Below are 115,343 nucleotides of genomic sequence, written 5' to 3'. Positions count from 1 at the left end.
CACCTGATGGTAACGCTGTTGGTGATCGCCGCCATCCTCGGTGATGCGGTGAACTACACGATTGGTCGTCTGTTCGGTGAGAAGCTGTTCAGCAACCCGAATTCGAAAATTTTCCGTCGCAGTTACCTGGATAAAACCCACGCGTTCTACGATCGCCACGGCGGCAAAACCATTATACTTGCGCGCTTTGTACCAATCGTGCGAACCTTTGCCCCCTTTGTGGCGGGGATGGGACACATGTCTTATCGCCACTTCGCGCTCTACAATGTGACGGGCGCACTGCTGTGGGTGCTGCTGTTCTCTTACGCTGGTTACCTGTTTGGCGACCTGCCGGTTGTGCAGGAGAACCTGAAGCTGCTGATCGTCGGCATCATCGTGGTTTCTATACTGCCAGGCGTAATTGAAGTGTGGCGTCATCGCCGCCAGCAGAAGTCGCAGTAAGCTCGTTACCAGATTTTTATCCACAGCGTGAACGGGTTGTGGTTTAATGAGCGACATTTACGGCCTGCTGAAGGTGATTTCAGCAGCAATGAGAAGACTGGACCAGGTCAGCATTAAATAGAAAGGTCATCAATGAGCTGGATTGAACGCATACTGAATAAAAGCACTGCCACGCCAACGCGCAAAGCCAGCATCCCGGAAGGGGTGTGGACCAAGTGCGATAGTTGTGGGCAGGTGCTGTACCGCGCCGAGCTGGAGCGTAACCTCGAGGTCTGCCCGAAGTGCGACCATCACATGCGCATGCACGCCCGTGAGCGTCTGCATAGCATGCTGGATGAAGGTTCGCTGGTTGAGCTGGGCAGCGAGCTGGAACCGAAAGATCTACTGAAGTTCCGCGACTCGAAGAAGTATAAAGACCGTTTGGTCGCCGCACAGAAAGACACCGGTGAGAAAGATGCGCTGGTGGCGATGAAAGGCACGCTGCACGGCATGCCAATTGTTGCTGTGGCCTTTGAGTTCTCCTTTATGGGCGGCTCAATGGGTTCAGTGGTTGGCGCGCGCTTTGTGCGTGGCGTTGAGCAGGCGTTGGAAGACAACTGCCCACTGATCTGCTTCTCCGCGTCAGGCGGTGCACGTATGCAGGAAGCGCTGCAGTCGCTGATGCAGATGGCGAAAACCAGTGCGGCACTGGCGAAAATGCAGGAGCGCGGCTTGCCGTATATCTCCGTGCTGACTGACCCAACCATGGGCGGCGTTTCAGCCAGCTTCGCGATGTTGGGCGATCTCAACGTGGCGGAACCGAAAGCACTGATTGGCTTTGCCGGTCCACGCGTTATCGAGCAGACCGTGCGTGAAAAACTGCCGCCGGGCTTCCAGCGCAGTGAGTTCCTGATCGAGAAAGGCGCAATCGACATGATCATCCGTCGTCCGGAAATGCGCTTTAAGCTGGCAAGCCTGCTGGCGAAAATGATGAACCTGCCAGCGCCGCAGCTGGATGGTGATCAGCCAAATGTGGCTGAGCCGGAGAGCAACGAAGCCTGACAGGCAACGGAAAGGCGCTTAACGTTCCTTTCCTCCAATGCACCGTCTACATTGAATACTTAAGGTTGCATCCAACGTGGTCCGCGACCTTAAGTTACTCGATGTATTGATTTTGAACGGGACACATGGATAATTCTCTTCCTCAAGCCACGTCGCCTTTGGCCACGTGGCTTCATTATCTTGAGCATCTGCATTCGCAGGCCATTGAACTGGGTCTGGATCGTATTCAACGCGTCGCCGAACGCCTCGACCTGCTCAAACCCGCTCCTTTTGTCTTCACCGTCGCCGGTACCAACGGCAAAGGCACCACCTGCCGCACGCTGGAAACGCTATTGATGGCCGCGGGCTATCGCGTGGGCGTTTACAGCTCGCCACATCTGGTGCGTTACACCGAACGTGTACGGGTGCAGGGCGCTGAACTGGATGAAGCGCAGCACAGCGCCAGTTTTGCCGCGATTGAAGCCGGGCGCGGTGATATTTCGCTCACCTATTTTGAGTTCGGCACCTTGTCGGCCTTCAATCTGTTTCGCGCGGCGAATCTCGACGTGGTGATCCTTGAAGTCGGCCTGGGCGGACGTCTTGATGCCACCAATATTGTCGATGCCGACGTGGCAGTGATCACCAGCATCGCGCTCGACCACACCGATTGGCTGGGTCCGGATCGTGAAAGTATCGGTCGGGAAAAAGCCGGCGTGTTCCGCGCAGGTAAACCAGCAATTGTCGGTGAAGCCGATATGCCGGGCACCATCGCCGACGTCGCAGCGGAGAAGGGCGCGGTGTTGCTGCAGCGCAATCGCGACTGGCAGTGGCAGCAAACGGGTACCAGCTGGACGTTGCAGGATGCGCACGGCGAGCTGCGCGATTTACCGCTGCCGCAGGTGCCGTTACCCAATGCCGCCACCGCGCTGACCGCACTGCGTGCGTCGGGTTTAACGGTAAGCGAAGCGATTATTCGTCAGCATCTGCCGCTGGCGATTTTGCCGGGGCGCTTCCAGACCGTCAGCGAAGCGCCGCGCGTCATTCTCGATGTGGCGCACAATCCGCATGCCGCTTATTATCTGGCTTCGCGTCTGGCTGAAGAGCCGCACAGCGGTGAAGTGCATGCGGTGGTCGGCATGCTGCACGACAAAGATATCGCGGGCACGCTGGCGGCGCTGGCACCACAGGTTGATCGCTGGTACTGCGCGCCGCTCGACGGTCCGCGCGGTGCCTCCGCCGATGAGCTGCTGGCTCATCTGGACGGCGGTGTGGCTTACAGCAACGTTGATGCAGCCTGGCAAGCGGCGCGTCAGCAGGCGCGTCCCGAAGATGTGATTCTGGTGTGTGGCTCTTTCCACACCGTAGCGCAGGTTATGGAATCGATGGCAGCGGAGAACGGCAGTGGCAAGTAAGTTCCAAAATCGCTTAGTCGGTACGGTCATTCTGGTGGCGATTGGTGTCATCGTCTTGCCCGGCCTACTGGACGGTAAGAAGAAACATTATAAAGAAGAGTTCGCCGCCATTCCGCTGGTGCCAAAACCGGACGATCAGCAGGATAGCGAAATGGTGCCGCCGGTGACGCAACCCTTGCCGGCGCAGCCGCCGGAAGGGGCGGGCGCGGCCCAGAATCAGAACGGTGGTAAGACCGCCACTTACGGCAGCGCGCAGCCCACGCAGAATAGCGAGCCCAGCGTGGTCACGCCGCCGCCGGTGCATCAGCAAGTGCAGCCGAAACCGGTGGAACAGTCGAAGCCAAAAGCGGTCGAGCAGCCGAAACCGAAGCCGGCTGAACAGCCGAAGCCAAAACCGGTGGAGCAACCGAAGCCGAAGCCCGTCGAGCAGCCGAAGCCGGTAGAGCAGCCGAAACCGGTGGAAACGCCGAAGCAGAGCGAACCCGCAGCGCCAGCTGGTCAGGCATTTGTGGTGCAGCTCGGAGCGCTGAAGAATGCGGCGAAAGTGAGCGAGATTGTGGCGCAGCTGCGTCTTTCCGGTTATCGCGCCTTTACCGTGCCGTCTACGCCGGTGCAGGGACAAATCACCCGCATTTACGTCGGTCCGGATGCCAATAAAGCGAAGCTGCAAGGCTCGCTGAGTGAGTTGCAAAGCATCTCCGGCCTCGGTGGCGTGGTGAAACCGTATAGCGCGCGATAACGCGCTGATAAGCCGCGCCAATAGCAGAAAAAGGCGCGGCTTTACAAAATTTTTGTAGCGAAGCGCGACAAGAAAATCATTGAATATCAGTGGATTAAATCACTGATAATACACAGGGCGAGGAAAGTTTTTTTCATCGCCCTTTTTGCGGAAACAGAACCGGAAAACCCTACGCAAACGTTTTCTTTTTCTGTTAGAATGCGCCCCGAACTGGATGCAGGGGTGCGATAGCACTGGGCTGGAAGAGTTCATGATCTGGATTGATTACGTCATTATTGCGGTAGTTGGTTTTTCGGCTCTGGTCAGCCTGATTCGCGGGTTTGTCCGGGAAGCCTTATCTCTCGTTACCTGGGGATGCGCGTTTTTTGTCGCCAGTCATTATTACGCCTACCTTGCAGTCTGGTTTACAGGTTTTGACGACGAACTGGTTCGCAACGGCATCGCTATCGCGGTGTTGTTTGTTGCCACCCTGATTGTGGGTGCCATCGTGAACTATGTGATCGGCTCGCTGGTTGAAAAAACCGGCTTGTCGGGAACCGACAGGGTGTTGGGTGTCTGTTTCGGGGCGTTGCGCGGTGTGCTGATCGTGTCTGCTATGCTGTTCTTTCTCGATACATTCACCGGCTTTTCTAAAAGCCCGGACTGGCAACAGTCGCAACTCATTCCCCAGTTCAGTTACATCATCAGGTGGTTTTTCGATTACCTGAAAAGCACGTCGAGTTTTTTACCCCGGTGACACCATCGGGAGTGCGGCTAATGAGGAAATGACAATATGTGCGGTATTGTTGGTATCACCGGTTTCATGCCAGTAAACCAGTCAATCTATGACGCGTTAACGGTGCTTCAGCACCGCGGGCAGGATGCCGCCGGCATTTGTACCATCGATGCTATTAACTGCTTCCGTTTGCGTAAAGCCAACGGCCTGGTCAGCGATGTGTTCGAAGCGCGCCATATGCAGCGTCTGCAGGGCAACATCGGGATTGGTCATGTGCGCTACCCAACGGCAGGCAGCTCCAGCGCCTCTGAAGCGCAACCTTTCTACGTGAACTCTCCTTACGGCATCACGTTGGCGCATAACGGCAACCTGACCAACGCCCACGAACTGCGTAAACAGCTGTTCGAAACGGGTCGCCGTCACGTTAATACCACCTCAGATTCCGAAATCCTGCTGAACATCTTCGCGCAGGAGCTGGACCGTTTTCAGCACTATCCGCTGGAAGCTGACAACATTTTTGCTGCGGTGGCGGCTGTGCATCAGCAGGTGCGCGGCGCTTACGCAGTGGTTTCAATGATTATCGGACACGGAATGGTCGCCTTCCGCGATCCCAACGGTATTCGTCCGCTGGTGCTGGGCAAGCGCGTTATCGCCGATGGCCGCACCGAATACATGGTGGCGTCAGAGAGCGTCGCGCTTGATACGCTGGGCTTCGAGTTCATTCGTGACGTAGCGCCTGGCGAAGCCGTATACATCACCGAGCAGGGCCAGCTCTCTACGCGTCAATGCGCTGAGAATCCGAAAACCAATCCGTGCCTGTTTGAATACGTCTACTTTGCGCGCCCGGACTCGTTCCTCGACAAAATCTCGGTGTACAGCGCACGCGTGCGTATGGGCACCAAGTTGGGTAACAAAATTGCCCGCGAGTGGGAAGATCTGGATATCGATGTGGTGATTCCGATTCCGGAAACCTCAACCGATATCGCGCTGGAAATCGCACGTATCCTCGACAAGCCATATCGTCAGGGCTTCGTGAAGAACCGCTACGTTGGCCGTACCTTTATCATGCCCGGCCAGCAGCAGCGCCGCAGCGCCGTTCGCCGCAAGCTGAACGCCAACCGTGCTGAGTTCCGTGATAAGAATGTGTTGCTGGTGGATGACTCCATCGTTCGCGGCACCACATCCGAGCAGATCATTGAGATGGCACGTGAAGCGGGCGCGAAAAAAGTCTATCTCGCCTCGGCGGCACCGGAAATCCGTTTCCCGAACGTCTATGGCATTGATATGCCAAGCGCTACCGAACTGATTGCGCATGGCCGTGAAGTGAATGAGATCTGCCAGCTGATTAAAGCGGATGCGTTAATTTTCCAGGATCTCAACGACCTGATTGAAGCGGTGCGTGAAGAGAACCCTGATATCGCCAACTTTGAGTGCTCGGTATTCAACGGCATCTACGTCACCAAAGATGTCGATCAACAGTACCTTGAGTATCTGCAGTCGCTGCGTAATGACGATTCCAAAGCCATCGCGCGTCAGACAGAAGTGGAAGGTCTGGAGCTGCACAACGAAGGCTAAGCCAGAGGTTATGGCAGAGTAAAAGCAGGGCGGGCGCAATCCCGCCCTGTTTGTTTTTGTATTTTTGTTCAGTGAGCCGCTATCATTGCCGCAATCTGAACCTGCAAGGCTGAATTATGAAACGACTGATCATTGGTATTTCCGGCGCCAGCGGCGCGATCTACGGCGTACGCATGTTGCAAGTGCTGCAACCGCTGGCGGAGGTGGAAACCCATTTGGTGATCAGCCCCGCCGCGCGGCAAACGCTGGCGCTGGAGACCGATTTCAGCCTGCGCGAGGTGCAAGCGATGGCCGATGTGGTGCATGACGTGCGCGACATCGCCGCCAGCATCTCATCCGGATCTTACAAGACTCTCGGCATGGCGATCGCGCCGTGCTCGATGAAAACGCTGTCAGGGATCGTGCACAGCTACAGCGATAGCCTGCTGACCCGCGCCGCCGATGTGGTGCTAAAAGAGCAGCGTAAGCTGGTGCTGTGTGTACGTGAAACGCCGCTGCATTTGGGACATCTGCGCATGATGACCACTGCCGCAGAGTTGGGCGCGCTGATCATGCCGCCGGTGCCAGCGTTCTATCATCGTCCGCAATCCATCGGCGATTTAGTCGATCAAACGGTGAATCGTGTGCTCGATCAGTTCGATATTGAGCTGCCAGAAGATCTTTTCACTCGCTGGAGTGGCGCATAATGGTGCATTAATGCACTGCTCGTGTGCAAATTCGCGTGTGCGATCACTCTTCGTGCATCTTGTGCACCAAAAGTTAACAATGTCGCTTTTTCTTCCTCACACCGCTGTTATATTTCCCTCACAAACTAAGTGCTTGCGCCGCTAACCGGCGCAGTATTTAGCGCGCTTGCGCAGCGTTTAGCCAATTCGCACAACTGGCATGAAACGTGCACATCTTACAGCGCAAACCAACACATCACGCACCACATAACAATAAGCACTTCACTTGAGGGTTACCTATGAAAAAGCGAGTTCTGGCTCTTTCTCTGATGCTGACAATGGTAAGTAGCGCGAGCGTCTTCGCCGCTGTGCCGCAGTCGCTGCGCATCGGAACTGACCCGACTTATCCGCCATTCGAATCCAAGAACGCGCAAGGTCAGCTGGTGGGCTTTGATATCGATCTGGCGAACGAAATTTGTAAACGTATCAAGACAAAATGTACTTATGTGGAAAGTGATTTCGATGCGCTGATCCCGTCGCTGAAAGCGAAGAAAATCGACGCCATCATCTCTTCTCTCTCAATTACCGAAAAGCGTCAGGAAGAGATCAACTTCTCTGAAAAACTGTATGCGGCGAACGCGCGCTTAGTGGCACCGAAAGGTTCCACGCTGCAACCGACCATTGAATCCCTGAAAGGGAAAAACATCGGTCTGCTGCAGGGCACCACTCAGGAAACCTATGCAAAAGAGTACTGGCAGCCAAAAGGTGTCACCGTTACGCCTTACGCTAACCAGGATCTGGTGTATCAGGATCTGAATGCCGGTCGTATTGATGCCGCGTTCCAGGACGAAGTGCAGGCGAGCGAAGGTTTCCTGAAGCAGCCTGTTGGCGCTAAATATGCGTTTGCCGGCCCGGCAGTGAAAGACGACAAGATCTTTGGCGTCGGTACCGGTATGGGCTTGCGTAAAGATGACGCCGATCTGAAGGCCGCGATCGATAAAGCTTTTGTTGAGATGCGTAAAGACGGCACTTACGACAAGATTGCTAAGAAGTACTTTGATTTCAACGTGTACGGCGATTAATTATCCTGTTTCCTAATCCTGGTCTGTGAAAGGCAGGAAGGTTGCACATAAGTATTCACTCCGGGCGCTTACCTATGTAAACTGCCCGGCTTCATACGCTTGCCGCCATCCATCCTGCGATTCAAATTTCCTGGTTAGGACTGTCCGTCAGTTGGGCAGCGTTTGTAATTTACCCTCACGACAGGATTGAACCCATGTTGTATGGCTATTCCGAAGTAATCCTCAAGGGCACCCTTGTGACGCTGGAGCTGGCGCTCAGTTCCGTGTTGCTGGCGGTGGTGCTCGGCTTGATTGGCGCTGGCGCCAAACTTTCCCGCAGTCGCCCGCTGGCGATGTTGTTTGAAGGCTACACCACCTTAATCCGCGGTGTGCCTGATTTGGTGTTGATGCTGCTGATCTTCTACGGTCTGCAGATCGCCTTGAATACCCTCACTGATGCGCTGGGACTGGCGCAATTTGATATCGACCCGATGGTCGCCGGTATCATCACGCTCGGCTTTATCTACGGCGCCTACTTCACTGAAACCTTCCGTGGTGCGTTTCTCGCGGTGCCAAAAGGGCAGATCGAAGCGGCAACCGCCTTCGGTTTCACCGGCTCGCAAACCTTCCGTCGCATTCTGTTCCCGGCCATGATGCGCTTTGCGCTGCCGGGCATCGGCAACAACTGGCAGGTTATTCTCAAGGCCACGGCGCTGGTTTCGCTGCTGGGGCTGGAAGATGTGGTGAAAGCCACGCAGCTGGCAGGTAAAAGTACCTGGCAGCCGTTCTACTTCGCCATTGTGGCAGGTGTGATTTATCTGGTGTTTACCACGCTGTCGAATGGCGTGCTGTGGTGGCTTGAACGTCGCTACACGGTGGGTGTGAAAAGGGCAGAGCTATGATTGAGATTATTCAGGAGTATTGGAAACAGCTGCTCTGGACCGATGGTTACCGTTTTACCGGCATCGCGATTACGCTGTGGTTATTGATCATCTCGGTGGTGATTGGCGGTTCGCTCGCGGTGCTGCTGGCGATTGCGCGCGTCTCCTCTAACCGCTTTATCTCCACGCCGGTTTGGCTGTTCACCTATGTGTTTCGCGGCACGCCGCTGTATGTGCAGCTGCTGGTGTTCTACTCCGGCATGTACACGCTGGAAGTGGTGAAGGGCACCGAGCTGCTGAACGCCTTCTTCCGCAGTGGATTGAACTGTACGCTGCTGGCGTTCACGCTGAATACCTGTGCCTATACCACCGAAATCTTTGCCGGTGCGATTCGTTCGGTGCCGCACGGTGAAATTGAAGCGGCGCGTGCCTATGGCTTCTCACCGTTTAAATTGTATCGCTGCATCATTCTGCCGTCGGCACTGCGCACCGCGCTGCCGGCGTACAGCAATGAAGTGATCCTGATGCTGCACTCCACCGCGCTGGCGTTTACCGCGACGGTGCCGGATCTGTTAAAAATCGCGCGCGATATCAACTCGGCCACCTATCAGCCGTTTACCGCGTTTGGCATCGCTGCGGTGCTGTATCTGATTATCTCTTACGGGCTGATTAGCTTGTTCCGCAAAGCTGAACAACGCTTCCTGGCGCACGTAAAACCTTCTTCATCGCATTGAGTATCACTATGGCTGACAATAAATTAAGCGTTACCGAACTGCACAAACGTTACGGTGAACATGAAGTTCTGAAAGGCGTATCGCTGCAGGCAAATGCCGGCGATGTGATCAGCATTATTGGCTCGTCCGGTTCCGGGAAAAGTACCTTTTTACGCTGCATTAACTTCCTCGAGAAACCGAGCGAAGGCACCATTGCGGTCAACAACCAGCAGATCAATCTGGTGCGCGACACCGACGGTCAACTGAAAGTCGCGAACAAAGAGCAGCTGCGTATGCTGCGCACGCGCCTGACCATGGTGTTTCAGCACTTCAACCTGTGGAGCCACATGACGGTGCTGGACAACGTCACCGAAGCGCCGATTCAGGTGCTGGGGCTGAGCAAGGCGGAAGCGCGTGAGCGTGCGATCAAGTATCTGGATAAAGTCGGCATTGATGCGCGTGCGCGTGCCAAATATCCGGTGCACCTTTCCGGTGGTCAGCAGCAGCGCGTGTCGATTGCGCGGGCATTGGCGATGGAGCCCGAAGTGTTACTGTTTGACGAACCCACTTCTGCGCTCGATCCGGAACTGGTCGGCGAAGTACTGCGCATTATGCAGAAACTGGCGGAAGAGGGCAAAACCATGGTGGTGGTGACGCATGAGATGGAGTTTGCTCGTCACGTCTCTAATCATGTGATCTTCCTGCATCAAGGCAAAATTGAAGAGCAGGGCACGCCGGATGAGCTGTTCGGCAATCCCAAAAGCCCACGTTTGCAGCAGTTTTTGAAGGGATCGTTGAAGTAGATTTTGTGCTCGCTGTCCCCCATCCTGGCCAGTGCTCGCTGTCCCCCATCCTGGCCAGCGCTCGCTGTCCCCCTCCTCGGTCCTCCCCCATAAATGGGGGAGGAAGATGCTGCAGTATGTGGGTGTTGAAGTGGCATTTGGCAGCGTCTCCTTCCCCCGCGGGCGGGGGAAGGCCGGGATGGGGGACAGCGAGCACCCTCTACCCCCGCAACAACTTCAGCGCCGTATCCTCATCGGTCACCAGACCTGACACCCAGCCGCCCTGCAACGCCGCGCGAATCGCCGGATATTTACGCTCGCTGCCGGCAAAGCCAATAATCTGGCGTTGCGTCTGGCTCTCCAGCAACACGCTGGTGAGCAGTTCATCGGTTTCACCCCACACGCGTTCACCTTGCTGATTGAAAAAGTGCCCCAGCATTTCGCCCACCACGCCGCGCGCGTTGAGCGCAGCAACTTGCGCATCGGTGATAAAGCCTTCGGCATGCAGCGGGCAGCCGGGCTGCACTTCGCCGATGCCAACGAAGGCCACATTCGCCTGCAAGGCGCGTAACGTCACGCGCTGATAAACCTGATGCTGAATCCACATCTCTTTATCTTCGGGCGTATCCGCATACAGCGGCGCAGGAATGAAGAAATACTTGCCCTGCATCTTCTCCGCCATCTTCAGCGGCACGTCGTAGCGCGTACCCGAGTCGTCCCGCGCAATCGCGCCAATCATCGAAACGCACTGATGCTGCGGTCGCTCAACCCAGGGCAGCGCATCAATCATCGAGCGCAGCGTCTTACCGGAACCAATGCCAAACACCTGCGGTTGCTCCTCGCTGATGTATTGCGCCATCACCGCCGCGCCTTCCACTGCCAGCATCTGCTGAATAGCGTCATTATCCAGATTGGCGGATGGCACCACACGGCACAGTTGCAGGCCAAATTTATCCTGAACGTCGCGCGCCAGATGCAAGCAATGGGTAACCGGATGATCAATCTTTACGCTCACCATGCCCATTTCACGCGCGCTGGAGACCAAACGCTGCGCCACCTGACGTGACAATCCTAACGCGCGTGCAATTTCCTGTTGTGTCACGCCCGCCACGTAATACATCCAGGCCGCACGTGCTGCCAGTTCTTGTTTTTTCTCTTCTCTGCTCATCGCGCTGTTCCGTCAAAACCGGTGCGCCATGTTAACGCGAGATGCCGATGAAGTGTTAACTGGGCAAAAGCCCTAAAAAAGAGCAAAAGTATTAATTGTGATTGAGCTCGCAGAACAAGGCTGCTCGCTCGCACTATGCTACGCCTCATCGGGCAAATGCCCTTAATCGTGGCAAATGTTTATTTTGAGGCGACTATGACCAATCAATCAGTGTGGATGCATATCGGCGCAGGATCTTTTCACCGCGCGCATCAGGCGTGGTATCTGCATAAACTACGCGAGCAGGGCGATGAAAGCTGGAGCATTGCCCTCGGCAATATCCGCAATGATGCCGCGCCGTTGCTAAAGCAACTTGCTGCGCAAGAGGGCGAATATGTGCTGGAAACCGTTACACCCGATGGCGAACGCGCCTATGAAACCATCACGTCATTGCGCAAAATCCTGCCGTGGGATAGCGACATCAGCGCGCTGGTGGAGCAGGGAGCGAAAAGTGAAACCCGCGTGATAGGTTTTACCGTCACCGAAGCCGGTTACTATTTGACACCGGAATTCGAACTGGACCTGACGCAGCCGGATGTGCAGGCCGATGTGAAAGGCGACATCTGCACGATTTATGGCGCGCTGGCACGCATCCTCACGCAGCGCGTGGCCAACGGTGGCGCGTCCGTTACGCTGCTCAACTGCGATAACCTGCGCCACAACGGCGAACGTTTCCGTCACGGCTTCCTCGCGTTTCTTACCGCCAAAGGTGACAACGCCTTAGCGAATTGGGTGCGCGAAAATACCACCTCGCCTAACACCATGGTGGATCGCATTACGCCGCGTCCAACGCCGGATGTGGCTGAGCGCGTTAAAGCCGCTACGGGTAAAGAGGATGGTGCATCGGTGATGGCCGAATCCTTTATTCAATGGGTGATTGAAGATGACTTCATTGCCGGTCGGCCGGCGCTGGAGAAGGTTGGCGTTGAGCTGGTGGAATCGGTATTGCCGTGGGAAGAGGCGAAAATCCGCATCCTTAACGCCACGCATGCGGCGATTGCCTGGGCAGGCACGCTGATTGGCCTCAATTACATTGATGACAGCACGCGTCAGCCGGCGATTTACCAACTGGCCTATGACTACGTGACCCAGGATGTGATGCCATCGCTGTCGCCGAGCCCGCTGGATTTAGCCGATTATCGCGATGTGGTACTGGCGCGTTTTAGCAATCCCTACATTAAAGACACCAATCAACGTGTTGGCGCGGACGGTTTGTCGAAAATCCCCGGCATGGTGACACCAACACTGCGCGAATGCTATCAGCGTGGCGCAGAACCGGCGGCCACCGCCGTGCTGCCTGCACTGTTCTTCCTGTTCCTGCAACGCTGGGCCTGTGATGATTTGCCTTACACCTATCAGGATGGTGTGCTGCAAGCCGATGCGCTGCGCCAGCAGTTTAGCCGCTCCGATGCACTGAACGCTTTCCTCAGCGATAGCGCGCTATTTGGCGAACTGGCACAGGACAAGGCGTTTCATGCGCTGGTGACGCGCAGCGTGGCGGATCTGCAACTGTGGCTGAAACAGCCAGAACGCATGCTGGCTGCGGTGTAAGGAGCGCGTTATGTATCTTGGGATTGATATTGGCACCTCCGAGCTCAAAGCGCTGATCATCAATGCGCAGGGTGAGATCATTGCCTCGAATCACGCCACGCTCAACGTGCAGCGCCCGCATGCGCACTGGGCAGAACAGGATCCCGAGCGCTGGTGGCAAGCGTGCGGTGATGTCCTTGCTGGATTGCGCCAGCAGGACGCGCTGGCCTGGAGCGAGATTCGCGCGATGGGTTTGTCCGGGCAGATGCACGGCGCGGTGCTGCTGGATGCGCAGGGCAAGGTGCTGCGCCCGTGCATTCTGTGGAATGACACGCGCAGCGCGCCGCAATGTGCCGCGCTCAGTGCCCAACATCCGGAAATGATGCAGCTCAGCGGCAATATGATTATGCCGGGCTTCACCGCACCTAAACTGCGTTGGGTGGCAGAACATGAGCCTGAGATTTTCCGTCGCATCGATAAAGTGCTGCTGCCGAAAGATTACCTACGCTGGCGTTTAACCGGACAATTTATCAGTGAACCTTCAGACGCGGCAGGCACGTTGTGGCTCGATGTAGCTCAGCGCGACTGGTGCGACGAACTGTTAGCCATCACCGGTCTCACGCGCGCCAATATGCCGGCGCTGGTGGAAGGCAGCGCGGTGAGCGCCCCATTGAAAGCCGATCTGGCAAGTGAATGGGGCTTGTCGGCCGCGGTCTGCGTGGCGGGCGGCGGTGGCGACAATGCCGCATCGGCGGTTGGTGTCGGCGCGGTTAATCCGGGTGATGCTTTTATCTCGCTGGGTACCTCCGGCGTGATTTTTGTCGTCAACGATCGTTTGCTGGCCGATCCGCAATCGGGCGTGCACGCCTTCTGTCACGCCTTGCCCGGACGCTGGCACCAGATGAGCGTGATGCTCAGCGCCGCCAGCTGCCTGCGCTGGCTGTGTAATTTGCTCTCCGTTACCGAAAGCCAACTGATGGAAGAGATGGCACAGCTCAGCGAAGAGCAGCGGCGTCATGCCCCGGTTTTCCTGCCCTATCTTTCTGGTGAACGCACGCCACACAACGATCCTGACGCCTCCGGCTCTTTCTTCAATCTGCGCCACGAAACGCCGCGTGCGCTGCTCGGCTACGCAGTAATTGAAGGCGTAGCGTTTGGTTTGGCCGACGGGTTCGCGGTACTTGGTGATGCGCAGCGCCAGATTCAGCAGTGCAGCCTGACCGGTGGTGGGGCGCGCAGCACGTTGTGGGCGCAGTTGATCGCCGATGTGCTGCAACTGCCGATCGTCACGCATCCCGCCAGCGCGTCCGGCGCTTTGGGGGCTGCGCGTCTGGCATGGCTGGCCGCGGGTGGTGTGGAGAGCGAAGTTTGCCTAAAACCGCCGGTGCAGGCGCGATATCAACCAGATGCTGCGCGCGGCAAGGTGCTGCAGCAGCGATTGCAGCTGTTCCGCACGCTCTATGCACAACAGCAGCAGGCGCGAGTGTTGTTGCCTGAATAATTCCAGACAGAGGATGAATGAGATGCAATCGAATGATTACTGGTTTGGCTTACCGAAAAAGATGTTCTGGGGCTTCCTCGCCATCGCTATTTTTATGGCGGGTGACGGCTTTGAAATGGCATTTCTGTCGCGTCACATCACCGATATGGGCTTCACGCCAGCGCAGTCGGCGGTAGTATTTACTTTTTACGGACTGGCGGCAGCGCTAGCGGCGTGGGCATCGGGCGTGGTAGCGGAACTGATTACGCCCCAGCGTGCCATGATGATTGGCTTCGTGCTGTGGATTGTCATGCACACGCTGTTTATGTCGCTGGGACTTGGCATGCGCAACTATCCGCTGATGGTGCTATTTTACGGCATTCGCGGTCTGGCGTATCCGCTATTCATTTACTCATTCATGATGATGCTGGTGCAGGTGCTGCCGCGTGAAAAACTGGCGGCAGCCACCGGTTGGTTCTGGGCAATGTATTCCGTCGGTATCGGTGTGGTCGGCAGCTATTTACCGAGTCTGACCATCCCGATGCTCGGCGAAACCGGTACGCTGTGGCTGGCGATTATTTGGGTTGCCTGTGGTGGCGTGCTGGCCTATTTCAGCTTGCGCCATGTGCCGGTTGATCGTTCGCGCGTCAATTTGCCGATGCGCGATAAAATGACCGAAATGTCGCGGGCAGTAACTATTCTGTTTACCAACCAGCACGTGTTTTATGCTTGCCTGATTCGCATCATTAATACGCTGTCACTGTTTGGTTTCGCCATTATCATGCCGCTGCTGTTCGTTGATCGTCTAGGTTTTACCATTTCCGAATGGCTGCAAATCTGGGCGGTGTTCTTCTTCGTTACCATTTTTACCAACATCTTCTGGGGCATTACCGGCGAGAAGCTGGGTTGGATCCGTCAGGTGCGCTGGTTTGGCTGTCTCGGTATGGCCATCTCCAGTCTGGCGTTTTACTACCTGCCGCTGTATGCCGGACATAACTTCTGGGTGGCGCTGATTCCGGCGGTGATGTTAGGAATTTTTGTCGCCGCCTTCGTGCCGATGACCGCTGTGTTTCCGACACTGGAGCCGCATCACAAAGGCGCCGCCGTGTCGATTTATAACCTGTCGGCCGGACTGAGTAATTTTGTCGCGCCCGCGATTGCGTCGGTGTTGCTGCCGTTTTTCGATATCGTCGGCGTGGTGTGGGCGTATACCGCGCTGTACGTGTTTGCTGGCGTGCTGACCTTTATCATCCGCGTGCCGCAGCCGGGACATACGCATGAACCGGCGGCAGTGAAATCACGCGTGGCGCAGCAAAGGAGTTAATCTGTGATAGGCGGGCGCCATTAATGGCGCCCCTACACGACATCCCGCAACGCTTCCTCCAAATCGTACCAGCGAAAACCAAAGCCTGACTCTTCCAGGCGCTTCGGCAACACATGTTGGCCGCCGAGCACCAGTACCGCTGATTCGCCCATCATCAGCTTGATGGCGCTGGCGGGCGTGCGCATAAAGGCTGGGCGATGCATCACATGGCCGAGCGTGGCGGCGAACTGCTCATTGCGCACCGCATAGGGCGCAACCATGTTGAACGGGCCGCGCAGTTCAGAGTGATCGATCAACCACAGCAGCGCGTTAACCAAATCGTCGATGTGAATCCACGGTAAATACTGTTTGCCGCTACCAATCGGACCGCCTACGCCAAGCTTAAACGGCAGTTTCATCTTCGATAACGCGCCGCCTTCTTTCGCCAGCACCACGCCGGTGCGCAGCAAACAGACGCGCGTGCGATCGCTCTGTGCAGTTAACGCCAATTGTTCCCAACGTGCGCACAGCGTATGAGTAAATTCATCCTAACCTGGATCCTCTTCGGTCAGCACCAGGTCGCCGGTATCGCCATAAAAGCCGGTAGCCGAGCCGGAAATCAAAAATTGCGGGGGATTGCTGCTGGCGTGAATCAGCGAGACCAGCTGCTCGGTGATCTGCCAGCGGCTTTCGCACAGCCGCTGCTTCTGCTGTTCGGTCCAGCGTTTATCGGCGATCGGTTCGCCCGCAAGATTAATCACACCATCAATACCGTTTAAATCGGTTTGCTGATTGATGCCGGACCACAGCGCCACGCTGGCGTCGAGTTTCTCGCGTGCGGCGGCGACATCGCGCGTGACGACGCTCACCTGATGGCCAAGCTGCAACAGACGCGGAATCAGATGGCGGCCAATCAGGCCGGTGCCGCCGGTGATCAGTAAATGCATGTTGAGCCTCCTTGTCATTTTTTATCTGCTCAGATTGAGCATAGAAGAGAAGCGTGCGCGCGGCGTGACTCGGCTTACGCTTATGAAGAAAAAGGAAAAGTCAGCGCTGGTCTTAGCCGCTAAAGATCCGACCAGCGCACCATTGCCTTAATAAATAAAAATCGGTAAACATGATGCACACCTGACGCTTTTCTGAGGCAGCCAATGAATTATCCAACCATTACTTTGTGGTCAGATTCTTGCTTTTTCAGCCCTTACGCCATGTCGGTTTATGTTGCGCTCACCGAGAAGGGCATTCCCTTCACCCTTAAGCGCGTCGATTTATCGCAGAATGCGCAGTGGGATGAGGAATACCGCGCGCTGTCGCTGACCTGCCGTGTGCCGACGCTGCAAATCGATGATGTGCTGCTGACGGAATCTTCAGCGATTGCTGAGTACCTGGAAGAGCGTTTTCCGGCGCCAGAGTTCGAGCGGCTCTATCCGCGCGATCGTGAGAAACGGGCGCATGCGCGCGAAGTGCAGGCATGGCTGCGCAGCGACTTAATGGCGCTGCGCTCTGAGCGTCCAACCGAAGTGCTGTTCGCTGGCGAACGCTTTGCGCCGCTTACGCCGGCAGGTGAGCAAGCTGCCAACAAACTCATTGCTGCGGTGCAGCGCCTTTTGCCTGATGGACAGCAAAATCTGTTTGGCGAATGGTCGATTGCGGATACCGATTTAGCCGTGATGATTAATCGCCTGGTGCTGCACGGCGATGCGCTGCCGGTGAAGCTGCAACACTATGCGGAGTTCCAGTGGCAGCGTGCTTCGGTGCAACTCTGGTTAGCGGAATCGGGTAAAACACGCTGAGCACGATGCGCCTTGCGATGGCGAAAAGAACGCTTTACCTTACCGCTCATTCTAATAAAGCATGGCAAACAGGCGCGTGCTGGGCACGCCGAAAACAGAAAAGGGTTACGGATGGTGGATCAAACGGCAGGTGACGGTATCGAGTGGGTTGATATCGTTAACGAAGAGAACGAAGTCATTGCGCAGGCCAGCCGTGCGCAGATGCGTGCGCAGTGTCTGCGTCATCGCGCTACTTATATTGTGGTGCATGATGGCATGGGCAAAATTCTGGTGCAGCGTCGTACTGAAATCAAAGACTTCATGCCGGGTATGCTGGACGCCACTGCCGGTGGCGTGGTGCAGAGTGGGGAAGACCTGCTAGAATCGGCGCGTCGTGAAGCGGAAGAGGAATTGGGTATCGCGGCCGTTCCATTCGCCGAACACGGCCAGTTCTATTTTGAAGATCAGCATTGCCGCGTATGGGGCGGGCTGTTCAGCTGCGTTTCCCATGGCCCGTTTGCCATGCAGGAAGAGGAAGTGGATGAGATCTTCTGGATGACGCCGGAAGAGATCACCGCGCGCTGTGACGAGTTCACCGATGATTCGCTTAAGGCGCTGTCGCTGTGGCTGAGCCGAAACAGTGATGCTGCACGCCGTAAACAGAGCAGCGAAGCGTAATCTTGCCGTAAGGTCGCCATTTTTGGCGACCTTATACACACCATTGTTAATGTTCCCGCAGAATCCCCGCCAACAGTGCCAACGCATCCTCGAACTGCGCATCGGGAATAGTCAGCGGATAGAGGAAGCGGATCACGTTGCCGTACACGCCACAGGTTAGCAGAATCAAACCTTTTTCCAGCGCCTGCTGCTGAATAGCTTTGGCAATCTCCGCCGACGGCTTGCCCGCCGCATCATTGAATTCCGCCGCCATCATTGAGCCATAACCACGAATTTCCGCCAGCGCTTTACAATCTGCTTGCTGCAACGTCTGTTTTAATCGGCTACCAAGCTGGTTGGCGCGGCTGCACAGCGCCTCTTCTTCGATAATGTCTAACACCGCCAGCGCCGCCGCAATCGCCGGTGGACTGCCAGCATAGGTTCCGCCCAGGCCGCCGGGTTCTGGCGCATCCATGACTTCTGCGCGTCCCGATACCGCCGAGAGCGGGAAACCGCCAGCCAGACTTTTCGCCATGGTGATGAGATCGGGCTGCACGGTGTAATAGTCGCTGGCGAACAGTTTACCGGTGCGCGCAAAACCGCTCTGGATCTCATCGGCGATCAGCAGTATGCCGTGGCGATCGCACAATTCTCGCAGCGCAACGACAAACTCTGGCGGCGCACTGTAGAAACCGCCTTCGCCCTGAACCGGTTCAAAGATAATGGCTGCCACCTGCTGTGGGCTGATATCGCTGCGGAAAATCGCTTCCAGACTGTCGAGCGCATCGCTCACGCTGACTTTGTGCAGCGCGTTGGGATAGCGCGCGTGAAACACCGGGCTGGCGAAGGGGCCGAAGCCGGTTTTATACGGCACCACTTTGCCGGTTAGCGACATTGTCATATTGGTACGGCCATGAAACGCGCCGGTGAAGGCGATGATGCCGGGACGACCGGTGGCCGCACGCGCGATTTTGACCGCGTTTTCGACCGCTTCTGCACCGGTTGAGAAAAAGGTGGTTTTCACCGCGCCGTTAATCGGCACCAACGCATTCAGCCGCTCGGCGAGATGAATGTAGTTCTCATAAGGGATGATTTGAAAGGCGGTGTGGGTAAAGCATTCAAGCTGCTGTTGCACCGCAGCCATCACTTTCGGGTGACGATGCCCGGTGTTAAGCACCGCGATGCCTGCGGCAAAATCGGTGTATTCGCGGCCATGCTGATCCCATACCGTGGCATTCTCGGCTTTCACCGCAAAGAAATCACACATCACACCCACGCCGCGCGGCGTGGCTTGTAAACGACGGCGGTGCACTTCACTGTTGCTCATTATTCACCTCGCAATTAGCGGCAGACTTCAATCAGTGTTAGCGCAGCGTGAGGTTTATGCCAGTGAAGTGCGGAGCAAAAAAAAGCACGCACCGAAGTGCGTGCTTTTTTGGCGGGCGGGAAAGGGGATTAGCCTTCGGCCTGCTGCGATTGAATCGCCGTCAATGCGATGGTGTAGACGATGTCATCCACCAGTGCGCCGCGCGAGAGGTCGTTCACCGGCTTACGCATGCCTTGCAGCATCGGTCCGATGGAGATCAGATCGGCAGAACGCTGTACCGCTTTGTAAGTGGTGTTACCGGTGTTCAGATCCGGGAAGATGAACACGGTAGCGCGGCCGGCAACCGCAGAGTTTGGCGCTTTGGATTTGGCGACGTCTTCCATAATCGCGGCGTCGTACTGCAGCGGACCATCGATCACCAGATCCGGGCGTTTTTCCTGCGCGATGCGCGTGGCTTCACGTACTTTCTCTACGTCGCTACCGGCACCGGAGTTACCGGTTGAGTAGGAGATCATCGCGACGCGTGGATCGATACCGAAGGCTTTAGCTGAGTCGGCAGACTGAATCGCGATCTCTGCCAGCTGTTCTGGATTGGGATCCGGGTTGATGGCGCAGTCGCCATACACCAGAACCTGCTCCGGCAGCAGCATGAAGAACACCGACGACACCAGCGAGCTGTTTGGCGCGGTTTTGATCAGCTGCAGCGGTGGACGAATGGTATTCGCAGTGGTGTGAACCGCGCCGGAGACCAGACCGTCAACTTCGCCGCTCTCCAGCATCATGGTGCCGAGCACCACGTTGTCTTCCAGCTGCTCCTGCGCCACCACTTCGGTCATGCCTTTGCTCTTACGCAGCTCAACCAAACGTGGCACGTAATTTTCACGTACTACTTCTGGATCCACGATCACAATGCCTGTGCCGAGTTCAACACCCTGCGCCGCCGCAACACGCTGAATCTCTTCCGGATTGCCGAGCAGCACACAGGTAGCGATGCCGCGTTCGGCGCAAATTGCTGCCGCTTTGACGGTACGCGGCTCGTCGCCTTCTGGCAGCACGATGCGTTTGCCGGCTTTGCGCGCCAGCTCGGTGAGTTGGTAGCGGAATGCCGGTGGAGACAGGCGACGGCTGCGCTCGGACGTGGCGGTCAGCGATTCCACCCAATCTTCATTAATGAAGCTAGCTACGTACTCCTGCACTTTCTCGATGCGCTGCGTATCGTCAGTCGGGACTTCAAGGTTGAAGCTTTGCAGGCTAAGCGACGTCTGCCAGGTGTTTGTTTTCACCATAAACACCGGCAAGCCGGTCTGAAACGCGCGTTCGCACAGGCGTGCGATGGGCGCTTCAATCTGATAGCCACCGGTCAACAGCACTGCACCGATTTCTACGCCGTTCATCGCGGCCAAACAGGCGGCAACCAGTACATCAGGACGATCGGCGGAGGTTACCAGCAGTGAACCCGGACGGAAGTGCTCCAGCATATGTGGAATGCTACGCGCACAGAAGGTGACAGATTTCACACGGCGCGTCTGGATTTCACCTTCGTTGATGATATCGGCGTTCAGGTGACGGCACATATCGATGGCGCGAGTGGCGATCAGATCAAAGCTCCACGGTACACAACCCAGCACCGGCAGCGGACTGTTGGCAAACAGCTGCTTTGGATCGATGTTGGCGATGCTGGCTTTAGAGGAGTCATCAAAAATTTCTGACAGATCCGGGCGCGTACGACCTTGCTCATCCACCGGCGCATTCAGTTTGTTGATGATCACGCCAGTGATGTTTTTGTTTTTGCTGCCGCCAAAGCTGCTTTGCGTCAGTTCGATACGCTCTTTGAGCTGCGCCGGAGAATCGTTGCCCAGCGCCATGACGAAGACGATTTCGGCGTTCAGGGTTTTAGCGATCTCATAGTTCAGAGCAGATGCAAACTGATGTTTACGCGTGGGGACCAGACCTTCAACCAGCACTACTTCCGCGTCTTTAGCGTTTGCGTGATAGTTGGCAATGATCTCTTCCATCAACACGTCTTGCTGGTTAGATCCAAGCAGCGACTCAACGCGTGACATCTGCAGCGGTTCTGCGGCAGGAATCGCGGAGCTTTTACGGATAATGCTGGTGGTTTGGTCTGGCGCATCGCCACCCGCACGTGGCTGGGCAATTGGCTTGAATACGCTCAGGCGCACGCCTTTGCGCTCCATGGCACGGATCACGCCGAGGCTGACGCTGGTCAGACCGACGCTGGTGCCGGTAGGAATGAGCATAATTGTACGTGACACGATAGAAACCTCTCAGGTGTTGCAGACTGTCTAAAACAACTCCGTCAGCCTAAGCTGACGGAGAGAAGTGTTTTTAAGCGGTGAGACGCGCGGCGTCTTGAGCAATCACCAACTCTTCGTTGGTTGGGATCACCACGGCTGGGCGCGTGCCTTCTTTGTTGATGAAACCCGATTTGCCGAAGCGTGCTGCAAGGTTGCGCTCGTGATCGACTTCGAAGCCGAGCAGACCCAGTTTCTGCAGCGCCAGCTCGCGCACCATCGCCGCGTTTTCACCGATACCACCGGTGAAGACCACGGCGTCCAGACGGCCTTCCATCAGCGCAGTGTAGCTGCCGATGTATTTCGCCAGGCGGTGGCAGAACACATCCATCGCACGCTTAGCATCTTCTTTGGTGCTGTAGTTGTCTTCCACATAGCGGCAGTCGCTGGTGACTTCGGTCAGACCTAACAGGCCAGACTCTTTGGTCAGCAACTTATTGATGGCATCAACGCTCATGCCCAGGGCATCATGCAGGAAGAAGATAATCGCAGGATCGATGTCGCCACTGCGCGTGCCCATCACCAAACCTTCCAATGGCGTCAGGCCCATGGAAGTATCAACACACTGACCATTGCGAATAGCAGAAACGGAACCGCCATTACCCAAGTGGCAGGTGATGACGTTCAGTTCGCTAACGGGTTTGTTCAGCATTTTCGCGGCTTCCTGCGTCACATAGTAGTGGCTGGTGCCGTGTGCGCCGTAGCGACGAACGCCGTGCTCTTTATACAATTTGTACGGCAGAGCATAGAGATAGGACTCTTCCGGCATTGTCTGATGGAATGCGGTGTCAAAAACCGCGACATTTTTATCAGAAAGATGTGGGAAGTTTTTCAGCGCTTCATCTATACCGATCAGATGCGCAGGATTGTGCAGCGGCGCAAAAGAAGAGGCGTCTTTGATGCCCTGAATAACAGATTCGTCGATGATGACTGATTTGGTCAGCTGCTCGCCGCCGTGAACAATACGATGGCCGATTGCAGCGATTTGTGCCGAAAGCTCTGGTTTTTGTGCCAGAATAGTTTTGACCATGAAATTCAGTGCTTCGCTGTGTGCCGCACCCGCGCCAAGCTGAGCTTCTTGTTTGCTGCCGTCCAGTTTCCACTTAATACGTGCTTCCGGTAAATGGAAACATTCAGCCAAACCGGAGAGGTATTCGTCGCCGGTAACAGGGTTAAGGATGGCAAACTTAAGTGAAGAACTGCCGCAGTTCAGAACCAGAACTAACTTCGTCGACATGGAAGTACCTATTTTTGTTAAATAGTGGCTAAAAAAAACGCAATCAGACTAACAGCGTAGCCCATGAAAGCTGGTAGGTTAATGATAAACATCATGTGCTAGTCAAAAATTCAGTGACATGCAAAAAATTTTGGTGATTTTACGCTTATTTTTGATAAGCACTTAGCGAAACATGGCTCTGGCCGCTCTTTTATTGAGCTAAAGCTTCCGGTAATGTTACTCAAACGGCGTCAGAATACTCACTGTCACCCGCAAAGACAAAAACTTTTGAAGGATGTCACGTAAAGTTGTGTAGTTATCGGTTTATTTTAAATATTGCAGATTTAGTTGAGGTCTATCATGGCGAATGAGACAGACAAACCCGGCTGGTTCGGCTTGTTCCAGCGCGGACAGCGATACATGAAGACCTGGCCTGCAGACAAGCGCCTGGCGCCGGTATTTCCTGAAAATCGCGTGGTGAATGCAACGCGTTTTGCCATTCGCTTTATGCCGCCGCTGGCGATTTTCACCTTGACATGGCAAATCGCGATGGGGGGACAACTTGGTCCAGCAATTGCCACCGCGCTGTTTGCCTGCAGCCTGCCGATGCAAGGATTATGGTGGTTAGGTAAACGTTCGGTAACGCCGTTGCCGCCGACGCTGCTGCAGTGGTTCCATGAAGTGCGTACCAAACTGCAAGAAGCGGGGCAGGCGATTGCACCCGTTGACGGTAAGCCGACATATCAGTCGCTCGCCGATGTGCTGAAGCGCGCGTTTAAACAGCTTGATCGCACTTTCCTCGACGATCTTTGATCCGCGGACGCTTTTACCTGCCAGAGAATTTGAGCCAAATCCCGGTTCAAATCAAAGAAAAGTGGTGCGGACATACACGCATCACTCTCCTTGTGTAATCATTTCTTCATTGTTTAAATCTTAAGCGGCCGCCTGGCCCGGGAGCAAACCATGGAAATGACCCACGCACAACGATTGATCCTCTCCAATCAATACAAAATGATGGCCATGCTGGAACCCGATAACGCCGAGCGCTATCGTCGTTATCAAACCATTATTGAACGCGGCTATGGCTTGCAGTTACGCGAGCTCGATAAGGAATTCGGCGAGCTAACCGAAGCGACCTGTCGCTTACTGATCGATATTATGGAAATGCATCATGCGCTGCATGTTTCGTGGTCGAACCTCAAAGATGGCAGCGCGATTGATGAGCGTCGCCTGGCGTTTCTCGGCTTTGATGCGGCCACCGAAGCGCGTTATCTCGGCTACGTGCGTTTTATGGTGAACGTAGAAGGGCGCTATACCCATTTTGATTCCGGCACACACGGCTTCAATGCCCAAACGCCGATGTGGGAAAAATACCAACGCATGCTTACGGTGTGGCACACTTGTCCGCGTCAATATCATCTCAGCGCGAATGAGATCGCGCAGATTATCAATGCCTGAATAAGGAGCGACGCGTGAAGTACAGGGGTTTTCTGTTTGATTTAGACGGCACGCTGGTGGATTCACTGCCTGCTGTGATTCGCGCATGGTCATTGTGGGGCGAGCGCCATGGTTTGTCTGCGGAAGAGGTCCTGAGCTATATCCACGGGAAGCCTGCCATCAATTCGCTGCGCCATTTCATGGCGGGACAATCTGAAGAGGCGATTCAGGCGGAGTTCCTCTGGCTTGAACGTCTCGAAGCTGAAGACACGCAAGGCGTACAGGCGATTCCGGGCGCATTAGCGTTACTATCAACGTTGAACGAGTTGCAGATCCCATGGGCGATTGTCACATCGGGTTCGATTCCTGTTGCCCACGCGCGCCATAAAGCCGCCAATCTACCCATGCCAGAGGTGTTCATCACCGCGGAGAACATCAAGCACGGTAAGCCGAATCCCGAACCTTATTTGCTGGGCGCCGAGCGTTTGGGGCTTTCAGCGACGCAATGCGTGGTGGTTGAGGATGCGCCAGCGGGCATCATTTCAGGATTGGATGCGGGCAGTGCGGTGATCGCTATAAATGCGCCAGCCGATGCGCCGCGCATTGATGAAGTCACCTTCCGCGTCGCTTCGCTTGAACCGTTAAATGTCACTAAAGAAGATAGCGGTGAATTTACCCTTTCTATCACCGCATAAAAAAACGGGCCGCTGCGGCCCGTTTTTTTACAGCGGCGTATCCTGTGAGATTTCATCCAGCGACAGGCTAAAGCTGGGAATAAACACCTCAACAAAATAATCCATTTCCGGCGAGCGCCGCTGCGTCAGGGTTTTCTCCAGGCGCGCTTTGGCCAGCAAAAACTCGTTATTACCCGCCGACAACTCTTCCAGACACTTCACATAGGCGCAAAGTGCATCCGCTTGCTTTACCACGGATTGTTCACTTTCGCTATGCATGTGTTCATCTATCAGCGGCCGATAAGCGTCCTGCAGTTCGGGCGGCAGCATATCGATGAGTTTCTGTTGGGCAATTTTCTCGATCTTTTTATATTCGTGCGCAATTTGCGCGTTGTAGTACTTCACCGGCGTCGGTAAATCCCCGGTCAGTACTTCGCTGGCATCGTGATACAGCGCTAGCATGGCAATGCGCTCGGCGTTGAGGTTGCCGTTAAACTTTTTGTTTTTGATGATGGCGAGCGCGTGAGCAACCATCGCCACCTGCAGACTATGCTCGGAAACGTTTTCAGTGCGCACATTGCGCATTAAGGGCCAGCGGTTAATCAGTTTGAGACGGGAGAGGTGGGCGAAAAAATGGCTACGAGTCATGGACGGTTCCTGTTCGCACGGCGGGGAAGATATCTTTTCCCCGAAATGCGAACAGTATACGCGTCACAATTTACTGGCGATACCCTTGTAAGAAACGACCAAACTTGCTGACGGCCATTTCCAAATCGTCCACGCGCGGCAGCGTAACGATGCGTACGTGATCCGGCCACGGCCAGTTGAAAGCGGTGCCCTGAACCAGCAGCACTTTTTCCTGCAACAGGAAATCCAGCACCATCTTCTGATCGTCGAAGATGTTGAATTTCTTGGCGTCAATACGCGGGAACATATAGAGCGCACCTTGCGGCTTCACACAGCTGACGCCAGGAATATCATTAATCAATTCCCACGCACGCTGGCGCTGTTCATACAAACGTCCGCCGGGCGCGATAAATTCACTAATGCTTTGGTAGCCACCCAATGCGGTCTGAATCGCGTGTTGTGCAGGAACGTTGGCACACAGGCGCATCGACGCCAGCATCTCCAGCCCTTCAATGTAACCTTTGGCGTGTTTCTTCGGACCATTCAAAACCATCCAGCCCTGACGGAAACCCGCCACGCGATAGGTTTTGGACAAGCCGTTGAAGGTCACCGTCAGCAGATCGGGTGCCAGCGCAGCAATCGAATGATGTTGTGCTTCGTCGTAGAGAATCTTGTCGTAGATTTCATCGGCGAAAATAATCAGATTGTGCTGACGCGCAATTTCAACAATCTCAAGTAACAACTCTTTGCTGTAAACCGCGCCGGTCGGGTTATTCGGGTTAATGATGACAATGCCACGCGTGCGCGGGGTGATCTTGCTGCGAATATCATCCAGGTCAGGGAACCAACCTGCTGATTCATCACACAAATAATGCACCGCTTTACCGCTCGACAGCGAAACGGCAGCGGTCCACAGCGGATAATCCGGCGCAGGCACCAGCATTTCATCACCGCTGTTGAGCAATGCCTGCATCGCTTGCACAATCAGTTCGGATACGCCGTTACCAATATAGATGTCTTCGACGGTGACATCGCGCATGTCACGCGCCTGGTAATGCTGCATGATCGCTTTACGCGCCGGATACAGCCCTTTTGAATCGCAATAACCCTGCGAGCTTGGCAGATTGCGAATGACATCGACCAGAATTTCATCAGGCGCTTCGAAACCAAACGGGGCAGGGTTGCCGATGTTCAGCTTGAGAACTTTGTTGCCTTCTTCTTCGAGACGTTTAGCTTCTTTCAGTACCGGGCCACGGATGTCATAACAGACATTTTCCAGCTTGCCGGATTTATCAATTTGAAAATTCATTGTTACCGCCTTTATGGGCAGAGTCCTTTAACCTGCCACCAAAAATCAAACTCGCCCAATTTACTCTTCTCACCTTAACAAAAGAAGGGCAGCGCTTGGTTTTGGCGTGTTTGCCATTTTTTCCCCCTTCACTTGGCGTAAAAGTCATTGGAAATCGATTAATCTGGTTCATTAGTCCGCAAATGTGAAGAATGTTAATATTAAACGCTGGTAAGGTGTGCCTGACGTGTAAATGCCTTCTTCCATCGACATCAGAGACTATTCAGAAATTTTTCAGTCAAAACTGGCTTAAAAAAACATTAGCGACCAAATGAAATAGTTAAATGAATCTTGTTGGATGGCGGAAAATTGTCTGGTAATGATCAAGCACTGTTTGGCGTCACAAAATAGAGTTCATTCTCATACACTTTCTATTGGCAGGATTAAGCACCATCATCAGCTGCAACTCAGTGTAAAACACGCGTAAAATAGCATTTGCGCTGAATCTTTAACGTAAGTGTTTGAGATTCAGAACCTGGAGGGGTTAAAAAAAGAGCAGCATTATGGCAGGATGTGTGCGAAAAGACTTTTGGTCAAAAATTGCGATGTTTTGAACAAAAACATTTCCATTTATAGCGTAAAAATGATTAAGTATAATTTATTATTTGATGCACTTTATCGCTTCGCATCTACATAACATGATGTTATTTCTTTTTAACCCGCAGGGACTTTGTGCGGGAGACATAGACAACTACGCAGCTTCCAGCACCTGTACGACTTACGTTTTCGGCCCAGAAGTTCTGCTGTCTATAATGACGACGCTGCTCTGATCTCAGAGTGGTGCGATCGTCGGCATCCGCCTGACAAATTTTTTTTCATGGCAGCTCCACACAGGGCTGTCATTAAGCACCATTGCCTCTTATCTCTTTGATAAGTCGGGTAATACACCAGGGTAGTAGTTTTAAAAAATCTTATAAGTGAAGAAAAACATGACTAATGCAAATCGTCCGATACTGAATCTCGACCTCGATCTGCTGCGTACATTTGTTGCCGTTGCCGATCTGAACACTTTTGCAGCCGCCGCTGCCGCCGTGTGCAGAACGCAGTCCGCAGTGAGCCAGCAGATGCAACGTCTGGAACAATTGGTAGGTAAAGAGCTGTTTGCCAGACATGGACGTAATAAATTGCTGACGGAGCATGGCATTCAACTGCTGGGTTACGCCAGGAAAATCCTTCGTTTTAATGACGAAGCTTGCACCTCTTTAATGTACAGCAACATCCAGGGCGTTCTGACCATCGGCGCTTCAGATGATACCTCAGATACCATTCTGCCGTTCCTGCTTAACCGCGTAACGTCGGTCTATCCGAAGCTGGCCATTGATGTGCGTGTTAAGCGCAACCCGTTCATGATGGAAATGCTTAATCAAGGTGAAGTCGATCTGGTTGTGACCACGTCCAGCCCAGGAAACTTTACTTATCAGGTACTGCGTACTTCACCAACGTTGTGGTACTGCGCGGCAGATTATATCTTCCAGCGTGGAGAGGCCATTCCTTTGGTTCTGTTGGATGAGCCAAGCCCGTATCGTGATATGGCCATTGATCACCTCAACGAGGCTGGCATTCCGTGGCGCATCTCGTATGTTGCTTCAACGCTGGCTGCCGTCCGTGCAGCGGTTAAAGCCGGTTTGGGTGTGACAGCGCGTCCAGTTGAGATGATGAGTCCAGAACTGCGTGTGATGGGGGCGGCAGAAGGTTTGCCTGTATTGCCTGATACCCAGTATCTGCTGTGCCGTAATCCAGACAGCGATAACGAACTGGCGCTGGCGATCTTCAATGCCATGCAGTCCACCAACGATCCTTATAATCTGAGTGCTAATCCAGACGGTACCTTGTTACTGGATGATGAAGAGTAAGGGTTGCAGTTGCTGGTAATTCCTCTCAATTGGAATACCGGTTAATTGTTAAAACCGATAAAAATGAGCCTTAGCTGGGTAATTATCCGCTAAGGCTTTTTTTATGCCTTTTAATACGTCGTTTTTAGAGCGATTTCCTGAAAAAGATTTCACTCGACAACTTAAAAATGAAATGTGTTCCATTTTTGCTCCACATGGAATGATTTTATCAATTCGTGCCAACTTTTCCAGGGCAATTGCCCTTCCACTCCGCTGTTTTTTGCAGCATAAAACCCAGTTATGTGCTTTAGATCAAAAAAATACCCCTGATAAGGGGGGGGAATCTCGGGCGAGACCTGTCAAAATATGATTGTTAAATGCACGATCCACGCATGTGAATACCCGCTACACTAAAATTAACCTCACAAACTGAAGCGATTTAGCTGGCGCTCAGAGGGTTGAATGTTAATAATATGATGCAGCTGTAAAATAATGTTTGGATACTTTTGTCAAAGTTGACAAAAGGTTATAGAAAGGAGTAAAAACCCCTATAAAATTGCTGCTTTATTGCTAATGACAGCAAAATTTATAAGGTTTTTTACCCTTCCCTTGAATCGATGTGGTGTGTTTGCTGCAACAGCGCAGGATGCCATCACCACTTTTGATGAGTAAGCAAAGAGTATGTCGACAACTACAGAAGTGATCGCTCATCACTGGGCATTTATTGTTTTTATCGTTATCGCATTCGGTCTGTGTGCCTTTATGTTGACCGGTGGCTGGTTGTTAGGTGGTCGTGCGCGTGCGCGACACAAGGACACCCCGTTCGAATCGGGTATTGAGTCGGTCGGTGACACTCATATTCGCCTCTCTGCAAAATTCTATCTGGTTGCGATGTTTTTCGTCATATTCGACGTCGAAGCCCTCTATTTATACGCATGGTCGACTTCCATTCGCGAAAGCGGTTGGGTCGGCTTTGTCGAAGCCGCAATTTTCATTTTGGTGCTCTTGGCAGGCCTGGTTTATCTGGTGCGCATCGGTGCGCTGGATTGGGCTCCTGCGCGTCGTCGCGTAGTGGTCAAATCTGTCCCGGTCAGTCACAGCCACACCAACCCTCATAAGCAGTAAAAGCGAGGCAATAAGATGGACTACACGCTGACACGCGTAGACCCGAACGGGGGCGGCGATAACGATCGTTATCCTCTGCAGAAACAGGAAACGGTTACCGATCCGCTGGAGCAACACGTTCACCGTAGCGTCTACATGGGCAAGCTCGAGCACGCCCTGCATGACATGGTGAACTGGGGTCGTAAAAACTCACTCTGGCCGTATAACTTCGGCCTTTCCTGTTGCTACGTGGAAATGACCACATCCTTCACCGCAGTGCATGACGTGGCACGTTTTGGCGCCGAAGTTATGCGCGCCTCGCCACGTCAGGCTGACTTTATGGTGATCGCCGGTACGCCATTTACCAAAATGGCGCCGGTTATTCAGCGTTTATATGACCAAATGCTGGAGCCGAAATGGGTGATTTCCATGGGCGCATGCGCTAACTCGGGTGGCATGTATGACATCTACTCGGTGGTGCAGGGCGTGGATAAATTCCTGCCGGTTGACGTGTACATTCCTGGCTGCCCGCCGCGTCCAGAAGCGTATATGCAGGCATTACTGCTGCTGCGCGAGTCGATTGGCAAAGAGCGTCGTCCACTGTCTTGGGTGGTCGGTGATCAGGGTGTTTATCGCGCCAATATGCAGCCAGAGCGTGAAAGAAAGCGTGGCGAGCGTATTGCCGTCACCAACCTGAGATCGCCAGACGAAGTTTAAGCTTCCCGTACACGGATGGAGCCACGGCCACAGCAAAACATCACAATTTAATGTGCGCCGCCATCCTGACGCCTTCTTTTGAGCGCCTGATTACAGGCCGGAATGGTGAGTAACGTATGACTGATTTAACCACGCAAGATCTCGCTCAGCCTTCATGGCAAACCCGCGATCACCTGGATGACCCAGTGGTCGGCGAGCTGCGTAACCGTTTTGGGCCGGATGCCTTTACCGTTCAGGCTACCCGCACCGGGATTCCGGTTGTCTGGGTGAAGCGTGAACAGCTATTAGAAATCGTTGAATTCCTGCGCAAGCTGCCAAAGCCCTATGTCATGCTGTATGACTTACACGGTTTTGATGAGCGTTTACGCACTAACCGCGCCGGTTTGCCCGCCGCGGATTTTTCCGTTTTCTATCACCTGCTTTCCATTGAACGCAACCGCGACATCATGCTCAAGGTCGCTTTATCTGAAAACGATCTGAATGTGCCAACCATCACCAAAATTTTCGCTAACGCCAACTGGTATGAGCGCGAAACCTGGGAGATGTTTGGCATCACTTTCAATGGTCACCCGCACCTGACGCGCATCATGATGCCGCAGACGTGGGAAGGCCATCCGCTGCGTAAAGATTATCCGGCGCGCGCTACCGAGTTCGATCCCTTCGAGCTGACCAAGCAGAAAGAAGATCTGGAGATGGAGGCGCTGACCTTCAAGCCTGAAGATTGGGGCATGAAGCGCAGCACCACCAATGAGGACTTCATGTTCCTCAACCTCGGTCCGAACCACCCCTCTGCGCACGGTGCTTTCCGCATCATTCTGCAGTTAGATGGTGAAGAAATCGTCGATTGCGTTCCCGATGTCGGCTACCACCATCGTGGCGCGGAGAAGATGGGCGAGCGCCAATCCTGGCACAGCTACATTCCGTACACCGACCGTATCGAGTACCTCGGCGGCTGCGTGAACGAAATGCCTTACGTGCTGGCGGTGGAAAAACTGGCGGGCATTACCGTGCCGGATCGCGTCAATGTGATCCGCGTGATGCTGTCTGAGCTGTTCCGCATCAACAGCCATCTGCTCTATATCTCCACCTTTATTCAGGACGTCGGCGCGATGACGCCGGTGTTCTTCGCCTTTACCGATCGTCAGAAAATCTATGATGTGGTGGAAGCGATTACCGGTTTCCGTATGCACCCGGCGTGGTTCCGCATCGGCGGCGTCGCGCATGACCTGCCGAAAGGCTGGGAACGTCTGCTGCGCGACTTCCTCGACTGGATGCCGAAGCGTCTGAAAGAGTACGACAAAGCCGCACTGCGCAATACTGTGTTGATGGGCCGTTCGCAAGGTGTTGCGGCGTACAACATGGACGAAGCACTGGCGTGGGGCACCACCGGCGCAGGCCTGCGCGCCACTGGTTTAGATTTTGACGTGCGCAAATGGCGCCCATATTCAGGTTACGAAAACTTCGATTTCGAAATTCCGGTTGGCGCTGGTATCAGTGATGCGTACACCCGCGTGCAGCTGAAAATGGAAGAGATGTGGCAGTCACTGCGCATTCTGGAACAGTGCCTGAACAACATGCCTGAAGGCCCGTTCAAAGCGGACCATCCGCTGACAACGCCGCCGCCGAAAGAGCGCACGCTGCAGCACATTGAAACCCTGATCACTCACTTCCTGCAGGTTTCGTGGGGCCCAATCATGCCGGCTAACGAATCCTTCCAGATGATTGAGGCGACCAAAGGGATCAACAGTTACTACCTGACCAGCGATGGCAGCACCATGAGCTATCGCACCCGCGTGCGTACGCCGAGCTTCCCGCATCTGCAGCAGATCCCATCGGTGATCCGCGGCAGCCTGGTATCCGACTTGATCGTTTACCTCGGTAGTATCGATTTTGTTATGTCAGACGTGGACCGCTAATTATGCACGATCAAAAAATTGCTATTCACACCATCGACCCTACTGAGGTCTTCGTGCTGAGCGAGGCCGAGCACCACGCTATCGAGCACGAGAAACACCATTACGAAGATGCACGCGCCGCTTCGATCGAAGCGTTGAAGATCGTGCAGAAACAGCGTGGCTGGGTGCCGGACGGCGCGATTAACGCCATCGCAGATGTTCTGGGGATTCCAGCCAGTGATGTTGAAGGCGTAGCGACTTTCTATAGCCAAATCTACCGTACGCCGGTTGGCCGTCACGTTATTCGCTACTGTGACAGCGTGGTGTGCCACATCACGGGTTATCAGGGGATTCAGGATGCGCTGGAGCAAAATCTGAACATCAAGCCGGGCCAGACTACGGCGGATGGACGCTTTACGCTGCTGCCAACTTGCTGCCTGGGTAACTGCGATAAAGGGCCAACCATGATGGTGGATGAAGATACCCACGTTCATCTGACGCCTGAAGGCATCGCCAACTTGCTGGAGCAGTATCAATGACCATTAAACAGATCATTCGTACTGCCGAAACCCATCCGCTGACCTGGCGTCTCCGTGACGACAAGCAGCCGATCTGGATCGATGAATATCGCAGTAAAAACGGTTATGTCGGCGCAGAAAAAGCGTTGAAAGATTTCAGCCAGGACGAAATCGTCGCGGCGGTAAAAGACTCGGGTCTGAAAGGCCGCGGTGGTGCAGGTTTTAACACCGGCCTGAAGTGGAGCCTGATGCCGAAAGACGAATCCATGAACATCCGTTACCTGCTGTGTAATGCCGATGAAATGGAGCCGGGCACTTACAAAGACCGCTTGCTGATGGAGCAACTGCCGCACCAGCTGGTGGAAGGCATGCTGATCAGTGCGTTCGCGCTGAAAGCCTATCGTGGCTATATCTTCTTACGTGGTGAGTACATCGAAGCGGCCGTTAATCTGCGTCGCGCGATTGCTGAAGCCACCGAAGCGGGCTATCTCGGTAAAAATATTCTTGGTACCGGTTTTGATTTCGAGCTGATCGTCCACACCGGCGCAGGCCGTTATATCTGCGGCGAAGAGACAGCGCTGATCAACTCGCTGGAAGGACGTCGTGCGAATCCGCGTTCCAAGCCGCCATTCCCGGCCAGTGCCGGCGTGTGGGGCAAGCCGACCTGCGTGAACAACGTGGAAACGCTGTCGAACGTGCCTGCCATCTTCCTTAACGGCGTTGACTGGTACAAAAACATCTCTACCAGCGAAGACACCGGCACCAAAATGATGGGCTTTTCCGGCCGCGTAAAAAATCCTGGCGTCTGGGAATTGCCGTTCGGCACTACCGCACGTGAAATCCTTGAGGATTACGCCGGTGGCATGCGCGATGGCCTGAAATTCAAAGCCTGGCAGCCAGGCGGCGCAGGAACTGACTTCCTTACCGACCAGCACCTCGATCTGCCGATGGAATTTGCCAGTATTGGTAAAGCTGGCAGCCGTTTAGGTACTGCGCTGGCGATGGCGGTCGATCACGAAATCAACATGGTTTCACTGGTGCGTAACCTGGAAGAATTCTTTGCGCGCGAATCCTGTGGCTGGTGTACGCCGTGCCGTGATGGATTGCCATGGAGCGTGAAGATCCTGCGTGCGCTGGAGCAGAAAAAAGGTCAGCCGGGTGATATTGAAACCCTGCAGCAACTCTGCCGCCAGCTTGGCCCAGGTAAAACCTTCTGTGCCCACGCACCGGGCGCCGTCGAGCCATTGCAGAGCGCGATTAAATATTTCCGTGAAGAGTTTGAAGCTGGCATTGCGCCGCAGGTGTTTGGCAATACCCGAGCCATCGGCGGTATTCAGCCCAACCTGCTGAAAGCGCGCTGGTAATCAGCCGCCGTACACGGAATTCACCTCATGCCGACTGGCGTGGGGAAAGAATTAGATGTTTAACGCTCGTCTTAGGGCGAGCCTTACGGAAGCATGTTCACTATGGCTACAATCCATGTAGACGGTAAAGAATATGATGTGAACGGAGCGGACAACCTGCTACAGGCGTGTCTCTCTCTGGGCCTTGATATTCCTTATTTTTGCTGGCATCCGGCGCTGGGAAGCGTAGGGGCCTGCCGCCAGTGCGCGGTGAAGCAATTCCAGAATGCCGAAGATACCCGCGGTCGCCTTGTCATGTCCTGCATGACACCAGCGTCGGACGGCACCTTTATCTCCATCGACGATGGCGAAGCGAAAGAGTTTCGTGAAAGCGTGGTGGAATGGCTGATGACCAACCATCCGCACGACTGCCCGGTGTGCGAAGAGGGCGGTAACTGCCATCTGCAGGATATGACGGTAATGACCGGACACAGTTTCCGTCGTTATCGCTTCACTAAACGTACCCACCAGAATCAGGATCTCGGCCCGTTCATTTCGCATGAAATGAACCGCTGTATCGCCTGCTATCGCTGCGTGCGTTACTACAAAGATTATGCCGACGGCAAAGATCTTGGCGTTTATGGCGCTCACGACAACGTCTACTTTGGTCGTCCGGAAGATGGCACGCTGGAAAGCGAATTCTCCGGTAACCTGGTGGAAATCTGTCCGACCGGCGTATTCACTGATAAAACGCACTCCGAACGCTATAACCGTAAATGGGATATGCAGTTCGCACCAAGCATCTGTCAGCAGTGCAGCGTGGGTTGTAACACCAGCCCGGGCGAACGCTATGGCGAATTGCGTCGTATCGAAAACCGCTATAACGGCACCGTAAACCACTATTTCCTCTGCGATCGCGGTCGTTTCGGTTACGGCTACGTCAACCGCAAAGATCGTCCACGTCATCCGGTACAGCAACGCGGCAACGATTGGGTCAGCCTGAATGCTGAACAAGCGGTGAATGCGGCGGCGGATGTGTTGCGTCGGGCGAAAAAAGTCATTGGTATCGGTTCTCCGCGCGCCAGCATTGAAAGCAACTTCGCGTTACGTGAGCTGGTTGGCGCAGAAAACTTCTCAACCGGTATGCCAGCCGGTGAGCAGGCTCGCGTTGAGCTGATGCTGAAAGTCCTGCAGGACGGCGGCATCTACACGCCATCACTGCGCGAAATTGAGAGCTACGATGCGGTGCTGGTGCTGGGTGAAGATTTGACTCAGGTTGGCGCACGCGTGGCGTTGTCTGTACGTCAGGCAGTAAAAGGTAAAGCGCGTGAGATGGCTGCGGCACAGAAAGTGGCTGACTGGCAGATCGCGGCAATCCTTAACATCGGTCAGCATGCCAAACATCCGCTGTTCGTAACCAATGTTGACGAAACCCGCCTGGATGATATCGCTGCGTGGAGCTATCGCGCACCGGTGGAAGATCAGGCGCGTCTCGGCTTCGCCATCGCCAATGCGCTGGATGAAAGCGCGCCGGCAGTCAGCGGCTTCGAAAGCAAACTCAACGGCAAAGTTGACGTGGTGGTTCAGGCGCTGGCAGGTGCAAAAAAACCGCTGATTATCTCCGGTACCCATTCCGGTAGCATCGCGATGATTGAAGCTGCTGCTAACGTGGCAAAAGCCCTGAAAGCACGCGGTGCCGATGTCGGTATTACCTTCCTCGCGGGTGCGGCGAACAGCTTTGGCCTCGGCCTGATGGGCGGTCAATCGCTGGATAGCGCACTGGAACAGCTGAGTAAAGGCGAAGCCGATGCGCTGGTGGTGCTGGAAAACGATCTCTATCGTCATGCGCCGAAAGCCAACGTGGATGCGGCGCTCGATACCACCGCTAACGTGATTGTGGTCGATCATCAACGTACCGCAACGCTGGAAAAAGCCGGTTTGGTACTTTCAACCGCCAGCTTTGCGGAGAGCGATGGCACCTCAATCAACCACGAAGGCCGCGCGCAGCGCTTTTTCCAGGTTTACGATCCCGCTTATTACGATGACAGCGTAGTGATGCTGGAGAGCTGGCGCTGGTTGCGTTCGCTGCACAGCGCGGTTGAGAGCCGTCACATCGACTGGACTCAGCTGGATCACGTGATTGATGCCACCGTTGCGGCGCTGCCACAGCTGAAAGGCATCAAGGATGCCGCGCCAGACGCCAGCTTCCGTATCCGGGGCCAAAAACTGGCACGTTCACCGCACCGCAACAGTGGCCGTACTGCAATGCGCGCCAACATCAGCGTGCATGAACCGCGTCAGCCGCAAGATAAAGACACCATGTTTGCCTTCTCGATGGAAGGGAACAACCAACCCAGCGCACCGCGTTCGCAGATTCCATTTGCCTGGGCGCCGGGCTGGAATTCACCGCAGGCATGGAACAAGTTCCAGGCTGAAGTGGGCGGCAAACTGCGTCATGGCGATCCGGGCGTGCGTCTGTTTGAAGCCAGCGATCGTTCATTGCCGTGGTTCACCGCCATTCCGGATAGCTTCGTTGAAGGCAGCCAGTGGCGCGTCGCACCTTACTACCAGCTGTTTGGTAGCGAGGAGATGACACAGCGTTCAACCACCTTCCAGAAACGCATGTCCCCGGCCACGCTGGTGATTAACCCGGCTGATGCTGAGAAACTGGGTGTTAATAGCGGTGCTTCCGTTGAGCTGGTATGTGCAGGTGAAACACTGCGCTTGCCGGTACGTTTCTCTGCGTCGCTGCAAGCAGGGCAGGTTGGTTTACCGCTCGGTATGCCGGGCGTGCCGCCGTTCCTCTCAGGTGCGCAAATTGACAAACTGCAGGAGGCCGCGCAATGAGTTGGCTGACACCGGACGTTATTGAAATCCTGATCAACATCGGCAAAGCGCTGGTCATCTTGTTGGTGGTTGTCGGTTGTGGTGCCTTCATGAGTTTCGCCGAGCGTCGTCTGCTCGGCCTATGGCAGAACCGTTATGGACCAAACCGTGTTGGCTGGGGCGGTTCGCTGCAGCTGGCTGCTGACATGATCAAAATGTTCTTTAAAGAGGACTGGGTTCCGCCGTTTACCGACCGCTTCATCTTTACGCTGGCACCGGTTATCGCCTTCGTATCGCTGCTGCTGGCTTTCGCTATTGTGCCAGTTTCGCCGACCTGGATGGTCACCGACCTGAACATCGGTCTGCTGTTCTTCCTGATGATGGCGGGCCTGGCGGTGTATGCGGTGCTGTTCGCTGGCTGGTCGAGTAACAACAAATACTCACTGTTGGGTGCGATGCGTGCATCGGCGCAGACGCTGAGCTACGAAGTGTTCCTTGGTCTTTCACTGATGGGCGTGGTGGCGCAAGCCGGCTCGTTCAATATGAATGCCATTGTCGAAAGCCAGGCGCATCTGTGGAACATCATTCCTCAGTTCTTCGGCTTCCTTACCTTCTGCATCGCGGGCGTAGCGGTATGTCACCGTCATCCGTTTGACCAACCAGAAGCGGAGCAGGAACTGGCGGACGGTTACCACATCGAATACGCCGGTATGAAGTTCGGCCTGTTCTTCGTCGGTGAATACGTGGCGATCACCACCGTTTCAGCGCTGATCGTGACGCTGTTCTTCGGTGGCTGGCACGGCCCGTTCCTGCCGCCATTCATCTGGTTCGCTCTGAAAACAGCGTTCTTTATGGTGATGTTTATCCTGATTCGTGCTGCGCTGCCGCGTCCACGCTATGACCAGGTGCTGTCGTTCGGCTGGAAAGTGTGTCTGCCGTTGACGCTGTTGAACCTGCTGGCGACCGCCGCAGTGATTCTGTACACCGCGCAGTAAGGGACATTGAGATGACTTTAAAAGATATTGTCGTTGGCTTCGGCACGACAGTGCGCAGTATCTGGATGATAGGCATGCATGCCTTCGCCAAGCGCGAAACCCAAATGTATCCGGAAGAACCGGTTTATCTGCCGCCGCGTTACCGTGGCCGTATCGTGCTGACGCGCGATCCGGACGGCGCAGAGCGTTGCGTTGCCTGTAACTTATGTGCGGTAGCTTGTCCTGTCGGCTGTATCTCACTGCAGAAAGCCGAGACGCAGGATGGACGTTGGTATCCGGAGTTCTTCCGCATCAACTTCTCACGCTGCATCTTCTGCGGCCTGTGTGAAGAGGCTTGCCCAACCACCGCGATTCAGCTGACACCCGATTTCGAACTGGGTGAGTTTAAGCGTCAGGATCTGGTGTATGAGAAAGAAGACTTGCTGATTTCCGGTCCGGGTAAATATCCGGAGTACAACTTCTATCGTATGGCTGGTATGGCGATCGACGGAAAAGAGAAGGGCGAAGCGGAAAACGAAGCCAAGCCGATCGACGTCAAAGGGTTGTTACCTTAAGGAGCCAGGTATGGAATTTGCGTTTTATCTTTGCGGACTGGTGGCGGTGCTGACGACGCTGCGCGTCATCACCCACACCAATCCGGTACATGCGCTGCTGTACCTGATCGTTTCGCTGCTGTCGATTGCCGGCGTGTTCTTCTCAATGGGCGCCTACTTTGCCGGTGCACTGGAAATCATCGTCTACGCGGGTGCCATCATGGTGCTGTTCGTCTTTGTGGTGATGATGCTGAACCTCGGCAAAACTCAGCAGGATCAAGAGCGCGAGTGGCTCAAACCTTCGCTGTGGATTGGCCCGGGCATCGTCTCTTTACTGCTGCTGGCAGTGATGATTTACGCGATTAGCACGGCAACCGATCAGGGCATTGATGGCACCGTCATCGACGCGAAAGCAGTCGGTATCAGCTTGTTTGGTCCCTATGTTCTGGCGGTTGAATTGGCATCGATGCTGCTGCTCGCGGGTCTGGTCGTGGCCTTCCATATTGGACGTGAAGAGCGTCACGGCGAAGTGTTGAGCAATCGTCAAGCTGATGCGCAAGCAAATAAGGAGGATCACGCATGATCCCGTTACAACACGGCCTGATGCTGGCCGCTGTGCTGTTTGTTCTCGGCCTGACCTCCGTGGTGCTGCGTCGTAACATCCTGTTTATGCTGATTGGTCTGGAAATCATGATCAATGCCTCCGCGTTAGCGCTGGTGGTAGCAGGCAGCTATTGGGGACAAGCTGATGGTCAGGTGATGTACATCCTGGCGATCAGCCTTGCGGCGGCGGAAGCGAGTATTGGTCTGGCGCTGTTGCTCCAGCTCTATCGTCGTCGTCAGACGCTGAACATTGACACAGTGAGCGAGATGCGCGGATGAATCTTCTCTATTTAACCGTATTATTTCCGCTGATTGGCTTCCTGCTATTGGCGTTTTCACGCGGTCGCTGGTCGGAGAACCTGTCGGCAGCAATCGGTATGGGTTCTGTTGGTTTTGCCGCATTAACCACTATTTATGCCGGTTTCGACTTCTTCAATCAGGGTCAGCAGCCGTTCACTCAGGCGCTGTGGACCTGGATTCACGTCGGCAACTTTGACATTAAAGTGAATCTGGTGCTGGATGGTCTTTCTCTGACCATGCTGTCCGTCGTCACCGGCGTTGGTTTCTTCATCCACATGTTCGCTTCATGGTACATGCGTGGTGAAGAGGGTTATTCGCGCTTCTTCGCTTACACCAACCTGTTCATCGCGAGCATGGTGGTGTTGGTGCTGGCCGATAACCTGATGCTGATGTATCTCGGCTGGGAAGGCGTGGGCCTGTGCTCCTATCTGCTGATTGGCTTCTATTACAGCAATCCAGAGAACGGCAAAGCGGCGATGAAAGCCTTTATCATCACCCGTGTCGGTGATGTGTTCCTCGCTTTCGCCTTGTTCATCCTCTACAACGAACTGGGCACGCTGAACTTCCGCGAGCTGGTGGAATTGGCACCCGCGCACTTCGCTGCAGACAATCACATGCTGCAGTGGGCAACCCTGATGCTGTTGGGTGGCGCGGTTGGTAAATCGGCACAGCTGCCATTACAAACCTGGCTGGCGGATGCGATGGCCGGTCCAACTCCGGTTTCGGCACTGATTCACGCCGCGACCATGGTAACCGCCGGTGTTTATCTGATTGCACGTACCCACGGTCTGTTCCTGTTGACGCCGGAAGTGCTGCATCTGGTGGGTATCATTGGTGCGATTACTCTGGTGCTGGCAGGTTTTGCTGCGCTGGTGCAAACCGACATCAAACGCGTGCTGGCTTACTCCACCATGAGTCAGATCGGCTACATGTTCCTCGCGCTTGGCGTGCAGGCATGGGACGCGGCGATTTTCCACCTGATGACGCATGCATTCTTCAAAGCCTTGCTGTTCCTCTCTTCAGGCTCGGTCATTCTGGCCTGCCATCACGAGCAGAATATTTTCAAAATGGGCGGCCTGCGTAAGAGCATCCCGCTGGTGTATATCTGCTTCCTGGTAGGCGGTGCCGCCTTGGCTGCGCTGCCGCTGATCACCGCAGGTTTCTACAGTAAAGATGAAATCCTGTTTGGTGCGATGGCGAATGGTCACATCAATCTGATGGTGGCGGGTCTGGTGGGTGCATTCCTCACTTCGATCTACACCTTCCGCATGATCTTTATCGTGTTCCACGGTGAAGAGAAAATTCATGCTCACGCCGGTAAAGGCATTACGCATCACCTGCCGCTGATTGTTCTGATGGTGCTCTCCACCTTTATTGGTGCGCTGATCACGCCTCCTCTGGCGGGTGTTCTGCCGCAGAACGAGTTTGGTGAAGGCGGCAAAGTGATGCTGGAAATCACCTCAGGCGTGGTGGCCATTGTCGGTATCCTGATCGCAGCAGCTCTGTGGCTGGGTAAACGTCAACTGGTGACCAGTATTGCTAACAGCGCGCCGGGTCGTTTCTTCGGCACCTGGTGGTTCGCGGCCTGGGGCTTCGACTGGCTGTATGACAAGCTGTTTGTAAAACCTTATCTCGGCATTGCCTGGTTGCTGAAGCGCGATCCGCTTAACTCACTGATGAACCTGCCTGCGCTGCTGTCGCGTGTTGGTAACAAAGGTTTGGTGGTGAGCGAAAACGGTTATCTGCGCTGGTACGTGGCCTCGATGAGTGTGGGTGCCGTTGTGGTGCTGGCGCTGCTGCTGGTGATTTAAAGATTGATGAGCGGGGCGGGTTCGCTCGCCCAATTAGAATGTCAAAAATTGCCTGAAGTAAGGCAATAAAAAGGGAAGTTTGCCGTGTTATTACCTTGGCTAATTATCATACCTTTTGTCGGTGGCTTGCTCTGCTGGCTTGCGGAGCGTCTTGGCGCGAAAGTTCCGCGCTGGATTGCCATGATCACCATGGGCCTGACGCTAGCGCTTGGTCTGCAGCTGTGGTTGCAGGGAGGCTATTCACTGACGCAGGCTGCGGGCATTCCGCAATGGCAATCGACTTTCTCCGTACCGTGGATTCCGCGCTTTGGCATCAACTTCCATCTGGCAATTGATGGTCTGTCGCTGCTGATGGTGGTGCTGACCGGACTGCTCGGTTTGATGGCGGTGCTGTGTTCCTGGAACGAAATTGAGAAATATCAGGGCTTTTTCCACCTCAACCTGATGTGGATTCTCGGTGGTGTGATTGGCGTGTTCCTCTCCATCGATATGTTCCTGTTCTTCTTCTTCTGGGAAATGATGCTGGTGCCGATGTATTTCCTCATCGCACTGTGGGGCCATAAAGCATCCGACGGTAAAACGCGTATCAGCGCGGCGACCAAGTTCTTCATCTACACCCAGGCATCGGGTCTGATCATGTTGGTGGCGATTCTGGCGCTGGTCTTTGTCCATTACAACGCCACCGGCGTATGGACTTTCAGCTACGAAGAGCTGCTGAAAACTCCGATGTCGCACACCGTTGAATATCTGCTGATGCTTGGCTTCTTTATTGCCTTTGCGGTGAAAATGCCGGTGGTGCCATTACACGGTTGGTTACCCGATGCGCATAGCCAGGCACCAACTGCCGGTTCAGTTGACCTCGCAGGTATCTTGCTGAAAACTGCGGCTTACGGTTTGCTGCGCTTTAGCCTGCCGCTGTTCCCGAATGCGTCAGCAGAGTTCGCACCGATTGCCATGTGGCTGGGTATCATCGGCATCTTCTACGGTGCGTGGATGGCATTCTCACAAACTGATATCAAGCGACTGATCGCTTACACCTCTATTTCGCACATGGGCTTCGTGCTCATCGCCATCTACACTGGCAGCCAACTGGCCTTCCAGGGCGCGGTGATTCAGATGATTGCGCACGGTCTCTCTGCTGCGGCACTGTTCATTTTGTGTGGTCAGCTGTATGAGCGTCTGCATACCCGCGACCTTCGTCAGATGGGCGGCTTGTGGTCACGTATCAAATGGATTCCGGGTCTGTCACTGTTCTTCGCGGTTGCAAACCTTGGTATGCCGGGCACCGGTAACTTTGTTGGCGAATTTATGATTCTGACCGGCAGCTTCCAGGTGGTGCCGGTGATTATCGTCATTGCAACCTTTGGTCTGGTGTTTGCTTCGGTTTACTCCCTGATCATGATGCAGCGCGCTTACTTCGGCGAAGCAAAGTCGAAAGATCCGCTGCCAGGCATGTCACCGCGTGAGTTCATGACTATCGGCGTATTGGTGGTGTTGCTGGTACTGCTGGGGATTTATCCTCAGCCGATCCTCGACACATCCCATGCTGCGATGAGCAATATTCAGCAGTGGTTTACCGCTTCAATTTCAACTACAAGGCCGTAATTCGCCATGACAATAACTCCTCAACATCTGATCGCGTTACTGCCGCTGTTGATCGTCGGATTGACGGTGGTGGTGGTGATGCTGTCCATTGCGTGGCGACGCAATCACTTTGTTAATGCCACGCTGACGGTGATCGGACTTAACATTGCGCTGTTTTCTCTGTGGTTTGTAGGCCAGGCGGGAGCGATGGACGTCACGCCGCTGCTGCGCGTTGATGGCTATTCGATGTTCTACACCGCACTGGTGGTGCTGGCGAGTTTAGCCACCTGCACCTTCGCTTATCCGTGGCTGGCCGGTTTCCCGGACAACAAAGATGAGTTCTATCTGCTGGTGCTGATTGCAGCACTCGGCGGGATCGTGCTGGCGAGCGCCAATCATCTGGCAGCGCTGTTCATCGGTATCGAACTGCTGTCACTGCCGCTGTTTGGTTTGATTGGTTATGCTTTCCGCCAGAAACGTTCGCTGGAAGCGTCGCTGAAATATACCATTCTGTCGGCGGCGGCCTCATCGTTCCTGCTGTTCGGTATCGCGCTGATTTATGCTGATTCCGGCAGCCTGAGCTTTGTGCAGCTGGGCAAAAGTCTGAGCGATAGCATGATTCAGGAGCCGCTGTTGCTGCTCGGTCTGGGCATGATGATTATCGGACTGGGCTTTAAACTGTCGCTGGTTCCTTTCCACCTGTGGACGCCAGACGTTTATCAGGGTGCGCCAGCGCCGGTTTCAACCTTCCTCGCTACCGCCAGCAAGATCGCCATCTTTGGTGTGATTATGCGCCTGTTCATGTACGCGCCCGTCACTGACAGTGAAGCGGTGCGTACCGTGCTGGGCATCATTGCCTTTGCGTCGATTCTGTTCGGCAACCTGATGGCGATTTCCCAGAGCAACATCAAGCGTCTGCTTGGTTACTCCTCGATCGCACACCTTGGTTATCTGTTGGTGGCGCTGATTGCGGTGAAAACCCATCAGCTGTCGCTGGAAACCGCAGGCGTTTATCTGGCCGGTTACCTGTTCAGCAGCCTTGGCGCGTTCGGCGTAGTGAGCCTGATGTCGAGCCCATATCGCGGTCCGGATGCCGATACGCTCTATTCCTATCGTGGTCTGTTCTGGCATCGTCCGATTCTGTCTGCGGTAATGACGGTGATGATGTTGTCACTGGCGGGTATCCCAATGACGCTCGGCTTCATCGGTAAGTTCTACGTTATCGCCTCGAGTGTGAACGCACATCTGTGGTGGTTGAGTGGTGCGGTAGTAGCGGGTAGTGCGATTGGGCTTTACTACTATCTGCGTGTGACGGTGAGTCTGTATCTCAGCCCGCCGGAACTGCACAACCGCGATACGCAAGCCAATTGGGCATTTACTGCCGGCGGCGTTGTGGTGCTGATATCTGCGATTCTGGTGCTGCTGCTCGGTGTTTATCCGCAGCCGCTGATTACACTGGTGCAGATGGCTCAGCCACTGATGTAATTCAGATTTACGAAACCACTGAATCAGGCCTGCGGGCCTGATTTTTTTTGCCTGCAGTTCACGGCGTAGTGAGAGGTTGAGCACAGAGTCACCACGAGGTTTTCAGCTGCCGCTGCTGCTCACTGCGTTTGGCGTAGCCGGTGTGATATTCTCATCGGATCCCTTTTTTCGCTCAGACAAGGAAGCACCATGGAAATGCTTTGGCTTGATTGCCACCACAGTGAACTGACAGCGCAACAACTCTACACTTTGCTGGCACTGCGCAATCATGTCTTCATCGTGGAACAAAAGTGTCCTTATCAGGATATTGATGGCCAGGATCTAGCTGCCGAAAATCGCCACATTCTCGGATTTCTCGACGGTAAGCTGCTGGCCTATGCGCGCGTGTTAACGCCAGCGCTAGACTCTGCGCCGGTAATGATTGGTCGTGTGATTGTTTCTGAAGAAGCACGCGGTTTGAAGCTGGGCTATCGCTTAATGGAGAAGGCGCTGGAGAGCTGTGAAAAGTATTGGTCGCAGCGCGCTATTTATCTCTCTGCGCAGGCACATCTGGAAGGGTTCTACGGTCGTCTGGGCTTTAAAGCGGTGACTGAAGTCTACATGGAAGATGACATTCCGCACATCGGCATGCAGAAAGCATAACGGCGAGGATTGCTCCTCGCCGTTAATCATCAGCCTGGCGTCATCTGCCGGTCATCAACGTATTTACGTTGATCTGGCGGCGGCGGGAAGTACTGATAGAGCCAGGTTTCACTCAGCGTTTCATCTTTGGTACGCAGGAACAGGCGCATATCAACCGGTTTGGTCGAGTCGCTGTTTGGATACCAGTCAAACAGAATGCGGTAACCGTTGAGTGGCTCGACGTAGAGAATCTCAACCTGCTTGAATGTGCCTTCTGAAACGGTAATCACCGGCTCAATACCTTTCGGCGCTGCGGCTTTCAGATCGCCACCAACAAAATCAATGGCAAAGCGACGTGACCAGGTATCCGGGAAGTGTTCGCCTGGCGCCCAACCTTCCGGGAATCCGCCGATACCGGTGCGCGTGGCATCGACACGCGCCAAACCACTGCGCACTGGTGGCAACTGGCTCCAGTAGAGTTTGTACTGGAAGCTGAACTCGCTACCGGCTTTCACCGGTTCTGACGGCTGCCAGAAGCACACCACGTTATCCAGCGTTTCCCCGGTGGTAGGAATCTCCATCACGTTAATGGCGCCTTTGCCCCATTTACCAATCGGTTCTACCCACAGGCTTGGACGTTTGTCGTACCAGCCAATCACATCCTGATAATTTTTGAAGTCATGATCGAGCTGCAACAGGCCAAAACCCCGCGGGTTTTCGTCCTGATAGGCGTTGAACTGCAAACGCTGCGGGTTGTTCAGCGGACGTGCAATCCATTCGCCTTCACCGGTCCACATCGCCAGACGATCGGAGTCGTGGATTTGTGGATGGTAAGTGTTGCACATGCGGCGCTCGTTGGTGCCACAACTGAACATGCTGGTCATTGGCGCAATGCCAAGCTGGCGGATGTCGTTACGTGCAAACAGATGGTTTTCCACCTCCATCACGACGCGTTTCTCCTCGCAGTGAATGGTGAACTTGTAGGCACCGGTGACGCTCGCGCCATCCAGCAGGGCGTAGACCACGAAAGTAGTGTCATCCGCTTTTGGTGTTTCGAACCAGAACGCGGTGAAGTCCGGGAACTCTTCTTTGCCGTTGCTGAAGGTGTTGACTGCCACGCCGCGCGCGGAGAGGCCGTACTGGAAGGTTTCATCAACCGCACGGAAATAGCTGGCGCCAAGGAAAGAGACGATATCGCGGCGCGCCAGTTCAGGTTTCTTAAACGCACGGAAACCGGCAAAGCCGAGATCGGTTTTACCAACCAGCTGCCTGGTATCAACGTTGGCGTTGTGATAATTGAACAGCTCCGGACGGAAGTGGATCTCACGCGCTTCACGGCTCTGCGCATCGACTGAGAACATGCGGATGCGGCGCTTGAAGCCCATACCGACGTGGAAGAATTGCACGTCCAGCTGACGATCGGGGATGTTATTCCACAGCGAGTGGTTAGCGTCGTACTGAATTTCGTTATAGGCCTGCGGAGTGAGATTGGCCAGGGTGTCGGGCAAGGGGCCGGGGGCGCCGCCCCAGGGCTGTTTTGCAAGCGCGGAGGCTTTCTTTTTCAGTGAGTCGAAATCGAAGCGAACCGCGGTACCGTCGGCGATACCATCATCGGCCCAGGCGGATTGTGCAAACAGCGTGGAGAGACCCGTCATGCCGCTAACAGCGGAGAGGGCCATGGACGCTTTCATAAATTTTCTACGATTCATGCCGGAAATCTAATCCTTAGCTGCTCGGGTGTATTTTGACTCTCGTAAGACGAGAAGCGTCTGACTACAGGGAGTTACGACAGTCGTGAAAATAAATAATTCAGTCTGCGGAAAATTTATCAGATTAATCAAATAAGCGAAGCAGAATTCGTGTAGCGGCAGCGTACATGACACAACTTTGCACTGTGGTGGATGAAACTTGGTGAAAACCTTGCAGTCGCCATCCAGCAAATCTGCAATTTATGACTATAGTTAAACCACAACGAGCAAGGAACATGGAGGAACTACATAGTGTCATCTTCAGATCAATTTGAAACGCACCTTGACGACGACCTGGCGCTGCTAACGGAAACGCTGGAAGAAGTGTTACGCGCATCAGGCGATCCGGCCGATCAAAAATATATCGAGCTGAAACTCAAAGCTGAACAAGCGTTGGAAGACGTGAAATCGCGCGTTAGCCAGGCGTCAGACAGCTATTACTATCGTGCCAAGAATGCGGCCTATCGCGCCGATGATTATGTGCATGAAAAACCGTGGCAGGGGATTGGCATTGGTGCCGCCGCTGGCCTGTTTGTCGGTTTACTGCTGGCTCGACGATAAGTTCCAACGGGCGCGACACGCTTCGCGCCCGCTTCCTGATTTCCTCGCCGCTTTTCCCTTTAAATCCCTGTTTCGCATCATCCGCGATTGTGTTTCGCCTGCACGCTTCCTACAGTAAAGCGACAGGGAAAAGGAGAACGCAACGTGATACGTGTAGAAATGCTCTCAACGGGCGATGAAGTGTTACATGGGCAGATTGTCGATACCAACGCCGCGTGGCTGGCCAATGTGCTGTTCCAGCACGGTTTGCCGATGACCAGCCGTAGCACCGTCGGTGATGCAATGACCTCGCTGGTGGAGGCGCTGCAGAGCCGCAGCCAGATTGCTGACGTGCTAATCGTGAATGGCGGTTTAGGACCTACCAGTGACGATCTCAGCGCGCAGGCCGCAGCCATTGCCAGCGGCAGCGAGTTAGTTATCCAGCAACCCTGGCTGGAAAAAATGGAAGCCTGGTTCGCCAGCCGCGGACGTGTGATGGCACCGAGCAACCGCAAGCAGGCAGAAATCCCCGCCATAGCTGAGATGCTCGATAATCCGGTCGGCACCGCATGCGGCTTCGCGCTGCAGCTCAATCGCTGCTGGATTTTCTTCACCCCTGGCGTGCCGTCGGAATTTAAAGTGATGGTTGAGCAGGAGATTATTCCGCGCCTCAAAGCACGCTTTGAACTGCCTGAGCCACCATTGTGTTTGCGCCTCACCACCTTTGGACGTGGGGAAAGTGACATTGCCGCCGAGCTGGAGCCGCTCCCGCTGCCGGAAGGCGTAGTGATGGGCTATCGCTCATCGATGCCGATTATTGAAATCAAACTCACCGGACCCGCCAGCCAGCGCGTGGCGATGGAGCAAGTGTGGCAGCAGGTAAAACTGTTGCTGGCTGAATGCACCATCTTTGAGGGCACCGAAGGTTTACCGGCGCTGCTGGCGCGCGAGTTGCAGCAGCGTGGCTTCCATTTGGCGCTGAGCGAGCAGTTCACCGCCGGCTTACTTAACTGGCAGCTGGCCGCTGCGGACGTGGCGCTCAGCAAAGCAGAGATTCTGCCGCCGCAGGATGAAGATCTGGAAGCGCAGGTTGCGCGCACGCGTGACTGGGCGAAACAGCAGGGCGTGGCGCTGGCGTTGTCGGTGGGAAATTTAGTAGAAGGCGAAGTATCGATTGCATTGCATACGCCGGAAGCCAGCTGGGGCCAACGCGTAAAGTTCACTCATGGACGTCATAACGTGGAAACGCGGCAGAAAGTGGTGGCAATGATGGCGATGAACATGTTGCGTCGCTGGCTACACGGCAGTGAAGTCAGCACCGGTCACGGTTGGATTGATGTGCTGGAAACGGTGAAACGCTGATTGATCACCAGGTCGCCATAAATGGCGGCCTGGTCAATCACAGCTCGATCTCAATCTCCCCTTTGGCGCGACAGCAGCACGGCAAAATCTCGCCTTGCTGCACGAACGCCAACGGGGTTTCGGCATAATCCACTTCGCCTTTTAGCAAACGCATGCGGCAAGAGCCGCAGTAGCCTTCGCGACACTGAAACTCAACGCACAGATTATTAGCTTCCAGCGTCGCCAGCAGATTGGGGTGATCTTCTGCGCACTCCAGCCGGGAGCCGGAGCTACGCAGAATAACAACAGAGCGGCTCATGCTTACAGCTGGAAGCCGTCGAAATCGTCTTCGCCCACTTCAGAATCAATCTGACCGACCAAATACGAGCTCACTTCAACTTCCTGCGGTGCAACCTGTACGTTGTCCGACACCAGCCACGAGTTGATCCATGGAATGGGGTTGGAACGCGTCTGGAACGGCAGATCGAGACCCACCGCCTGCATACGGATGTTGGTGATGTACTCGATATACTGGCACAGAATGTCTTTGTTCAGGCCAATCATCGAGCCGCCGCTGAACAGGTATTCTGCCCACTCCTTTTCCTGCTCGGCTGCCTTCTTGAACAGATCGAAGCATTCATCACGACACTCCGCGGCGATGGCTTTCATCTCTGGATCGTCTTCACCGGTGCGCAGCAGGTTCAGCATATGCTGGGTGCCGGTCAGATGCAGCGCTTCATCGCGTGCAATCAGCTTGATGATTTTGGCATTGCCTTCCATCAGCTCGCGCTCGGCGAAAGCAAATGAACAGGCGAAGCTAACGTAGAAGCGAATGGCTTCCAGCGCGTTGACGCTCATCAGGCAGATATAGAGCTGCTTTTTAAGATCGCGCAGGTTAACGGTAACGGTTTTACCGTTGACCTGATGCGTACCTTCACCCAGCAGATGCCAGTAACTGGTCATCTCGATCAGGTCATCGTAGTACTTCGAGATATCTTCGGCGCGCGCCAGAATCTGCTCGTTGGTGACGATATCGTCAAACACCACCGCCGGATCGTTAACGATGTTACGGATGATGTGCGTGTAGGAGCGCGAGTGAATGGTCTCGGAGAACGCCCAGGTTTCAATCCAGGTTTCCAGCTCAGGGATGGAAATCAGCGGCAGCAGCGCCACGTTCGGGCTACGACCCTGAATCGAGTCCAGCAGCGTTTGATACTTCAGGTTGCTGATGAAGATGTGCTTTTCATGCTCCGGCAGCGCCTGGTAATCGATGCGATCGCGCGAGACGTCCACTTCTTCCGGACGCCAGAAGAAGGAGAGCTGCTTCTCAATCAGCTTTTCAAAGATGTCATATTTCTGCTGATCGAAACGGGCAACGTTGACGGACTGGCCAAAGAACATCGGCTCTTTCAGCTGGTCATTTTTGTTCTGCGAGAATGTGGTGTAAGCCATTTTGAGTCCAAATGTGAAGAGGGCCGACCAATGTCGGCCCTGACAAGATGAGATTAGATCTTACATGCGCCGCTTTCGCAGCCATCATCCTGAATGGAAGGTGCCAGATCGTCCTGTGCATCTTCCGCACCGTCGCGGGTGTTTTGATAATACAGGGTTTTCACGCCGAACTTGTACGCGGTCAGCAGGTCTTTCAGCAGCTGTTTCATCGGCACTTTGCCATTCGCAAAGCGGCTCGGATCGTAGTTGGTGTTCGACGAAATCGCCTGATCGATGAACTTCTGCATCACGCCAACCAGCTGCAGATAACCGTCGTTGGACGGCATTTCCCACAGCAGTTCATACAGATCTTTCAGACGCTCATACTCTGGCACCACCTGACGCAGAATGCCGTCTTTCGATGCTTTGATGCTGATGTGTCCGCGCGGCGGCTCAATACCGTTGGTGGCGTTCGAAATCTGCGAAGAGGTTTCAGACGGCATCAGCGCAGAGAGCGTTGAGTTGCGCAGACCGTGCGTGGTGATTGACTCACGCAGGCCTTCCCAATCCAGATGCAGCGGCTCGTTGCACACTGCGTCGAGATCCTTTTTATAGGTATCGATCGGCAGAATGCCCTGCGAGTAAGTGGTCTCTTTAAACCACGGGCACGCACCTTGCTCTTTCGCCAATTCGTTCGAGGCTTTCAGCAGGTAGTACTGAATGGCTTCGAAGGTTTTGTGCGTCAGATTGTTGGCGCTGCCATCAGAGTAACGCACGCCGTTTTTCGCCAGGTAGTATGCGTAGTTGATCACGCCGATACCCAGCGTACGACGGCCCATGGCGCCGCGTTGTGCTGCCGGAATGGGGTAATCCTGATAATCCAGCAGTGCATCAAGCGCACGCACCGCAAGGGTGGCCAGCTCTTCCAGATCGTCAAGGCTGTTAATCGCGCCCAGGTTAAAGGCAGACAGCGTACACAGGGCGATTTCGCCGCTTTCGTCATTGACGTCGTTCAGCGGTTTGGTCGGCAGTGCGATCTCGAGGCACAGATTCGACTGACGAACTGGCGCGATGCTTGGATCGAACGGGCTGTGCGTGTTGCAGTGATCGACGTTCTGAATGTAGATACGGCCAGTTGACGCACGCTCCTGCATCATCAGTGAGAACAGCTCAACGGCTTTCACGCGCTGTTTGCGGATGCTGTCGTCTTTCTCGTATTTGGTGTACAGACGCTCGAACTCGTCCTGATTGGCGAAGAACGCATCGTACAGGCCAGGCACGTCAGACGGGCTGAACAGCGTGATGTCTTCACCTTTCAGCAGGCGGGTGTACATCAGTTTGTTGATCTGTACGCCGTAATCCATGTGACGCACGCGGTTGCCTTCAACACCGCGGTTGTTTTTCAGCACCAGCAGGCTTTCAACTTCCAGATGCCACATTGGGTAGAACAGCGTCGCTGCGCCGCCACGTACGCCGCCTTGTGAGCAGGACTTCACGGCAGTCTGGAAATGTTTGTAGAACGGAATACAACCGGTGTGGAACGCTTCGCCACCGCGAATCGGGCTACCCAGCGCACGAATGCGGCCGGCGTTGATGCCGATACCGGCGCGCTGAGAAACGTATTTCACAATGGCGCTAGAGGTGGCGTTGATAGAGTCGAGGCTGTCGCCGCACTCGATCAGTACGCAAGAGCTGAACTGACGCGTTGGGGTGCGCACGCCGGACATGATTGGCGTTGGCAGTGAGATCTTAAAGGTTGAGATCGCATCGTAGAAGCGCTTCACGTAATCCATACGGGTTTCGCGCGGATAGCCAGAGAACAGGCATGCCGCCACCAGAATGTAGAGGAACTGGGCGCTTTCGTAGATTTCGCCGCTGACGCGGTTCTGCACCAGATATTTCCCTTCCAGCTGCTTAACCGCTGCGTAGGAGAAATTCATGTCGCGCCAATGGTCGATAAACGCGTCCATCTGCTCGAACTCTTCGGTGCTGTAATCTTCCAGCAGATGGCGGTCGTATTTGCCCATCTCAACCATTTTCACCACCTGATCGTACAGCTTCGGCGGCTCAAACTGGCCGTAGGCTTTTTTACGCAGGTGGAAGATAGCCAGACGCGCAGCCAGGTATTGGTAATCCGGCGCATCACGCGAGATCAGGTCTGCGGCAGCCTTGATGATGGTCTCATGAATGTCAGAAGTTCTGATGCCATCGTAGAACTGAATGTGTGAGCGCAGTTCAACCTGTGAAACTGAAACATTGTTCAGCCCTTCGGCTGCCCAATCCAGTACACGATGAATTTTGTCGAGATCAATGCGCTCCTGGCGGCCATCGCGTTTAGTAACGAGCAGACTTTGGTTCATGTCGCGTTTTTACCTGTCCATGCATGAATGACGTATTTATCCCCCATGTATGCACAAGGTTTATGCACAAGCCGCTCGTTGTGAGTAAGCCTGTGGATAAACACTATATATAGGGGGTGCGGGAAGTTTGAACAACAATATGGTGAGTATTCTAGTCAGCAATCTCTTCTTAACAAGAGTTGATTTTCACTAAAAAATCGTCATCACCGGCTGGCTAAAATCCTGGATCCGCATGCCGCAAGGCCTGCACTTAGTGTCAACCGCTCAGCACTTTTTTTTCACTTTATGATCGGACGCGTGTTTCTTGCTCAACCACCGCGCTTCAGGAATTTTCTTAGACAAAAAAAGCCCCGACAAGGCCGCCAGCAGCGAACTTATCTAAAAGTGCTTATGAATTTTTTGTGACTTGCTTAGCCTATAAAAAAGGCTGGTACGCGTCTAAAAGGAAATTGATCTGGATAGGGCCAAAATTAGGGGATAAGAGGTCGCCATGAATGACGTAATGTTTGTTAGTTAAGCCAACGACGAGTGCGCTGGCCGGGGCCACTTTTGGGCCGGCGGTCCTCGCGCCGCTAGCGCAGTACCTTCACTTCGTTCGTCTGCCTGACGGACCGGCGGAGACGGGACTTCCATGTCCCGGCTCCGCCTTTCGCCCGCGTCCTGCGGGCTCTCCTGGCTTCCTCGCTTCGTTCAGCGCTGCGGATTGCCGGACCAAAAGTGGCCCCGGCCTGCTCGTAAGCTCCAGTGCGTGTTGTTGAAAAGGGCTCATTTGCCCGTGAAGCAGATGTGCAAGGGCCCGCACGTATGATGAACGTACTTTCTGAAATCTAAGCTGGCAGTCATCACTCCTGACGATGCGTATGAATCATGTAGTTCACATCGACACCGCGACCCAGACGGAACTGGTTGGTCAGCGGATTGTAGTGCAGGCCAATCATATTTCTTTCACGCAGCGGGGTTTCATCCACCCAGTTCAGCAACTCGGCGGGACGGATGAATTTCTTCACGTCGTGCGTCCCGCGCGGCACCATGCGCAGCACATACTCGGCACCAAATACCGCCAGCAGCCAGGCTTTTGGATTGCGGTTGATGGTGGAGAAAAACACTTCGCCGCCGGGCTTCACCAGCTGCGCGCAGGCTAAGACTACCGAGCGCGGATCCGGCACATGCTCCAGCATCTCCATGCAGGTCACCACATCATAATGCCCGGGGTGACTTGCGGCGTGATCTTCCACGGTTTGCTGCACGTAGTTAACGCTAACGCCGCTCTCAAGCGCATGCAGACGCGCCACTTCCAGCGGCTCAGCGCCCATATCCAGGCCGGTAACCTCAGCGCCTTCACGCGCCATGCTCTCCGCCAGAATGCCGCCGCCGCAGCCGACATCGAGCACTTTCTTGCCGAACAGGCCATTACTATGCTGCGCTATCCAGCCAAGTCGCAGGGGGTTAATACGGTGCAACGGCTTAAATTCACCCTCTAAATCCCACCAGCGGGATGCCACGGCCTCAAACTTGGCGATCTCGGCGTGGTCGACGTTCTGGCGGCTTTCCTGCGGTTGTTCACTCATTGAATCATCACTCCAGACAAAATATTCCCTCAGTATAAACGCTTAACTCACGCGAACGCATCTCTCACGCTCAAGGAAAAGCGGGATTAAGGCCTGGTTAACGTTCACCGAAGGGAAGCAATGTGATATACTTTCGCACCTTTAAATCCGGGATTATGTAGAGGGATAGCGGCTCCATGAGCGACCTTGCGAGAGAAATTACACCGGTCAATATCGAAGAAGAGTTGAAAAACTCCTACCTCGATTACGCCATGTCGGTCATTGTTGGCCGAGCCTTACCCGATGTGCGTGATGGTCTGAAGCCGGTACACCGCCGTGTGCTTTTTGCCATGAGCGAACTGGGCAACGACTGGAATAAACCCTATAAAAAATCCGCCCGTGTGGTCGGTGACGTCATCGGTAAATATCACCCGCACGGCGATTCCGCGGTATACGAAAGTATCGTGCGTATGGCCCAGCCATTCTCCCTGCGCTACATGCTGGTTGACGGTCAGGGTAACTTTGGTTCGGTCGACGGCGACTCCGCCGCAGCGATGCGTTATACCGAAGTCCGCATGGCAAAGATCTCTTCTGAGCTGCTGGCTGACCTGGAAAAGGAAACCGTCGATTTCGTGCCGAACTATGACGGCACCGAGCAGATCCCTGAAGTCCTGCCAACTAAAATTCCTAACCTGCTGGTAAACGGTTCTTCCGGTATCGCCGTTGGTATGGCAACCAACATTCCACCGCACAACCTGACGGAAGTGATCAACGGCTGTCTGGCGTTTATCGAAGATGAAGACATCACCGTTGAAGGCCTAATGGAGCACATCACCGGGCCAGACTTCCCGACGGCGGCCTTCATCAATGGTCGTCGTGGTATTGAAGAAGCCTATCGCACCGGGCGCGGTAAGATTTACATTCGCGCACGTGGCGAAGTGGAAACCGATGCTAAGACCGGCCGTGAAACCATCATCGTGCACGAACTGCCGTATCAGGTGAACAAAGCGCGTCTGATCGAGAAGATCGCCGAGCTGGTGAAAGAGAAGCGCGTGGAAGGCATCAGCGCACTACGTGACGAATCTGATAAAGACGGCATGCGTGTTGTCATTGAGATCAAACGCGATGCGGTGGGTGAAGTGGTTCTCAACAACCTCTATTCGCTGACACAGCTGCAGGTCTCTTTCGGCATCAACATGGTGGCGCTGCATCAGGGCCAGCCGAAGATCATGACGCTGAAAGGCATCATCGAAGCCTTCGTGCGTCACCGTCGTGAAGTGGTTACGCGTCGTACCATTTTCGAACTGCGTAAAGCGCGCGATCGTGCTCACATCCTTGAAGGCCTGGCGATTGCGTTGGCCAACATCGATCCGATCATCGAACTGATTCGTCGTGCACCAACGCCAGCCGAAGCGAAACTGGGCCTGCTGGCGCAGTCGTGGGATCTGGGTAACGTTGCCGCGATGCTGGAACGTGCCGGTAATGACGCTGCACGTCCGGAATGGCTGGAAGCCGAGTTCGGTATTCGCGATGGTCAATATTATCTGACTGAACAGCAAGCGCAGGCGATTCTGGATCTGCGTCTGCAGAAACTGACCGGCCTCGAGCACGAAAAGCTGCTCGACGAATACAAAGAGCTGCTGGATCAGATCGCTGAACTGCTGCACATCCTGCAAAGCGCTGAGCGCCTGATGGAAGTGATCCGTGAAGAGCTGGAGCTGATGCGCGATCAGTTCGGCGACGCACGTCGTACTGAAATTACGGCGAACAGTGCAGACATCAACATCGAAGACCTGATCAATCAGGAAGACGTTGTGGTGACGCTGTCGCATCAGGGTTATGTCAAATACCAACCGCTGACCGACTATGAAGCCCAGCGCCGCGGTGGTAAAGGCAAATCCGCCGCACGTATTAAAGAAGAAGACTTTATCGATCGTCTGCTGGTGGCCAACACCCACGACACCATTCTGTGCTTCTCCAGCCGCGGCCGTCTCTACTGGATGAAGGTCTATCAGCTGCCGGAAGCCAGCCGTGGTGCGCGCGGTCGTCCAATCGTCAACCTGTTGCCTCTGGAAGCCAACGAACGTATCACCGCCATTCTGCCGGTGCGTGAATACACCGAGGGCTTCAACATCTTCATGGCTACCGCGAGCGGTACCGTGAAGAAAACCGCGCTGCAGGAGTTCAGCCGTCCGCGTAGCGCGGGCATCATCGCCATCAACCTGCGTGAGGATGACGAGCTGATTGGCGTGGCGCTGACCAACGGTAGCGACGAAGCGATGCTGTTCTCTGCCGCCGGTAAAGTGGTGCGCTTCGCTGAAACGGCGGTACGTGCGATGGGCCGTTCGGCTTCGGGCGTTCGCGGTATCAAGCTGGCTGAAAGCGACAAAGTGGTGTCGCTGATTGTGCCACGCGAAGAGGGCGCGATCCTCACCGTGACGCAGAACGGTTACGGTAAACGTACTGCCAACAGCGAGTATCCAACCAAGTCGCGTGCGACGCAGGGCGTGATCTCGATTAAAGTCACCGAACGTAACGGACCGGTTATCGGCGCGGTACAGGTGGTGGATGGCGATCAGATCATGATGATCACCGATGCCGGTACGCTGGTGCGTACTCGCGTATCGGAAGTCAGCGTGGTAGGCCGTAATACTCAGGGCGTGATTCTGATCCGTACAGCGGAAGATGAAAACGTGGTGGGTCTGCAACGCGTCGCGGAGCCGGTGGAAGAGGAAGAACTCGACGCCATCGACGGTAGCGTAGCGGAAGGCGAGGAGGATATCGCGCCGGAAGTGGACAGCGATGACGATGCACCAGAAGCTGACGACGAAGAGTAATTCGTAACGGCTTTAATAAGCGGCAGGTCAGGAAACTGGCCTGCCGTTTTTTTATCTGAGTTTTCCCCTAAAGGCGCGGGCTAGCTGGCTTTTTAGGGCCGATAAAGCTAGTGTATGGAAGCTTTTCAACATCCTGATAACCTCTTACCGCCAGTGAGCCTCATTTGAAATATCTCGTCTCCTTTCGCACTACGCTTCGAATTTCGCGCTATCTGTTTCGTGCGCTGGCGTTGCTGCTCTGGGCGCTGGGTGCGCTGCTGACCACTTTCTACATCATCAACGTGCTGCACGAGAAAGAGAACGCGGTGCGTCAGGAGTTTGCCGCCAATTATGGTCAGGCTGAGTGGTACGTGCGCCATTCGGCGGACGTGATGCGCGAGCTGAAATACATCACCGAAAATCGCCTGAGCAGCAGCGCTAATGGTCTGGATGTGCTCAACGGTTTGCCGCCGGGCAAAGGTGCGCTGCCGCAGTTCACGCCGCTGTTTTCCGATGGCGACTGCACGTCAATGAGCAATACCTGGCGTAACTCGCTGGACTCGCTCAGCTACTACATCAATTACTGGAAAAGCAATTTTGCCTCGGCGTATGAATTGAACCGCGTGTTCTTCATCGGCGGAGAGAATCAGTGTCTGGCTGATTTCACCATCGGCAGCAACAATTCAGTCGATCGTGAACGTAGCCTGAAAGCGCTGCGCGAACGCGTGCTGCACTATCGCAACGGCAATGAAGAAGAGCGCCGCCAGCCGATGTATTGGATCACCAGCAGCGCGCAGCCGGGCGTCGGCAACTTCTATATGGTGATGCCGGTATATGTGGCGAACAAGCTGCAGGCGCTGCTGGGCGTGGAGCAGAATATTCGCCTTGATGAGTTTATTCAGCCGGGCGGTTTGCCGCTGGTGGCCACCATCACCGATGAAAACTACCGTCCGCTGATCAGTTCGCGTCGCGGCGGGCCGGGCTACTCGCTCGACGATCTGCCGGATAACAGCACCTGGTTCGGCTATCTCGACAGCTATCGCCAGCTGGTGCTGAAAAAGCCGCTGCCGCCGTCGAATCTCAATGTGGTGTGGTCGCTTTCCACCGACGTGTTAACCGATCAGCTCAAGCTGATGCTGATCAACGCGCTGCTACTCAATATCTTAACCGCGGTGATTTTGTTCACGCTGGCGTGGATTTTTGAGCGCCGCATGTTCCTGCCGGCCGAGGAGAATGCGCATCGGCTGGAGGAGCACGAGCAGTTCAACCGCAAGATTGTCGCCTCGGCGCCGGTCGGCATCTGTATCCTGCGCACCAGCGACGGCACCAACATTCTGAGTAACGAACTGGCGCATAACTATCTGACGCTGCTGACGCAGGAAGATCGCCAGCGTCTGAATGAAATCATTGGCGGTCAGCAGGTCAACTTTGTCGATGTGCTGACCGGCAGCAACACCAACCTGCAAATCAGCTTTGTACATTCGCGTTATCGTAATGAAAACGTGGCGATTTGCGTGCTGGTGGATGTTTCGGCGCGCGTGCGTATGGAGCAGTCGCTGCAGGAGATGGCGCACTCGGCCGAGCAAGCCAGCCAGTCGAAATCAATGTTCCTCGCCACCGTCAGCCATGAACTGCGCACGCCGCTGTACGGCATTATCGGTAACCTCGATCTGCTGCAAACCAAAGTGCTGCCGAAAGGCGTCGATTCACTGGTGACGGCGATGAACAACTCGTCGAGCCTGCTGCTGAAGATCATCAGCGACATCCTCGACTTCTCGAAGATTGAATCCGAACAGCTGAAAATTGAACCGCATCCGTTCTCGCCGCGTGAAGTGGTCAACCATATTGCCAGCAACTATCTCTCGCTGGTGGTGCGTAAGCGCCTGGCGCTGTATGTGTTTATTGAAAACGATGTGCCCCTGATTATGGATGGCGACGCCATGCGTCTGCAGCAGGTGATATCCAACCTGCTGAACAACGCCATTAAATTCACGCATACCGGCTGCATCATCCTGCATGCTTACGTCAAAGAGGGTTATCTGGCATTCCGCGTACGCGATACCGGCGTCGGTATTCCGGCCAAAGAGGTAACGCGCCTGTTCGATCCGTTCTTCCAGGTGGGTTCTGGCGTGCAGCGTAACTTCCAGGGCACCGGCTTAGGGTTGGCGATTTGTGAAAAGCTGATCAACATGATGGACGGCGACATCGAAGTCGATTCCGAACCGGGTATGGGCAGCCAGTTTATCGTGCGTATTCCGATCTATTCCGGTCAGCTGGCGGCGCCACCGCTGCTCGACGGCTTGCAGGAAAAAGCCATCTGGCTGGATATGCGTAATGAGTATCTCGCCAGCTTCCTGCTGCGTCTGCTGCAACAGCAGGGCATTCAGGCAGCGTATTACCACGGCCAGGCGGCGGCTGATGATGTGATCATCAGCGATCACGATGAGCCTGCCGCGCAAACTGGACGCGCACATATTCGTATCTGTGGTGAGCACATCGATATGCCGCACGAAACCGCGCCGGGGCAATGGATTCAGAGCAGCGCGATGCTCCACGATCTGCCGCAGCTGCTGGGCCGCATCTACCGCATCAACATTAATAGCCAAACCGCCACGCCGCTGCCGTTAACCACGCCAAAAGCCGCCGCGACCTTCGAAGATATTATCGTGCTGATTGTTGATGACCATCCGATCAACCGCATGCTGCTATCAGAACAGCTCGGCACCGTCGGCTATCAAACCAAAACCGCGCAGGATGGCGTTGATGCGCTGAACGTGCTGAGTCGCAACCATATCGATATCGTGCTGAGCGACGTGAACATGCCGAACATGGATGGTTATCGCCTGACGCAACGTCTGCGTCAGCTGGGACATACTTTCCCGGTGATTGGCGTCACGGCAAATGCGCTAGCGGAAGAGAAGCAGCGCTGTATGGATGCGGGCATGGATAACTGTTTGTCGAAGCCGGTCACGCTGGATGTGCTGAAAAGTACGCTGGCGGTGTATGCGGAACGCGTCAGAAAGGGCAGGGTAGAGGCGTAAAGCGGATGCTAAAAAATGGGCGGTGTCAGAAGACGCCGCCCATCTGTATTACTCTTTGTCGACCTGAGTGGCGCTGACAGAAGAGAGATAGTTCAGCAGCGCGATATCGTTTTCCACGCCCAGTTTCATCATGGCTGATTTCTTCTGGCTACTGATGGTTTTGATACTGCGGTTAAGTTTCTTAGCGATCTCAGTCACCAGGAAACCTTCTGCGAACAGACGCAGTACTTCACTCTCTTTCGGCGACAGACGTTTGTCACCGTAACCACCGGCGCTGATGCGCTCCAGCAGTTTTGCCACGCTTTCCGGCGTATATTTTTTGCCTTTCTGCAGAGCCGCGAGTGCTTTTGGCAGATCGGTTGGTGCGCCTTGCTTCAGTACGATCCCTTCGATATCCAGATCCAACACCGCGCTCAGGATCGCTGGGTTATTGTTCATGGTCAGAACGATAATCGAGAGGTCCGGATAGTGACGTTTGATGTATTTAATCAGGGTGATACCGTCACCGTACTTCTCGCCTGGCATGGAGAGGTCGGTAATCAGGACATTAGCGTCCAGTTTGGGCAAGCTGTTTACCAGTGCTGTTGAGTCTTCAAACTCACCTACAACGTTAACCCATTCAATCTGTTCCAGTGACTTACGGATACCGAACAGAACGATCGGATGGTCATCGGCAATAATTACGTTCAAGTTATTCATCTTATTGGTTACCTTGCTGCAGCAGTTGGCTGACGTAAGCGTCAATTTCACTGGTGGTATTTTTAATGGTTAAATCGTCACATACTTTAATGTGTTGTTCTAACGCTTCACAAAGCTGTTTACCTGAACCCAGATTGAGCATGGCAAACACGCCTTTCAGGCGATGTGCTGTCTGAGCAAGCGAGGGATAATCCTTTTCCGCCGCTTCAGTATACAGTCTCTTCACATCTGGCGGTACTGTCTCGGTAAACAGCTGGAAATAGCCTCCGCTCATTAGCGGCGTGGCTTCTTCATCTTCGCGACTCTCCTCTAACAAATCATGAGAAAGTTGCTTTTCAATCAGGGCCAGCAGCGCATCAAGCAGTGCATTACTGAGATTGAAGTTGACCCGGAATTGCTGATCGTTCAACGCGTGATGACCCATTTCGTCACCGGCCAGCAGCAGCGCCCAGCCGTTCAGGCGCGCCGGATCGTCGGTCACCAGCACATCATGATCCTGACCAGTTAAACGCTCATCCGAGGTCAGGCATTTCGCTCCCCAGTTTTCGAGGTGGCGACAAACGATCTTGTGTACGTCTTCTACGGCGATATCCACCAACGCGGTCACCCCTTCCAGCAGTTTCTCTTCCTGCTCGCCTTGCTGCTCTAACGCCAGCGGCAGCTGAATATTGTAGCGTGTGCCGATATCGGGTTTAGCGATGATCTCTAGCTGGCCGCCCATCTGTTTGCACAGCTGCTTACAGAGGAAAAATGCCATGCCGGACGCCTGGCCAAAACGATCTTGCGTGGTGTCGCCGAGATAGGGGAAATCGACATTCGCCAGTTCATCGACGCTCAAGCCGGAGCCGGTATCCACCAGCTGCAGCAAGACCTGGTTGGGCTTGTCTTCACTGGTTTTGATCTCCAGCGAAATCTTGCCCCAGCGCGTGGTGGTCAGCGAATAGTGCATCAGCGTGGTCAGCACTTTACGCAGCGCACGACGATCGCCAAAACGCATCTCGTCATTGGCTAAATGGTTATTCACCACCAGCGCTAAACCTTTACGACGCAGCAGCGGCAGGCTTTCCAGCGCGATTTCGTCCAGCATATCCTGCAGGTTGAACACGCTGGCATCAGGCGACCAGTCATGCGCTTCCAGGCGATTAAGCAGCACAATGTCATCCACCAGGCGCGCCAAACCCTGGCTCTCGTCGAGCAGATCGAGCACGCTTTCGTCATCGTCACGCTGGCTAAGTTGTACTAGTTGCATGACCATGCTTTGCAGTGGACCATTGAGGGCGTGACCGAGGTTATGCATTAACTGCTGACGCATCTGGTGATTACGATCCAGCACCTGTTGCGCCTTCTGCAACTTCTTATTCACCAGTAATTCGCGGTCCTGATCGCGCATCATAAATAGCTGAGTATGCGGCGACAGCACGCTGCGCGCGTGGCGAATTTCATACACTTCGTTATTGATGGTCGCCTGCAATACGCCCTGATGTTGATCGGACATATTGATGATTTTCTGCAGATTCAGGTGCGGCAACAGATGTTCAGCGATTTTATTGCTGAGCAGCGTGCGGTTAGTGGCGAAGTCGTACACCAGCAAGCCGACCGGTAAACTAGCGACGATCTCTTCGTTAAGCATGCGCAGCGAATCCAGCTCGGCGCTCTGATTCTCGTTCGGGCGCAGCGATTGCTGACGCAGCAGCGTAATGCCCGCAATCGACAGTAAAAACAGCACAAGGTTGATCAGCAGCGGCCACATCAGATTATGCAGCGTATCCAGCGCCAGGCTGGTGAGCGGCACGCGATACACCAGCTGCAGCGAAGTGCTAGGCAGCGAGGCGGCGATCTCCAGATTCGGGTTTACCAGCGCCACGTGCGTGCTTTCGCTGCTGGTGTCGTCGCTGGTGGTGGTGTTGGTGGTCGACGTTTGCGTCGCGTCCTGACGCAGTTGGAAGTTCTCCAGCGGCATATTACGCGGAATCAGATCGTTAACCGGCAAATCAAATGCCACCACGGTGGCTAAATGGCCCGGCTGATTGAAAGTGGTGCGCAGGGTAAAGTAGTGATCGTTCTGCCAGGCGAAGTGACGCAGCGGCGAGAAGCTTTCGCGCTCATCCAGCGCATTGGCCTGCTGCAGCATCTCGGCGCGGCGGCTATCAACCAGCGAATTAATCGCACTCTCTTTATAACGCGTCGCCATGTCTTTCAGCGGCAGCGTGGAGATCATAATCAGGCTGTTATCCTGACCATTGAGGAAGTACATCGACCAGGTCGGATTTTCCGCGCCCCACAGCGTATCGAGATAGTTGGACATGCGCATGGTCATATCCAGCGTGCTGCTATCGTGCGAACCGAAAATCAGTGCTTCGGTTTTGCGGCGGGTTTTTTCCAGATAATAGACATCCGGGCGCAGGCGGGTTTCCTGAAGATTACTGTTCGGCGACGAACCGGCGGCGCTGGTGGCCAGGTTCTCATAGATCTGCCACGTAGCGAAGCGCGACGCATCGATGCGTTTCTGCATCGCACGCGCCAAATCGGTCATCGCATAGCGCTTCTCTGTCATCCAGGCATTCACGCTGTTGTGCACCATCGCGCCCAGCGCCAGAAAAAGCACCAGGTTAAACACCACGAAAAAGCGCGTTACATTGCCGGATGTCAGTGGAAATTTATAAGGCAGCATAGTGTCTCAGGATCATGGAATTAGCGCGCAACCCGTCGGGCACTGGCAGCGACGGCCAGCAGCAGCAGAGCGATAAGCAAAAATGCACCACTCAGGCTGATCCACTGGGAAATTAATCCGATTAAAGCCGGACCTGAAAGAATACCTGCATAGCCTAACGTTGTCATGGCCGAAATCGCCAGATTCGACGGCATATCGTGTTGATTCCCGGCAGCATTGAACAACATCGGCACCGTATTGGCCAGGCCAAAACCCACCAGCAGGAAAGCCAGCAGCGCAATTTGCGGCCACGGCAGCAACACCGCCAGCGTCATGCCTGCGGCAGCGGCTAACGCACCGGTCAACATCACCGGATAACGTCCGAAGCGCTGAATCACTTTATCGCCGGTCAGACGACCAATGGTCATTGCCACCGAGAACACCGCATAACCTAAACCGGCGTGCGCCGGGCTCATCTCCGGGCTTTGCAGCAGCAACAACGCGCCCCAATCCAGCACCGCACCTTCGGCAAGAAACAGAATAAAGCAGAGCAAACCGAGGAAAGCCACCCAACCGCGCGGAATAACTAGCCACGGCTGATCGGGCTGATGCAGGCGTTCGGTCATCAGCGTCGGCAGGCTCCACACCAGCAGCAGCACAATCAGCACCATCACCGCGCCTACGGCTTGTAACGGCGTCAGGCCGCTGCCGAGTAACAGGCTGACGGAACCGGCGCCGATAATCCCGCCGAGGCTAAAGAAGCCGTGGAAACCGGACATCATCGGCTTGCGTGCGGCTTTTTCCACTTCGACCGCCTGCACGTTCATCGCGACATCCAGCATGCCGAGTCCGGCACCAAACACCATTAAAGTGGCGGCCATCAGCCACATCACATCAAGCGTTGCCAGCAGCGGTAACATCGCCAGCACCACCAGCGTGGAGCACAACATCACCCGACGACCACCGAAGCGCGCAATCAAACCGCCGGTAATCGGCATCGCCGCCAGCGAGCCAATTCCCAAACACAGCAGCAAACCACCCAATGATGCGCCGCTCAATGCCAGACGCTGGCTGGCGAACGGCACCAGCGGTGCCCATGCGGACATGCCCAATCCAGCGATGAGGAAAACGATACGTGTCCCGAGGTTGACACGGTGATGCAATTTATTTTGCGGCGCGGCGTCCAGTGCTGTCATAAAGAGTAGTTTTCATTAGCGGGTGAAGCGACGAAGTTTAGCATCAAAGCGCATGTCACACCGCGCATCAGACCCTATCAGATGGCAGCGATTAAACGCCAGAAACAGGCATATTACCGATTTTTTACGCATCGCTGCGCTTTTCCAGAACTTTCCTGGCATGTGCCAATCATTACTGGAGTGACTTAAGTAAAATTTTTTCTGCCGAATGATGCAGTATACTGATGAAAGATTCCGCGCCACATGCGGCCTGGACGTCAATTTTTTGGCGCTGTCGCAAAGCATGCATTTCCGGATTTTCGCCAATAGGCAGCGACCACGTAAAACCGATATGTTAGTCATCCCATCATCTCCCGATGCGGAATATAGCGAGATCGAGATTATTTCTCCCCCTTTGGGAGAATTTTGCTGTGCCTTATTTTACTCCTTGTTACCTGCGGGTAACCCGTTTTCATCAGGCGAAGCGGGCCATTGATTAATGGCCTGTATGGCGCACCGGTACGCTTAAAACATTAATAAGCTTAATGACCGTTGCAATACCTTCCCTGTAACGAGGTTACCTATGTCTTCACGTCAATCCGAACAACAATTAGCGGCGATTCTGCACTCTGCGGTCACTCTTTATCCGCTGGCAGACGACACATCATCTTTGCAAACGCGCAGCGTGGATACTACGCCGCCCGCGCCGTTACGTCCTTATGAACCTATTGCACAAGATGGCGTGATTGCCGCATGGGAATCCGGCAGGAATATTCACCTGCGCGGTCGCGCCGAATCTGAGCCAGGCGCCACCGTAACGCTGACCTTTAACGGCGAAGTCTGGCACAGCACGGTAAATAAATGGGGTTACTGGAATGCTTCGATGCCGCCGTCGGTGCTCAACGGATTGTCCGACGGTGCTTATTCGCTGACGCTAACCCTCACCGACAAAGCCGGTAACAGCACCGATACGCAGGTGGGCTTTGGGGTTTACGTGGATAAAACCATCAAGCCTACGCTGACGTTGGATCCGATCAGCGGTGATAACGCGGTCAGCGTGGCAGAAGGCATTTACGGCGTGGAGGTGCACGGCAGCGTTACGCACATGCCGGCGAACAGCCATATCACGGTGATTTTAGCCGGGAAAAAATACTCTGGCGGCGTTAACGATAAAGGCGAATGGACCGCTGCCATTCCTTCACAGGATCTTCAGGCGTTACAGGATGGCGTCTACAGCCTGAAAGTCAGCGCTACCGATCCCAACGGCAAAACCACCGCTTATCTGCAGGATGTCACCTTAATTACCCACGTTAGCAGCCTGCCGCACATCAGCTTCGATAAGGTCACGGCAGACAACGTGATCAATAAAGAAGAGAGCCAAAACGATCTCACCTTCAGCGGCGATCTCTCGGTGGTGGTACCGGGCCAGCAGCTGTTGCTGTGCAGTGGAGATGCGGTATATCACGCGCAGATTGGCAGCGACGGTCACTGGCAGGTGACGATTCCGGCCAGTGAAGTGGCGAGCTTTATTTCACTGGGCGAAATCCGGGTTTATGCGCAGGATGGCGCTGGCAACACCACTGACGCAATGCTGGAACTGAACGTGGTCACCCAACTGCCAGACATCTATTACGAAATCAATATTGGCGGCGATACCACGCTGAATCAGCAGGAAGCGCAGCACGATCTCAGTTTCTATCTCGAAGGCGTGAAGGAGCTGACGCTCAACGGCAAAAACTACACGCCGGTCAACGGCATGGTCACCATCAGCGCCGAAGATCTGCAGGCGCTGCCGGATGGCGAAGTGTCGGCGCTGGCCACGCGCTGGGATGAGTACGGCAACCACGATACGCAGATTATTGAGAACCTGTTCAACGTTGCCACGCATCAGGTGCCGACCATTACGCTGAATCAACCGTTTGGCGACGGGGTGCTGGATGCGGCGGAGCTGAATAGCTGGCATCTGATTCAGGGCAGCAGTAGCCATCTCGATCAGGGCAGCCTTGTGACGTTGACGCTGGGCGATCAGAGTTACACCGCCACGGTTAAAGCCGACGGCAACTGGGCGCTGACCATTTTGGCGGGTCAGCTGGCACCGCTGGATGATGGCAGCTACCAAATGAAGGTCAGCGCGCAGGACAAAGCAGGCAATGTGGCGACGGCGACGCAGCCGGTGACCATCGATAGCCATGAGGCGGCCGCCAGCGTCAGCAGCGAGCCACTGAATACGCAGCTGGTCGACGCAGGCGACAGCGCCGCCGCTCAACCCAGCGATGCGCGCGCCACGGAGAGTCACTACAACGCCAGCGATAGCAGTTACACCCTCGGCGATCATCTGCAGCAACATCAGGTTCAGAGCCTGGCGTAATCCGCCCATCAACCGCTAGCAACATCGGCTAGCGGTTGCCAGCCCACTCTCATTGCTCACGGGACAACAGGGATGACAGCACAACCCTTCAACAGCGACAACGGCATCGCGGCAATGCTGCGCGTGGCGGCACGCTTCGGTAAACCGGCGGACGGCAGCACGCTGCGCCAGCAGATGCGCTGGTTTCAACATCTGGCCCCGACGCAACAGTTAGAACGTTTAGCCCGGCTGTTAGGCCTGCATTTGATGTTGCTGCCGCACAGCAAACTGCGCTGGCGGCAGGAAATTGTGCCGGTATTGCTGCTGCTGGAAAATGGCAGCGTGGCGTTGATAGAAGAGGTGGATAGTAACGGTGGCGTACGTTACTGGCTGAGTGAAAGTGGCGATGTGGTGCGCGCAGGTCAGCTGCAGGATTTGCTCATGCAGGCCGACATGCAGGTCGGCGTCGTTGGTGTGGCGGCGCGGGCGCGTGATGCGCGCATCGATGAGTTTGTGCAGCCGTATCAGCCGCACTGGTTCTGGCATCACTTTCGTGGCATGAAGCGGCGCATTGCGGAAATCAGCCTGGCCTCGCTGGTCGGCAACGTGCTGGCGCTGGCGGGCATTCTGTTTTCTATGCAGGTGTACGATCGGGTGATTCCGGCGCAGTCGCTGCCAACGTTGTGGGTGTTGTTCGCCGGCGTGGTGCTGGCGGCCGCCATTGAGTATCTGATTCGCCTCATGCGCACCCAGGTTTCTGATCTGATGGGCAAACGCATCGACCTGAAAATATCCGCCATGCTGTTTGCGCGGGCGATGAACATCCGCAACGAAGCGCGTCCGCGTTCCACCGGCTCCTTTATTGCCCAATTGCGTGAAATTGACCAGGTACGCGAACTGCTGACGTCCACCACGGTGAATGCCGCCGCCGACTTGCCGTTTGTGCTGCTGTTTCTGCTGATTATGGCGTCGATTGGCGGCTGGCTGGTGCTGATTCCGTTACTGGCGATTCCGCTGATCGTCATTCCTGGTTTACTGGTGCAGATCCCTATGGCGCGTCTGGCGCAGGAAGGGTTGCGGGAAAGCGCGCTGCGCCAGGCGGTGTTGGTGGAAACCTTAGAAGGTGTAGAGGATATCAAAGCGCTGCAAGCGGAACCCTATTTTCAACGCCAGTGGGAGCAAACGCACGAAGTTAGCGCGGCCATCAGCAATCAGCAACGTTTGTGGGGCGCGCGCCTCACCGGTTGGTCGGCCAGCGTGCAGCAGCTCACCTATGCCGGCATGTTGGTGCTCGGCGTCTATCTGGTGCTCGACAATCAGATCACCACCGGCACGCTGGTGGCGTGCAGCTTGCTCTCATCACGCACCATCGCGCCGCTGATGCAGCTCACCATGGTGTTTTCGCGCTGGCAGCATGCGAAATCGGCGATGAAAGGGCTGGATGAACTGTTAAAGAAGCCGCTCGACCAACCCGATCACGCCACGCTGGCGCACTGTCCGGTGCTCAGCGGCCACTATCTGCTGCAAAACGTGCATTACCGCTACGAAGAGGAGAGCGGTAATAGCGTGCTCAACATTCCGCAGTTGCAGATCGCGCCCGGCGAACGCGTGGCGATTCTCGGTAAAGTCGGCGCGGGCAAATCGACGCTGCTGAAGATGCTGGCCGGTCAGGCGCGCGCCAGCCAGGGCAAAGTGCTGGTGGACGGCGTCGATCTCACCTGCATCGATCCGGTCGATCTGCGGCGTCAGCTTGGCTGGCTGTCGCAGGATGCGCGGCTGTTTTTCGGCACGCTGCGCCAGAACCTGCTGCTCGGGAATCCGCACGCCAGCGAGCAGGAGATGCTGCAGGCGCTGCGCATTAGCGGCGCGTTAGCTTTGGTGCAGCAGGATGCCGCCAGCCTCGATCGCATTATTCACGAAGGCGGACGCGGCTTGTCCGGCGGCCAGCGGCAAATGGTGCTGCTCAGCCGGTTGATTCTGCGCCAGCCGCAGGTGGTTTTGCTGGACGAACCGACCGCGGCGATGGATGAACAGCTGGAAGCGCAGGTGATTCGTCAGCTGGCGCAATGGGTCACCGGGCGCACGCTGGTACTGGTCACGCATCGTCCCGCGCTGCTGCGCATGGTTGATCGCATCATTGTGATGGATAACGGCCGCATCGTGGCCGATGGCGCGCGCGACGAGATTCTGCGCCACGCCGCCAATAAAAAAGGAGATGCGGCATGAGCGTGGTGCTGTTGGATAAAGATCTGACGCGGCGTGAGCGTCGCACCTCGGCGATCATCTGGCTGTGCGTGGTGGCGCTGCTGCTGTTTCTGCTGTGGGCGTACTTTGCGGTGCTGGACGAAGTCACGGTTGGCATCGGCAAAGTCACGCCTTCCAGCCGCGCGCAGATCATTGATAGCCTTGATGGCGGCATCGTCAAACAGCTCAATGTGCACGAGGGCAATATCGTGCAGCGCGGCGAGGTGCTGGCAACACTCGATCCTACGCGCTTTCAAACCAACTTTGGTGAGGCGATTGCGCGGGTGCGTACGCTGCGTGCCTCCTCTGAACGTTTACAGGCCGAGCTCAGCGACACGCCGCTGAGGTTCAGCGCCGATATCCTGCAACATCCCGAACTGGTGGCGCGCGAAACGCAGCTCTATCAGGCGCGGCGGCAGAATTTTGTCGAGACCATCGGCAATTTGCAGCAATCCCTTGCGCTGGTGCAGGCAGAACTCAACGTGACGGAGCCGCTGATGCTGCGCGGCGCGGCGGGTAAGGTGGATGTGATTCGCCTGCGTCGCCAGGTTAGCGATCTGCGCGGCAAAATCGACGAAGCGCGCAACGATTATTACGTGCGCGCCCATGAAGAGCAGGTGAAGAACAACGGTGAGCTGGATGCGCAGCTGCAGGTGGCGGCAGGCAAGCAGGATCTGCTGACGCGCACTACGCTGATTTCGCCGGTGCGCGGCATTGTGAAGGATGTGCGCGTCACCACCGTGGGCGGCGTGCTGGAGCCGGGTGGCAAGCTGATGGAGATTGTACCGCTGGAGGATCAATTGCTGATTGAGACGCGCATCAATCCACGCGATATCGGCTATATCCGGCCGGGTTTACCCGCGGTGGTGAAGATCACCGCCTACGACGCGTCGATTTATGGCGATCTGCACGGGGAAGTCGAAACCGTCTCGCCTGATACGCTGCAGGACGAAGTGCGGCACGACGAGTTTTACTATCGCGTCTATGTGCGCACGCAAAAAGCCGAACTGACCAATAAAAGCGGCCGCAGGTTCGCCATCATGCCCGGCATGGTAGCGAATGTTGAGATTAAAACCGGTCATAAAACCGTGATGGATTATTTGCTTAAGCCACTGAATAAAGCCAGGGAATCACTGCGTGAGCGTTAACAATATGCGCCGGCAAATATTGCAGCGATCTTTGTTACGCCCCGAAATTAACATTGCCGATTTAAGACTATGAATTGAACGAAATGTGCGAAAAGAGACAAATAATGCGCGGCAATTATTGTGGTTAATTTAACCCGCGTAATTAACTTTACGCAATATAAGGCGATGTCTGAATTGCGGGCAAAAAAATGCCGGACCATCTGGTCCGGCGGGAAATTAGGGTAAATCAAAACATTCGGGGTGAATGAAGGTAATAATGAAATAAATGATGATAGCGGAGATAATTGTATGCTCTGGATGGGTTTGAGTTTTGTCATTCAGTGCGGAAATGTAACTCATGTAATTTGATGTTTTTGAACAATTAAAATATGTGTTGTCAAAAAGTGCTATATTTTTTACCTATCTGTGCTGGTTATTAGTTCCCCTGAATTTACATCCTGAAATAACTATTTAATACACTGAAACAGTTTTGGAAATTTAGTAGCATTTTCGTGATAGATTATTGCCCAACATAAAATAACAATGGCTTGCCGGCTGAATTTTTAATCATTCAGTTCGCAGTGGCAAAAATAAAGGCACATTAAAGAGGGTAATAAAAATGAAACGTCGCGTTCTCTCCCTGATGATTCCTGCATTGCTGGTGGCAGGATCAGCAAGCGCAGCTGAAATTTACAATAAAGATGGCAACAAATTAGACCTCTACGGAAAAGTGGACGGTCTGCATTATTTCTCTGACAACTCTGGCTCAGACGGTGACCAGTCTTACCTGCGTTTTGGCTTCAAAGGTGAAACTCAGGTGACCGATCAGCTGACCGGTTACGGCCAGTGGGAATACCAGGCTGCACTGAACACCGCAGAAAGCGAAGGCACCGCGAACAGCTATACGCGTGTTGGTTTTGCCGGTCTGAAATTTGGTGATGCAGGTTCATTCGATTACGGCCGTAACTACGGCGTGATGTACGATCTCGGCGCATGGACTGACGTTCTGCCAGAGTTCGGTGGCGATACCTACGGCGCGGACAACTTCCTGTTCCAGCGCAGCAACGGCCTCGCTACCTATCGTAATACCAACTTCTTCGGTTTAGTGGATGGCTGGAACTTCGCGGTTCAGTATCAAGGCAAAAACGATAACCCAACCGAATCTACTGGCTCTGGTCGTGATGTGTTGGGCGAGAACGGTGACGGCTACGGTCTGAGCACCACTTACGATCTGGGTTCAGGTTTCGGTATTGGTGCAGCGATGTTCCAGTCTGACCGTACCAATAACCAGAACGGTAACAATCCACGTACTGCCAACATCCTGGGTCGCGGTGATAAAGCCGAAGCTTACAGCGGCGCGCTGAAGTATGACGCTAACAACGTTTACCTGGCCGCAATGTACAGCCGTTCATACAACGCAACGCGTTTCGGCGCCAGCGATAGCGGCACCGTTTACGGTTACGCCAACAAAGCGGATAACTGGGAATTGGTGGCACAGTACCAGTTCGACTTCGGCCTGCGTCCATCTCTGGCGTTTGTCTCTTCTCGCGGCTCTGACATCGAAGGTTACGGCAGCCAGAACCTGAAGAAATACATTGATGTAGGCGCAACTTACTACTTCAACAAAAACATGTCGACCTACGTTGATTACCAGATCAACCTGCTGGACGACAACAACTTCACCGACGCAGCCGGTATCAATACCGATGACGTCGTAGCGCTGGGCTTGGTTTACCAGTTCTAAGGGTGATGGAGCGTGACTTGCCGGTCACGCTCCCGTTTTCAGCAGCGCATCCAGCGCGGCACGCAGCACGTCGACCACCCGTTCCGCCTCCTCGCCAATCTGTACCTGCACAATCGCGCCCTCAACCAGCAACACAATCTGCGCCGTTTTGACCTGCTGATCGGGCATCAACTTGTCGCTGATCGCCTGCGCCATCTCACGCTTATGTTGACGAATCAGTTCGCTGGCTTCCGCTAACGTGTCGCCCAGCTCCGCGGCGGTATTGATAAACGCACAGCCGCGATAATCGTCATCCCTGAACCAGCTCAGTAACGCCGCGGGCAGCGCATCGATCAATGCCGCATGCTGATTCAGCGCATGGCGAAACGCCAGCATCCAGCGCTGATGGCGCTGCTGTAAAAACGCCAGCACCAGCGCATTCTTCGCCGGAAAGTGACGATAGAAAGTCACTTTGGTCACGCCCGCTTGCGCAATCACCTTATCCACGCCGGTGGCGCGAATGCCTTGTTGGTAAAACAGCTGCTGCGCGCACAGCAAGATACGATCGCGCGCGGAGGCGGTGGCATCAAAGATCAGAGGCTCAAGCATAAAAATTCCTGTGTTTGCATGTAGACAGAATTGTCTACATACGGCAGGATGAATCAAGTAGACAGACCTGTCTACATCATAGGGAGAAATAACATGCTGGTGCCACCGTTCAATCAACAAACCGCATTACAGAAAGTCCGCATGGCGGAAGATGCCTGGAACAGCTGCGATGCGCAGCGTGTTTCGCGGGTGTACAGCGAAGATACGCGCTGGCGTAATCGCAGTGAATTCGTCAATGGACGCGCAGAAGTCGTGACCTTCCTGCAACGTAAGTGGATCAAAGAGTTGGATTATCGACTGATCAAGGAGTTATGGGCGTGGCATGAAGATAAGCTGGCGGTGCGCTTTGCCTATGAATGGCATGATGACAGCGGTAACTGGTTTCGCAGCTATGGCAATGAGAACTGGCACTTTGGTGCCGATGGTTTGATGATTCAGCGATTCGCATGCATCAACGATCTGCCGATCAGCGCAGATCAGCGTCTTTTCCACTGGCCAGCCGGCACGCGCCCGGACGATCATCCGGGCCTGAGTGAGTTGGGACTGTAGCGGTTACTGCATACCACGCCATTTTTTGGCTTTGGGTGCCGGTTGCGGCGGCGGGTTGGTGATGGCGCTCAGGCTGCCTTCCATCGCGACACCCGCCAGCGTAAAGGCCGAGAAGCTCAGCCAGTGCTGCCATTTACTGTTTTGTGTTTTGCTATTTTCCATTCTGCACCTCGCTGAAGTTCAACTCATCTTCAACAATGCAGCATTCATGCCAGCGCACCGCTCTCAGCGCCACGCGGCTTGTAGCGACTTTGCTACACTGCGCCAGCGCTGAAGCGGTGCAGAAGGGTGATTTTCTGGTGCAATAATTTAACGTCGGCGTGCAGGATAGTGCTGAATCAGGCGATGGCGGTAAGTCTGCCAACATTTGAAACTGCCATAAATGAACAGCCCGGCGGTTACGGCAATAATCATATAAATCATCTGATGCTCCTGTAGGCATAACGTTGCAGGAACCGGTTATCCTGTGTCAGCGTTTATCGAACATCAAGCAGCTTTAGACTGCTTTACAAGCGAGTTATGCTTTGTAATTGGCTGTAGTAATGGGTTACAGATGAGGAATTGATGCGTTTTCAGAACATTCTGCTAATTAGCCTGCTGGCATTAGGTTTCAGCGGTTGCGAAAAAAACAGCAGCCAACCTGCGATGGTACTGGAAGGCAAAACCATGGGCACCGTGTGGCGCGTCAGCGTCGCCGACGTTGATCCGCAGCGTAAAGCGGCGTTGCAACAGCTGATCCAGCAACAGCTGGATCGCGATGACGGCGAACTCTCGACGTGGAAAAGCGATTCGGTGCTGTCGCACTTTAATCAGTATCAAGGCAACGCACCGCAGCCGGTAAGCGCTGACATGGCGGACATCGTCACTGAAGCGCTGCGAATCGGGCATAAAACGTCGGGTGCGATGGATATCACCGTGGGCCCGCTGGTCAATCTGTGGGGTTTTGGCCCGACGAAGCAACCGGCGCATACCCCCAGCGAGGCTGAAATCGCCGCTGCTAAAGCGCGGACCGGTTTGCAGCATCTGCGCGTGATTCAGGGCGTTAACGGTCAATGGCTGCAGAAAGATCTGCCCGGCCTGTATGTCGATCTCTCCACCATGGGCGAAGGCTATGCCACCGATCATCTGGCGCGTCTGATGGAGCAGCAAGGCATCACTGATTATCTGGTTTCAGTGGGCGGCGCAGTATTGAGCCGTGGCGTCAATGCTAATCAGCAGCCGTGGCGCGTGGCGATCCAGAAACCCACCGATCGCGAAAACGCGGTGGAAGCGCGCGTCGATCTGCAAGGGCATGGCATCAGCACCTCCGGCAGCTATCGCAACTATTATGAACTGGATGGCAAACGCATTTCGCACGTCATTGATCCGACTACCGGAAGACCGATTGAGCACAAGCTGGTGTCGGCAACGGTGATAGCCACCACCGCGCTGGAAGCGGATGGCTGGGATACCGGTTTGATGGTGCTCGGCAGCGAACGCGCTAAAGCGTTAGCGGTGAAAGAGCATCTGGCGGTCTATTTGATCAGCAAGCAGGGCGACGGCTTTACTCACTGGATGTCGCCGCAGTTTAAAACCTTCCTCATCGATCAGGCATCTCAATAAAGGAGGCGCACATGCTGGATTTATTTAGTGACGAAGCGCCGTGGCAGGAACCGCTGGCGGATGGCGCGGTGATTCTGCGACGTCGCGCTCGCGAACAGGCCGACGCGCTGCTGGCGGCGATTCACGATATCGCCGCGAAAAATCCCTTTGCCCATCGCATCACGCCCGGTGGCCATCGCATGTCGGTGGCGATGACCAACTGTGGTGATTTTGGCTGGTCCACCGATTCGCGCGGCTATCAATATACCGAGCAAGACAGCAACAGCGGACACCATTGGCCGCCGATGCCCGCGCTGTTCCGCGAGCTGGCGCAGCAAACCGCGCGCGAAGCGGGCTTTGCCGGTTTCAACCCGGATGCCTGCCTGATTAACCGCTATGAACCCGGCGCAAAACTGACGCTGCATCAGGATAAAGATGAGAAGGATCTGCGCCAGCCGATTGTGTCGGTTTCGCTGGGATTGCCTGCGGTATTCCAGTTCGGCGGTTTCGAACGCGGCGATGCTACCCAGCGCGTGCTGCTGGAACATGGCGATATCGTGGTGTGGGGCGGGCCATCGCGCCTGCGTTATCACGGCATTCTGCCGCTCAAACCTGGTATTCATCCGCAGGCAGGCGCGTTCCGCTACAACCTGACCTTCCGCCGTGCTTTTTAGCGCATTTTCGTCTCGGCGCAATTAATTTGGAATGCATGTTGTTAAGCCATTGATGAAGGCGCTGGCCGGTGCCACTTTTGGTCCGGCGGTCCTCGCGCCGCTTACGCGGTACCTTCACTTCGCTCGTCTGCCTGACGGAGCGGCGGAGACGGGACTTCCATGTCCCGGCTCCGCCTTTCGCCCGCGTCCTGCGGGCTCTCCTGGCTTCCTCGCTTCGTTCAGCGCTGCGGATTGCCGGCCCAAAAGCGGCCCCGGCCTGCTCATCAACTTCAGTGCGTATTATTGAAAAGGGCTCATTTGCCAGAGGCGCAGACGTGTCAGAGCCCGCACAGATAATGCATTTTCAAAACAAAATACCTTCTTATCTGACAAGCATTTCGCAATAAATCGCGCCGCTACTAAACGAGCGGCGAGAAACATTTTACTCAGGCAAATTTGAGATGAGAATTATTCTTGCTATCAGCCAAGGCGACATTAAACTGCAGGCTGCTTTATTGACCGCTGGAACCCTTTGATGGCATTGCTGCAAGTCGTTTTTCGCCAGTACCGCTGGCCTTTTATTGGCGTCATTCTTCTTACATTGTTAAGCGCCGTGCTTGGTATTGGTTTGATTGCCTATATCAATAATGAGCTGATCGTCGCGGTGAATACCTCGATTTCGGTGCTGCCGAGTTTCCTTGGCCAGCTGTTCCTGCTAATGGCGGTGACGCTCGGCTCCCAGCTGGCGCTGACTATGCTCGGCCACCACTTTGTCTGGCGGCTGCGCGGCGAATTCATCAAACGGATTCTTGATACGCGCGTGGAGCGCATCGAACAGATTGGCAATGCCCAACTGCTGGCCGGTCTCACCAGCGATGTGCGCGCCATCACCATCGCCTTCGTGCGTTTACCCGAGCTGATTCAGGGCATCATTATTACGCTCGGTTCGGCGCTTTATCTCGCCTGGCTCTCGCCAAAAATGCTGTTGATCACCTGTCTGTGGCTGGTGGTGACGCTGGTTGGCGGCTGGCTGCTGGTATCACGCGTTTATCAGCACATGGCTAAGCTGCGTGAAATCGAAGATGACCTGTATCGCGATTTCCAGACCATTATCGAAGGGCGTAAAGAGCTGCAGCTTAACCGCGAACGTGCGCAGCTTATTTACGACAGCGTTTATCAGGAGAATGCCAAAAGCTATCGCCACCACATCGTGCGCGCCGATACCTTCCACCTCAGCGCGGTGAACTGGTCGAATATCATGATGCTCGGCGCGATTGGCATCGTGTTCTTTATGGCGAACGGGCTGGGCTGGGCAAATACGGCGGTGGCGGCAACTTATTCGCTGACGCTGCTGTTCCTGCGCACACCGCTGTTGGCGGCGGTCGGCGCCTTGCCGACGCTGCTCAGCGCGCAGGTGGCGTTTCGCAAGCTCAACAGGTTTGAACTGGCGCCCTATGAAGAAACGTTCAAGGCGCTGCCAAAAGTCAGCGACTGGCAAACGCTGGAGCTGCGCGACGTCTGCTTCCACTACGGCGAGCACGGATTCCAGGTTGGGCCGATCAATTTGACGCTACGCCGCGGCGAGCTGGTGTTCCTGATTGGCGGCAACGGCAGCGGAAAATCGACGCTGGCGATGCTGCTCACCGGCCTCTATCAGCCGCAATCGGGCAGTTTGCTGCTGGATGGCAAGGTGGTGGATTGGCAAAACCTCGATGCGTATCGCAAACATTTCTCGGCGGTGTTTACTGACGTGCATCTGTTTGATCGCCTCATCGGCGATCAAGGGCAGCCAGCCAATCCTGCGCTGGTGCAGCAGTGGCTGGAGCGTCTGAAGATGCAGGACAAGCTCAAGCTGGAAGGCAACAGAGTGCTTAATCTGCAACTGTCGAAAGGGCAGAGCAAACGTCTGGCGCTGCTGCTGGCAGCCGCCGAAGAGCGCGATATTCTGTTGCTCGACGAATGGGCGGCGGATCAGGATCCGCATTTCCGTCGCATCTTCTATCGTGAGCTGCTGCCGTGGTTACAGGAATCGGGTAAAACGGTGTTCGCTATTAGTCATGACGATCACTACTTTATTCACGCCGATCGCTTGCTGGAGATGCGCGAAGGTCAACTAAGTGAGTTAACCGGTAACGAACGCGAGATGGCAACGCTGGATGCGGTGCAACGTACCGATACCGGCCATTAACGCCAGCCGGGAAAGCTTAGCAAAAACCCTTATTGGGCAAGAAGTTGCGGAGTGAGTAAAGTCACTCCCAGCAGAAATCCTCGTTTCTGCGCCCCTGGAACACTTTTCTGTCGTCTTGTGTTGTCACCGGCTCAGGTTTATTTCTGAGCCGGTTTTTTATTTTGTCGGGAGTGGATGCGTCAGCAGCGTAATCACGCGATCTCCAGCCAGCCAAAAACGCGCCTGCAGCAGCGCTTTGGTGGTGAAATACTCATCAAAATCCTGACACAACCGCAGCGTTGCACGGCCTTGCTGCACGTCCAGTTCCAGCACTTCCGCCTGAAGAAAATCCATTGGCTGATGCAATTGCGGCCACAGCGCTTTGTACACACTCTCTTTCAATGAAAACAGCAGTGTAGCGGCCTGGGCAAAGGGCATAGGCCGCGCCAGCAGGCGCTGTTTTTCCGCCGGGCTCATCAACATCCCAGCGGTTTCATCGGCGGTTTCCTCCGCCATAATCTGCTCAACATCCACACCCACGCACAGTGGCTCGCGCGTCGCAGCCATCACCGCAACGCTGTGCGTATGCGACAGCGACGCCTGAATGCCGGCGGGCCACAACGGTGAACGATCGGGCGCATTACACAACACAAAGTGCGGTAAACCGAAGTGCGCAAAGTTTTGCTGCACCAGCCAGCGACTCGCCAGATGCTCGGCTTTGCGTTTCGTCACCGCGCTCTGTAGCGACGCGGGCAGCGGCAGTTGCCACGCCTGGTGCAATTCAGCATGCCAGTGATGTTGATCGAATTCGCACCAGGCGATCGGCAATGTATCCAGCGACATGCCAGCAGCGCGGATAAACGGGGAAGAGGGCAGGGCAAGCGGCGTTTCAAAGGCGAACATAAAAAATCACGGCTGACGGAAAACGTAGTTTTACCAGCCAGCCGGATGGAGAGCAAGCCAAAGGGGCTCGCCTACTTTTAGTTATTTGGCGGAATAGCCATGCCTTTAATCTGCACCACGAAGTGCTGATGGCCTTTGGTGATGCGCGCACCGCGATCGCACCAGCGCGAGGCGAGACGGAAGAAATCGTCGCTGCCGATATCGTAAGCCAGTTCAACTTTATTGATACCCGAGTGCAGGAGTTCTTCCGCATCCTGCAGGTTTTTTGCTTTGATGACCATAATGGTTTCCATCGAAAAAACAAGAGCCATAAGAGTAAGAGAAGTCTGTGACAGTTTTGTTTCAAATTGATGAAGCGCTGTCATATTTATCCAGAAATGTGATCTGGCTCGGGTTGAGTTGCTTTCGGTAAGTTACTGATTAAAAGCCAATAATCAGCATTTCTTTGGCGATAATCTGAGAATGCTTTATTGCATGGAAAACATATGAAATCGCCAGACTTTATATTCTGCCTTTACTTCCAACACATATGAATTACCATATGTAATAGATTTTTACTGGAACCTGGCCCAATGCTTCCTGTTCAACTTTTCAAGCTGCTTGCCGACGAAACGCGTACGACGATCGTTTTATTATTACGAGAGGCCGGAGAGTTGTGTGTCTGCGATCTCTGCATAGTTACCCAACAATCACAGCCAAAGATTTCACGCCACATTGCCTTGCTGCGCGATGCTGAGCTGATTCTGGATCGACGTGAAGGCAAGTGGATACACTATCGCCTTTCTCCGCATATGCCGGCCTGGGCTGCATCGATTATCGATACGGCCTGGAATAGCCAGCGTGAGGAAGTGCGTGAGTCGCTGAAGAACGCCGCTGCTACGGGTTGTGAATAATCATTAAACACATTCGATTATTCGAATGCATTGGAGGCGTGATGTTTCTGGCAGGCGCAATATTTGTTTTGACCATCGTGTTTGTCATCTGGCAGCCGCGCGGCCTGAGCATTGGCTGGACAGCAACGATAGGGGCTTTACTGGCGCTGGTGACCGGCGTTATCCAGTTAAACGATATTCCCGCTGTGTGGCATATCGTCTGGAATGCGACAGCGGCTTTTATCGCCGTCATTATCATCAGCCTGTTGCTGGACGAATCCGGTTTTTTTGAGTGGTGCGCTTTGCACGTAGCGCGCTGGGGAAGTGGGCGAGGGCGGCTGCTTTTCACCTATATCGTGTTGCTCGGTGCATGCGTTGCCGCGCTTTTCGCCAATGATGGTGCGGCTCTGATATTGACGCCGATCGTCATCGCAATGCTGCTGGCACTGGGCTTTAGTAAAGGTGCAACGCTGGCTTTCGTCATGGCAGCAGGATTTATCGCCGATACCGCGAGTTTGCCGCTGATCGTATCCAATCTGGTTAACATCGTTTCCGCAGATTTCTTCAAATTGGGATTCAACGCTTACGCGGCGGTGATGGTTCCGGTTGATACTGCCGCTATTATCACCACGCTGATAGTGCTGCACCTTTTCTTTCGCAAAGACATTCCCGCCAGCTATGAGGTTTCACGCCTCAAACTACCAGATGAAGCCATAAAAGATCCCGCTACCTTTAAAGCCGGTTGGCTGGTGCTGTTGTTGCTATTGGTGGGATTTTTCCTGCTGGAGCCGCTGGGCATTCCAGTCAGTGCTATCGCCGCACTGGGCGCGTTAATTCTGTTTATCGTTGCCAAAAGAGGTCAGGCGATTAACACCGGTAAAGTGTTACGCGGCGCGCCCTGGCAGATCGTGATTTTTTCGCTCGGCATGTACCTGGTAGTGTATGGCCTTAAAAATGCCGGACTGACGCAACATCTCACTGACTTGCTCAATCTCATTGCCAGCCACGACTTATGGGTCGCCACCTTGGGTACCGGTTTGGTGACGGCGCTGCTTTCTTCTGTAATGAATAATATGCCAACGGTGCTGATTGGTGCGCTGTCGATTGATGCCAGCAGTGCGCAGGGCGTGATAAAGGAAGCGATGATTTATGCCAATGTTATTGGTTGCGACCTGGGGCCAAAAATCACGCCGATTGGCAGTCTCGCCACGTTGCTATGGCTGCACGTACTCGACCAGAAGAACATCAACATTAGCTGGGGTTATTACTTCCGCGTGGGTGTCGTGATGACATTGCCCGTGCTGCTCGTCACCCTTAGCGCGCTGGCCCTGCGCCTAACGTTGTCCCATTAAGAAGAGAGCACCATGACTGACATCACCATTTATCACAATCCCGCTTGCGGCACTTCGCGCAACACGCTGGCGTTAATACGCAATAGCGGCGTTGAACCTACCGTTATTCTTTATCTTGAGACGCCGCCAAATCGTGAGCAACTTAAGGCGTTGATTAGCGCGATGGGGATCGGTGTGCGCGCTTTATTACGCAAAAATGTCGAACCCTACGAAAAATTGGGTTTGGCTGAAGAGCGTTTTAGTGACGAGCTACTCATCGAGGCGATGTTGAATTATCCCATCCTGATTAACCGTCCGATTGTTGTCTCCCCGCTGGGAACGCGTTTGTGCCGGCCTTCAGAAGCCGTGCTCGATATTCTTCCCGATGCGCAGCAGGGCGCATTCAGCAAGGAGGATGGTGAGAAGGTGATAGATCAGCAGGGTAATCGAATCGTTTAGACCGAATTAGAAACAATAAAAAAGCAGCCATAAGGCTGCTTTTTTGGATTTTGGTCGGCACGAGAGGATTTGAACCTCCGACCCCGGACACCCCATGACCGTGCGCTACCAGGCTGCGCTACGTGCCGAACGTGGAAGAATATTACTGTTTCTACGCACGATTGCAATATGAGCAGCATTTAACTGCCTCATAATTAATCAGTTTGCGACGAAACGCTTCTCTTCTGTCAGCACCTGCAGCAACAACGCCAGCTGCGGTTTATGATCTTTCAGTTTGTTACCCTGTGCATCGTAAGCGCTGTAGCTGCCATTATTATTCAGCACCAGCGTCACGGTTGGCGTGGTCACTACCAGCTTGCCATCTTCGCTGCTCGCCACCCAATCGTGGCTGCGTTGTGCGGCAAACAGATCTTCACCCTGCGAGAAGTTAGCGGGATTAGTGCGCACGTGCAGTAAACGCTGCATCAGCGTGGTCATCACATCCTGCTGATCGGTCAGACGATCGATGGTTTGCGCTGGCGTATTCGGCCAATGCACCACCAGCGGCACCTGTAACGTCGCACGGTTACCTGGATTGTCATCGTTGCTATCCAGATTGACCGCACGCTGCGCCGTGATCACCACCACGGTATTTTTCAGCAAATCGCGATCCTGCAAAGTTTGCAGCACAGCCTTGATCTGCTCGTCGACACCGCTTGCCTGACGCATATAGCTTCGCTGGCGCGCTTTCAGGTTGTCGCCATTGACCGTCACACCATTAAGGGCAATCCACGAGAACCACGGCGCATTGTTTGATTTGTGGCCATTGAGCCAGTTCTGCCACTGCGTCACCGTGGTGCTATTCGGTTGGGTATCGGCCTGCGGCAGCGAGTAATCGGCTAACAAAGCCTGACGATACAGCGGTTGGCTGAAGCCGTCCGATGAGAACAAGCCAAACTGATAGCCTTGCGCGTTCAGCGCATTCAGCAGCACGGAAGGCGTACGCGACGCTAACACGCCATCCATATAGCTGGAAGAGATGCCGTAAAACAGGCCAAATAACCCTTTTTCCGGCTGTAGCCCCGCGCTGAAATGCTGGGTGAAGCGCACGTTCTCACTGGCGAATTGATGAAGCGACGGCAGCGCTTTTTCCACCGTGGCGTTGTTCAGACCATCAACAGTTAGCACCAGCAGATTGTGGCGCGTACCGCCATCGCGGAAGGTAATGTCACTCAGTGGATACTGCACTGACAACGCTTCCGGATCACCCTGTTGCACCAGACGGCGCTGATACTCTTGCGCATCCAGCAAACCGTGACGCTCAAGGAAGCGACGCGCGGTCATTGGATAGGAGAGCGGCAGGTTGGCGCGCTGCATGGTAATTGGGCGATAGAAATTGGCATCGGCCCAGATATAGAGCAGATGACTGGCGAAGAAGGCGCTGATAAACAGCGCAGCCAGCGGCTTGCCGAACGAGCGCCGATTAAGGCTGCGCAGCTTTTGCCAGCTCCAGGTCGCGAACAGCATTTCGACGAGGAAAATCAGCGGCACGCTGATAAACATCAGCTGCCAGTCGCGCGCCATCTCGCTTTGATCAGGGTTTATCACAAGCTCCCACACCACCGGATTGAGGTGCAAGTGGAAGCGGCTGAACACCGCGCTGTCGACCATAATCAGCGTCAGTCCGGCGGTGGCGACAATCGCCGACAACACCCTAAGCAATCGCTGTGACATCACCACGAAAGTGAGCGGGAAGATGATGAGCAGATAACCGGCGAAGACGATGAAACTGAAATGACCGATCCAGCTGGTATAGGCATAGATACGTCCCGCGAGTGACGCGGGCCAGTCGGCGACCAACAGGTAGCGGCTGCCTAAAATTAACGCGAAGATAATATTAAACAGGGCAAACCAATGCCCCCAGCTGATCATCTGGGAGACTTTTTCACGGTAGCGCTGCCGGTTGGTTACCATATTATGAGGTCAAATCTGCATATTAATGAGCGTTATCATCGCGTACGGATGACTGCAACGCATCCGCGAAAGATCGAGCCAGTGTGCGGCGTTGAGCCGGTGAAACGCTGGTATTGATCAAGTTAGTTACCATGTTACCCAATACCATCAGGGAAAGGTCGGTTGGCGCTTTGTCTTTTTCAAGAATCTGCGCCATCTCTGCGAGGAGCTTTTCCACGCGTTCGTCACTGTAACGGGATGATTGTGGCATATCGTCGTCTAATCAAGGGTGAAAAGGCGGTATATTACCGTAACAACGCATTTTTTTCCGCAATTTTATCGCAAGCAGAGCGATCAGTTTGTGCTGGCAGTTGAAAGCGGCTGCGGGCGGTGTTTGAATACGCGCCTGAGCTAAAAGGAGAGTCTACCATGAGTCTGGATATCGACCAGATTGCCCTGCATCAGTTAGTTAAACGTGATGAAAACCAGCTTGAACTGGTACTGCGCGACACCTTGCTGCCTGCAACCCGCGCGGTTGAAGAGATGGCAGAAGAGTTGCACCGGGTTTATAGCGCCAAAAGCAAAGCTTACGGCCTGTTTAACGAAGATAGCGAACTGGCCGATGCGTTGCGTAACTGCCGCAAAGGGGAAGATGACTTTCTGGCGTTTAGCCGTGCGGCAACCGGACGTCTGCGTGATGAACTGAGCAAATATCCGTTTGCGGAAGGCGGCGTGGTGCTGTTTTTACACTATCGCTATCTGGCCGTGGAATATTTGCTGATTGCGGTTCTCAACAGCCAGTCGAGCATGCGCGTTAACGAGCAGCTGGATATCAGCAGCACCCATTATCTCGATATCAATCATGCGGATATTGTGGCGCGTATCGATCTCACCGAGTGGGAAACTAACCCGGAATCCACCCGTTATCTGACCTTCCTGCGCGGTCGCGTGGGGCGTAAAGTAGCGGATTTCTTCATGGATTTCCTTGGCGCTAGCGTCGGTCTGGACACCAAAGCGCAAAACCGTGGCCTGCTGCAAGCGGTTGATGATTACTGCGCCGAATCGGATCTCGATAAAAACGAGCGTCAGAACTATCGTCAGCAGGTTTACAGCTACTGTAACGATCAGCTGCAGGCCGGCGAAGAGATTGCGCTGCACGATCTCTCCAGTGAATTACCGCCGTTGGGAGAAAAAACGTTTCAGGCCTTCACCCAGGAGCAAGGTTACGAGCTGGAAGAGACCTTCCCAGCGGATCGTAGCACCTTGCGCCAGTTGACCAAGTTCGCGGGCAGCGGTGGCGGATTAACCCTGAACTTTGATGCCATGCTGCTCGGCGAGCGCATCTTCTGGGATCCCACCACCGACACGCTGACCATTAAAGGCACGCCACCGAATTTGCGCGATCAGCTGCAACGCCGCACCAGCAGTAAATGAAAAAAGCCGGGTCACCTAAGTGCCCGGCTTTTCTATCAGAACGAATAGTTTATGCCACTACTGATGAGAGAATCGGTGCGGAACTTGCCACCAACGCTATGCTTCGCGCCAATATTCGCTGACCAGTTGTCGCTGATTTTCCCTTCTAAACCCAGATGAACCCGATAACGATCGTCGTCCAGCGCGCCATAAACGCGTCGGCTGTGGCGATCCTCAAGGGTTAGTGAAGAGCCAGAACGGCCCGTTGAAAACTGTTTTTCAACGGTGGCGCTGAATCGCACGCGTGGCAGCAGCGTACCGAGCCCCTGCTTGCTGACTTCAATACCCGGCGCGAGCCCCCACGGCATGGCTGAACTCAGGGCAATGCTGGCCTCTCTGCTTTCCAGCGTGTATCCCGGTAAATAGCCTGCGCTGGCTTTCAGGTAAGGCGATAGCGTGAAAGACGCATCCAGCAGAGGGTAGGATTTACCCCATTTTGCACTGCCTGCCAGCATATGGCTGGTTTTTGAGGTGCTGTTTACTCCCAATACCGGGTCAAGGTGAATGTCCTGACGCAGATGCAGGTAGCTGGCAGCAAGATCCATAAACCATCCTTCATCGCTCATTCCGCTCGCATACAGGCCCAGAGTGCTCAGTTTATGGCTAATGCTGGCTTCTTCCCCGGCATTTCCCTGGCTGTAACTGGCGGTCACGCCATAAAGCCAGGCATCCGCTTGCGCATCGGCGCCGATCTCTAGCCTGCTGTCTTTTAACGTTACGCTATCCATTCTGCCGCGATTTTGGCTGAGGCTGGCCCATGCGCCGCTATTTTCATGGTTACCGCGCAGGAGCTGAGCGCGATCGGTCAGCATATTGCTGATTTCACTGAACAGGTAGTGGCGCGAAGCGAGCAGGGCGCGAGTACTCTGCACCAGCGGCTGATTATCAATGACCTCAAACCAGTCTTCTGCAGTACCCGGATTTGGCGTGATCTCGGGCTCAGGTTTCACTTCTGGTTCAGGCTTAACTTCCGGTTCGGGCGTAATGTCGGGTTCGGGATGAGTCTCCGGATCGGGGGCAATTATCGGATCGGGTGGTAACACCGGATCCGGCGTTTTGGCAATGATCCATTTCACGCGACCATTCTCTTCCACAACCTGATAATCAGCGGTATAGAGCGAGAACCCGCGTTTGACCGGAGGTAGCGTGAAATAGTCGTGCGCGGTTCCGGCGGGCGCGTTCACCAGCACGATCTCTTTCGCGATGCGGTTGGGGAAGGTTTCACCCAGCATAAAACCAAGATCGAGGGTGTTGCTGCCGCCCTGCACGCTGGACCCAATGTATAAACTGTCGCTAATGGCGGACTGCGGCGCGATGCCGAAACCAAGCTGCAGATGATTTGCCGTCAGATGTTCCACAGAGAGCAGCTTCGGCGTCCAGGCCATTTCATCTGCAGCAAGAAGCGAGATGATACCGCCTTTACCTGCATCCATCCGATGCAAGCGGCTGTTACCATTCATGTTCCAGAATGTCTCACTGCTCAGGGTGACTCGCGCTGAGTGACTGTCGTTGATGTGGCCGTGGTAATCAATTTTGCCAAGATGAAGCAATGCGTTATCGCCCAGCGTGATATTGCCCTCGACCGAGCTGGCGGGAAGGAAACGCAACTCTTCCGCGTTTCGCTGTGCAACTTTGCAGCTGCCCTTAGTGCTTTGCACCGGCGAGGTGCAGCGTAAAATTTGCTGCTCATCAGCAGCATCGGGATGGTAGCCAAGGATAACCTGGCTGTTGTCGCCCGCCTGGATATCGGCTTTAACCTGCGCGTATTCACCGACCTGTAAACGTGCATTGTCATCTACTAAAATGTTATTGGCGATGAAAGAGGAAGTGTACCAATCGTTGTCAATGATCAGGCCGCCGGCATGAGGAACGGGTTGCCCGGACAGCAGAAGAGTCCCCTTATTGACGTTGATATTTCCATTTAAATGGATATTACCGCTCAGTGCGAAATGTGTATTTCCACTCTCCGGAGATAAATTCACATCTAATGCACCGTTAGTTTTATCCGACGAGCGCGTGCCAATGTCTCCGCGGAAAACTAAATCATTTAACTGCGATAGTCGATAATCGACGGCTTGAACCAGATCATATCCCAGATACTTCCAGTCTTCATTGTCCTGCTGATTTGTGGGGAAGTACCAATACTTCTCTTTTTTTAATTGAAAATACTCTTTACGTTGCGTTCTCGAATTATAATACTCATAAATATCACCAATATTACCAATGTCGACACTGCTCCAGGTGTTAATGTTGATATCGCTACGTGAGTACCCTGTAAGCGTTAGACTGGCCGAGGTTAACTCACTCTGATTGATCACTGCCGCACCGCTATCCGTGTGATTAATCTTTCGCATTATGAGATTATTACCATTAAGATCCAATGTCCCCCCACGATAACCAAAATAAATGTTATCAGGATTAACCTGGTCTTCGCTCGCTAAAATAACGGTAGGCCGACCGCTCGCTAAATACAGTCGAGAAAATGCCTGGCGATTTCCTTGCGCATCTTTTTGTTGATCCAGAATAACGGTGCCATCGCCGATATTCAGTCCGCCTTCATTGAAACCTGTAGCATTAATATGTAAGACGCCACCGCCAATTTTGTGTAAATCATCATCTTTGAGTCCATTCACTTGCCAGATGACTTTTTTCCCTTCATCGATTTCAACGCCGCCGCCCACCCATGTTGCGCCCACACTCTCTGCAGATTTCAGGGTGTAGTTATTAGAAAACTGTAGTTTGCCTGCTCCCAGATTAACGGCCTCATTAAGAATAATGTCTCCGCCCGCGCCGTTAAAGCGAATATCTTTGGTTGCATCAAGTTCAATAAGGCTGGCTTTGCCTGGCGCCAAATGACGATATGTGTTGTCTAAACCTTGCCAACCCCAGTTTTTACTACCCTGAACCAGCTTATCTGCATTCCAGTAAATTGGGCCATTATTCGCAAAATCAGTGACATCGTGAGAGATATTGTTGGCAATAATCCCATTGAAATATTCTTCATTAAAACGTGTTGAGATAACTTTGCGACCATAAGGCGTTGCGCTACCATAACCACCATAATGTACACCAGCGAGTTTCCATTTTTTATCAACATTGTCGTAGACGTAAATAGGGCTGCCACTGTCACCGCCGCCGGTTGATATTGATAAAGCGGATGAATATTGATGGCCAGGTTCATATTGAATCCAATAGAAATCGTCATTTTTTTCTTTGTTGAAGGTAATGGTGTCAATATTAATTGTTCCACCCGCTAACCATTTATAGGCACTGGCCAGGAACTCTTTCTCAGTGAGGTCATTTGTGACCTGTGTCATTTCACCAGCACCCGCGCGCACATAAGCAATATACCGAGAGCCATGTCCTTTCTGAAGCTCATTACGTTCCACATAATCTATTGGCGCTACTTCGGTTACAACTTTGTTTAACCGTGGCAGAATATTATCCTGAACGGCGGATTGATTGCGGTTAATAAAAAGATAACGGGTGGAATAAGCAGAAGGACCGCCAAAAGAAACGCTACCCAAAGCGGTTACGTGCCGTGTGGTGGTTACATAGGATGGATTAATCAATGTGGCAAACCCGCGACGAGATACACTGCTAAGGTCGGGCATGGCAAAATCAAGATAACCACTCAGCTCGCCATCTTTCTTAAAAATGGGAATGTTGCTTAAGCCGACACGATATTTACCCATATTCTCGGCAAAATCACGGTATTCTTGCACGTTAATGTCATGACGCATTACGCCCGCATAGCTAGAAAATGAGATGAGTATGATGCCATAGCCCAAGGCAGGTATTTTTTTCACTTGAAGTCCTTGCAGACAAATTCTGGAGAAATGTTAAAACGGCATTCTCCATGGTTTGTGAAAGCTTCATGGTAAAGAACAGTCTCAAATAAACGAAAGCAGAGAGAAATGAAAGACAGGGGTTTTTAGGAAGGGAAGATATCGGGTTATTTTTTATGCCTAAAATAAAAGGGCCGGTTTCGCAACCGGCCCTTCTACCTTCAACTCATTCAGCGATTAAGCGCGAACGAAGTCGATGTGGAAAAGTTTTGGCTTGAACGGATGACGCTGTACCGCCTGAGCTTTAACTTTAACTTCTTTGCCATCAACCGCGATGGTCAGCACTTCGCTGTAGAACTCAGGTTTAACCTGTACGTTCATCACTGCATCATGGTCGAGTTCGATAGCAATTGGTGCTTCATTTCCGCCATAGATGATGGCCGGGAATTTGTTTGCTACACGCAGGCGGCGGCTCGCACCCTTACCCTGGTCTTTACGTACTTCAGCGTTAATAGTGAACATTTGATGTCTCTTCAATAGTTCCTGCTACAGGCGACCCAGCAACAGGACGGTTATTCAAACTGCTTTTACGGATGCAAAAGCGGGCGGCATTATAGCCCCAATGATGCTGCAGGGGCAAATGATTCCGCCGCTTAACGCAGCTCATTGGCACGGCGATAACGGCCCTGATAATCAAACATTTTTTCGCGAATCTGCCAGAAATGGCCTTTTGCGCGTGCCACCACAAAGTCCGGATGACGCAATAAAGGCTGTAAGGCGATGACATCCGCTGCGGTTTGCCAGCCAAGTTCCACGCCCGGCGCGCGCTGATGCGGGCGCATAAACAGCTGCTCAAAGGCTTTACGTTGTGCTGGCGTTTGCAGGCGAAAACGCTCGCTGACGCTGGTGCCATCTTCATCGAAATAGATGGCTTTCAGCCATTCGCCTTTATCATCGCGCCCTTGCTCCAGCGTCATGCCGGCGCAGCGCAACACGCGCGCATCTTTCAGTTTCAGCGCCGCTTTCAGCATGTCATCCGGGTCGACCAGAATTTTGTCGCATTGATGGCAGCGCCGCGCGGCGATGTCATTCTCGGCGCCGCAATCCGGGCAGCTTTTGAAGCGAAAGCGATAATCACACTGTTCGCGCTCGCCTTCATCATCTTCCAGTACGCCCTGACAGCGGCGGCCAAAATGCTCAATGATGTGTCCATCTTCGGTGGTTTTGCCCCAGAAAATATTGGCGAAACCGCAGGCGGGACAAAACACCTGCACCGGCTGATTGTCGCTGGCCCCTTTCGGCGCGCCGACTTCGGGGGTGAAAAGATCGTGTGGATTACCGGCGTAATCCAGCACCAGACAATCGGTTTTGCCGGGTGACAAGCGTAAACCGCGACCGACGATCTGTTGGTAGAGGCTAACGGATTCGGTAGGGCGCAAAATGGCGATCAAATCCACGTGGGGTGCGTCAAAGCCGGTGGTCAGAACGGCAACGTTGACCAGAAACTTCAGCTGCTGCGCTTTAAATGCACCAATCAAGCGGTCACGATCCTTTACTGCCGTTTCCGCCGAGACCAGCGCGCTGTTTTCAGGCAGCAGCGTGAGGATTTCACGGGCATGTTCCACGGTGGAGGCAAACACCATCACGCCACGGCGATCTTCAGCAAACTCAATAATCTGGCGAATAATATGCGGCGTTACGCGATGCTGTTGTTTCAGCTCGCGGTTGAGATCGGCTTCGCTAAACAGGCCATTATTTTGCGGGATCAGGCGGCTGAAATCGTACTGCACCACCGGCATATCTAAGCGCTCCGGCGGCACCAGAAAGCCATGTTTGATCATATAGCGCAGCGGCAGCTCATAAATGCAATCGCGGAACAGTGCTTTCTCATCGCCGCGCACCATGCCGTGATAGTGGAATTGGTAGATCCAGCCTTTGCCGAGACGGAAGGGCGTGGCGGTCAAACCCAACAGGCGCAACTGCGGATTGTGCTGCCGCAGGTGGGCGAACAGCAGCTGATACTGGCTCTCTTCGTTATCACTGATGCGGTGACACTCATCAACGATCACCAGTGAAAAGGCGCTATCGAAGCGGTTGAGATTGCGCGCCACCGACTGCACGCTGCCAAACACCACTTTGCTTTCGCTCTGCTTGCGCTGCAAACCCGCGGCGAAGATGTCTGCTTCAAGTCCATAAGCCTGATATTTGCTGTGATTCTGCTCCACCAGCTCTTTGACGTGGGCCAGCACCAATACCCGTCCACGCGCTAGCCGCGCCAGTTCAGCAATCACCAGACTCTTACCCGCGCCGGTCGGCAGCACAATCACCGCAGGCGTGGTATGGCGACGAAAGTGGTTGAGGGTGGCGTCAACCGCCTCTTGTTGGTATGGGCGCAGGGAGAATGACATCGGGGCAAACTTTTTTCTGGAACGGACGCGCATTATGCCATGAAAGCCAGTTAAACGCAGGTTCACTACTGTTAGCACTCTAAGGATCAAGCTATACTGCCCACACTTTCTTAACGGACAAAAACACCGTTTCAGTTTCCCCCGCAGTAACAGGCAAAGCGAATTCATGCGACTCGAAAAATTCATATCTCAGCAACTGGAAGTTAGCCGTGCTATCGCCGGACGCGAAATCCGCGCCAAAAAAGTCACCATTAACGGCGAAGTTGTGCGCGATGCGGCATACAAAGTACAGCCAGACGATGAAGTCGAATACGACGGCAATCCGCTGGTGGTGCAGCAAGGACCGCGCTATTTCATGCTGAACAAGCCGCAGGGTTACGTCTGCTCAACCGACGATCCCGATCATCCCACCGTGCTGTTCTTTATCGAAGAACCCGCAGCGTTCAAGCTGCATGCGGCGGGCCGTCTGGATATCGACACCACCGGTTTGGTGCTGCTGACCGACGATGGCCAATGGTCACACCGCATTACCTCACCGAAGCATCACCTGGAAAAAACCTATCTGGTGGAAGTGGAGGAGCCAATCGATCCTGTCCTGGTTGAGAAGTTCGCTGCGGGTGTACAGCTGCACAATGAAAAAGAGCTCACCAAGCCGGCCGTGCTAGAGATTCTCGATGAGAAAGCCGCCCGTTTGACCATCAGCGAAGGGCGTTACCATCAGGTCAAACGCATGTTTGCGGCGATGGGTAACCATGTCTCAGCGCTGCATCGCGAACGTATTGGTGACATTGAGCTGGATGAAGATCTCGGCGAAGGTGAATATCGTGAACTGACCCAGCAAGAGGTCGACAGCATCGGCCTGCCAGAAGAACTCAAACAACGTAAATAGCGGGAGAACGCGGTGCGCAAGGAAAAGAATTCACCGGTCGGTTTAGTGGTCATCCTCGGATTGCTGGCAATGCTGATGCCGCTCTCTATCGATATGTATCTGCCGGCCATGCCGCAAATCGCCCATGAGTTTGCGGTTTCGGCGGGCAGCGTGCAGATGACGCTCAACCTTTACATCCTCGGTTTCGCCATTGGCCAGTTAGTTTACGGTCCACTGGCAGACAGCTACGGACGTAAACCGGTGATTGTGCTGGGAACGCTAATTTTTGCCTGCGCCGCCGCGGCTTGCGCGCTGTCACAAACCATCGATCAGCTGATCTTTATGCGCTTCCTGCACGGCTTATCGGCCGCCGCTGCCAGCGTGGTGATCAACGCCTTAATGCGCGACACCTACTCGAAAGAGGACTTCTCGCGCATGATGTCATTCGTGATGCTGGTGACCACCATCGCGCCGCTGCTGGCACCGATTATCGGTGGCTGGCTGCTGTTGCTGTGGAACTGGCACGCCATTTTCTGGACGCTGGCAGGTGCCGCGCTGTTCACCACCATGCTGGTCGTGACGCAAATTCGTGAAACGCTCAAGCCCGAACAGCGCCAGCGCTTTCATCTGCGGACCACGCTGGGCAACTTTGTGGCGCTGGTGCGCCACAAGCGCGCCTTCAGTTACATGCTGGCGAGCGGTTTCTCCTTTGCCGGATTATTCACCTTCCTCAACGCCGGTCCGTTTGTCTACATCGAAGTAAACCACGTTTCCCCGCAGAACTTTGGCTATTACTTTGGCCTGAACGTGGTGTTCCTGTTCGTGATGACGTTGATCAACAGCCGCGCCGTGCGCCGTTTTGGTCCGGTGAAAATGTTCCGCATGGGATTGTTGATTCAGTTCGCGATGGGCGTTTGGCTGCTGATTTCCAGCGCGCTGGATTTAGGCTTCTTGTCGCTGGTGTTTGGCGTGGCGATGTTTATTGGCTGCGTCTCGACGGTGTCGTCGAATGCGATGGCGGTGATTCTGGATGAGTTTCCGCATATGGCGGGCACCGCTTCCTCGCTGGCGGGAACGCTGCGTTTTGGTGTCGGTGCTTTAGTCGGCGCGCTGCTCTCATTAGTCAGCATTAACAGCGCGTGGCCGATGGTTGCCACCATTGCGCTGTGCGCCACAATTTCGATTGTGCTGTTCACCTATGCTTCGCGGCCTCAACAGCCAGCGTGACATCCCCAGGGTCGTCATAAATGGCGACCTGGCCTCTCTTAATTCTTCTCCCTCACTCGCTAATCCCCATTCATTCGTTATGCTTAATGTTTCCATTATGTGAAAATTTAGAGATAAAAAAGTAACGATAATGCGTCTAAAATGATTGTTAACCGCAGCCGAACACGGTAAACATAGGCATAAATGTGAGAAGCCTCGCAAATTATAAATTGGCTACACGCTTTGTGCTTAATACGAGAAGGCAGACTGAATTGGTATTCAGAGCTAATCAGGTTGGGATTCACCACGTTTTGCCGTCGTCGTGAATAAAGTTAACGTCTCTGGGGGCCGTATAACTATGCTGCAACTTTCCGTTGTGCATCGCTTGCCACAACATTATCGCTGGTCGCTGGAACATGCGGGTGAAATTGTGCGTCAGGAAGCAGCGAATGGCGTGCATGCCGAAGATTTAGTGGTGCTGCGCCTGCTGAGTCATGATGGTCATCCGGCGCTGGAAATTCTGCACCAGCTGAAGGAGACGCTGGCGCAGATTCAGGTCGAGTGCAAAATCGCCGAGTGTGAAGGGCAGCCTTGCCTGCTGATTCAACGTGATGACGAAAGCGCGACCAACTGCTGCCTGAAAAATCAGGGTGTCGCTATCGCCGAAACCTTTGATGGTCACTGACTTAGATCTTTTCCCTGCGCAGACGCCAGTAGCTGCCGCGTGTAATCGGCTGCTGGTGCGTTAAACAGCGTTTCGCAATCACCTTGCTCCACCACTTCACCCTGACGCAGCACAATCAGCTGATGACAGAGCGCGCGCACCACCTGCAAATCATGGCTGATAAACAGATAGGCGAGCTGATGCTGCTGCTGCAAACGGCGCAGTAAGGTGAGAATTTGCTTCTGCACCGAGCGGTCCAGCGACGAGGTGGGTTCATCCAGCACAATCAGCTGCGGCTCAAGGATCAACGCGCGGGCGATGGCGACGCGCTGGCGCTGACCGCCTGAAAACTCCGCCGGATAGCGCGAGCGGCTGTCGGCATCGAGCCCCACTTCCTGCATCACCGCAATCACTTTGGCTTCCTGCTCCGCACTGCTCAGTTCCGGGCGATGCACCGCTAAACCTTCCGCAATCACCTGTTGCACCGTCATGCGCGGATTGAGCGAAGAATTGGGATCCTGAAACACCACCTGAATGCGCTGGCGCAGCGGCAATAATTGCTTTGGCGACAGCTGATGCAGCGGCTGATCGTCAAACCAGATCTCACCGCGCGCGCTAATTAAACGCAGCAGCGCCAAGCCCGTTGTACTCTTGCCCGAGCCCGATTCGCCCACCAGTCCGAGGCTTTCGCCACGCCGCAGGGTAAAGCTAAGATCCTTCAGCGCCATCTTCTCTGCCACAGTGCGACGCAGCAATCCCCGCCGGATCGGGAAACCAACCTGTAAATTCTTCACCTGTAACAGCGGTTGCGCATCCAGCAGCGGCACCGGTTCGCCATCCGGCTCGGCGGCGATCAGTTCGCGCGTATAGGGCTGCTGCGGCTGGCTGAACAGCATATCGCAGCGATTGTGTTCCACAGCGCGGCCATTGCGCATCACCGTGACGCTGTGCGCCAGCTGACGCACGATATTGAGGTTATGGGTGATGAACAGCATGCCCATATTGAGTTCACGCTGCAGTTCGCGCAGCAGTTGCAGAATCTGCGCCTGAACCGTCACATCCAGCGCGGTGGTCGGTTCATCGGCGATCAGCAGCTTCGGCTGGGTTAGCAGCGCCATGGCGATCATCACGCGCTGTCGCTCACCACCAGAAAGCTGGTGCGGAAAATCCTGCAAGCGCGATGCCGCATGGCGAATGCCGACGCGATCCAGGCAGCTCAGCATTTCGCCACGCGCGGCTTCGCGCCGCATGCCGCGATGCACCGACAGCACTTCATACAGCTGCTTCTCCACGTTATGCAGTGGATTGAGCGACACCATCGGCTCCTGAAAAATCATCGCCATCTGGTTGCCACGCAGCCCGCGCAGGGTGCGTTCGCTGGCTTGTAAAATATCCTGGCCGTTAAACAGAATTTCGCCTTGCGGATAGTTGACCGGCGGCTGCGGCAATAAGCGCATGATCGACAGCGCAGTCACGCTTTTACCGGAACCGGATTCGCCCACCAGCGCCAGCGTTTCGCCGGCGTCAATCTGCAGCGAAATGTCTTCTACCACGCGGCGATCCTGAAAGGCCACCGCCAGATGATTCACCGTTAACAGGCTCATTTAGCGTCCTCGACTCGGGTCAAAGGCATCGCGTACCGCTTCGCCGATAAAGATCAGTAACGACAGCAGCAGAGCGAGGGCAAAGAAGCCTGCCAGTCCCAGCCACGGCGCCTGTAAATTGTTTTTGCCCTGTAACAGCAGCTCGCCAAGCGAGGGCGATCCCACCGGCAAACCAAAACCCAGGAAGTCCAGCGAAGTTAGTGTGGTGATTGAGCCGCACAGAATAAACGGCAAAAACGTCAGCGTGGCGACCATAGCGTTGGGCAGCATGTGGCGCAGCATAATGCGGCTATCGCTGACGCCGAGCGCACGCGCCGCACGGATATAATCGTAGTTGCGCGCACGCAGGAATTCGGCGCGCACCACGCTTACCAGGCTCATCCAGCCAAACACCACTGTTACCAGCAGCAGCCACCAGAAGCCGGGCTGAATCACGCTGGAGAGCAGAATCAGCAGGAACAGCGACGGCATGCCGGACCACACCTCAATCAGGCGTTGACCCACCAGATCAATGCGGCCACCGAAGTAGCCTTGCACCGCGCCGACTACGATGCCAATCACGCTGGAGAACAGCGTCAGCATGATGCCGAACAGCAATGAGATGCGCGTGCCATACAGCAAGCGTGCCAGCACATCACCACCGTTAGCATCGGTACCGAGCCAGTTTTGCGCCGAAGGTGGCGAAGGGAAGGGCACATCGGTGGCGAAGTTGATGGTGCTGTCGCTGAAGCGAATCGGTGCCCAGATCGCCCAACCTTGTTGATCGATGCGCTGCTTCAGCCAGGGATCCTGATAATCGGCAGGCGTAGAGAAATCACCACCGTAATCACTTTCGCTGTAGTTGAACAGCAGCGGCACATACCAGCGTTGCTGATAATGCACCAGCAGCGGTTTGTCGTTAGCCAGCAGCTCAGCGCCCAGTGACAGAACAAAAATGATCAGGAAAATCCACAGCGACCAGTAACCGCGACGGTTATGGCGAAAACGCTGCCAGCGCTGCTGGTTAACCGGAGATAAGCGCATCAGCGTCCCTCAAAATCAATGCGCGGATCGACCAGCGTATAGGTCAGATCGCTAAGAATGTTCATCAGCAGGCCAATCAGGGTGAAGATGTAAAGCGTGCCAAACATTACCGGATAGTCGCGCTGAATAGTGGCGTCATAGCCGAGCAGGCCCAAACCATTGAGTGAGAACATCACCTCTATCAACACCGAGCTGGTGAAAAACATGCTGATAAAGGTGGCGGGGAAACCGGCGATCACCAGCAGCATGGCGTTGCGGAACACGTGGCCGTACAGCACGCGCTTCTCATCCAGCCCTTTGGCGCGCGCGGTGACCACATATTGTTTGCGGATCTCATCAAGGAACGAGTTTTTAGTCAGCATAGTCAGCGTGGCGAAACCGCCAATCACCGTAGCCAGCACCGGCAGCGTGATGTGCCACAGGTAATCGCTGATTTTGCTGTACCACGGCAGCGCATCAAACTGCGGTGACGTCAGGCCGCGCAGCGGGAACCAGTCGAAATAGCTGCCGCCGGCGAACAGCACAATCAGCATGATGCCGAACAGGAATGCCGGGATCGAATAGCCAATGATGATAAAAGTGCTGCTCCAGATATCGAAAGCGCTGCCGTTACGCACCGCTTTTTTAATGCCCAGCGGAATTGATACCAGGTAAATGATCAAGGTGCTCCACAATCCCAGGCTGATGGAGACCGGCAAACTCTCTTTGATCAGCTGCAGCACCGATGCGCTGCGGAACAGGCTGTCGCCGAAATCAAAACGAATGTAGTTCCACAGCATTTCACCGTAACGCTGCAGCAGCGGTTTATCGAAGCCATAGCGATGCTTAATTTCCGCGATCACTTCCGGATCGAGTCCGCGTGCGCCGCGATATTGGCTGTCGCCGGGATTGTCACGCATCAGCGCACCGCGCGCGCCGCTGTCGCCGCCGACTGAGCCGGGAATGCCGGTACTGTGACCAAACTGCACGTTGGCTAACGCCTGATCCACCGGGCCGCCCGGCGCAATCTGCACAATAAAGAAGTTCAGGGTGATGATCGCCCAAAGTGTCGGGATGATCAGCAGTAACCTGCGAAGAAAATAGGCTGCCAAACCGTGCTCCTCAGCGTCGATTGGCCGGCAATCGCCCGGCTTTGTTCACATCGTACCACCAGTTTTCCAGACCGGTAGCAAACGCGGGTTTAATCTCGGGATGGGAAAACTTGTCCCAATACGCCATGCGATCTTCCGCGCTGTACCACATCGGGATCATATAGGCATTCCACAGCAGGATGCGATCCAGCGCCTGGCCGAGCGGCAGCAGCGCTTTCTCATCGCCTTGATGCTCAACGATCTGCTGCACAAAATGGTCGACGATGGGATCTTTCACGCGCGGCCTGTTCCAGGAAGAGTCAATAAATTGAGATTGCCAAATCGTTTGCAAGCTGGTCGAGGGCCATGGCATGGCGTAATAGAGCGATGGGATCATGTCGTAGTCGCCTTCGCGCATACGGCGGAGATATTGCGAGCTGTCAATCTGGCGCAGCGAGACCTGGATGCCAAGCCGTTGCAAGCTGTGCTGGAACGGCAACGCCCAGTCGTTTTGCGTACCGCTGCGCATCAGTAATTCGAAACGGAACGGCTGGCCGGATTTCACATTCACCAATTGCTGATTTCTGATTTCCCAACCCGCCGCTTTCAGCAAGTTCATGGCTTGCAACAGGTTGCCGCGATCGAAACCGCTGCCGTCAGAACGTGGCGGGGCATACTCATTGTTGAACACTTCGGGCGGCAGCTGCGCTTTGTAGGGCGCCAGCAGGATCAACTGCTCGGCTTTGGGATAGCCAAGCGCTGCATATTCAGTGTTCTGGAAATAGCTGCGCGTGCGTTTATAAGCGCCATAGAACAAGGCTTTGTTCATCCACTCGAAATCGAACGCCAGCGTGATGGCTTCACGCACGCGACGATCGGCGAACAGCGGTTTTTCGTTGTTAAATGCCAGCCATTGCGTGTCGGTGGAAACGGTGTTGGGAATGGTCGATTTGACGATGGCGTGACTGTCAAAGTTGCGACCGCGATATTGTGTCGCCCATTTCTTCGCTGAACTCTCTTCGCGCAAATCGTAAGCGCCGGCTTTAAAGGCCTCAAACGCCACGTTGTCATCAAGATAATAGTCATAACGCAAAGTATCGAAGTTAAAACGCCCGCGATTCACCGGCAGATTGGCGGCCCAGTAATCTTTCACCCGGCTGTACTGGATAAACTGACCCGATTTATAGGAGGTGACGCGATAAGGCCCGCTGGCCAGCGGCGGATAACCAATCGGCTCGTTAAACTTTTTGTTTTGCCAGAATTTTTCCGGGATGACCGGCAGCGTTAGCCAGCTGAGAATCCGATCTTTGTCCGGTTTCGGCATGTCGATACGCACGGTGAGACGGTTTAGCGCTTTCACTTGCACGTCACGAAACGCCACGCGGAACTGCGGCACACCTTCCGTCATGAATTTCTGGAAGGTGAAAGCCACATCCTGCGCGGTAATCGGTGTTCCGTCCTGAAACTGTGCATGAGGATTGATCGACACTTCCATCCAGCGATAGTCGTCGGGATAGCGCGCTGATTCCGCGATCAGCGGATAGTAGCTGCCAGGTTCATCATCGGAGGTGGTAAACAAGCCGTCATACAGCGTATCGGTACCGATGCCGGGATTGCCGCGCGAGGCGAAACGATTGAAGTTGTCGTAGGTGCCCACCACCGCCAGCGTGATCTTGCCGCCTTTGGGCGCGGCGGGATTGGCGTAATCGTAGTGAGTGAAATTCACCGCATATTTCGGCTCGCCCAGCTTAGCGAAGGCATAGCTTTCATTGATGGTGGCGGCATGCAGCGGCGCAGTGGCGCTACAAATGAACAACGCTGTGACAAGACGCAGCAGCATAAGTGGGGCGATCTCCTGTGGTGTTCCGCACTTTATGGTAGCAGTTTCATGGGGTTCGCGTGATGTTAACTCAGCGCGCGCTGGCGTTGATAATAGCTGACGAGGTTTTCGGGGCGTAACGGACGACTAAACAGATAGCCCTGCAAATGCGTCACGCCGCGATTCACCAGCCACGCCGCCTGATCGCCCGTTTCGACCCCTTCAGCCACGGTTTTGAGATTGAGTTTTTTTGCCAGCAGCAGCACTGCATCAAGCACCGGTGAGGTGACAGTTTCTGTACCAATGCTTTGCACAAAGCCGCGATCGATTTTCAGGTAATCGAACGGATATTTTTCCAGATATATCAGCGCGCTATGCCCAGTGCCAAAATCATCAATCGCTATTTTAAAATTGTTCTCATGTAGCCAGGCGAAGATTTCTCCCGCGCTTTTTTCACCGACCATGCTGCGTTCGGTAATTTCAAACACATAGTTGAAGTGATCGGTAGGCATGATGTTAATCCATGCCTGGACATCGCGCCGGAAGCTCTCTGAGGCGAGATGAAGCGGCGAGAGATTGAGGCTCAGGCGCGTGCCGCGCGGCAGCTGTTTACAGAGAAACTGGGCATCGCGCGCCACCAGCGTGAACAGATGCTGAGTGAGCGGAATAATCAGGTTTTGCGCTTCGGCGTAGCTGATAAAGGCATCCGGCGGAATCATGCCTTCAGTGGGATGCGTCCAGCGCAGCAGCGCTTCCACGCCGTAGGGTTGTCCATCGTGCGCAGTGACCAGCGGCTGGTATTCAACATGAAACTGGCCACGTTTAATGCCCTGCATGATCTCTTTGCCCGGCCGCTGATGTCGCGTCAGCAATAACCCGCTTAGCGCGGAAATCAGCAGTGAGAAGAGTATGCCGGTCAGCAACGTCAGTGAGTAATCGCGTGGCGCTAAGGTGGTGCCAAACAGCACGAAGCGTAGATCGCTGTTATTAAAGGCTATTTCATGTAGCGATGCCGGTAAATCACTCGCGCGTACCACGTTGTTGCTGCCGCTCAACAGCGCTTTGTTGCCGACCACCAGCGCCATGCCAGTGATTTCGGGATGATAAGAGGCCAGCAGCTGATAAGGCGTCAGGCTGATGTTCATGGTGGCGAAAAGGCCGGTCTCGGCTGAACCTGGATTTTTCACCCATAGCACCAGCGCCGGTTTCTTCGGTAGCAATGGCGTGCCTTCCAGCAAGCGCATATCGTGATCGCGTTCCAGTTCAGACTCAGGAGAAATATCGTTTGCTGGCATCAGAAAAGCGCCGGTGGCAGAAGAGCAGTAAGCGTTGCCATCACGCACCAGCAGGATGGCGCGGATATTACCGGCAAAGGCGGCGCGAGAAGTGAGCTCACGACTGACGTTGTTGCAGGCTAACTGGGTGTATTGCTGTAAGGGATAAAGTGTATCGACCAGGCTTGCTATCACCTGTTGTAAATCGTCGCGGCTGTGTGCCAGAAGCTGTTCGTGTTGTTGTACACGTTTTTGCCAGGTGAGTGTTAATAGCACGGTGATAAAAAGCAGAAAGAATGCCGCGCCGATAATCGCACTATGCCAGGCGATACGGCGTGAATAACTGCGGTGATGTTTTAATGTCCCTGACAGTGGCATGGAGTGCATTCCCCTTGTCTTGCCATTTTTTATTATGTTTATCGTTTGGTCACTACCCACTTCAGACCGCAGCTACGGTGATAACGGTGTCTGCAGCGCAATATCTGGGTATCAGGAAGTCAACGAGAATATAACGAGAGCGCGAAGAATGTCTCGTTATATTTTTGATTCTCAATTACTTTTTATCGGTTGGATTTGAGTTAAAAACTACGGGCGAAAAAAAACGCTGCCGGGGCAGCGTTTCTGATTCTCTGGCTGAGAGGATCATCAAAGAAGTACGTTAGCTAGGGTTTTTAGCAAGAACCCGACGCGCTTCGCGGTAACGATTTTTCCAATAACTGTCATTCAGGTTGGAAATCATTACGCCACTGCTGGTGGACGCGTGAACAAAGTTATCGTTGCCAAGATAGATGCCCACGTGGCGACCGGTAGAACCGGCGCGGAACAGCACTAAGTCACCTGCGCGCAATTTATTGCGTGAAATCTCTTTGCCGGTGTCTTGCTGTTCAGACGTTGAGCGTGGCAAATCTAAACCGAACTGCTCGCGAAAGGTGCGCTGAACAAAAGCAGAACAATCAATGCCGCGTTTGGTGTCGCCGCCTAAGCGATAACGTACACCTTTCCAGTCACTGTACTGTTCCATGATGCGGGACTTAACGTCCACGTTCTGCACCATCTGTTCAAATTCGTCCTGAGACGCTTGAAGTAAAAAACCATTCTGGTTGTTAACTTCATGATTCTCGTTATTCGCGTTCTGACCGTTATGGGTACTGCTGCATGCTGATAAAAGTGTTGCGAGTGCTACCGCGGGAATGATCCGCCTGAGGTATCTCAGAATTGGTTGAGACTTGACCATTGTACGTGTTTTCCTTCGATTTCCTTACGACAGAATGTCGTCAGCCAGATGACAAAACGGGTTGAGATTAATAAGTACGACCGTCTAAGACAAATCCTTAATTACTAAAATGTGTTAATGCACACATTTTTGTCGCTTTCAGCACCGCATTTTATGCTGTTGCTTACTAATCGGATTTGAGGTTAACCGATTACAGACCGCGTGGCGAGTGCTTTTATATAAATATTCAAAGGTTTTTTCGATGTGAAATCAATCTGTAACACAATGGCGAGTTTATCAACAATTGGCAGCGATTTAATAGCCAAACAGCGGTGCAATAAGGGGGTAATTCTGGCGCTAAGGCCGATTTTAAGAGGGTTCGGGCTGGACAACTTAGGATTAAGGCTATTGTTCCGCGTTTTTCATCATAATCTTTTCTTTTACCTGAATAATGTTAGTTTGCTAATAGTTTATTCAGGTTTTAAATAAGCGCGAGCGACTGACTTTTTGTTCTATGATCACTCGCGCTTAACAATTACGTGCGCGGCTTATATTTGCCCGGCAACGAACGGTTCAGCCAATTCACCAGCTTGTCGCTGAAGGGCGTTAACAGGCACCAGCTCATGCCAACCAGCACGACTGACAATGAACCCACAGCGATATCAGTAAACCAGTGCGCACCCGCCATCACACGTGGCAGAGCAAACACCACGGTAATCATCAAACCCACCAGAAACGCGCGGAAGCCGAAATAGCGCCACATAAAGCAGGTGAAGATCATCAGCATCATGCCGTGGTCGCCAGGGAAGCTATCTTTCGAGGCATCTTTGGCCGGGATGCCGGTCAGTTCGCTTACGCGATGCACATTCTCAAAAAACAGCGTTGGGCTGGAGTGCTGTACCGGCAGCAGATGACCGAGCTGGTTCAGTACTACCGCGCTCAGCAGCATCGTGATGCCAATGGCCAGCAAACGGCGGCGACCTTGCGGTGTCTCGCGACGCCAGTAGCTTAAATAGAGCAAACCCATAGCCAGCAGCGAAACTACATCGAAACCGCGGAAGTTAGTGATGGCCACTAACAGTGCGAAACCGTGATGATCAACCATCTGGTCATTGAAGCCATAAAAGATGGCTTTATCGATACCAAACCAGAACCCGTGATCCGGCGGCAGGTACCATGAAAGGAAAAGCATCACACCCAGTGCATTCAGCAGCAGGATGGTGACTAATCGAGAAGCGCGCATAGAAAATAGACTCAAAGTGAAAACAACGGGGCAACCTAACGCATCTAATTTAAACGAATCTTCAACAAAGCGGTCTGCAAAAGGTTCCAGTCAGCAGGCTGATGATGAATCAATTCGATGCGGCTATCAGGCGGTGTGGTAGGGCGGGTTTCTATAAACAAATCGTCGCCCTGGCGATTGATATTCACTAAACCATCGGCAGTGCGCAACACACCTTTAACGCGATCAACCGGCGCATGCCTTGCCCACTCTAGCGCTTTAATCGTATCAAACACGGTTTCACCATCGAAAATCCAGCCACAGGAAGCATAGCCCTGGCCTTCATTTAGCGCACGACGCCAGCGCGCCTGGCCATCCAGTTTCAGTGCGGCCAAGCCTTGTGGACGTGAATTATGGTAGTGATGTGCTGCATCGGGAACCGCACGATCCGCCAAGGCGGGTTGAGTCAACAACGCGGGATCGATGTGTCCCCACGCTGCTTCCACCAGCTGACGCTCGCCCAAAAATTGCTGCTGCCAATCCTGCAAACGCTGACGATCATTATCGCTCCAGCGATCGCTTTTGTTCGCCACGATGATATCGGCCGCCACCAGCTGATCGCGGAAATTCTCATTCTCCACTACGCGTGCGTCGGCAAGCTGGCGCGGATCGAGCAGCGTTAAGGTGGCATCCACCTGAATCCAGGGTTGATAGACGGCAGCACGCAGCATATTCAGCAGCTGTTTGGGATGGCCAAGGCCGGTGGGTTCGATAATCAGACGATCGGGTTTAGCCTGTTTCAGCAGCATGTTCAGCCCAACCTGCAGCGGCAAGCCGTTAACGCAGCACATGCAGCCGCCGGGAATCTCTTTCAGCGTCGCACCGCGATCGGCGAGCAGTGCGCCGTCGATGCCAATTTCGCCAAATTCGTTGACCAGAATCGCCCAGTTTTCATCCGCGGGTTTATTGGCTAACAGATGCAGCAGAGTGGTGGTTTTTCCGCTGCCGAGAAATCCGGTGATGAGGTTTACGCGCGTCACAAAAGGGCTCCCAAAAAAAGAGAATAAATCGCACGCGGATGAGAGGCATCCGGCGCGCACGGCCTTGTTATACTATAACAATCACCGGGCGCCGGACGGAAGCACGTTATGAATCAGCGCGTCCCATATAACGACGTTCCGCAATATGAATGCGGATGCGATCGCCATTGCTCAGGTATTCCGGCACCTGAATGGATAAGCCGGTGCTCATGCCTGCGGGTTTGGAGCGAGCGCTGGCGGAGGCGCCTTTAATGCCCGGCGAGGTATCAACAATTTCCATATCGACGGTTTGTGGCAGTTCAAGCGCCAAGACCTGGCCATCCATCGTCAGCACCTGAATGCCGGGAATGCCACCTTCAGGAATAAACAGTAGCTCTTCTTCAATTTGCTCTTTTTTGAAGTTGTACGGCGTGTAGTCTTCGTCATCCATAAACACATACTCATCACCATCTATATAAGAGAAGGTGACGGCGCGGCGGCTAAGCGAAATGGCGTCAATAATATCGTCGCCTTTGAAGCGCTCTTCCACTTTCAGGCCGGTGCGGACATCGGTAAAACGCATTTTATAGAGCGTCGCGGCACCGCGAGCACTTGGGCTCTGTACATCAATGTCTTTCACCAGCAACAGTTTGCCGTTCCAGGTGACAGCCATCCCTTTTTTGATTTCATTTGCCTTTGGCATGGTGGTTTTCTCGCTGACAGGAGGTTAATGCGCGTCACGTTACTCGCGCGGCGAAAAACTGGCAAGTCAGCCAATGTAAAATTGTTGCCGGTGCATGGCATTCGCGGTCTGGGACTGTTATTGTCGCGGCGAATTGTCTGCAGGAGCGCATGATGTTTTGTCGTGACCAGTGCGGTGCCTGTTGCACAGCCCCCTCAATCTCGTCCCCGATTCCTGGCATGCCGCACGGCAAGCCGGCCAACACGCGTTGCGTGCAGCTTGATGAGCAACAGCGTTGCAAAATCTTTGGTTCACCGCTGCGTCCGGCGGTCTGTGCCGGCTTACAGCCCAGCGCCGAAATGTGCGGCAGCAGCCGTGATAGCGCCATGACATTTCTGCTTAAACTGGAAGCCGAGACGGCGCCCTGAAGCACTGCTGACGCATAGCTGAAGAATTGGGCTTAGTGCCGTTGGTCTGTACAGCAAAAGCATCAGCCTGCCTGCCGGTAAAAATCTTAAATCCAACATGAAGTGTGCGGAACGTCAAAAATCTGCTACTCAGATCGCGCATTTTCTTGCCTGCTGTACGTGGCTGTACCATATTCCCTGAAACGTTTCAGCGTTGTCACTCCGGCTAAGTCCGCGATGCACAGCAGCTTTTTTCACCATCCAGCTGAAACGATTCAATACAGCAAGCGAGGAGAGATATGTTCCAGCTCGAAGTTCAGGCCATTCATACCGGTGCTAGCGCACAGAATAAAGAAGAGGCCATTCGTCAGGTTGCCGCTGCGTTAACCGCTGCAGGCAATGTGGCCGAAGGCTACGTTAACGGCATGCTGGCGCGCGAACAGCAAACCACCACTTTCCTGGGTAACGGCATCGCCATTCCGCACGGCACCACCGACACCCGCGACCTGGTGTTGAAAACCGGTGTCCAGGTTTATCAGTTCCCGCAGGGCGTGGATTGGGGCGAAGGGCAAACGGCGTATGTGGCGATCGGTATTGCCGCTAAATCGGATGAACACCTCGCGTTGCTGCGCCAGCTCACTCACGTATTAAGTGATGACAGCATTGCTGAACAGCTGAAAAACGCCTCGGCGGAAGATCTGCGTGCGCTGCTGATGGGCGAAAACCAGGCGGCAGAATTCAAATTCGATACCTCGCTGATTGCCGTTGATGTGGCGGCCAGCGATTTAATCACGTTACAGGCACTGAACGCCGGACGTCTGCAGGCTGCAGGCGCGGTGGACGCGTCCTTTATTGCTGACGTGATTTCCCGCGCCCCGCTGAGCCTTGGTCAGGGCATCTGGCTGAGCGACAGCGCCAACGGCAATCTCGGCAGCGCAGTGGCCGTAAGCCGCGCGGCTGCGCCATTCCAGCATCAGGGCGAAAACGTCGCGCTGCTGCTGACCGTGGCGGCTAACGATCAGCGTCCGCTGGAAGTGCTGGGCTATCTCAGCAACCTGCTGCTGAGCAACAAAGCTGAACGTCTACTGAAGGCCGATGCCGCCGGTATTCTGGCGCTACTGACCAGCGAAGTCGATGAAGCTGCCGAGCTGCTGACCGCTGAATTCACCATCCGCAACGAACACGGTCTGCATGCGCGTCCGGGTACGGCGCTGGTGACCGTCATCAAGCAGTTTAACAGCGACATCACCGTAACTAATCTCGATGGCAGCGGTAAGCCTGCTAACGGCCGCAGCCTGATGAAAGTCGTTGCGCTCGGTGTGAAAAAAGGCCATCGCCTGCGCTTCACCGCCAGCGGCGAAGATGCACAGCAGGCGCTTAACGCAATTGAAGAAGCGATCAATTCTGGTTTAGGCGAGGGGGTTGCATGAGCCGTCGTGTCGCAACAATTACCTTAAACCCGGCTTACGATCTGGTCGGATACACGCCAGAAATTGAGCGCGGCGAAGTTAACCTGGTGAAAACCACCGGCCTGCACGCGGCGGGTAAAGGCATCAACGTTGCCAAAGTGCTGAAGGATCTCGGTATCGATGTCACCGTCGGCGGTTTCCTCGGCAAAGAGAATCAGGACGGCTTTCAGCAGCTGTTCAGCGAACTCGGCATCGCCAACCGTTTTCAGGTGGTGCAGGGCCGTACGCGTATTAACGTTAAGCTGACCGAAAAAGACGGCGATGTGACCGACCTGAATTTCTCTGGCTTTGAGGTCACCGCGCAGGATTGGGAGCGCTTCACCGCCGATTCTCTCACCTGGCTCGGCCAGTTCGACATGGTGTGCGTCAGCGGCAGCCTGCCAGCCGGCGTGGCGCCAGAAGCCTTCACTAAATGGATGAGCGATCTGCGCACGCTGTGCCCCTGCATCATCTTCGACAGCAGCCGCGAAGCGCTGGTCGCCGGTCTGAAAGCCGCGCCGTGGCTGGTGAAACCGAACCGCCGCGAGCTGGAGATTTGGGCTGGTCGCAAACTGCCTGCGCTGCAGGACGTGATCGGTGCTGCACATGAACTGCGTGAGCAAGGTATTGCGCACGTAGTGATTTCTCTCGGTGCGGAAGGTGCGCTGTGGGTGAATGCCTCCGGCGAATGGATCGCCAAACCGCCTGCCTGCGAAGTGGTCAGCACCGTCGGTGCCGGCGATTCGATGGTCGGCGGCCTGATTTACGGCTTGCTGATGCGTGAATCCAGCGAGCACACGCTGCGTCTGGCGACGGCAGTGGCGGCGATGGCCGTCAGCCAAAGCAACGTTGGCGTGAAAGATCGTACCCAGTTGGCCGCGATGATGGCGCGCGTCGACTTACAACCCGTTAACTAACAGCAGGAGAGCGATAATGAAAACGCTGCTGATAAAAGATTCTTCACTGGGACTGGCGTCAGGACATCTGGCGCTGGAACGTTTACGCGCGACGGCGGCACAAGCTGGCCTGACGCTGACCGACAATGCCGCCGAAGCTGAACTGGTGCTGGTTGCTGGCCACAATGTGCCGCACGACGCAGAGCTGGCCGGTAAATCGCTGGCGCTGGTTGATGTGCAGCAAGCGCTGCGCGATCCGCTGGCGGCAATCAATCAAGCCAAAGCGAGTGCCAAAACCTGGCAGCCTGCTGCTGCAACCGCTGCCGCGCCAGTAGCTGCGCAGAGCGCTGCTCAGAAACGCATCGTGGCGGTGACCGCCTGCCCAACCGGCGTGGCGCATACCTTTATGGCTGCTGAAGCTATTCAGGCCGAAGCGACCAAGCGTGGCTGGTGGGTGAAAGTCGAAACCCGTGGTTCTGTGGGCGCAGGCAACGCGATTACCCCAGAAGAAGTGGCGGCGGCCGATCTGGTGATCGTCGCGGCTGATATCGATGTGGATCTGGCGAAATTTGCCGGCAAGCCGATGTACCGCACCTCAACCAGTCTGGCGCTGAAGAAAACTGCGCAGGAGCTGGATAAAGCGCAGGCCGAAGCGAAAACCTATCAGCCGAGCGGCAATCAGGCTGCCAGCGCACAGGGCGACAGCAAAGAGAAAGCCGGTGCCTATCGTCACCTGCTGACTGGCGTTTCGTACATGCTGCCGATGGTGGTTGCCGGTGGTTTAAGCATCGCGCTGTCATTTGCCTTTGGTATCACCGCATTTAAAGAGCCGGGCACCTTAGCGGCTGCACTGATGCAGATCGGTGGCGGCAGCGCCTTCGCGCTGATGGTGCCGGTGTTAGCCGGTTTCATTGCCTTCTCGATTGCGGATCGTCCGGGTCTGACGCCTGGTTTGATTGGCGGTATGATCGCCACCAGCATTAACGCCGGTTTCCTGGGCGGTATCATCGCCGGTTTCATTGCCGGTTACGCTGCGAAAATGCTGAGCAGCAAAGTGAAACTGCCGCAGAGTATGGAAGCGCTGAAACCGATTCTGATCATTCCGCTGGTGGCGAGTTTGATTACCGGTTTGCTGATGATTTACGTAGTAGGTAAGCCGGTGGCGGGCATCATGACTGGCCTGACAACCTGGCTGGCAAACATGGGGACGGCGAACGCGGTACTGCTGGGCGCAATTCTCGGCGGCATGATGTGTACCGACATGGGCGGTCCGGTGAACAAAGTGGCCTACGCATTTGGTGTTGGTCTGCTGAGTTCACAAACCTACGCACCGATGGCGGCCATTATGGCAGCCGGTATGGTGCCACCGCTGGCGATGGGCCTGGCGACGCTGGTTGCGCGTCGTAAGTTCAACAAAGGTCAGCAGGAAGGTGGTAAAGCGGCGTTGGTGCTTGGGCTGTGTTTCATCTCTGAAGGTGCGATTCCGTTTGCGGCGCGTGATCCAATGCGTGTGCTGCCGTGCTGTATCATTGGCGGCGCGGTAACCGGTGCGATTTCCATGGCGATTGGCGCGAAACTGATGGCACCGCACGGTGGTCTGTTCGTCCTCCTGATTCCAGGCGCGATTACCCCAGTATTGGGTTATCTGCTGGCGATTGTGATTGGTACTGCGGTAGCGGGACTTGGCTACGCCATCCTGAAACGTCCGGAAGAAGAGCTGGTTAAAGCCGCGTAATCTTCGTCAGACATAACAAAAGGGAGCTGCGGCTCCCTTTTGTTTAATCAGATAATTAACCCTGCTGCTCCGACTTCAACCACGCAATCTCATCCTTCCAGATATCCGGATTAATGGTTTCCAGAATCATGGGAATGCCGTCAAAACGTTTATCTTTCATCAGCCAGCTAAACGCGGTTTTACCGATATTGCCTTCACCCAGACTGTGATGGCGGTCGACGCGACTGCCCAGCGTGCTCTTGGCATCATTCAGGTGCATACCGCGCAGATACTGGAAACCAACGATGCGCTCAAAGTCGCTGAAGGTCTCGGCGCAGGCTTCTTCGGTACGCAGATCGTAACCGCCAGCAAACGCGTGGCAGGTATCAATGCACACGCCAACGCGCGACTTATCTTCTACGTGTTCAATAATGGTGGCGAGGTGCTCGAAGCGGAAACCGAGATTGCTGCCCTGACCGGCGGTGTTTTCAATCACCGCCACCACGCTGCTGGTTTTATCCAGCGCGATGTTGATCGATTCGGCGATACGCTTCAGGCAGGCTTCTTCTTCAATCTGCTTCAGATGGCTGCCGGGATGGAAGTTCAGCAGGGTCAAACCCAACTGCTCGGCACGCTGCATCTCATCGAGGAAAGCCTCGCGTGATTTCTCCAGCGCTTCCATCACCGGATGGCCGAGGTTAATTAAATAGCTATCGTGCGGCAGAATCTGCGCGGAGGTGAAGTTGTAACGATCGCAGGCGGTTTTGAACGCATCGATCACTTCCCCTGACAGCGGTGCGGCTTTCCACTGGCGCTGATTTTTGGTGAACAGCGCAAAGGCTGTGGCTTCGAGTTCGTGGGCACGGATAACTGCCTGGTCCACGCCGCCTGATGCACTGACATGTGCGCCGATATATTTCATGCCGCTCTCCTGATTGGGCGATTGCTGCTGCAAAGCTGCCCATCATAGCGGATGCGGTTACGCCATGAAATGTTGCACCAGCACATTGAGTGCTCCGCCGCCGAGAATTAACCAGCCAAACATCACCAATCCCAGCAGCAAGGGTTTACAGCCAGCCTGTTTCAGGGCGCTGAAGCGCGTAGTCAAACCCAGCGCAGCCATCGCCATCGCCAGCAGCAGATTGGCCAGCTGATTCAGCGTGCTAACAATATTGGCAGGCAGCAGATGCAGCGAGTTAAACAGTGCCACCACAATAAACAGCAGCGCGAACCAGGGAAAACGAATCGCTTGTTGCTGTGCGTTGTGGCTACGCTGACGTTTCAGCCAGCTTCCCAGCATCAGCAAGAAGGGCGCTAACATCATCACGCGCAGCATTTTGGCAATCACGGCGGTGTTTTCGGCCTCGGCACCCATCGTGTGTCCTGCCGCGACAACCTGCGCCACTTCATGCAACGTCGAACCCGTGAAGATACCGAAATGTTCCGCGCTAACTGTTGGCAGCAGCGACCACAGCAGCGGATAGAGGACGATACCGAGGGTACCAAACAGCACCACAGTCGCAACAGCCACCGCCACTTTTGACGGCGCAGCCTTAACGATAGGTTCACTCGCCAGCACCGCCGCCGCGCCACAAATGCTGCTGCCCGCCCCAATCAGCCACACGGTTTCGCGATCCATCTTCAGCAGACGAATGCCGATAAAACAGGTCAGCAGGAAAGTGGAGCTGAGAACCATCACATCAATCAATACGCCGCTAAGACCGACATCAGCAATCTGCTGTATGGTAATACGAAAGCCATACAGGATGATGCCGAGGCGCAGCAAGCGCTGTTTCGCCAGCATTACGCCGCTGTCACAGGCGCCGGCCATCTGCGGATAAAGGGTGTTACCGAGCACGATGCCCAAAATAATCGCTAACGTCAGCGCACCGAATCCGGCCCCGGCCAACCAAGACTGATTGCTTAACCACGCCGCTGTACCTGCAATTGCGATGGTTAGCAGCAACCCAGGCAGCCAGTGATGTAGATGAAACGGGGTTTTATTCTCGCTTAACTCAGCCATACTTTTTCTCCTCGCTGGACGGCGGTGGTTTGGACGAAAACCACAATTACAGAGCGCACTTTCCGTAGCGGCGCAATTTATTGCGCGATAAATCGCGCCGCTACGGAATGTGCGATGATTTATGCCGTGTGCTTATCTCATGCTGTTCTTTGCTAAGCCTGCGCTGCGCTGGTATAAAAGTAAAATTGATAATATATTTATAATTAACCAGAATAAGTAATATAAAGAGAACCGCATGCACATCACGTTGCGCCAGATTGAAGTGTTTACCGAAGTGCTGAAGAGCGGCTCGACGACGCAGGCCTCGCAGGTGCTGGCGCTGTCGCAGTCGGCGGTGAGCGCCGCGTTAGCAGATTTGGAAAACCAACTCGGTGTGCAGCTATTTGACCGCGTCGGTAAGCGGCTGGTGGTGAATGAGCATGGTCGTTTACTCTATCCGCGCGCCGTGGGTTTGATGGAGCAGGCGGGCGAAATCGAACAGCTGTTTAAGGAAGATAACGGGGCGATTCGCCTGTTCGCCAGCAGCACCATCGGTAATTACCTGCTGCCGGGCATGATCGCCGCCTATCGCCGCGATTTCCCCGCGTTGCCGCTGGAGCTGAGCGTCGGCAACAGTCAGGATGCGATTAATGCGGTGGCGGATTTTCGCGTCGATATCGGTTTGATCGAAGGTCCGTGCCACGAGCTGGATATTATCAGCGAGCCGTGGCTGGAAGATGAGCTGGTGGTGTTTGCCGCGCCGGATGCCGCCATCCTGCAGCAGCCGATTACGCTGGAAGCGCTCGCCGCCGCGCCGTGGATTCTACGCGAGCGCGGTTCAGGCACGCGCGAGATCGTTGATTATCTGCTGCTGTCGCATCTGCCACAGTTTCAGCTCGGCATGGAGTTAGGCAATTCAGAGGCGATTAAACACGCGGTGCGTCACGGCATGGGCATCAGCTGTTTGTCGCGGCGGGTGATTGAGGATCTGCTGGAAGCCGGCACGCTGGTGGAAGTCGCGATCCCATTGCCGCGCCTGACGCGCACGCTGTATCGCATCCATCATCGACAGAAGCATGTGTCCAAAGCTTTAAGCCGTTTCCTGTCGTATTGCCGTGAATAATCACAGCGCTGATCACGCTGCGGCTAATAATTCCCGGCCGATCATGAAGGTAACTAATAACCCGACGTGAATGCTATACAGCTTGGGGCTAGCTGCTACAATCTCGCCTCATTTTTATCCAGCATAGCGTTTACACATGCATAATGACTCAAAAACAACACAACAACCTGGATTGCGCCGTGAATTAAAAGCGCGTCATCTCACCATGATCGCCATTGGTGGTTCCATCGGTACCGGCCTGTTTGTCGCCTCGGGTGCCACCATTTCTCAGGCCGGACCCGGCGGCGCGCTGCTCTCCTATGCGCTCATCGGCCTGATGGTTTACTTTCTGATGACCAGCCTCGGCGAACTCGCGGCCTTTATGCCGGTTTCTGGCTCCTTCTCCACCTACGGTTCAAAATATGTTGAAGAAGGCTTCGGCTTCGCGCTGGGCTGGAACTATTGGTACAACTGGGCGGTGACCATCGCCGTTGACCTCGTCGCCTCGCAGCTCGTCATGAACTACTGGTTCCCGGACACGCCCGGCTGGATCTGGAGCGCACTGTTCCTTGGCCTGATGTTCCTGCTCAACTACATCTCAGTCAAAGGCTTCGGCGAAGCGGAATATTGGTTCTCGCTGATCAAAGTGACCACCGTCATCATCTTTATTGTGGTTGGCGTGTTGATGATCACCGGCATCATGCGCGGTGCAGAAAACGCCGGCTGGCATAACTGGACCGTGGGTGAAGCGCCGTTCGCCGGTGGTTTTGCCGCGATGATAGGCGTGGCGATGATCGTTGGCTTCTCCTTCCAGGGCACCGAGCTGATCGGTATCGCGGCCGGTGAATCTGAGGATCCGGCGAAGAACATTCCGCGTGCGGTGCGTCAGGTATTCTGGCGAATTCTGCTGTTCTATATCTTCGCTATTCTGATCATTAGCCTGATTCTGCCGTACACCGATCCGAAGCTGCTGCATAACGATGTCACCGATATCGCCATCAGCCCGTTCACGCTGGTGTTCCAGAATGCCGGTCTGCTCTCGGCGGCAGCGGTAATGAACGCAGTGATTCTGACGGCGGTACTGTCGGCGGGTAACTCCGGCATGTACGCCTCAACGCGTATGCTGTTCAACCTGGCACGCGAAGGTAAAGCGCCACGCATTTTCGGCAAGCTGTCGAAAGGTGGCGTGCCGCGTAACGCGCTGATTGCTACCACCGTGGTGGCGGGATTGTGCTTCCTGAGCTCGAAATTTGGTAACCAGGAAGTTTACCTGTGGCTACTGAACACCTCAGGCATGACCGGTTTTATTGCCTGGTTGGGTATCGCCATTAGCCATTACCGTTTCCGTCGCGGTTATATCGCTCAGGGTCACAACCTGGCCGATTTGCCGTACCGTTCGGGCTTCTTCCCGCTGGGACCGATTTTCGCCTTTATTCTGTGTTTGATCATCACACTGGGTCAGAACTATCAGGCGTTCCTTGCTGACCGCATTGATTGGTATGGCGTGGCCGCAACCTATATTGGTCTGCCGCTGTTCCTGATTATTTGGTTGGGCTACAAGCTGACACGCGGTTCGCGCTTCGTGAAATACAGCGAGATGGAATTCCCGACGTTTAAAGAGTAGTCATACCCTTGCGCGATAAATCGCGCCGCTACGAATAAGGTGCACGTGTAGTAGCGGCGCAATTTATTGCGCATTGTTTTGGATTTTGTTACTCAGATTGAATTGATAATTATTATCACCTGCACTATTGTGGCTGCCGTTATGATTTCGACAAGAAACGGGTAGAACAATGCGTACCACCGACGCCACGCTGCTGGCGGAAAACGGCCTCGAAACCGACACCATGACGCGTTATCGTCAGGTACTGCGCCAGCGACTGATGTTAATTGGCGTGCTGGCGCTGGCGATATTAGCGTCAGTGATTCTTGATTTCACCCTCGGCCCGGCTGGGCTCTCCCTCCACACCTTATGGCAAACGCTGACGCATCCCGATGCGGTCGATGCGGGCACCCGCGTGATTGTCTGGGATATTCGTTTACCGTACGCCTTGATGGCGGTGGTGGTGGGCTTCTCGCTCGGCCTTGCCGGTGCAGAGATGCAAACCATCCTGAATAACCCGCTTGCCAGCCCGTTTACGCTCGGCGTTTCGTCGGCGGCGGCCTTTGGTGCGGCGCTGGCCATCGTTCTTGGTATCGGCATTCCTGGCGTGCCGGATCAGTGGTTTATCTCCGCCAACGCGTTTGTGTTTGCGCTATTTGCCGCCTTGATGCTGGATGGCGTGACGCGCTGGACCAAAGTTTCGACCTCTGGCGTGGTGCTGTTTGGTATCGCGCTGGTGTTCACCTTCAACGCATTAGTCTCAATGATGCAGTTCATCGCCAGCGAAGATACTTTACAGGGCCTGGTGTTCTGGACCATGGGCAGCCTCGCGCGCGCCTCGTGGGAAAAGCTCGGCGTATTAACCGCCGCCTTTGCCATCCTGATTCCGTTCTCGATGCTCAGTAGCTGGAAGCTGACCGCGCTGCGCCTCGGCGAAGATCGCGCGGTGAGTTTTGGTATCGACGTGCGCCGTCTGCGCCTGGCAACGCTGCTGCGCATCAGTATTCTCTCTGCGCTGGCGGTGGCGTTTGTCGGCCCAATTGGTTTCATCGGTCTGGTCGCGCCGCACATTGCGCGCATGATGTTTGGTGAAGATCACCGCTATTACCTGCCAGCCAGCGCGCTGGTCGGTGCGCTGGTGCTGTCGCTGGCTTCGGTGGCGTCGAAAAACCTGATTCCCGGCGTGATCATTCCGGTGGGAATTGTGACGTCGCTGGTCGGCGTGCCGTTCTTCCTCAGCATTATTCTGCGTCATCGGGGGACGGTGTAATGGAGCAGGGATTACGTCTCAAGCATTTCTCCGCCGGTTATCCGAAGCGCAAGGTGATTGACGATCTCAACGTGCCGGAGCTGCCGCAGGGCAAAATCACCGTGTTGCTTGGCCCCAACGGCTGCGGCAAATCGACGCTGTTGCGCGCGCTGGCTGGTTTGGGCAAAGGGCAGGGCGAGCTGTGGCTGAACGGTGAAGAGCTGATGAGCCAGCCGTTTGCGCGCCGGGCGCAGCGTGTGGTTTATCTGCCGCAAAGTTTGCCGGCGGGCGTGCATCTGCACGTGCTGGAGTCGATTATCGTGGCGCAGCGTGCGTCGGGTGGCTTGCACAGCGCCTCGAGCGAAGCGGAGATCATGCATCTGCTCGAGCAGCTCGGCATCGCGCATTTAGCCATGCGCTATCTCGATCAGCTATCGGGCGGGCAGAAGCAGTTGGTGGGTCTGGCGCAATCGCTGATTCGCCGTCCGGAACTGTTGCTGCTGGATGAACCGCTCAGCGCGCTGGATCTTAACTACCAGTTCCACGTGATGGATCTGGTGCGTCGTGAAACCCGGTTGCGCAATATTGTGACGGTGGTGGTGGTGCACGATATCAACATCGCGCTGCGTCATGCGGATCACGCGTTGATGCTGAAGGATGGCAATCTGCTGGCGGACGGCGAG

The 115,343-nt window shown here is 54.5% G+C and carries 97 protein-coding genes, 1 tRNA gene and 1 pseudogene (2 of these 99 only partly in view); 61 read left to right on the top strand and 38 right to left on the bottom strand.

Features of this window, described 5'->3' with window-relative positions:
• From AAF463_RS13520 to hisP, 11 genes are all read left to right on the top strand, one after another.
• On the top strand, window positions 1-441 hold the 3' portion of the coding sequence (locus tag AAF463_RS13520; RefSeq protein ID WP_101763636.1) for a DedA family protein. The gene continues 213 nt to the left of window position 1, outside the view; 441 of the gene's 654 nt are visible here — the last part of the coding sequence; its start codon lies beyond the left edge, outside the window; it ends in the stop codon at window positions 439-441.
• Window positions 442-573: 132 nt separating this feature from the next.
• A complete protein-coding gene (accD, locus tag AAF463_RS13515) occupies window positions 574-1,482 on the top strand; it encodes an acetyl-CoA carboxylase, carboxyltransferase subunit beta (RefSeq protein WP_008105205.1) in 909 nt (302 codons plus the stop codon).
• 125 nt (window positions 1,483-1,607) lie between these two features.
• Window positions 1,608-2,873, top strand: a complete 1,266-nt coding sequence (folC, locus tag AAF463_RS13510; protein WP_350260938.1) for a bifunctional tetrahydrofolate synthase/dihydrofolate synthase — start codon at window positions 1,608-1,610, stop codon at window positions 2,871-2,873.
• Complete coding sequence (gene dedD / locus AAF463_RS13505; protein WP_350260937.1) at window positions 2,863-3,612, top strand: cell division protein DedD; 750 nt, start codon at window positions 2,863-2,865, stop codon at window positions 3,610-3,612. The genes folC and dedD overlap by 11 nt, the downstream gene beginning before the upstream one ends.
• Before the next feature lie 250 nt (window positions 3,613-3,862).
• Complete coding sequence (cvpA, locus tag AAF463_RS13500; RefSeq protein WP_064739347.1) at window positions 3,863-4,348, top strand: colicin V production protein; 486 nt, start codon at window positions 3,863-3,865, stop codon at window positions 4,346-4,348.
• A 36-nt stretch (window positions 4,349-4,384) separates the two neighbouring features.
• Window positions 4,385-5,902, top strand: a complete 1,518-nt coding sequence (purF, locus tag AAF463_RS13495; protein WP_101763639.1) for an amidophosphoribosyltransferase — start codon at window positions 4,385-4,387, stop codon at window positions 5,900-5,902.
• Between the two features lie 116 nt (window positions 5,903-6,018).
• Window positions 6,019-6,588 carry a UbiX family flavin prenyltransferase gene (locus AAF463_RS13490; protein ID WP_061717852.1) on the top strand — a complete coding sequence of 190 codons (570 nt, stop codon included), beginning with the start codon at window positions 6,019-6,021 and terminating at the stop codon, window positions 6,586-6,588.
• Window positions 6,589-6,866: 278 nt separating this feature from the next.
• Window positions 6,867-7,649, top strand: a complete 783-nt coding sequence (argT, locus tag AAF463_RS13485; protein WP_101763640.1) for a lysine/arginine/ornithine ABC transporter substrate-binding protein ArgT — start codon at window positions 6,867-6,869, stop codon at window positions 7,647-7,649.
• Between the two features lie 194 nt (window positions 7,650-7,843).
• Window positions 7,844-8,530, top strand: a complete 687-nt coding sequence (locus tag AAF463_RS13480) for a histidine ABC transporter permease HisQ (protein ID WP_008105192.1) — start codon at window positions 7,844-7,846, stop codon at window positions 8,528-8,530.
• Window positions 8,527-9,243 (top strand): ABC transporter permease, encoded by a 717-nt coding sequence (locus tag AAF463_RS13475; RefSeq protein WP_008105190.1) that lies wholly within the window; start codon window positions 8,527-8,529, stop codon window positions 9,241-9,243. The genes AAF463_RS13480 and AAF463_RS13475 overlap by 4 nt, the downstream gene beginning before the upstream one ends.
• Before the next feature lie 8 nt (window positions 9,244-9,251).
• A complete protein-coding gene (gene hisP, locus AAF463_RS13470; RefSeq protein WP_101763641.1) occupies window positions 9,252-10,025 on the top strand; it encodes a histidine ABC transporter ATP-binding protein HisP in 774 nt (257 codons plus the stop codon).
• A gap of 199 nt (window positions 10,026-10,224) precedes the next feature.
• On the opposite strand, the gene AAF463_RS13465 is transcribed toward hisP, so the two are convergent.
• Window positions 10,225-11,172: a sugar-binding transcriptional regulator gene (locus AAF463_RS13465; RefSeq protein ID WP_350260936.1), complete on the bottom strand. Its 948-nt coding sequence runs from the start codon at window positions 11,170-11,172 to the stop codon at window positions 10,225-10,227.
• Window positions 11,173-11,367: 195 nt separating this feature from the next.
• On the opposite strand from AAF463_RS13465, the gene dalD reads away from it, so the two are divergent.
• Genes dalD through AAF463_RS13450 form a run of 3 tightly spaced genes read left to right on the top strand, consistent with a single transcriptional unit; the run spans window position 11,368 to window position 15,545 of the window.
• On the top strand, window positions 11,368-12,762 hold the full coding sequence (gene dalD, locus AAF463_RS13460; RefSeq protein ID WP_350260935.1) for a D-arabinitol 4-dehydrogenase: 1,395 nt from the start codon (window positions 11,368-11,370) through the stop codon (window positions 12,760-12,762).
• Between the two features lie 10 nt (window positions 12,763-12,772).
• On the top strand, window positions 12,773-14,242 hold the full coding sequence (xylB, locus tag AAF463_RS13455; RefSeq protein WP_350260934.1) for a xylulokinase: 1,470 nt from the start codon (window positions 12,773-12,775) through the stop codon (window positions 14,240-14,242).
• Window positions 14,243-14,264: 22 nt separating this feature from the next.
• A complete protein-coding gene (locus AAF463_RS13450; RefSeq protein ID WP_192233267.1) occupies window positions 14,265-15,545 on the top strand; it encodes an MFS transporter in 1,281 nt (426 codons plus the stop codon).
• A 32-nt stretch (window positions 15,546-15,577) separates the two neighbouring features.
• Here AAF463_RS13450 and AAF463_RS13445 read toward each other — a convergent pair.
• Window positions 15,578-16,471 (bottom strand): annotated as a pseudogene (locus AAF463_RS13445) (TIGR01777 family oxidoreductase).
• A gap of 204 nt (window positions 16,472-16,675) precedes the next feature.
• Between AAF463_RS13445 and yfcF the strand changes: the two are divergent.
• Complete coding sequence (yfcF, locus tag AAF463_RS13440) at window positions 16,676-17,317, top strand: glutathione transferase (protein WP_350260933.1); 642 nt, start codon at window positions 16,676-16,678, stop codon at window positions 17,315-17,317.
• 111 nt (window positions 17,318-17,428) lie between these two features.
• Window positions 17,429-17,974 (top strand): NUDIX hydrolase YfcD, encoded by a 546-nt coding sequence (yfcD, locus tag AAF463_RS13435; protein WP_007889295.1) that lies wholly within the window; start codon window positions 17,429-17,431, stop codon window positions 17,972-17,974.
• Between the two features lie 46 nt (window positions 17,975-18,020).
• Here yfcD and AAF463_RS13430 read toward each other — a convergent pair whose 3' ends face one another.
• From AAF463_RS13430 to ackA, 3 genes are all read right to left on the bottom strand, one after another.
• Entirely contained in the window at window positions 18,021-19,280 is a 1,260-nt protein-coding gene (locus tag AAF463_RS13430; protein ID WP_350260932.1) for a 4-aminobutyrate--2-oxoglutarate transaminase, read from the bottom strand.
• A 128-nt stretch (window positions 19,281-19,408) separates the two neighbouring features.
• Window positions 19,409-21,553, bottom strand: coding sequence for a phosphate acetyltransferase (gene pta / locus AAF463_RS13425; RefSeq protein ID WP_176971183.1), 2,145 nt, complete (start codon window positions 21,551-21,553; stop codon window positions 19,409-19,411).
• 73 nt (window positions 21,554-21,626) lie between these two features.
• A complete protein-coding gene (gene ackA / locus AAF463_RS13420; protein WP_101763649.1) occupies window positions 21,627-22,829 on the bottom strand; it encodes an acetate kinase in 1,203 nt (400 codons plus the stop codon).
• Between the two features lie 339 nt (window positions 22,830-23,168).
• On the opposite strand from ackA, the gene yfbV reads away from it, so the two are divergent.
• From yfbV to AAF463_RS13405, 3 genes are all read left to right on the top strand, one after another.
• Window positions 23,169-23,621, top strand: coding sequence for a terminus macrodomain insulation protein YfbV (yfbV, locus tag AAF463_RS13415; RefSeq protein WP_101763650.1), 453 nt, complete (start codon window positions 23,169-23,171; stop codon window positions 23,619-23,621).
• 150 nt (window positions 23,622-23,771) lie between these two features.
• The gene (locus AAF463_RS13410; RefSeq protein ID WP_008105160.1) at window positions 23,772-24,266 is read left to right on the top strand and encodes a YfbU family protein; all 495 of its coding nucleotides are present in this window, start codon (window positions 23,772-23,774) and stop codon (window positions 24,264-24,266) included.
• Between the two features lie 14 nt (window positions 24,267-24,280).
• Window positions 24,281-24,940 carry a sugar phosphatase gene (locus AAF463_RS13405; RefSeq protein ID WP_110866567.1) on the top strand — a complete coding sequence of 220 codons (660 nt, stop codon included), beginning with the start codon at window positions 24,281-24,283 and terminating at the stop codon, window positions 24,938-24,940.
• A gap of 27 nt (window positions 24,941-24,967) precedes the next feature.
• Here the strand turns inward: AAF463_RS13405 and yfbR are convergent, their stop codons facing one another.
• From yfbR to AAF463_RS13390, 3 genes are all read right to left on the bottom strand, one after another.
• The gene (gene yfbR / locus AAF463_RS13400) at window positions 24,968-25,567 is read right to left on the bottom strand and encodes a 5'-deoxynucleotidase (RefSeq protein WP_110866568.1); all 600 of its coding nucleotides are present in this window, start codon (window positions 25,565-25,567) and stop codon (window positions 24,968-24,970) included.
• Window positions 25,568-25,637: 70 nt separating this feature from the next.
• Entirely contained in the window at window positions 25,638-26,855 is a 1,218-nt protein-coding gene (locus tag AAF463_RS13395) for a pyridoxal phosphate-dependent aminotransferase (protein ID WP_350260931.1), read from the bottom strand.
• Window positions 26,839-27,027, bottom strand: a complete 189-nt coding sequence (locus AAF463_RS13390; RefSeq protein ID WP_158238614.1) for a hypothetical protein — start codon at window positions 27,025-27,027, stop codon at window positions 26,839-26,841. Before AAF463_RS13390 ends, AAF463_RS13395 begins: the two co-directional genes overlap by 17 nt.
• Window positions 27,028-27,823: 796 nt before the next feature.
• On the opposite strand from AAF463_RS13390, the gene lrhA reads away from it, so the two are divergent.
• The 15 genes from lrhA (at window position 27,824) to AAF463_RS13315 (ending at window position 45,082) form a co-directional block, all read left to right on the top strand.
• Complete coding sequence (gene lrhA, locus AAF463_RS13385) at window positions 27,824-28,747, top strand: transcriptional regulator LrhA (RefSeq protein ID WP_021509211.1); 924 nt, start codon at window positions 27,824-27,826, stop codon at window positions 28,745-28,747.
• A 660-nt stretch (window positions 28,748-29,407) separates the two neighbouring features.
• Complete coding sequence (locus AAF463_RS13380) at window positions 29,408-29,851, top strand: NADH-quinone oxidoreductase subunit A (protein ID WP_007889316.1); 444 nt, start codon at window positions 29,408-29,410, stop codon at window positions 29,849-29,851.
• A gap of 15 nt (window positions 29,852-29,866) precedes the next feature.
• Complete coding sequence (locus AAF463_RS13375; protein WP_008105151.1) at window positions 29,867-30,547, top strand: NADH-quinone oxidoreductase subunit B; 681 nt, start codon at window positions 29,867-29,869, stop codon at window positions 30,545-30,547.
• A 116-nt stretch (window positions 30,548-30,663) separates the two neighbouring features.
• Window positions 30,664-32,463 carry an NADH-quinone oxidoreductase subunit C/D gene (nuoC, locus tag AAF463_RS13370; protein WP_008105149.1) on the top strand — a complete coding sequence of 600 codons (1,800 nt, stop codon included), beginning with the start codon at window positions 30,664-30,666 and terminating at the stop codon, window positions 32,461-32,463.
• Between the two features lie 2 nt (window positions 32,464-32,465).
• Complete coding sequence (gene nuoE, locus AAF463_RS13365; RefSeq protein ID WP_101763655.1) at window positions 32,466-32,981, top strand: NADH-quinone oxidoreductase subunit NuoE; 516 nt, start codon at window positions 32,466-32,468, stop codon at window positions 32,979-32,981.
• Between the two features lie 2 nt (window positions 32,982-32,983).
• Entirely contained in the window at window positions 32,984-34,324 is a 1,341-nt protein-coding gene (nuoF, locus tag AAF463_RS13360) for an NADH-quinone oxidoreductase subunit NuoF (RefSeq protein WP_176519213.1), read from the top strand.
• Window positions 34,325-34,426: 102 nt separating this feature from the next.
• Window positions 34,427-37,150 carry an NADH-quinone oxidoreductase subunit NuoG gene (gene nuoG, locus AAF463_RS13355; RefSeq protein WP_350260930.1) on the top strand — a complete coding sequence of 908 codons (2,724 nt, stop codon included), beginning with the start codon at window positions 34,427-34,429 and terminating at the stop codon, window positions 37,148-37,150.
• The gene (gene nuoH / locus AAF463_RS13350) at window positions 37,147-38,124 is read left to right on the top strand and encodes an NADH-quinone oxidoreductase subunit NuoH (protein ID WP_008105140.1); all 978 of its coding nucleotides are present in this window, start codon (window positions 37,147-37,149) and stop codon (window positions 38,122-38,124) included. The genes nuoG and nuoH overlap by 4 nt, the downstream gene beginning before the upstream one ends.
• 11 nt (window positions 38,125-38,135) lie before the next feature.
• Complete coding sequence (gene nuoI, locus AAF463_RS13345) at window positions 38,136-38,678, top strand: NADH-quinone oxidoreductase subunit NuoI (RefSeq protein ID WP_007889332.1); 543 nt, start codon at window positions 38,136-38,138, stop codon at window positions 38,676-38,678.
• Between the two features lie 10 nt (window positions 38,679-38,688).
• The gene (nuoJ, locus tag AAF463_RS13340) at window positions 38,689-39,240 is read left to right on the top strand and encodes an NADH-quinone oxidoreductase subunit J (protein WP_008105138.1); all 552 of its coding nucleotides are present in this window, start codon (window positions 38,689-38,691) and stop codon (window positions 39,238-39,240) included.
• Window positions 39,237-39,539, top strand: a complete 303-nt coding sequence (gene nuoK, locus AAF463_RS13335; RefSeq protein WP_007889334.1) for an NADH-quinone oxidoreductase subunit NuoK — start codon at window positions 39,237-39,239, stop codon at window positions 39,537-39,539. The genes nuoJ and nuoK overlap by 4 nt, the downstream gene beginning before the upstream one ends.
• Window positions 39,536-41,371 (top strand): NADH-quinone oxidoreductase subunit L, encoded by a 1,836-nt coding sequence (gene nuoL, locus AAF463_RS13330; RefSeq protein ID WP_350260929.1) that lies wholly within the window; start codon window positions 39,536-39,538, stop codon window positions 41,369-41,371. The genes nuoK and nuoL overlap by 4 nt, the downstream gene beginning before the upstream one ends.
• 84 nt (window positions 41,372-41,455) lie before the next feature.
• Window positions 41,456-42,976 carry an NADH-quinone oxidoreductase subunit M gene (gene nuoM, locus AAF463_RS13325; protein ID WP_101763660.1) on the top strand — a complete coding sequence of 507 codons (1,521 nt, stop codon included), beginning with the start codon at window positions 41,456-41,458 and terminating at the stop codon, window positions 42,974-42,976.
• Between the two features lie 6 nt (window positions 42,977-42,982).
• Window positions 42,983-44,440, top strand: coding sequence for an NADH-quinone oxidoreductase subunit NuoN (nuoN, locus tag AAF463_RS13320; protein ID WP_008105131.1), 1,458 nt, complete (start codon window positions 42,983-42,985; stop codon window positions 44,438-44,440).
• A 189-nt stretch (window positions 44,441-44,629) separates the two neighbouring features.
• The gene (locus AAF463_RS13315; RefSeq protein WP_350260928.1) at window positions 44,630-45,082 is read left to right on the top strand and encodes a GNAT family N-acetyltransferase; all 453 of its coding nucleotides are present in this window, start codon (window positions 44,630-44,632) and stop codon (window positions 45,080-45,082) included.
• A 29-nt stretch (window positions 45,083-45,111) separates the two neighbouring features.
• On the opposite strand, the gene AAF463_RS13310 is transcribed toward AAF463_RS13315, so the two are convergent.
• A complete protein-coding gene (locus AAF463_RS13310) occupies window positions 45,112-46,770 on the bottom strand; it encodes a glucan biosynthesis protein (protein ID WP_101763662.1) in 1,659 nt (552 codons plus the stop codon).
• A 291-nt stretch (window positions 46,771-47,061) separates the two neighbouring features.
• On the opposite strand from AAF463_RS13310, the gene elaB reads away from it, so the two are divergent.
• Both elaB and AAF463_RS13300 read left to right on the top strand, forming a co-directional pair.
• Window positions 47,062-47,370 (top strand): stress response protein ElaB, encoded by a 309-nt coding sequence (gene elaB / locus AAF463_RS13305; protein ID WP_008105125.1) that lies wholly within the window; start codon window positions 47,062-47,064, stop codon window positions 47,368-47,370.
• Window positions 47,371-47,514: 144 nt separating this feature from the next.
• Window positions 47,515-48,711, top strand: a complete 1,197-nt coding sequence (locus AAF463_RS13300) for a nicotinamide mononucleotide deamidase-related protein YfaY (RefSeq protein WP_350260927.1) — start codon at window positions 47,515-47,517, stop codon at window positions 48,709-48,711.
• A 37-nt stretch (window positions 48,712-48,748) separates the two neighbouring features.
• Here the strand turns inward: AAF463_RS13300 and yfaE are convergent, their stop codons facing one another.
• The 4 genes from yfaE to ubiG all read right to left on the bottom strand — a co-directional run bounded on the left by yfaE (window position 48,749) and on the right by ubiG (window position 54,049).
• Window positions 48,749-49,009 carry a class I ribonucleotide reductase maintenance protein YfaE gene (yfaE, locus tag AAF463_RS13295; protein ID WP_061717835.1) on the bottom strand — a complete coding sequence of 87 codons (261 nt, stop codon included), beginning with the start codon at window positions 49,007-49,009 and terminating at the stop codon, window positions 48,749-48,751.
• A 2-nt stretch (window positions 49,010-49,011) separates the two neighbouring features.
• Entirely contained in the window at window positions 49,012-50,142 is a 1,131-nt protein-coding gene (gene nrdB, locus AAF463_RS13290) for a class Ia ribonucleoside-diphosphate reductase subunit beta (RefSeq protein WP_101763665.1), read from the bottom strand.
• A gap of 53 nt (window positions 50,143-50,195) precedes the next feature.
• Complete coding sequence (gene nrdA / locus AAF463_RS13285) at window positions 50,196-52,481, bottom strand: class 1a ribonucleoside-diphosphate reductase subunit alpha (protein WP_350260926.1); 2,286 nt, start codon at window positions 52,479-52,481, stop codon at window positions 50,196-50,198.
• A gap of 842 nt (window positions 52,482-53,323) precedes the next feature.
• Window positions 53,324-54,049, bottom strand: a complete 726-nt coding sequence (gene ubiG, locus AAF463_RS13280) for a bifunctional 2-polyprenyl-6-hydroxyphenol methylase/3-demethylubiquinol 3-O-methyltransferase UbiG (RefSeq protein WP_110866579.1) — start codon at window positions 54,047-54,049, stop codon at window positions 53,324-53,326.
• A gap of 176 nt (window positions 54,050-54,225) precedes the next feature.
• Between ubiG and gyrA the strand changes: the two genes are divergently transcribed.
• Both gyrA and rcsC read left to right on the top strand, forming a co-directional pair.
• Window positions 54,226-56,865, top strand: a complete 2,640-nt coding sequence (gene gyrA, locus AAF463_RS13275; RefSeq protein ID WP_101763668.1) for a DNA topoisomerase (ATP-hydrolyzing) subunit A — start codon at window positions 54,226-54,228, stop codon at window positions 56,863-56,865.
• A gap of 164 nt (window positions 56,866-57,029) precedes the next feature.
• Entirely contained in the window at window positions 57,030-59,885 is a 2,856-nt protein-coding gene (gene rcsC / locus AAF463_RS13270) for a two-component system sensor histidine kinase RcsC (RefSeq protein WP_350260925.1), read from the top strand.
• A gap of 48 nt (window positions 59,886-59,933) precedes the next feature.
• Here the strand turns inward: rcsC and rcsB are convergent, their stop codons facing one another.
• Genes rcsB through AAF463_RS13255 form a run of 3 tightly spaced genes read right to left on the bottom strand, consistent with a single transcriptional unit; the run spans window position 59,934 to window position 64,430 of the window.
• Complete coding sequence (rcsB, locus tag AAF463_RS13265) at window positions 59,934-60,584, bottom strand: response regulator transcription factor RcsB (protein ID WP_007889370.1); 651 nt, start codon at window positions 60,582-60,584, stop codon at window positions 59,934-59,936.
• Window position 60,585: 1 nt separating this feature from the next.
• Window positions 60,586-63,252: a phosphotransferase RcsD gene (gene rcsD, locus AAF463_RS13260; RefSeq protein ID WP_350262001.1), complete on the bottom strand. Its 2,667-nt coding sequence runs from the start codon at window positions 63,250-63,252 to the stop codon at window positions 60,586-60,588.
• Between the two features lie 23 nt (window positions 63,253-63,275).
• Entirely contained in the window at window positions 63,276-64,430 is a 1,155-nt protein-coding gene (locus tag AAF463_RS13255) for an MFS transporter (RefSeq protein ID WP_110866581.1), read from the bottom strand.
• Between the two features lie 562 nt (window positions 64,431-64,992).
• On the opposite strand from AAF463_RS13255, the gene AAF463_RS13250 reads away from it, so the two are divergent.
• The 4 genes from AAF463_RS13250 (at window position 64,993) to ompC (ending at window position 71,871) form a co-directional block, all read left to right on the top strand.
• Complete coding sequence (locus tag AAF463_RS13250) at window positions 64,993-66,777, top strand: Ig-like domain-containing protein (protein ID WP_350260924.1); 1,785 nt, start codon at window positions 64,993-64,995, stop codon at window positions 66,775-66,777.
• 72 nt (window positions 66,778-66,849) lie between these two features.
• Window positions 66,850-68,982, top strand: coding sequence for a type I secretion system permease/ATPase (locus AAF463_RS13245; protein ID WP_350260923.1), 2,133 nt, complete (start codon window positions 66,850-66,852; stop codon window positions 68,980-68,982).
• Window positions 68,979-70,148, top strand: a complete 1,170-nt coding sequence (locus tag AAF463_RS13240) for an HlyD family efflux transporter periplasmic adaptor subunit (protein ID WP_271460842.1) — start codon at window positions 68,979-68,981, stop codon at window positions 70,146-70,148. The genes AAF463_RS13245 and AAF463_RS13240 overlap by 4 nt, the downstream gene beginning before the upstream one ends.
• A 598-nt stretch (window positions 70,149-70,746) precedes the next feature.
• Window positions 70,747-71,871, top strand: coding sequence for a porin OmpC (gene ompC / locus AAF463_RS13235; protein ID WP_101763675.1), 1,125 nt, complete (start codon window positions 70,747-70,749; stop codon window positions 71,869-71,871).
• Between the two features lie 24 nt (window positions 71,872-71,895).
• Here ompC and AAF463_RS13230 read toward each other — a convergent pair whose 3' ends face one another.
• Window positions 71,896-72,459 carry a TetR/AcrR family transcriptional regulator gene (locus AAF463_RS13230; protein WP_192233291.1) on the bottom strand — a complete coding sequence of 188 codons (564 nt, stop codon included), beginning with the start codon at window positions 72,457-72,459 and terminating at the stop codon, window positions 71,896-71,898.
• A gap of 93 nt (window positions 72,460-72,552) precedes the next feature.
• Between AAF463_RS13230 and AAF463_RS13225 the strand changes: the two genes are divergently transcribed.
• Window positions 72,553-73,008: a nuclear transport factor 2 family protein gene (locus AAF463_RS13225; RefSeq protein WP_217548719.1), complete on the top strand. Its 456-nt coding sequence runs from the start codon at window positions 72,553-72,555 to the stop codon at window positions 73,006-73,008.
• Window positions 73,009-73,011: 3 nt separating this feature from the next.
• On the opposite strand, the gene AAF463_RS13220 is transcribed toward AAF463_RS13225, so the two are convergent.
• Together AAF463_RS13220 and AAF463_RS13215 are read right to left on the bottom strand one after the other, a co-directional pair.
• Complete coding sequence (locus tag AAF463_RS13220; RefSeq protein WP_168197464.1) at window positions 73,012-73,170, bottom strand: hypothetical protein; 159 nt, start codon at window positions 73,168-73,170, stop codon at window positions 73,012-73,014.
• Window positions 73,171-73,317: 147 nt separating this feature from the next.
• Window positions 73,318-73,431 (bottom strand): response regulator, encoded by a 114-nt coding sequence (locus AAF463_RS13215; protein ID WP_192233297.1) that lies wholly within the window; start codon window positions 73,429-73,431, stop codon window positions 73,318-73,320.
• 141 nt (window positions 73,432-73,572) lie between these two features.
• Between AAF463_RS13215 and apbE the strand changes: the two genes are divergently transcribed.
• From apbE to AAF463_RS13200, 3 genes are all read left to right on the top strand, one after another.
• Window positions 73,573-74,610 carry an FAD:protein FMN transferase ApbE gene (apbE, locus tag AAF463_RS13210; protein WP_222233726.1) on the top strand — a complete coding sequence of 346 codons (1,038 nt, stop codon included), beginning with the start codon at window positions 73,573-73,575 and terminating at the stop codon, window positions 74,608-74,610.
• An 11-nt stretch (window positions 74,611-74,621) separates the two neighbouring features.
• On the top strand, window positions 74,622-75,263 hold the full coding sequence (alkB, locus tag AAF463_RS13205) for a DNA oxidative demethylase AlkB (protein ID WP_192411484.1): 642 nt from the start codon (window positions 74,622-74,624) through the stop codon (window positions 75,261-75,263).
• 514 nt (window positions 75,264-75,777) lie between these two features.
• Window positions 75,778-77,430, top strand: coding sequence for a multidrug ABC transporter permease/ATP-binding protein (locus tag AAF463_RS13200; RefSeq protein WP_110866591.1), 1,653 nt, complete (start codon window positions 75,778-75,780; stop codon window positions 77,428-77,430).
• A gap of 156 nt (window positions 77,431-77,586) precedes the next feature.
• Here AAF463_RS13200 and AAF463_RS13195 read toward each other — a convergent pair whose 3' ends face one another.
• Together AAF463_RS13195 and AAF463_RS13190 are read right to left on the bottom strand one after the other, a co-directional pair.
• Window positions 77,587-78,312, bottom strand: coding sequence for a 4'-phosphopantetheinyl transferase superfamily protein (locus AAF463_RS13195; RefSeq protein WP_350260922.1), 726 nt, complete (start codon window positions 78,310-78,312; stop codon window positions 77,587-77,589).
• A gap of 77 nt (window positions 78,313-78,389) precedes the next feature.
• Window positions 78,390-78,593: a hypothetical protein gene (locus tag AAF463_RS13190; protein ID WP_008105079.1), complete on the bottom strand. Its 204-nt coding sequence runs from the start codon at window positions 78,591-78,593 to the stop codon at window positions 78,390-78,392.
• 291 nt (window positions 78,594-78,884) lie between these two features.
• Here AAF463_RS13190 and AAF463_RS13185 point away from each other — a divergent pair, with 291 nt between their 5' ends.
• Genes AAF463_RS13185 through arsC form a run of 3 tightly spaced genes read left to right on the top strand, consistent with a single transcriptional unit; the run spans window position 78,885 to window position 80,974 of the window.
• The gene (locus AAF463_RS13185) at window positions 78,885-79,205 is read left to right on the top strand and encodes a metalloregulator ArsR/SmtB family transcription factor (protein ID WP_271460839.1); all 321 of its coding nucleotides are present in this window, start codon (window positions 78,885-78,887) and stop codon (window positions 79,203-79,205) included.
• 41 nt (window positions 79,206-79,246) lie between these two features.
• Window positions 79,247-80,536 (top strand): arsenic transporter, encoded by a 1,290-nt coding sequence (locus AAF463_RS13180; RefSeq protein ID WP_350260921.1) that lies wholly within the window; start codon window positions 79,247-79,249, stop codon window positions 80,534-80,536.
• Between the two features lie 12 nt (window positions 80,537-80,548).
• Window positions 80,549-80,974, top strand: a complete 426-nt coding sequence (gene arsC, locus AAF463_RS13175; RefSeq protein WP_350260920.1) for a glutaredoxin-dependent arsenate reductase — start codon at window positions 80,549-80,551, stop codon at window positions 80,972-80,974.
• Between the two features lie 51 nt (window positions 80,975-81,025).
• On the opposite strand, the gene AAF463_RS13170 is transcribed toward arsC, so the two are convergent.
• The 3 genes from AAF463_RS13170 to AAF463_RS13160 form a co-directional block, all read right to left on the bottom strand.
• Window positions 81,026-81,102 (bottom strand) — tRNA-Pro (locus AAF463_RS13170).
• A gap of 70 nt (window positions 81,103-81,172) precedes the next feature.
• Window positions 81,173-82,927 (bottom strand): LPS biosynthesis-modulating metalloenzyme YejM, encoded by a 1,755-nt coding sequence (yejM, locus tag AAF463_RS13165; RefSeq protein WP_222233724.1) that lies wholly within the window; start codon window positions 82,925-82,927, stop codon window positions 81,173-81,175.
• Between the two features lie 22 nt (window positions 82,928-82,949).
• Complete coding sequence (locus tag AAF463_RS13160) at window positions 82,950-83,177, bottom strand: YejL family protein (RefSeq protein WP_036648480.1); 228 nt, start codon at window positions 83,175-83,177, stop codon at window positions 82,950-82,952.
• Between the two features lie 158 nt (window positions 83,178-83,335).
• On the opposite strand from AAF463_RS13160, the gene yejK reads away from it, so the two are divergent.
• Window positions 83,336-84,340, top strand: a complete 1,005-nt coding sequence (gene yejK / locus AAF463_RS13155; protein WP_101763686.1) for a nucleoid-associated protein YejK — start codon at window positions 83,336-83,338, stop codon at window positions 84,338-84,340.
• A gap of 35 nt (window positions 84,341-84,375) precedes the next feature.
• Here yejK and AAF463_RS13150 read toward each other — a convergent pair whose 3' ends face one another.
• From AAF463_RS13150 to AAF463_RS13140, 3 genes are all read right to left on the bottom strand, one after another.
• Window positions 84,376-88,188: a S6 family peptidase gene (locus tag AAF463_RS13150; RefSeq protein ID WP_350260919.1), complete on the bottom strand. Its 3,813-nt coding sequence runs from the start codon at window positions 88,186-88,188 to the stop codon at window positions 84,376-84,378.
• Window positions 88,189-88,404: 216 nt separating this feature from the next.
• Complete coding sequence (gene rplY, locus AAF463_RS13145) at window positions 88,405-88,689, bottom strand: 50S ribosomal protein L25 (RefSeq protein ID WP_101763688.1); 285 nt, start codon at window positions 88,687-88,689, stop codon at window positions 88,405-88,407.
• 131 nt (window positions 88,690-88,820) lie between these two features.
• Window positions 88,821-90,575, bottom strand: coding sequence for a DEAD/DEAH box helicase family protein (locus AAF463_RS13140; RefSeq protein ID WP_350260918.1), 1,755 nt, complete (start codon window positions 90,573-90,575; stop codon window positions 88,821-88,823).
• Between the two features lie 166 nt (window positions 90,576-90,741).
• Between AAF463_RS13140 and rsuA the strand changes: the two genes are divergently transcribed.
• The 3 genes from rsuA to AAF463_RS13125 all read left to right on the top strand — a co-directional run bounded on the left by rsuA (window position 90,742) and on the right by AAF463_RS13125 (window position 93,334).
• Window positions 90,742-91,464 carry a 16S rRNA pseudouridine(516) synthase RsuA gene (rsuA, locus tag AAF463_RS13135; RefSeq protein WP_101763690.1) on the top strand — a complete coding sequence of 241 codons (723 nt, stop codon included), beginning with the start codon at window positions 90,742-90,744 and terminating at the stop codon, window positions 91,462-91,464.
• Between the two features lie 12 nt (window positions 91,465-91,476).
• A complete protein-coding gene (locus AAF463_RS13130; protein ID WP_192233314.1) occupies window positions 91,477-92,670 on the top strand; it encodes a Bcr/CflA family multidrug efflux MFS transporter in 1,194 nt (397 codons plus the stop codon).
• 337 nt (window positions 92,671-93,007) lie between these two features.
• The gene (locus AAF463_RS13125) at window positions 93,008-93,334 is read left to right on the top strand and encodes a hypothetical protein (protein ID WP_101763692.1); all 327 of its coding nucleotides are present in this window, start codon (window positions 93,008-93,010) and stop codon (window positions 93,332-93,334) included.
• Here the strand turns inward: AAF463_RS13125 and yejF are convergent.
• From yejF to yeiP, 9 genes are all read right to left on the bottom strand, one after another.
• A complete protein-coding gene (gene yejF / locus AAF463_RS13120) occupies window positions 93,328-94,917 on the bottom strand; it encodes a microcin C ABC transporter ATP-binding protein YejF (protein ID WP_110866599.1) in 1,590 nt (529 codons plus the stop codon). The two genes, AAF463_RS13125 and yejF, sit on opposite strands and share 7 nt — an antisense overlap.
• On the bottom strand, window positions 94,918-95,940 hold the full coding sequence (locus tag AAF463_RS13115) for a microcin C ABC transporter permease (RefSeq protein ID WP_101763694.1): 1,023 nt from the start codon (window positions 95,938-95,940) through the stop codon (window positions 94,918-94,920).
• Window positions 95,940-97,031, bottom strand: a complete 1,092-nt coding sequence (locus AAF463_RS13110) for a microcin C ABC transporter permease YejB (protein WP_101763695.1) — start codon at window positions 97,029-97,031, stop codon at window positions 95,940-95,942. The genes AAF463_RS13115 and AAF463_RS13110 overlap by 1 nt, the downstream gene beginning before the upstream one ends.
• A 10-nt stretch (window positions 97,032-97,041) precedes the next feature.
• Window positions 97,042-98,850, bottom strand: a complete 1,809-nt coding sequence (locus AAF463_RS13105) for an extracellular solute-binding protein (RefSeq protein ID WP_101763696.1) — start codon at window positions 98,848-98,850, stop codon at window positions 97,042-97,044.
• Window positions 98,851-98,915: 65 nt separating this feature from the next.
• A complete protein-coding gene (locus tag AAF463_RS13100) occupies window positions 98,916-100,481 on the bottom strand; it encodes a cyclic di-GMP phosphodiesterase (protein ID WP_350260917.1) in 1,566 nt (521 codons plus the stop codon).
• A gap of 280 nt (window positions 100,482-100,761) precedes the next feature.
• Window positions 100,762-101,337: a bifunctional murein DD-endopeptidase/murein LD-carboxypeptidase gene (mepS, locus tag AAF463_RS13095; RefSeq protein WP_008105015.1), complete on the bottom strand. Its 576-nt coding sequence runs from the start codon at window positions 101,335-101,337 to the stop codon at window positions 100,762-100,764.
• Window positions 101,338-101,851: 514 nt separating this feature from the next.
• Entirely contained in the window at window positions 101,852-102,559 is a 708-nt protein-coding gene (locus tag AAF463_RS13090) for a phosphatase PAP2 family protein (protein ID WP_101763698.1), read from the bottom strand.
• 44 nt (window positions 102,560-102,603) lie between these two features.
• Entirely contained in the window at window positions 102,604-103,578 is a 975-nt protein-coding gene (locus AAF463_RS13085; RefSeq protein ID WP_350260916.1) for a GTP-binding protein, read from the bottom strand.
• A 106-nt stretch (window positions 103,579-103,684) separates the two neighbouring features.
• A complete protein-coding gene (gene yeiP, locus AAF463_RS13080; RefSeq protein WP_008105009.1) occupies window positions 103,685-104,260 on the bottom strand; it encodes an elongation factor P-like protein YeiP in 576 nt (191 codons plus the stop codon).
• A 152-nt stretch (window positions 104,261-104,412) separates the two neighbouring features.
• On the opposite strand from yeiP, the gene AAF463_RS13075 reads away from it, so the two are divergent.
• The 4 genes from AAF463_RS13075 to fruA all read left to right on the top strand — a co-directional run bounded on the left by AAF463_RS13075 (window position 104,413) and on the right by fruA (window position 108,725).
• Window positions 104,413-104,667, top strand: a complete 255-nt coding sequence (locus tag AAF463_RS13075) for a YkgJ family cysteine cluster protein (RefSeq protein ID WP_101763700.1) — start codon at window positions 104,413-104,415, stop codon at window positions 104,665-104,667.
• A 278-nt stretch (window positions 104,668-104,945) separates the two neighbouring features.
• Entirely contained in the window at window positions 104,946-106,076 is a 1,131-nt protein-coding gene (gene fruB / locus AAF463_RS13070) for a fused PTS fructose transporter subunit IIA/HPr protein (RefSeq protein WP_217548695.1), read from the top strand.
• Window positions 106,073-107,011, top strand: a complete 939-nt coding sequence (gene fruK / locus AAF463_RS13065; RefSeq protein WP_101763702.1) for a 1-phosphofructokinase — start codon at window positions 106,073-106,075, stop codon at window positions 107,009-107,011. The genes fruB and fruK overlap by 4 nt, the downstream gene beginning before the upstream one ends.
• A gap of 16 nt (window positions 107,012-107,027) precedes the next feature.
• Complete coding sequence (fruA, locus tag AAF463_RS13060) at window positions 107,028-108,725, top strand: PTS fructose transporter subunit IIBC (RefSeq protein ID WP_110866605.1); 1,698 nt, start codon at window positions 107,028-107,030, stop codon at window positions 108,723-108,725.
• 55 nt (window positions 108,726-108,780) lie between these two features.
• Here fruA and nfo read toward each other — a convergent pair whose 3' ends face one another.
• Together nfo and AAF463_RS13050 are read right to left on the bottom strand one after the other, a co-directional pair.
• Complete coding sequence (gene nfo / locus AAF463_RS13055) at window positions 108,781-109,626, bottom strand: deoxyribonuclease IV (RefSeq protein ID WP_101763704.1); 846 nt, start codon at window positions 109,624-109,626, stop codon at window positions 108,781-108,783.
• Between the two features lie 57 nt (window positions 109,627-109,683).
• Window positions 109,684-110,727 (bottom strand): YeiH family putative sulfate export transporter, encoded by a 1,044-nt coding sequence (locus AAF463_RS13050; protein WP_350260915.1) that lies wholly within the window; start codon window positions 110,725-110,727, stop codon window positions 109,684-109,686.
• Between the two features lie 235 nt (window positions 110,728-110,962).
• On the opposite strand from AAF463_RS13050, the gene yieE reads away from it, so the two are divergent.
• The 4 genes from yieE to AAF463_RS13030 all read left to right on the top strand — a co-directional run.
• Entirely contained in the window at window positions 110,963-111,829 is an 867-nt protein-coding gene (gene yieE, locus AAF463_RS13045; protein ID WP_101763706.1) for a DNA-binding transcriptional regulator YeiE, read from the top strand.
• A 136-nt stretch (window positions 111,830-111,965) separates the two neighbouring features.
• Window positions 111,966-113,432, top strand: coding sequence for an amino acid permease (locus tag AAF463_RS13040; RefSeq protein WP_101763707.1), 1,467 nt, complete (start codon window positions 111,966-111,968; stop codon window positions 113,430-113,432).
• 169 nt (window positions 113,433-113,601) lie between these two features.
• Window positions 113,602-114,681, top strand: a complete 1,080-nt coding sequence (locus AAF463_RS13035; protein WP_350260914.1) for an iron ABC transporter permease — start codon at window positions 113,602-113,604, stop codon at window positions 114,679-114,681.
• On the top strand, window positions 114,681-115,343 hold the 5' portion of the coding sequence (locus AAF463_RS13030; RefSeq protein WP_110866609.1) for an ABC transporter ATP-binding protein. 123 nt of this gene lie beyond the right edge of the window; the window shows 663 of its 786 coding nt (coding positions 1-663); its start codon is at window positions 114,681-114,683; its stop codon lies off the right edge, out of view. The genes AAF463_RS13035 and AAF463_RS13030 overlap by 1 nt, the downstream gene beginning before the upstream one ends.

The sequence above is a fragment of the Pantoea sp. BJ2 genome (assembly GCF_040255075.1).
GTDB lineage: Bacteria > Pseudomonadota > Gammaproteobacteria > Enterobacterales > Enterobacteriaceae > Pantoea > Pantoea leporis.
Note: the sequence above shows the minus strand (reverse complement) of the source record. Positions and strands in the feature narration are given on the sequence as shown.

Coding starts and splice junctions, on each gene's coding strand:
- accD (WP_008105205.1), top strand. CDS start 574: ATGAGCTGGATTGAACGCATACTGAATAAAAGCACTGCCACGCCAACG.
- folC (WP_350260938.1), top strand. CDS start 1,608: ATGGATAATTCTCTTCCTCAAGCCACGTCGCCTTTGGCCACGTGGCTT.
- cvpA (WP_064739347.1), top strand. CDS start 3,863: ATGATCTGGATTGATTACGTCATTATTGCGGTAGTTGGTTTTTCGGCT.
- purF (WP_101763639.1), top strand. CDS start 4,385: ATGTGCGGTATTGTTGGTATCACCGGTTTCATGCCAGTAAACCAGTCA.
- AAF463_RS13490 (WP_061717852.1), top strand. CDS start 6,019: ATGAAACGACTGATCATTGGTATTTCCGGCGCCAGCGGCGCGATCTAC.
- argT (WP_101763640.1), top strand. CDS start 6,867: ATGAAAAAGCGAGTTCTGGCTCTTTCTCTGATGCTGACAATGGTAAGT.
- AAF463_RS13480 (WP_008105192.1), top strand. CDS start 7,844: ATGTTGTATGGCTATTCCGAAGTAATCCTCAAGGGCACCCTTGTGACG.
- AAF463_RS13475 (WP_008105190.1), top strand. CDS start 8,527: ATGATTGAGATTATTCAGGAGTATTGGAAACAGCTGCTCTGGACCGAT.
- hisP (WP_101763641.1), top strand. CDS start 9,252: ATGGCTGACAATAAATTAAGCGTTACCGAACTGCACAAACGTTACGGT.
- AAF463_RS13465 (WP_350260936.1), bottom strand. CDS start 11,172: ATGAGCAGAGAAGAGAAAAAACAAGAACTGGCAGCACGTGCGGCCTGG.
- dalD (WP_350260935.1), top strand. CDS start 11,368: ATGACCAATCAATCAGTGTGGATGCATATCGGCGCAGGATCTTTTCAC.
- xylB (WP_350260934.1), top strand. CDS start 12,773: ATGTATCTTGGGATTGATATTGGCACCTCCGAGCTCAAAGCGCTGATC.
- AAF463_RS13450 (WP_192233267.1), top strand. CDS start 14,265: ATGCAATCGAATGATTACTGGTTTGGCTTACCGAAAAAGATGTTCTGG.
- yfcF (WP_350260933.1), top strand. CDS start 16,676: ATGAATTATCCAACCATTACTTTGTGGTCAGATTCTTGCTTTTTCAGC.
- yfcD (WP_007889295.1), top strand. CDS start 17,429: ATGGTGGATCAAACGGCAGGTGACGGTATCGAGTGGGTTGATATCGTT.
- AAF463_RS13430 (WP_350260932.1), bottom strand. CDS start 19,280: ATGAGCAACAGTGAAGTGCACCGCCGTCGTTTACAAGCCACGCCGCGC.
- ackA (WP_101763649.1), bottom strand. CDS start 22,829: ATGTCGACGAAGTTAGTTCTGGTTCTGAACTGCGGCAGTTCTTCACTT.
- yfbV (WP_101763650.1), top strand. CDS start 23,169: ATGGCGAATGAGACAGACAAACCCGGCTGGTTCGGCTTGTTCCAGCGC.
- AAF463_RS13410 (WP_008105160.1), top strand. CDS start 23,772: ATGGAAATGACCCACGCACAACGATTGATCCTCTCCAATCAATACAAA.
- yfbR (WP_110866568.1), bottom strand. CDS start 25,567: ATGACTCGTAGCCATTTTTTCGCCCACCTCTCCCGTCTCAAACTGATT.
- AAF463_RS13395 (WP_350260931.1), bottom strand. CDS start 26,855: ATGAATTTTCAAATTGATAAATCCGGCAAGCTGGAAAATGTCTGTTAT.
- AAF463_RS13390 (WP_158238614.1), bottom strand. CDS start 27,027: ATGAACCAGATTAATCGATTTCCAATGACTTTTACGCCAAGTGAAGGG.
- lrhA (WP_021509211.1), top strand. CDS start 27,824: ATGACTAATGCAAATCGTCCGATACTGAATCTCGACCTCGATCTGCTG.
- AAF463_RS13380 (WP_007889316.1), top strand. CDS start 29,408: ATGTCGACAACTACAGAAGTGATCGCTCATCACTGGGCATTTATTGTT.
- AAF463_RS13375 (WP_008105151.1), top strand. CDS start 29,867: ATGGACTACACGCTGACACGCGTAGACCCGAACGGGGGCGGCGATAAC.
- nuoC (WP_008105149.1), top strand. CDS start 30,664: ATGACTGATTTAACCACGCAAGATCTCGCTCAGCCTTCATGGCAAACC.
- nuoE (WP_101763655.1), top strand. CDS start 32,466: ATGCACGATCAAAAAATTGCTATTCACACCATCGACCCTACTGAGGTC.
- nuoG (WP_350260930.1), top strand. CDS start 34,427: ATGGCTACAATCCATGTAGACGGTAAAGAATATGATGTGAACGGAGCG.
- nuoH (WP_008105140.1), top strand. CDS start 37,147: ATGAGTTGGCTGACACCGGACGTTATTGAAATCCTGATCAACATCGGC.
- nuoI (WP_007889332.1), top strand. CDS start 38,136: ATGACTTTAAAAGATATTGTCGTTGGCTTCGGCACGACAGTGCGCAGT.
- nuoJ (WP_008105138.1), top strand. CDS start 38,689: ATGGAATTTGCGTTTTATCTTTGCGGACTGGTGGCGGTGCTGACGACG.
- nuoK (WP_007889334.1), top strand. CDS start 39,237: ATGATCCCGTTACAACACGGCCTGATGCTGGCCGCTGTGCTGTTTGTT.
- nuoL (WP_350260929.1), top strand. CDS start 39,536: ATGAATCTTCTCTATTTAACCGTATTATTTCCGCTGATTGGCTTCCTG.
- nuoN (WP_008105131.1), top strand. CDS start 42,983: ATGACAATAACTCCTCAACATCTGATCGCGTTACTGCCGCTGTTGATC.
- AAF463_RS13315 (WP_350260928.1), top strand. CDS start 44,630: ATGGAAATGCTTTGGCTTGATTGCCACCACAGTGAACTGACAGCGCAA.
- AAF463_RS13310 (WP_101763662.1), bottom strand. CDS start 46,770: ATGAATCGTAGAAAATTTATGAAAGCGTCCATGGCCCTCTCCGCTGTT.
- yfaE (WP_061717835.1), bottom strand. CDS start 49,009: ATGAGCCGCTCTGTTGTTATTCTGCGTAGCTCCGGCTCCCGGCTGGAG.
- nrdB (WP_101763665.1), bottom strand. CDS start 50,142: ATGGCTTACACCACATTCTCGCAGAACAAAAATGACCAGCTGAAAGAG.
- nrdA (WP_350260926.1), bottom strand. CDS start 52,481: ATGAACCAAAGTCTGCTCGTTACTAAACGCGATGGCCGCCAGGAGCGC.
- ubiG (WP_110866579.1), bottom strand. CDS start 54,049: ATGAGTGAACAACCGCAGGAAAGCCGCCAGAACGTCGACCACGCCGAG.
- gyrA (WP_101763668.1), top strand. CDS start 54,226: ATGAGCGACCTTGCGAGAGAAATTACACCGGTCAATATCGAAGAAGAG.
- rcsB (WP_007889370.1), bottom strand. CDS start 60,584: ATGAATAACTTGAACGTAATTATTGCCGATGACCATCCGATCGTTCTG.
- AAF463_RS13255 (WP_110866581.1), bottom strand. CDS start 64,430: ATGACAGCACTGGACGCCGCGCCGCAAAATAAATTGCATCACCGTGTC.
- AAF463_RS13250 (WP_350260924.1), top strand. CDS start 64,993: ATGTCTTCACGTCAATCCGAACAACAATTAGCGGCGATTCTGCACTCT.
- AAF463_RS13245 (WP_350260923.1), top strand. CDS start 66,850: ATGACAGCACAACCCTTCAACAGCGACAACGGCATCGCGGCAATGCTG.
- AAF463_RS13240 (WP_271460842.1), top strand. CDS start 68,979: ATGAGCGTGGTGCTGTTGGATAAAGATCTGACGCGGCGTGAGCGTCGC.
- ompC (WP_101763675.1), top strand. CDS start 70,747: ATGAAACGTCGCGTTCTCTCCCTGATGATTCCTGCATTGCTGGTGGCA.
- AAF463_RS13230 (WP_192233291.1), bottom strand. CDS start 72,459: ATGCTTGAGCCTCTGATCTTTGATGCCACCGCCTCCGCGCGCGATCGT.
- AAF463_RS13225 (WP_217548719.1), top strand. CDS start 72,553: ATGCTGGTGCCACCGTTCAATCAACAAACCGCATTACAGAAAGTCCGC.
- AAF463_RS13220 (WP_168197464.1), bottom strand. CDS start 73,170: ATGGAAAATAGCAAAACACAAAACAGTAAATGGCAGCACTGGCTGAGC.
- AAF463_RS13215 (WP_192233297.1), bottom strand. CDS start 73,431: ATGATTTATATGATTATTGCCGTAACCGCCGGGCTGTTCATTTATGGC.
- apbE (WP_222233726.1), top strand. CDS start 73,573: ATGCGTTTTCAGAACATTCTGCTAATTAGCCTGCTGGCATTAGGTTTC.
- alkB (WP_192411484.1), top strand. CDS start 74,622: ATGCTGGATTTATTTAGTGACGAAGCGCCGTGGCAGGAACCGCTGGCG.
- AAF463_RS13200 (WP_110866591.1), top strand. CDS start 75,778: ATGGCATTGCTGCAAGTCGTTTTTCGCCAGTACCGCTGGCCTTTTATT.
- AAF463_RS13195 (WP_350260922.1), bottom strand. CDS start 78,312: ATGTTCGCCTTTGAAACGCCGCTTGCCCTGCCCTCTTCCCCGTTTATC.
- AAF463_RS13190 (WP_008105079.1), bottom strand. CDS start 78,593: ATGGTCATCAAAGCAAAAAACCTGCAGGATGCGGAAGAACTCCTGCAC.
- AAF463_RS13185 (WP_271460839.1), top strand. CDS start 78,885: ATGCTTCCTGTTCAACTTTTCAAGCTGCTTGCCGACGAAACGCGTACG.
- AAF463_RS13180 (WP_350260921.1), top strand. CDS start 79,247: ATGTTTCTGGCAGGCGCAATATTTGTTTTGACCATCGTGTTTGTCATC.
- arsC (WP_350260920.1), top strand. CDS start 80,549: ATGACTGACATCACCATTTATCACAATCCCGCTTGCGGCACTTCGCGC.
- yejM (WP_222233724.1), bottom strand. CDS start 82,927: ATGGTAACCAACCGGCAGCGCTACCGTGAAAAAGTCTCCCAGATGATC.
- AAF463_RS13160 (WP_036648480.1), bottom strand. CDS start 83,177: ATGCCACAATCATCCCGTTACAGTGACGAACGCGTGGAAAAGCTCCTC.
- yejK (WP_101763686.1), top strand. CDS start 83,336: ATGAGTCTGGATATCGACCAGATTGCCCTGCATCAGTTAGTTAAACGT.
- rplY (WP_101763688.1), bottom strand. CDS start 88,689: ATGTTCACTATTAACGCTGAAGTACGTAAAGACCAGGGTAAGGGTGCG.
- AAF463_RS13140 (WP_350260918.1), bottom strand. CDS start 90,575: ATGTCATTCTCCCTGCGCCCATACCAACAAGAGGCGGTTGACGCCACC.
- rsuA (WP_101763690.1), top strand. CDS start 90,742: ATGCGACTCGAAAAATTCATATCTCAGCAACTGGAAGTTAGCCGTGCT.
- AAF463_RS13125 (WP_101763692.1), top strand. CDS start 93,008: ATGCTGCAACTTTCCGTTGTGCATCGCTTGCCACAACATTATCGCTGG.
- yejF (WP_110866599.1), bottom strand. CDS start 94,917: ATGAGCCTGTTAACGGTGAATCATCTGGCGGTGGCCTTTCAGGATCGC.
- AAF463_RS13115 (WP_101763694.1), bottom strand. CDS start 95,940: ATGCGCTTATCTCCGGTTAACCAGCAGCGCTGGCAGCGTTTTCGCCAT.
- AAF463_RS13105 (WP_101763696.1), bottom strand. CDS start 98,850: ATGCTGCTGCGTCTTGTCACAGCGTTGTTCATTTGTAGCGCCACTGCG.
- AAF463_RS13100 (WP_350260917.1), bottom strand. CDS start 100,481: ATGCCACTGTCAGGGACATTAAAACATCACCGCAGTTATTCACGCCGT.
- mepS (WP_008105015.1), bottom strand. CDS start 101,337: ATGGTCAAGTCTCAACCAATTCTGAGATACCTCAGGCGGATCATTCCC.
- AAF463_RS13090 (WP_101763698.1), bottom strand. CDS start 102,559: ATGCGCGCTTCTCGATTAGTCACCATCCTGCTGCTGAATGCACTGGGT.
- yeiP (WP_008105009.1), bottom strand. CDS start 104,260: ATGCCAAAGGCAAATGAAATCAAAAAAGGGATGGCTGTCACCTGGAAC.
- AAF463_RS13075 (WP_101763700.1), top strand. CDS start 104,413: ATGTTTTGTCGTGACCAGTGCGGTGCCTGTTGCACAGCCCCCTCAATC.
- fruB (WP_217548695.1), top strand. CDS start 104,946: ATGTTCCAGCTCGAAGTTCAGGCCATTCATACCGGTGCTAGCGCACAG.
- fruK (WP_101763702.1), top strand. CDS start 106,073: ATGAGCCGTCGTGTCGCAACAATTACCTTAAACCCGGCTTACGATCTG.
- fruA (WP_110866605.1), top strand. CDS start 107,028: ATGAAAACGCTGCTGATAAAAGATTCTTCACTGGGACTGGCGTCAGGA.
- nfo (WP_101763704.1), bottom strand. CDS start 109,626: ATGAAATATATCGGCGCACATGTCAGTGCATCAGGCGGCGTGGACCAG.
- AAF463_RS13050 (WP_350260915.1), bottom strand. CDS start 110,727: ATGGCTGAGTTAAGCGAGAATAAAACCCCGTTTCATCTACATCACTGG.
- yieE (WP_101763706.1), top strand. CDS start 110,963: ATGCACATCACGTTGCGCCAGATTGAAGTGTTTACCGAAGTGCTGAAG.
- AAF463_RS13040 (WP_101763707.1), top strand. CDS start 111,966: ATGCATAATGACTCAAAAACAACACAACAACCTGGATTGCGCCGTGAA.
- AAF463_RS13035 (WP_350260914.1), top strand. CDS start 113,602: ATGCGTACCACCGACGCCACGCTGCTGGCGGAAAACGGCCTCGAAACC.